This is a genomic window from Vibrio sp. ZF 223, from assembly GCF_003050585.1.
GTDB lineage: Bacteria > Pseudomonadota > Gammaproteobacteria > Enterobacterales > Vibrionaceae > Vibrio > Vibrio crassostreae.
On the sequence record NZ_PIGB01000001.1, the window covers coordinates 1 to 115,343 of the forward strand.

Sequence of the window (115,343 nt, forward strand, 5' to 3'; positions counted from 1 at the left end):
CCTAATTTTATGTGCAATCATATTTCTATATTGGTAAGGTAAACCTGTCTCTTTACTAGGTATGAACAACGATTTGAACAATCTCAAGGAAATGGTTAAGTTTAAGTCACTTAACAAGTGGTATGGTGATTTTCATGCCCTAAAGGATATCGATTTAAATATTGAACAAGGAGAGATAGTGGTGATTTGCGGGCCATCAGGTTCAGGTAAATCAACCTTGATTCGTTGTATCAATCAGCTAGAACCTTTCGAGAGTGGCGAGCTTTCTGTGTTAGATCAAGCACTTCCGAGCAAATTCAACACCCCAGGCCAAGTTGGGATGGTGTTTCAGCACTTTCATTTATTCCCCCATCTTACTGTGCTTGAGAACTTAACTTTGTCCCCAATTCGTACGCTTAAAAAAAGTAAACACGAAGCCGAGAAGCTTGCAATGCACTATCTCGAGCGTGTGCACATCGCAGAACAAGCCAACAAATACCCAGTGCAACTTTCTGGCGGTCAGCAACAACGCGTGGCTATCGCCCGTTCTCTATGTATGAAGCCGGAATTACTCTTGTTCGACGAACCAACTTCAGCGCTTGATCCGGAGATGATCAACGAAGTGCTCGATGTAATGGTTGAACTGGCGAGTGAAGGCATCACCATGGTGTGTGTGACCCATGAAATGGGCTTTGCGAAACAAGTGGCCGACCGTGTTATCTTCATGGATGAAGGACAAATTGTGGAATCCAATACGCCTCAAGCGCTTTTTGAAAACCCGCAACATGAACGTACTCAAGCGTTCCTAAATCAGATCCTGACTTATTGATGTTGCTTCGAATTATTAAACCCGCCCTATCCGCTTTGGTACAAATTATTGTGCTCGTGGCTGCGGTTGTCTGGATCCTCGATTCTGGCGCACAAACCATGGGATACAGCTGGCAGTGGGAGCGCGTGCCGGACTATATTGCTTTCTATGAAGATGGTGAATGGTGGCCAGCAGAGCTGGTTGAAGGGCTACTGGTTACCATCAATATCTCTTTGATTTCTTTGGTCGCTACGTTGATCATTGGTTTAACGACAGCGCTATTGAGAAACTCAAACTCTGTAGTCGGACGCACCTTAGCCACCAGCTATGTTGAGTTGATTCGTAATACTCCGTTATTGGTACAAATTTATTTGCTCTATTTTGTATTTGGCCCCGTATTAGGGCTGGATCGCTTTAGCACTGCCGTTTTAGCCTTGGCACTTTTCCAAGGTGCTTACACCGCCGAGATATTTCGTGCCGGTTTAAATGGTATTGCGAGAGGACAATTTGAAGCAGCTCAATCCTTGGGCTTATCAAAGACCTATACTTACTGGGATGTGATTCTTCCTCAGGTGGTGCAACGCACCTTGCCACCTTTGACCAATGAAGTGATCTCTCTTATTAAAAACTCTTCGATTGTGAGTGTCATGGCTATTTTCGACCTGACAACCGAAGCCAGAAACATCGTTTCTGAAACCGCGATGCCATTCGAGATTTGGTTCTCTGTGGCGATCATTTATCTTGCTCTTACACTTTCACTTTCTTCCGTTGCTGCTTGGCTTGAGCATAAGCTCGGAGCTAACTGGCGAACACAATAAGGATTTATCAGCATGAAGCTATTTAAAACCGCGATTACAGCCCTACTTGCGCTTGCCGTAAGTTTGCCTGCACTTGCTTCTGAAACGCCTAACCTCGATAAAATCAACGAACGTGGCTCACTGCGCGTTGGTATGTCGACATTTGTTCCTTGGGCAATGCGTAACAAACAAGGCGATCTTGTTGGCTTTGAAATCGACGTGGCGAAACGCCTTGCCGAAGATTCAGGTTGGAAAGTCGAATTTGTACCTACGGCATGGGACGGCATTATCCCTTCTCTATTATCGAAGAAGTTTGATGTGATCATCGGCGGTATGTCTATTACTGAAGCGCGAGCTAAAAGCGTACTGTTCACTGAACCATACTCGCACTCTGGTGTTCAACTGGCTGCTAATAAAGAGCTAGCGGAAGGTTTTACTCAAATCTCTGATTTTGATTCTCGCCGCGTGAAAATTGCCGCTCGTCGTGGTGCGTTCACCGTTCAAGTGGCTCGTGAAACCTTCCCTAAAGCGAAAGTTCTACAGTTCGATGACGATGCTCAAGCATTCCAAGAAGTGTTAAACGGCAACGCGCACGCAGTTATCGCGTCTAGCCCGAAACCAGAACACGAAGCGATTAAAAACGCAGATACGCTATTTATTCCATTTGAAGAGCGTCTATCCAAAGGTAACGAAGCATTTGCAGTTCGCCTAGGTGAAACTGACAAGGCAGAATTCTTCAACGAATGGATCAAAGCACGTACTGAAGACGGTTGGTTGAAAGAGCGTTACGAGTACTGGTTCTCTACTCTGGATTGGCAAGATCAAATTGCTCAAGGTCAGTAATCTGAAGTTGAGCTCACTTTTTAATATGAGCTAATCTGTCGAATCTGAATCAAGGCAGTGCACTGTTTGCACTGCCTTCTCATCGACGATTTAAGTAGCCTTTTTAAGTAGCTTTATTTGATTCGTTTTAGATCCAAGCAACAACCCAATAATAATTAATGTTTAAACAGGAATGACGTGAGTAGTACTAGCGCATTAACAACACCTAAGCCCAACGTTCATATGAAGCCTTGGTATCAACGCCTTACTCTTTTAGATGGTGTGTTACTCGCTGTCATTTGTGTGTTTGCAGGCTGGCTTTATTATCGCTCTGCTGTTGGTATTAACTACCAGTGGCGCTGGGAAGATGCGTTTACCCTGATTTTTATTCCGCCATCCGAAGGTAACGTCCCGTACTTTTTCCAAGGCTTGATCGCCACACTGCGCTTGAGTGTCTGGAGCATGGTGTTAGCACTCTCTTTTGGCACATTACTTGGCGTCGCAAGGCACTCCAAAATCGCTTTCTTCAGAACGCCTGCACTGATTTTTATCCAGTTGGTTCGAAATATTCCGCCACTGGTGTTTGTCTTCATCTTCTATTTCTTCGTTTCTAACCAACTGATTCCATTACTTGGTTTAGAAAGTATCTTACGTGAACATAATGGCGAGATTAACGCTGTTCAAGGTTTCCTATTCGGCCCAGCTAACCTTTGGGAAAACTTAGCATCTGGTGTTATTTGTATTGGTTTGCTCTCTTCGGCTTATATTGCGGAAGTGATTCGAGCGGGTTTAGAAGGTATTCCTAAAGGCCAATGGGAAGCCGCCGATTCACTTGGCTTGTCTGCATTGTCTAAGTATCGATTTGTGGTTGGCCCACAAGTATTGACTGCCATCACCCCACCATTGGCTGGCCAAGCAATATCTTTGGTTAAAGACACGTCGATTGTGTCTCTAATTTCCATCCAAGAGATGACTTTTGTTGGTACTGAGATGGCCAACTCTTCCGGTTTGATCTTCGAGATCTGGCTGATTGTTGGCTTCGTATATTTTACTTTGTGCTTTGCACTTTCGCGTCTATTCAAAGTGATTGAGCAGCGTTCTAGCGCCTACCTTAACCATCAGTAACACCATTAATCAAAAGTATCGACTCGCCCGACTATTCATTGCCCTTATCAATTTCACCTGATTGGTTTAAGCTATTGACTAATCAGGATTTATCTCTTCATATTTCTTCTTAGAAACACAGCAAAATACTCGCCTAATCACTATACTTAAAGTATCGAACTGCGTTGATTCTTCTCAAGGACATCACTCAACATGGACAATCATAAAGAAAGAGCTTTTTACGCTGTTGTTGGCGCCTTGGTTGGCGACGCCGCTTCAATGGGGCTGCACTGGCTGTATGACCAAGAGAGAATCTTACACGTGGCGGGTTTTGAACCAGAGTTTCGCTCACCGAATCAGTTCGATTACCAAGACAAGGGCTACTTTGCGCACCAAGGTAAAACCGCAGGTGAACAATCGCAATACGGTGCTCAGCTCTTGGCGATGGTCGACAGCTTAGTCGACAATAAAGAATACGATGAAGCGAGTTACATCAAACATTTCCGTTTCTGGTTTGATTTTGGTGGTAGTTGGCAAGGCTACATTGATAAAGCAACGCGTATGAGCTTGTTGAACATCCATCAATTAGAACTAGAGGACGCCTCTATTGCTGCGTGTGGCGCAGACGATACACAACTTCCCGCAGTCTCAAAGATCATTCCATTAGTGGCATGTACTTATACCTCACACACCTTACCCGCGATGGTAGAGAGTGCGGTACGAGTGACCAACAACAACGACAAAGCCGTGGAATGGGCGCAGGCAATCACTCTATTAATTCAAGCCGCGATACAGGGTAACTCTCCGCTTCAGTCGGTAGAAATGGTAAGACAAACCTGCAGCAAGTTTATACACGATCAAATCGATGAAGCATTAGCAGAACCTGAACTTTCAATCACTGAGGCTGCAAAGAAATTTGGATTGCATTGTGAATTGAGCGCCGCGTTCCCACTACTAATTCGCATCATTGCGGGTGCTCAGAGCTTTAAACAAGCTATTCGAGATAACATCTTATGTGGCGGTGATAGCTGCGGTCGTGCGATCGTGATTGGCGCGGTATTAGCGGCTTGCTTCTATGAAGAAGACGGAGCGATTCCAACAGAATGGCTAAACCAAGTAGAACTCAATGGTGGTGTCTTGTCTTTGCCGATTGAGTGATTCCCACAATAACGAACTAAAGTCTGACATAAGACAAGCACACTTCTAGGTCGGAGACTGTCGTTCCTATAAGGTTGGAACACACTGTGACAACTCATTCTTTAGCCAAACCACAAACGGGCTTTCTGGTTCATCTTGCTTGTCATCTTGTGTGAGCAATATGTACTGATGACCGGAAGGCACAAAGCCGAACGGTGCGATTAAGTTGCCTCTATTCAAATCATCAACCACCAATGGATAAGAGCCAAGAGCCGCTCCTAACCCATCAACGGCCGCTTGAAAGCAAAAATAGAAGTGTGCAAAGGTTTGGTTTGAAATAGCTTGCGGCACCATTCGGCTATCAAATTCACTATCTTTGGTGATGGATGCCCAGTGGCTCCAAGCGTTTGGTCGCGTGCTGCTGTGCAGTAATTTTACATCGGCTAACTTGTCTTTGACCTGTTGCCAGTAATCAGGCGAGAACACAGGGCCAACCCACTCTTCAACTAACGGAATCTGTTTATAATGCTCGATTACGTTGAAGTCGTCTCGGCGAATGGCCATATCTAATCCAGTTGCGCCTAATGTCACAGGTCCACCTGCGGTAGACAATCGGACATCAATTCCGGATTCGTTATAGAAATCACCGAGTCGAGGCATTAACCAACGCATGGTCAATGTGGGTTCGCATGAAACCTCCAACGCGTGATGATTCAGCTGATTAAGCTTGTGGACTCCAGTTTCCAAGGCTTGGAACGCTTGCTCTGTGTAACCTTTGAGTAATTCCCCCTCTTTGGTGAGACACACATTCCTGCCCTGTTTATAGAACAAGGCGTGAGATAAGTGATTTTCCAATACCTTGATCTGCTTACTCACTGCGCCATGTGTGATATTGAGTTTATCCGCCGCATCACTGTAACTGCTCGAATGCGCTGCTATGTGGAAAATATGAAATGCTTTCAAATGTCTCATGTGTGATTTTTTCTCACAGATAGGTGGAGTTCATTTCGATTATAGGCAGCAATAAAAAACCATACAATACTCGCTCATCAAATATAAAGAGTTGGAGTCATTATGGAGTGGTTAAGCCTAGCAGTATTGGGACTATTGATTGTTATTAGTCCAGGAGCTGATTTCGTTTTAGTTTTGAAAAACAGTGTCAATCAAGGAAGACAAGCAGGGATTTGGACTGCAATAGGTGTGAGTTTAGCGATTTGTGTTCACATCAGTTATTCAATGCTTGGGATCAGTTACTTAATCTCACAGAATGAGCAGCTGTTTGACATGATCAGATACACAGGTGCAGCCTACCTTATTTATCTAGGGCTAAAAGGTATCTTGAGTGCGGACAACAAGCTTGCACCGATGGAAGATGCAAAACAAAGCACCAATGTTTGGCGCTATTTAGCCCAAGGCTTTTTATGTAACGTGCTCAACCCAAAAACCATGTTGTTCTTCTTGAGCATCTTCAGCCAAATCATCTCACCTGATGCAGAAAACCAGCATGTCGCACTCGGCTATGGACTTTACATGATCGTTCTTCACGGCTTATGGTTTGGAATTGTCGCTATGCTGTTTACTTCGAATACATTGCAAAAGCATCTATTGAGAGCAAAGAAAAGGCTTAATCAAGCGTGTGGATTTGGCTTAGTGACGTTCGGAGCACTATTGGCGGTTAAGTCTTAAATAGAAGCTAAAACTAATAAACTCAATGATACAGTGTTCCATTGAGTTTATTTACAATTTCCAGCTAAGTTAACCAGTTTTAAGGCAGCTAATACTTTAGAGCCAACGAACGATTAGAGCTGCTGACTCTTAGGAGTTTCTATATTCCACCCTTCACCGATAGTATCTGATACCGCAAGCAGACCCTCAAGGTAAATGGAAACTTCTTCACTTGATTCAACTGTGAAATAAAAGTCCTTCTCAGTTTCCTGAGCAGCAAAGATTAGGTCATCAGTTAAAGTCAATGTGTTGGGTTTAACCATGTACTCACTCGACATTTCGATAGAGTGGTAACGTTTATATCCGTCTACAACGATCCCTCTTGGAACATTGCAGCGTGCTTCTTTAACAACGTAACTACCTGGCTTGATATTATCAAACAATACGTACTCTAGATCTTCGTAGACTGTCATTCTCAACGTCTCCGGTTCTTGAGCGAGTTCATCACCAATCTTTTCGTACATTAGAATCGAAAAAGTATCACACGGATAAACACTACCAACCTTAATGATCTTCGTAGTAATACCAATAGCTCCATCTCCATGAGGAGCAGATAGAGTATTCGACGCATTATGAGGTAACGTCATACAACCCGTTAAGCTAGCTACCAAAGCCATTGGCAGAAAATGTTTCATATAAAGCCTTTATTCTTATCAATATAATTATTCGGCGACCCTATCATTAAAAATCCCAGACCGAAAACAAAGATTGATAAAATCTTGATATATTTAGCATTATTTTATAATTCAGCTGACAGTTCTCATATTTACACGTCCTCTGTTGGCAGATGAAGGCAACTATCTGATGGAGATACAGGCTAAAGGAATGAGTTAATCTCAATTATTACAAACTATTCACGCCACATATAGACAAACTGATCGTTTTGCGAGGTGATTTCGAAGCCAAACCTTAAATACAACTCCCCAACTCGATTACCTTGTAAATAACACAACTCTACAGGCTTATTGAGTTTGGCTGCTTGAGCTAAGCAATCCGTTAAAACTTGGCTGCCAATACCTTTGCCATGATATTCAGGCAGTAGAAAGAATCGGCAAAAGTAGAAGTTATCACCTTTGTCTTGCAACAACACACTGCCAATCGCTTTACCCTGATATTCAATGATTTCAGGCCGTTCTTCTACCCACTCTTCGGCGTGTATATCTCGTTGAATTTGCTCATCCCAGCCAAAAACAGCTTTGATTGGCTCAAATTCAGCCGCCTTTTTTAGCTCGAACAGAAATTCATAATCTGATGACTGAGCGGGTCTTGTCGAATACTTCAAAATATCTCCAACAATAATCAATGAACTATAACCAATGAATAGAAACAACAGCGGCTTCATTTCCAAAAAGCTCGCTCACGACAAGTAAGTGAGAATGAGGAAGGTGCCATGCTTCAGTGTTCATTTAGGGTTTAGTTGAAAGCGTAGAACTTCGTGTTTATCTTGCTCTGAGTAAAAGGTATTTAAGAACTGCCCGCCACACTTCTCAATTACTTTTTGCGAAGCAATATTGCCGTACTCGCAGGTAATAATAGCGTTTTCGGTCAGTACGTGACGTTGAACCCAAGACAACATATGACTTGCGATACCTTGCCCTCTCGCTTGTGGCAAAGTCTCGTAGCCTATGTGTCCGATAACGTTATGAATGTATTCACTGGTACCATGACGAACTCTTATCACACCAAGGATTTGACCAGAGTCGATACAAAAATACGTAGAAGCAGGCGTCCAACCTTCTGGAAGTTCCTCACCTTTTGAATAAGCGACTCGCCTTTTTAAATACGCATCACTACTGTCAGAAATACCGGTGTAAATAACTAACCCATCCTCAGAGCAAGCATTCACATAATGATGAAAGGCACTTGAGTACGAAATATCAGCTTTGACCATGTCCATATAGTTTCGATTCCTAGTTACTGCTCTTTCGGGTTGAGCTATCAAGCCTAAGCTAAGTGCATGGTGTATTCTTGATGCCCTGTATGTTCATCAACTTGTTTATTCACAATAGAGAATCCTTGGGACAAGTAGAATTGAATCGTCGCTTGGTTCTCTTTATACACATTCAATGACAAGTTCAGACATTCAAGCTTAGCGTGTTGGATAAGTTGCTTACCAATACCACTGCCTTGATGTTCTGTACTGACAAAGATCGCCGCTAAGATCCCTTCATAAAGCGAATAAAAGCCACGAACCTCACCGTCTACTTGATACACGTAAGTTGTTGATGCCGGAATATATAGGTCACGCATATTGGCCACTTGCGACTCCCAAAACTCAGGAGCCACAAAGTCATGGGCCTTTATCGAGGCGGTTAACCAAATATCTAAAACAGCTTCAATATCATTTGGGTTGTACTCTCTAATCATCTTAATTCTCAGGCAATTAATATTGTTTAATGGGCTAACCAGTATGCCAAGAAGCGACTTAAACCTATTGAAGATTTACGACAATGTCCCAGTCAGAATTATTGAACGGCAATGATAGATCAATACCATTGGCCGCTATTGCTTCTTAACGTACTTCGCCGTAACAAGCATTTCACCGCCACCATCCAGCTTGCAATCTAACTGGTGATCTTTGCCTTCATTGATTCGTCTGATTACTGCTTTAGTGCCGATTTTCAGTACAGAAGAACTGCCTTTGATTTTTAGATCTTTAATGAAGGTAACTTTATCGCCACTTTCCAATACAACGCCATTTACGTCCTTAACACGCGCGGCTTCTCTTTCTAAACGCTCTTCTTCTGGATTCCATTCATAGGCACACTCAGGGCAGATCAGGTTGTTTTGGTCTGGGTAGACATATTCAGATTGGCATTGCGGACAAGGAGGTAAAGACATACGTTAATACTTCATTTAAATAGAATTTGTCCCCATTTTAATGACTCTTGTTAGGCTTAGCGAGCACAAATCGAACCAATTTTCGGTAGCGTAACTTAACGTTGAAAAGAACAGCACCTAAAACGAACAAACACAGCCATTAAGCTGTGTTTGTTTAAAGGCCTAGGAAGCGGAACCGATTAACGTTCGACTTTTGGCGAATAAATCGAGTAAGCGGTGATTTGCCCTGCCACAATTGCAGAAAACATGAATAACGCCGACAAACCAATACTTGGAATAGGCAAAATAGATTGTTCAAACACCGACTGGCTGGCACTCACTAATACTCGGCTACCCGGAACCAAAATGATGATCCCTTGCACGATATAAATAGAGCCTGTGAGCTCCATCTTCTTGGCAATCCAAGTTCCGTACAGAGTAATAAGAACCGTGGTTACCCAAGTACCCACAACCCAACCACTATCAAAACCGAGGTAGAACGGCCCCCACATGCCAAGAACCGCAACTGGCAAGCCAAGCAAGATGTCTTTAGGGCGCGCATTGAACATCACACCGATAGATACTGAGATCAACACCAAGCCTGATATGTGCATCCACATCGGTACCGCATTGGTATAGTCGATGGAGACCGCTTGTCCCCATATTGCTTCACCAATATTGAGACCCATGATAATCCCAACAAACAGCTTGATCAGCGTTAACGCACTCTGCCCTAGTAAACTAGTACCAGAGACGAGATCGTTAAACGCCAAACACTCTAATGCGTTGGCTATGGATAACCCTGGTACAAATAAGACGATCGAGGCGATACACAACGCCCACACCGGAATCGGCAACCCTGTACTTGCCAGAAACGCCACAAAGATACCCGTTAACAATGCAGAGATGAACTCAACCGCGATAGCGCGACGTGAATGAAGAACTTGCTGACAGACCCAAACCATCAAACCCAATAACGCAGAAAAGCCCACAGCTTCCAACGTACTGCCCACCAGCATCAAATACGCAGGCGGAATCCCCATATTGGCTAGTGCAGTCACAAATTTAGAGTAACCGACAGGCTCTGGTACAGGCTCACTGCTCGGTTGGTTAATACGAATGATCGTATTGGCCAACAAACTCAGGTTAATTGACGCAGGCTTTAGACGCTTAAGAATAACGGCGTTGTTATCGTCTGGAAATTGATAGTTAATCGCAGTTGGCGTTGCTTGGATCATCACGTCAACACCATGCTTTTTTGCATAGAATTGAGTATATTTCTCTAGCTTGTAAGGAGCACAGCCACTGCGGTGAAGAGTGTCACCAATTTCAACAATTTTGTTAATTCGGAACTGAGAAGGCATGGGTATTTTAGGGGAGACAAAATGTGCGGCAAATGTACCAAACGATAGACGGAATGACGAGACTTTTGCGTAAATTATCAACTGAACTCGTTACTTTTTTCTGCAAAGGCTTAGAAGTGCCTATATCTCTACTCATTTGGGATTAGTTTACTGAATGTTTTGACCTGCTGATAAGTTAAATTTATGCATTTAGATTGTTATTAACGGGCGCCAAAACACGCATGAAAATCAGTTTATGTTAACACTCCAAATACCTTAATTTTCATGAGATTTATGACAACTGAGCACCACTAAAACAGGTTTATAAATTAAGGTAGATTTATCATAGAAATAAGCATGACATTTACTAATATTTCTAGCCCTCCTTTTAACGAGATTTTAGTCACATTTTATTCACTATGAAAATGCCGAACATGATGGAAAAACTAGCGGAGTGGTGGTTATGCGAGCACTTAGAATAAAAATGAAAGAAAAAGGTTTCGTTTTCAGTTAGATGTGGCATTATCAAACTCGTTAAGACGATGTGCGTGCATCGTATAATGGCTATTACCTCAGCCTTCCAAGCTGATGATGCGGGTTCGATTCCCGCTGCACGCTCCAAGCCCTCTTGACTCCTCTCTCTTACAAATAAATAATTTTATAGCCCCCCTTTAGATAGCACCTTAAAAAAAGCCAATACAGAACTTATCCGTTGTATATTCATGTTTTGTCGAAATAAATTGGGTCAGATTGGCAACAATAAACTGCCTTTTAACTTGAACAGACCAGTAACATTCGCCAAAACCTGTGTTACTTAGAACACCACGCATCCGCCAGTCTCACACGACCACCAAAAATCAGCACGTCCCTACTCGATGAAACCTCAACAGACTTTGCTAATAATTATGGTCACACGACCCAACCCATAAACAGCCATTAAGGGACCTCCGCCCTAGCAGCACTAGCAAATTGAATTTAGACTTATGATGTCATTTATCTCTTGAAGTATAAGTTGCGATTGAGTTTTTTTTATAACTTCAAGACAGTGCTACTCGCACAAAGATGAAATAGCCCCCTAGCCAATCGTTTGTTGAATAAACTTAATACTAAAAAATAACTCTTTAATCGCCCCGCTCTGCGAGAGCAACAGTAAATACAGATGATGCGCCAAATTCTTAACACCACTTAACCTATTGATATAAATGACCATTATAGTAGCTAGCGGGCTTCAGTTTATATTTATTTTGATAGCCACTATTTTTCATTATTTCTATTCATTTTCCCGATCTTTATTTCATTTCTTAATTCTCGACCACGAATGGGCATAGGGGCAAAGTGAACTGGCAGTTAACTTTGATTAAACCCTACACCAATGTGGAGCATATAATGACAACACAATCACAACTTAAACCGGGTCTGAGCTACAACGACGAAGCTGTCCTTTATACTGGCAATTTCATTACCGTCAATGAACAACAACCAAGTGCATCAGCAATCGTGGTACAAAGTGGTAAAATTCTTTTTGTTGGTACTGTTGATCAAGCAGAAACTTTCCTTGCTAACGAATCGATTGCTTTCTCGCTGAATGACGAATTCAATGGTAAAACCATTGTTCCTGGTTTTATCGAAGCGCATATGCACCCGCTAGGAGCTGCATTATTTACAGCACGCTTTGGTTATGTGGGGCAAATTGAACGCAGTGCAGGTGGCGGCGAAGTATTAAGTGCAAGCCTAACCAAGCAAGAATTGAGCAATAAGATGCAAAGCTTTGTTGATGCTCATAACGCAGCAGGCAAACAAGGCGAGTGGCTTGATATGTGGGGGCTAGACCCACTTCTAATGACCGAAGAGGTGGTTATTGACCGTGACTTCTTAGATGCAATCTGCTCAGATTCGCCGTTGATGGTGATGCACGCATCTTGTCACGTAGCGGCTTTTAACAGTGCTGCAATTGAAAAAGCAGGCTTTAGCCTTGAAGATAACGAAGCATTTGTATTTCGCAAGGATGGTCGCCTAACAGGTGAAATCGCAGAAATGCCAGATATCTTACGTGCTGTAAAAGTGGGTGGTTTTAACTTAGGTACAGCAGAAGATGCCGTTGCAGCGATGATTTCATATGCAGACAGCACCAGCCGTCTTGGCGTAACGACGATGTCTGATTGCGGTATGGGCTTACCTCATAACCCATTCCCGCTATACCAAGCGCTATCGACAATGCCAGCATTCCGCTCGCGCCTAGCCGCTTACCCACTAGTCCCAAACTTTAGTGAAGAAGAGCTAGCTGGCTTTAAAGCACAAAGTAACGATCGTCTATTTGCAACAAAAACAAAATACCTAAACACTGATGGCTCTATTCAAGGCTTTACAGCGGTATTGGAAGAAGGCGAGAAGTACTATAACGGCAAAGCAAATGGTCACTTCCAATTTGACGATGAGAAAATGTGGACTGACGTCTTCTATGCTCACAAACTAGGTTACAGCATCTCTTTCCACTGTAATGGTGAAGGTTGTACAACTAAGTTACTAGACTTAATAGAAAAAATGCAAGCAGAGTGCCCACAACCAAACGTTCGTCACTGTCTAGAGCACAACCAAATGGTAACGCCAGCGCAGATGGATCGCATGAAGAAGTTAGGCGTGCTACATAACTTGTTTGGCACACATATTCCATTTTGGGGCGATGTTCATGCCACACAAACTGTTGGTCCAGAGCGCGTTAAAACAATGAACCCATTCCAAACATCGGTGAAGAAAGGTATTCCTTTCTCTATTCACTGTGATGATGTGGTAACACAAGTAAACCCACTATTCATGATGTGGGGGGCAATGAACCGCCAATGTGTTTTCTCTGGTAACGTCTACGGAGAAGAAGAGCGTCTAACTGCAGAGCAAGCATTGCACGCGGTGACGATGGGTGCTGCTTATTTGATGGAGCAAGAAGATATGATTGGCTCTATCGAAGTGGGTAAGTTGGCAGATCTAGCCATTCTTGATCAAAACCCATTAACCGTTGATAAAATGGCAGTCAAAGAGATTAAAGTGCACGCCACTATGCTAGGTGGAGATATTCAAGTGCACCAAACATCAGAGGTTGAAGCTAAGCAAACAGCTGAAGCTTAGCTTTCGTCCAGTATTAATTTGTGAAAATTAATTCAAAATAGATAAGCAGTGCCACTAGTGGTGCTGCTTTTTAATTTTACACAACCGTCAGGATAAGTTTAACTCATTGTTTTAAGTTAACTTTTATCTTCATCACTACTCGATTCGTCAATATTACTTTTTATAATTTTAATTGACTTATAAAGTCTCGACCCAAAAGTGGCCGATGTGCAAAGTAAGTGGGTAATTGATTTTGATTACCCCCTACACTAAGTAATGTGGAGCACATAATGACAACTCAACCATTTTTAAATCCGGGTCTAGAAGCCAATAAAGAAGCTGTTTTATATACGGGTAACTTTGTTACTGTCAATAAGGAACAACCTAAGGCTTCAGCCATCGTCGTACAAGATGGAAAAATCCTTTTTGTTGGCACCCAAGATCAAGCCGAAACCTTTCTTGCTAATGAGTCTATCGTTCACACACTAAATGAAGAGTTCAAAGGTAAAACCATTGTTCCTGGGTTTATTGAAGCACACATGCACCCACTGATGGCTGCGCTGTTTACCGGTATGTTCGAATATGGCGGTCAATATGATCGCCTTGGTGCTGAAGGTAAGTTACTAAAAGGGTGTTGCACTGAAGACACTTTAAAAGCTTTGCTTAAAGAACTTAAAGCAAAACATGATGCCGCAGGGAAAACTGGCGAGTGGTTAAATCTATGGGGCTTAGACCCACTTTTGATGACCGATGGCTCAGTGGTTAATCGTGATTTTATCGATTCAGTGATTGATGATTCACCCGTATTCTTTATGCATGCCAGTTGTCACTTAGCGAGCTTTAACTCAATGGCGCTTGAACAAGTTGGCTACAGCCTCGAAGATAACCCTGAATTTGTCATGCGTGAAAATGGCCGCTTAACTGGTTACATTGCAGAGCTACCTGATCTATATCGTGCCTTAAACCAAGGTGCTTTTAACTACGGTACTGATCCTGCAGCGATAGGGAAAACGCTAATAGATTACGCCAATATCGCGCATTCGTTAGGCGTTACCTCGGTTTCCGATTGTGGTATGGGATTGCCAACTAACCCATGGCCGCTTTATCAAGCGCTAAGCCAAAATCCGGCGTTTAAATTACGCATAACAGCTTACCCATTGGTGAGTAACTTCTCTACCAGTGAAGTGCTAGATATGAAAGCATCGGATAACGATCGTCTTAGTGTTTCTAGCGTGAAATTTGTCAGTACTGATGGTTCAATTCAAGGCTTCACCGCCAATCTTCTTGATGATGCTCCTTACTATAACGGCAAACCGAGTTGTTCACTTATCAAAGATGAAGAAACCATTTTTGCAGAATGTTTACCTTTCCACCAATCCGGTTACAACATCTCGTTTCATTGTAACGGCAATGGCACCACCGAGAAGCTCATTAACATCATTGAACGCTTACAAGTAGACACGCCAATGCCAAATGCACGCCATTGCTTAGAGCACAATCAAATGGTAACAGATGCGCAAATGGATCGTATGAAAGCAATCGGAATTTGCCATAACCTATTTGGTACTCATATACCGGTATGGGGCGATGTACACGCAGAACAAACAGTGGGCCCTGAGCTAGTAAAACGCTTAAATCCATTTAAGAGTTCAGTGAAAAAAGGCGTGCCTTTCTCTATTCACTGTGATGACGGTGTGACGCAAGTTAATCCATTGTTTATGATGTGGGGAGCCATGAACCGCCAGTGTATATTCTCGGACAACGTGTACGGCGAAGATGAATGTTTGAACGCAGAGGAAGCACTTCACGCAGTGACATTAGGTGCCGCGTACTTAATGGGTCATGAGAACATGAAAGGATCTATCGAAGTCGGTAAATTGGCCGACTTGGCTATCTTGGATAAAGACGTACTAAGCGTAGATAAACAAGAAGTTAAAGATATTCATGTCCACGCTACCATGCTAGGCGGCAATGTAACCGTTCACCTTGGTAAAGCAGCGGTTAAACAAGAAGAGCTTTCCATTGCCTAATTGATGTTCTGAGTGATTTTTCATTCAACATCAATAAAAGGGTATACCTGTGGCAATACACCAATTTTGTATTAAAAACATCAGCCTAGCTCTTGAGCTAGGCTTTTTTACTATGATAATAGCGATCAAGCTAAACCTGACCAGCGTCATGTCTGTTGCCCATTGCCTTCTTACAAATAAACCCATTGCAGCATCTGAGATATTTGGCTTTTCTCATGTTTGAGTTTTACCGACTGCATTAGAAAAAGTGGATGAACAACTAAAATATTAGGAACAAGCAAAACAGGCCAATGCCAGTTCAATATGCCGATATAAAATCTTTTTATATTCAGTAAATCGATACACTTAGGCAAGCGCCCTACACTATTTTTGCGTTAGAAACGTTCTTCATGGTCTTACTCATTAGTACATTATGATTGCGGCAAAGGCCCTATTGGACAGCAAGCAAAAAAAACTTTCTACGACGACATCACGAGTGATGCCACTTACAGTAAGTGCTCAGAAATAGCGTGGGAAAAGGCTAGAGAACAAGGCGGGAGAAAACGAGAAACACAGCGCAAAATGTTAGCGCCATGTCCTCTACGATGATATTTATACCAATCACAGTAAGTAAGTGTTCAAAAATGGCGTACGAAAAAAGCTTGAGAACAAGACAGAATTTTTCGATAAGTAGTTATTCTACAATCAAAAATTCTAACGAAGTTATCGAGGTTTTTAACAAGCGAGGGTGACCAGTTATTTACTACGATTGGTATTAGTCAAGCAATTCAGATAATAGGCTCGTTAGCTTATAACCGCTTCAGCATTGCGTTTATTGAATGCCTTACCGATAACTGCTTCAATGAGAAGAATTGACATGATGGTAAGGTAGAATGCCACAACACCACTGGCCGGTCCGCTAAACTGCACTTGCTCACCAAACATAATCACAATAGCACCCATTGCTGCGACTTTTGAACCAACAAGAATCAACCACGAAGTGAACACACGCTTTGGCTTAGCTAATGAGCGTTGTTTTAAACAAAATTCTGAAGTCATTTTTTCAAACGCCACTGATAGCTTCACAATCACCGCCATGATAAGGGCAGAAATAGCGCCCATGCCAATACTCTCTACGGTGACCCAGTCCCAAGCTACTCCATAACCTACCATCACCACAGTACCAATAACACTGCATGCCGCCATTTCTTTAACCATTTTCATAATGCATCTCTCAATCAATTATCAAATTATAGGGTTGGCAACAGGTCTGATATTCCGCTGCCCTAATTGTCGATATGGCAATTGTATAAACAAGCCAATCAATAAAAAATGCGGAGAAAATAGAAATGGGTTTTTCCTACTTTTTAGGTTTTTTTTTAATTTATATCACCACTCTATTTCAATAAATTCAAATAGTTACACCACAAGCTCGCGTATTGTTAGTTCTAAAGTTACGACTATTAATATGTGTTTATTAGCCACTCTCCCCCTTTAATTTGCCTTGCTGTGTAGCGGGTACAGATAAGCGATAACTGGTTAGCACTCCTAATGCTGAAAGAAAAATCACCATCATCAAAGCGTTTTGAAAACTGGTTAGCCGAGAATGGGCATTAAGAGTTAATAAGGTCGCATGCTGCTGATGATCCATACCATAAGTATCAGAGAGATTGGCAATTCTAATATCGTCTAAATAAGGTAGGGTCGGACTTTGCTCGATCTGGCTGATAAAGTGGTCCGGAAAGATCTGTTTCGATTGTTCACTGTGCTGCCTGACCGTATGCTCTAGTGCCCATTGCTGTGTCCCGCCAATCAAGCAAATCCCGAGCACTAAACCCATATTTCGGATGGTGGCTTGTAAACCACTCGACTGAGCGGCATCGGTTTCACCAAGCGCATTGGTGATGATGGCCGGACATTGTGATGCAAGTATCCCCATTGAAGAACCCGTGAGCAGCATACCTAGATAAAAAGGCGACAAAATATGATGAGATTGACTAGAAAAAAATAAAATAACTGCAGAGCTAGCCAGACCGATAAATGCCGTTAAACATAAGGTCTTTGCCTTTAGTGATTTAAACACCAAAGGTGTAATAACTGAAAACGCGATCATGCAAATGGAGAACAGAAGAATAATAAAACCTGAGTGCGAAGAGCTTAATGAAATGGCAACTTGGAGATAGGTTATGATGATAAAACTCACACCCCCTAAAATCATATACATGAAGGTAAGAAGCAGAAAACCAGCTCGACACTGGCGATTTTTCAGCCAGCTAATCGGTAATAAAGCTGTTTTTTGCTGGGCTTCTCGTTGTCGCTGTTGAAAATAAAAGGCAAATAGTGACATTAGCCCTAATGCTATAACGGCCAAGGAAGGGCTTAATGACGTAAGGCCGGTAAACCAAGTAGGAATATCAGCGTTGCTGTTGGCGCTTAATAGGCCCCAACTGGGTGCTTTGACCAGTGCCAGCACCACCAAAACGATGCCCGATGAGCTTAGCAGCGCCCCAATAAAATCAAATGAGCTCGGACGCGGATTCTCCACTGGCGGGATTCCTTTAATAGCAAACCAACTGGTAATGAGGTAAAAGGCACTGATAAATGTCAGGGGTAGATACCAAGCAAAATGGTCCATTAGCAAACCACTGCTCATCGGCACGACGGCGGCAGATAGTCCACCGGAAGCCGCTAACACACCAAACGCTAGTGCACGAGATTTACCAGGAAATCGGGCAGAGACTAGAGCTAGAATAGCAGGTAAAAGCAGTGCTGATGATATGCCTGTCAGTGGCCGAGCCAAGTAGGTGACAAAAGCTACATTAGGAGCAAGAATAAATAAGATAGAAGCGGCTAAACCAATAAAAGCCCCGGTGATGAGCATGATACGCCAACCGATAAATAGCCCAATAAGGCCTGCGGGTAACATTAACGCTGCGCCAACTAGAGGCTGAATTGTCCCCAAGGTTTTAATGGCACTAATGTCTGTTTGAAAGTGGGTGACTAACGTAGCTGTTGCGATAGATAAGTTGGCTATATCAGCCGAGATAGAAAATTGAGCAATACAAAGAATGAATAGGAGACGCTTTTGAGAGGCAGTAATAGAATTTGTCATAATTATTGTTCTTTTTGCTTGGTGAACTACTGATTGATTGCACCTGTGCTGAAAATCAGTATTTGGTGCATAAACGTAAAGAGGGTGTTGGCTCCATAGTTGATTAAAGAGTAAACATCAGTAAGTTCACTTTACCGATGTCGATATACCGACATTTAAGTGTCTACGAAAAAGCCCCAACCTGAGTTGGGGCTTTTAAATTTAGTCTGAGTTAGCCATTAACGAACGAGTTGGTAATTTAGAACAAAGAGCTAAGCCGCCCATCATTAAGGCAATGAGAGTATAAAGTGCATATTGAACCGATGTTAGGCGAGAATCTGCCATTACAGCGACAACAGTGTGTTGCTCTTGTGCCGGAACTTCTGCGCTTACCATAAGCTCAAGTGCCATATCATTTGACACGAATGGTAATGACGGTGTGTCAACAATCATCTGCTTGGTTTCTGCTGAAATAGCGTCGTGGTCCATAACGCCCTTCTTGATTTCACCTGTTAGGGAGAACAGCATTACCGTACCAAGAATCGCTACACCGAACGCCTGGCCAATGTTACGAGAGGTTGCTTGGATACCACCTGATTGCATTGCTTCTTGCTCACTAAGCGCTGAAGTCACAACAATAGAAGCCTGAGAAGCTAGTAAACCTGCGCCAATACCAAATACGAGTAGTGAGATGTATTGCCAGAATGTAATGCCGTCTTTAGTAAAGCCTAAGAACATTAATGCAGTACCTAAAGCTGCAATGATGAAGCCTAATTGACAGATACGTTGACAAGATAAGTTGCCCAATTTGGCGGGTGCACCAAGAGAACCGATCATCATACCTAAAGCAAATGCACACAATGCCATGCCTGATGCGAATGCACTCATGCCAGCAACTAACTGCATGTACGAGACATTAATGAAGCCCGTAGCACCAAAGAGCAAGAAGATAGTGGCACAAAGTACTAGACCAACAACCACTTGTGGGTTTTCAACATATGAGCGAGGGAGAAGTGGCGTGTTACCAGCAGCTTCAAAACGACGTTCCCATACCATCAATACTTTTAGCAGTATGCCACCCACAAGACACATAGGTAGAGCCGGAGATATACCAGCAACAGTGAAATCAGTCAGTGGTGCAACGAGACCCCATTCTGCAATTTTTAGCAGACCAGTAACAAAACACAGTAGACCAGTACCCGCAAGTAATACACCAACGATATCAAACTTACCTTTGAACGTGGCTTTTGGAAGCTCAGGTAACTTCATGCTACCGAACATAACTAATGCACAGTAGACACCAAGACCAGCGAAGGCAACGCCAAAGCTAGCGACATCAAGGATGAAGCCAAAGATAAGCGGAGTTAAAGCACTTGCCAAGCCAACTAGAGCAGCGATAGCAGAGAAGGCAATCGCTTGATCTTTACCCTTATAGATACCAGCGACATTAGCTAGAACTGCAGGAATAAGTAGACATGCACCTAGACCAGAACCAACGCGAGCACCATAGTTCAAAACTTCCATGTTTGGAGCAAATGCAGCTGCAAATGAGGCAAGCGATAAGATACCTGCACCGATGATCATTTGTCGTTTCCAACCAATGATTAGGCCAATAAGGCCACCAGCAATCATACCAGCACCCGCAATTAGAGGATACATAGCATTAGCCATTTGAATCTGAGGCATGGTCGCACCGTGAAGAGCGATCAGTGCTTCTGTTGAAATAGAAAGACCTGTGTTGTCTGCCATGGTTGAGAATTGAGCTGCAAGAAGAACCAGAAGCGGAAACCACTTGGCCATGCCAACTTTTTCTTCTGCTGGATTAGTTGAAACTGATACCGTCATTGGGGATACCTTCATTTGTTGTAGAGCCGTTGCTCGGAGGTTGTTTTTTCAAATAGTTTTGAACACAACCATTAAACCGTGCGAAGAACCGACTCATCCAACAAAAAAAAGTATTCTTGAAATAAAAAAAATAATATGGCGATGAAAAAATATATAAAACTCTATATATCATAAACTTAGCATTGCTTGGGGTGGTGTGTTAGCGCTTTCTTTTTACCACATATGAAATGCTATCTTCACCAAGCGAATTGAAATTGAAAAAGATCTCATCCTCTTCTAGTCGCCAGCCATTGAGCTCGATTAGGGTGCCAGAAACCGGAACTCGAATACCTGTTTCTTGCTCAAATCGCTCCAAGCCGGTGACTTCTCTATCGACTAATTGCAATCGATTATATTGTTTGTCGGTATAGTGCAGTTCAAGTTTGGCATCGAAAGCATAATTACTGTTGCCACTTTTATTATTGATAGATAAACGGATGTTGTCCTTATCAACCACCATGGTTGCGAAGCTATCAATCGTGTGCTGATCAAATTGAATGACAGATTGGCCCGTCCATACCCCTTCAAACTGTTGGTTATGTGCTTTGATTGGATCATGAAGATAATGGCCAATAGTTAGAGCAACAACCGGTAGCATCACAGCAATAGCGCGTTTGATTATTGATTTTTGCATACCGTTATCCCCTCTTCAACATGACAAATTCGATAATTACTGTCGTTTTTCATAATAATGGATGGGGTGTCATCACTGAGGTTCAGTGAATTGATTTCTTCGCTTGTAGCATCAAATAACAACCAATGTTCACCAGCCTTATAGCTAATGCGCTCGAATGACGGGCTGAATATGCCGAGGTATCCGAGTGTGAATAGTAATAGGCTTATTACGCCGATACCGATTAACTCGTTGCCTGAGAAAAAAGTTCTCCAACCTAATGCTTTGCTGTTCTGAGGTGTGTCAGTCAAGGTTACTGACTCTGAAGAGTTAGCGGTACTGTCAGGCACAATACCAGGAGCCGGCTCTTTCGCCCCCGCCATATGATGAGCAGTGTGAGACTCAAGGATATATGGCTTACTGGAAAGCACATAACCTTGTTTGGGAATGGTACGAATTAAAGAGCGTTGATCATCATCGAGGGAAAAACGTAGCGCTTTAATGGTTTGGTTAATGGTTGCATTAGTCGCATAAGAACCTTTCCAAAGTTGCTCTTCAATCGATTGACGCGACAAAATATCGGGGAAAGAGTCAATTAATGCCGTAAATAAATTGGCCTCACGCGCCCGTAGACGAATCACTTTACCTTCTTCATTCTTGATGGCTCCGGAGGTGGGAGAGTATTGCAGTCCTGCCACTTGATAAATGGGCGGTTCAAGAAAGGGTTGTGTCATACCGAGGCCTCTAGGTCATAGAAATTACAGGAAATAGTACTGTTAATTAATGATAAATTATTTTGATCTACAACAAACTAACTATTGGTTTGATTAACCATTTAATAAATAAATTATAAATTATAAATTATTCTCTTGGTAGAGTAAGAAAAGGATAGCGGATATGTGAACCCCACCAAGTAAGATTAGGGTAATTATCCATTATTAAACAACAAGTTAATTAATATACTTACTTTTTATCATTTTATCTTTTTTTATTTGGTTATTCGTGGGCGAAACATTTACTTAAGGTGATAGTGAAATTCTTGAATTGAATAACTAACAGGTTTTACTATGCCAATAACGAAGAAATTACCACTACTCACTTTATTGCTTCCATTATCTGCTTTTGCCAACGCACAAGATGCGACTGAAGAAAATGCACCCGATCCAGGCGATCACACAAAAGTATCTTCAGTTGTAAGTGCAACTTATGGTAAACAAAGTTTTGGTGAAGCTGATAATGACTTTCTTCAACTGCAAGGTCAGATTTCCGGCGCAAAAGACAATGAAAACCTATTCCTAGGCTCGTTGACTGTGACAGGGCAAGACAATGGTAAAGTAGGAAGCGAGGATTTTAACCTATCTCAGGTTCGAGCTCGTTACTTCGAAGTAACGCGAACTGATTGGGCCAATGCGCCTATGCTAGGTATGTCGTTTGACTACATTGAATCTAGCTTTACCAATGCAACTTCTGATCGTTTGTTTGCCGTAGGCGGCTTGATCCGCATGAACACACCGTTTAAAAACTGGTTATCATTCCCAATCATCGCCGCTGCGGTAGGTCAAAATAACAAAGATTACAGCAATATTGGTCTAGTGGATAAAATGACATATGGGGTACAGTTTAATTTCTTAAACTCTATCTATCTGCATGAAAATGGCACTCACATTCAACTCAACCCACAATTTAGCAGCTTAGATCTTGGCGGTACGGTTGGCACAGTAAACCAATTACAAATGGATACTGTATTGCAAATGCCATTAAACAGTAACCGTCGTCACTGGGGTAAGTTAACTTACACAGAGTACTTTGATGACACAGAGCAAAGCTTTGGTCATAACCGTCAAGGTACAGAGTTAAAGCTTACTTATAGCTACTATATGTAGTACCACGAAAAAGGGCTCTCTAAATGGTGAGCCTTTTTGCATTCACTGAAGCGGTATTTCAAGCAATAATCTTGGTTTTGATTGCAATGGACACTATAAATCCCCTTTAAGTGGATTGAGGTTATAAAACTGTCCCCCTTTTTTTAAACATAGCGCACCATTTAAAGCATAAGCCGCGCGAGCTAATGATAAATCTTTATATATTCGTTAGAAGGATACTTTGGCAGCAAAAATGGCTATTTTTTAGTAGGGTTACAATAAGTTAAACCTTATTGAGCTGGTGTATTTCTATTGGCGATAGTGTTTCGTTTTATAGCTTTTGTTAAAGATGCCCTTGCCCACTGTGTAGATATCAAACAAATAGCACAAAAGTCATGCAAATAGCTCGCCAAGCATGAGTTAATGCTTTTCTTTTGCTTTAATTATGGCATATTAGTTCAGTCTTCACGATGTGCGTGCATCGTATAATGGCTATTACCTCAGCCTTCCAAGCTGATGATGCGGGTTCGATTCCCGCTGCACGCTCCAACTCTTCCTCCAGTTTTATTATGTGTATCTCTTTCAGCAACCCGCTCCCCAAGAAAATCCCTCTGTACATTAAGCCATCTTCATCGATATCGTTTAAACCTATATCTATTAAACCTATATTGCGTTGACTTACATTGGTTATGCCCCTATCGACTATTCATAGCTATTAACGCCTTAAATCGTTTCACATTTTTACACTTGTCCAAATCACACATTGCAGAGCAACTTTCAATGATTTTCAAAATTGTTCCAATTTAATAATCTTGGTCAATATCTGCCAAAATCATTGTGTTAATGTGCGCGCATTAGCAATAACCCATAAATAATAAAAAATGTTTAAAAGCAATGAGTTAACGATTAGCATCGAAGCAATCAATGTCGCGCTAGCAAAAGTTGAGAATGCCAATAAAATTCAGCTAGATACGTTGAAAGGTTATGTGAACAGCGAACCTGAACAAGCTGTAATGGCTTTTCGATCACTGAATGAAGCAGAATCAATCGACGACAAGTTTAGAAAGATCATGGCAGAGCTGCCGCACCTAAGCGGTGAAGCACACCACTTGCTTGAAACTTCTATCTTGCTACAGTGATTCTAGCTACAGATAAGCCTCAGCCAATCCAAGTTAGTTCATGTATTCCTGGGCAGGTTGAGGCTTATCTTTAACTGAACACAGTATTTAATCAATGACTTAGCGGTCACACAAAGCTGTTCTGATTGGTTGAAATGAATAGGTGATGTAAGGCCCTCGCATTACTCCCAAAAGTTCCACCACTTTTTGCTGTTTTCTTCACGCTGCTGTTGGCCTTTTTCTGACCCTTTTCCTTCTTCTTTACGCTCTTGTTCCGCTTTCTTTTCTTTCTGCTTTTCTAATCCCGACTTTTCTTCGTCATTATCCATATCATCTTTAAGCTTTTCTTTCTTATCCTTGAGCTTCTCTTTACTCTCTTCGAGGGCTTCTTTCTCGTCTTCCAAATCGTCGAGCTCTTTATCTAGCTTCTGCTTATCTTTTTTATTCTTACTTTTTTTGGCTTTCTTCTTTTTCTCTTCGATCATTGAATCAAGCTGCTTCTCACGATCGTTAATTTCGCCTTCAACTTTTTTTGCCTCAGCGAACGTTTTGACTTCTTCTAAATTGGGCTTACCTTTACCAGCCCACTCAGGTTTAGCAGCAATGCTGTAATTAGACCATGATAGTAAAGCACTTGATACGGCAACGACGAGTACTGTTTTGTTCATCCTTAAACTCCTACTTACTTGTTCTAACTAAAAATTTTTTCTATTTACCTATTAAACTTAATCGTCTAATACGAGAAAAACAAGAAAACGCACCAAACTAATCAATATAAGTCTGGTGCGCTTTATTAATCGATACTACAACTCAATTTTTTTCAGCATACCCGCTTCAGCATGACCTGGGATATTGCACGCAAACTCTACGTTGTTGTCGCCATGAAAATGCCATAGCAATTGCTTCGCTTTACCGGGCTTTACCGTCACTGTACTGCCTGAGTCATGAGCGTGATTACCCATGTTTTTCATCATTTCACGGTGCTCTAATTGCTCTGATGCAGAACCAATCGAGAATTCATGATCAATCTTGCCTGTGTTCATCACAACGAACTGCACCACGTCGTTCGGCTCAATTTCAACCTTGTTCTTAAATGTGATTTTCATATCGTCACTTAGTAGAACATGAACCACCTTATCCGGCTTTGCGCCTGTCGCAGGCATACCGACTTCAGACATGCCTTCCATATTCATCATTGAATGGTCCATCTTTCCATCCTCCATCATGCTGTGGTCCATTTGGGAATGATCCATCTCTCCACTCTTCATCATCGAGTGATCCATATTTGAGTGGTTCATATTTGAGTGGTCCATTTCAGCAAAAGCCGTTGCAGTAGTTAACGTCAGTACAATCGCAATAAGTGTCTTTTTCATGGTCGTTCCTTAGAATAATTCAGTTTTTAATTCGTTAGTTTTTGATATTCGTGTAATGCGCCCTTACTCACTCTGTGATAGTAAGTAAGGGCTAATAATCAGTACGTTATTTGTTTATCTCGTTTTGGCTATGCGTAATCTCATGCTGTTTCCAAAGCTTAAAGATTGCAGGCAACACCAGTAGGGTAAGTAGTAGTGCAGATGCCATACCGCCTATCATCGGCGCGGCAATTCGCTGCATCACTTCAGACCCCGTTCCCTCGCCATACATAATTGGAATGAGACCAATGATCACAGTGAGAACCGTCATCATCACAGGGCGTACACGCAGCCCTGCCCCCTCACGGATGGCATCAGTGAGGTCAGCTTGTTGAATTGTTTGTTGGTTCTGCTCTGCATCGAGCTTTTTGTAGTGCCATGCTTGGTTTAGGTAGACCAACATGATCACTCCTATCTCAACGGCGACTCCGGCAAGAGCGATGAAGCCCACACCTACCGCAATCGAGAAGTTGTAATTGAGGAGATGCATCAGCCATAGACCACCAACCATAGCGAGTGGCAATGTCAGCATGATCATCATCACCTCACCGACACGGCGGAAGCTTAGGTAGAGCAACAACATAATGATGGCGATGGTGATTGGCACAACGACACTCAAACGCTCCTTCGCACGCTCCATGTATTCATATTGACCAGACCATGCCAGTGAATAGCCAGCAGGCAAGACGATTTGATCGGTGACTATCTTTTGCGCCTCTGCCACGTAAGAACCAAGATCACGCCCTTCGATATCAACAAACACCCAGCCATTAGGACGAGCGTTCTCCGTCTTAATCATTGGAGGCCCGTCTTCGTAACGAATATCCGCGACATCCGAGAGGGCGATACGCGCACCGTTTGGTGTCACTAACGGCAGGTTCTGCAACTTAACAACAGAATCACGATAGCTTTGTGGGTAACGAACGTTGATTGGATACCGCTCTAGACCTTCTACGGTTTCACCCACGTTCATTCCTCCGATCGCAGTCGAGATAACCTGTTGCACTTCTTTAATGCTCAAGCCATATCGCGCAGCAGAGCGTCGTTTAATGTCTATCGTCACATAACGACCACCCGCAACACGTTCGGCATATACCGAAGCAGTGCCACTAACCTTGTTGAGGATGGGTTCAAGTTGCGAACCAATATCTTCAATCACGCTAAGCTCCGGGCCAGCGATTTTGATCCCAATTGGGGTTTTGATACCAGTCGCTAACATATCAATACGGGTTTTGATTGGCATAACCCACGCATTGGTCAAACCTGGGAACTGAATCAGATCATCGAACTCTTTACGCAGAGACTCCGTAGTGACGCCGTCACGCCACTCGTCTCGTGGTTTAAGCTGAATTACGGTTTCAATCATGGTTAACGGTGCAGGATCGGTTGCAGTCTCTGCTCGACCAATTTTGCCCCACGTGGTTTCGACTTCTGGGATGGTTTTGATGAGCTTGTTAGTTTGTTGCAACAACTCACGAGCCTTACCTATTGAGATGCCCGGATACGTGGTTGGCATGTACATCAAATCCCCTTCGTCCAAAGGAGGAATGAACTCGCTACCAAGCTTACTGGTTGGGTAATAAGCAGACGCCATTAAGCCAAGTGCGATAACAATCATCACCTTGGGATATTTTAGGCTGAGGTTCAGAAGCGGTTTGTACATCGCCACTAGGCTACGGTTTACTGGGTTTTTGTGTTCAGGTAGCACGTTGCCGCGAATGAAGTAACCCATTAGCACAGGCACAAGCGTGATAGCCAAACCCGCCGCTGCCGCCATTGCATACGTCTTGGTAAACGCAAGTGGCGAGAACATCTTGCCCTCTTGGCCTTCTAACGCGAACACAGGCACAAAGCTCAAGGTAATGATAATCAGAGAGAAGAACAGCGGTGCGCCAACTTCTTCTGCTGCCTTACCAATCACCTGCCAACGGTTTTTGTCAGTGAGCGGAGTCCGTTCAATGTGTTTATGAACGTTCTCGATCATCACGATGGCACCATCCACCATGGCGCCAATCGCAATCGCTATTCCGCCAAGAGACATGATGTTGGCGTTGATGCCCTGCCAATGCATGACGATGAATGCACCCAAGATTCCGACAGGTAGACTTAGTGCGATAACCAACGACGAGCGGATATGGAACAAGAACAGCGCACACACCACGGCGACCACGATGAACTCTTCAGCTAGCTTCTTCCAAAGGTTTTCAACCGCAGAATCAATCAAAGTAGAGCGGTCATAAGTCGCGACAATCTCGACACCATCAGGTAAGCCGGCTTGCAGCTCAGCGAGTTTGGATTTCACCGAGTCGATCACTTCACTGGCATTTTCACCAAAGCGCATCACGATAACGCCGCCAACCGCTTCGCCCTCACCATTAAGTTCAGAGATACCACGTCGCATTTGCGGGCCAAGATTAATGTCAGCAATGTCGCCCAGTAGCAGCGGCGTGCCTTTGTCGGTTACTTTTAATGGCAGAGATTGGATATCTTCTATGCTTGTGAGGTAGCCGGTCGTACGAACCATATGTTCGGCTTCGGCAATTTCGACCACAGACGCACCGGTTTCTTGATTACCATCTTGGATTGCCTTGTTGACTTGTTGAAGCGTTAGGTCGTAAGCACGTAACTTGGCAGGTTCAATCTGTACTTGGTACTGCTTCACCATGCCGCCAACGGTCGCCACTTCAGACACGCCTTCTACGGTTTGCAATTCATACTTTAAGAACCAATCTTGCAAACTTCGAAGTTCGGCCAAGTCGTGCTGACCAGTTTTGTCTTGCAACACGTAGCTGTAAACCCAGCCCACACCGGTTGCATCCGGCCCTAGTGTTGGCTTAGCACTCGATGGCAAGTTAGGTGCAACTTGGCTTAAGTACTCCAACACTCGTGAACGCGCCCAGTACATATCAGTATCGTCATTAAAGATGATATAGACATAGGAATCACCAAAGAACGAGTAGCCACGAACCGTTTCAGCTCCTGGCACAGCTAACATGGCGGTGGTCAATGGGTAAGTCACCTGATCCTCGACCACTTGTGGCGCTTGCCCCGGATAACTGGTTTTGATGATCACCTGAACGTCTGACAAATCAGGAATGGCATCGACCGGTGTATTTTTAACGCTGTATAAGCCGCCAAATACGATGGCTACAGTGGCAACCAGCACTAAGAAGCGGTTGCTAATAGACCAGCGAATAATTGCATTGATCATAGTTCGCCCTCACCCGTGCTATTCGTCGATTCGAGAGACTTGAGCACATAATCCGAACCTTGCTTCACAATTAGAAACCGAACACTTTGACCCTCGGCAAACTCGGATAAATCGAGGTCATCACTGACTTGGAAGTTCATTTCGCCCGCTTTCCAATCCCATTCAGGCACTGGCTTGTGATTTACCGTGATCATTCCGAAGTCTGCCATCAGCATTGTGATGTCTCCCTTCACCCACACTTCGCCCGCCATTTGATGCTCGCTGACCTTATAATCAACGACTTCATACTGACCTGACTCTGTTTTCATCATTTCAAAATCAACGACTTGCCCACGCTTCACGTCAGCCATATCTAAGCCTTCTGAGAAGGTAAAATTCATCACCATGCCCGGCCAATCCCATTCAGGTACAGGTTGGTGATTGATGGTCGCCATACGACTGCCTTGCATCACATCTGCAATTTCACCTTTTGCCCAAACTGTTTCGGCTTGCTCTTCAACGCCATTGATTCGCGACAAATCAGCGGATTGGCTAGATTCAGAATCCAACATGAAGTGCGCAGAGGTGACAATATGTTCACCTTGTTCAAGCCCTTGCAACACCTCGATCTTCTCGCCAGCTTCACGCCCTACTTCAATGCGTGCTGAACGGTATTTTCCCTCACCTTCGGACAACACCACTCGAGTCATTCCACCTGAATGGATAACCGATGATCTTGGTATGGTAAGTACGGCATCATCACTGATTGGCTTCAACGCAATATTGGCGAACATGTTCGGTTTGAGTTCGCCATTAGGATTCGAGAACTTCAAACGAACGCGTAAAGTTCGAGTTTTCGGATCTAGGATTGGATAAACATAATCAACATTGCCCTGCCACTCCTTACCGGGAATCGCATCCAGTGTCATCTCTGCATTACTGCCCGACGAGATCCAGTGTGCTTGGCGTTCAAACACTTCGGCATCAACCCATACTTCGCCTAGAGGACCAGCACTGATCACCGCTTGTGCAGGTGAAAGGTAACCACCTTCTCGGATATTCAGACTTGCGATGACACCATCGGCTGGCGCTTTGACTTCAATGGTTTGCGAGGCTTTGCCTTTGCGCGTAATAGCGCGGATTTGAGTCTTATCAACACCCAAGGTAATTAAGCGTTCAGTCGAACCCTTGATCAAACCTTTACGACCCGTTTTATAAGCACTGATCAACTCTTCTTGTGCTTTAACAAGCTCTGGTGAATAGAGTGTGAAAAGCACATCACCTTTGTTTACCTTCTCACCCACTGCGTTGATGGAGAGTTTTTCCACCCAACCAGAAACGCGGACGTTGGTTTGCCATAGCGCACTTTCATCAAATTCCACGTAGCCAACCGTTTCAATGCGTGGTGATAGCGCTTCTCTCGTGACTTGTGCGGTTTTGACACCAAGATTGTTTTCTACCGACGGATCGATAAACACAGTTCCTGCTTTGTCTGAACCACCACTTAAGTCATCGGCATAAACAGGGATTAAATCCATCCCCATAGGTGACTGACCCGGTTTATCACGCTGATAGTTTGGGTCCATTGGCGCAACCCAATACAAAGGTTCGTCACTGGTTTCTGTGCTAGTTGCCATTGCTGACATGTCGTGTGCTGGATTAATTAGAAAATGGTTCACACCAAAACCCAATGCACCACCGACCAATAAAGCGATTGTTGCTACTTTTACTGAACTCATTGTCTATTCCCTTATTGATTGGCTGTGTGTTTAGTTGCGCTTGAGTTGAGTTGTGGTTGGTTTACTTGGTATTCAAAACCACTGACTAACGCGGCTAGCTTGCTGTTAACGATGTTGAGGTCGGTGATCAAACGCTGTTGCTCTAGTTTCAGAGCAAGCTCGTCTGCCGTTGCTGCAATAACATCGTTAAATTGGGCGGTGTTGTTTTGATAGCCCCTTTCAACCGCGCTGATTCGTGCTGCGGTTTGAGGAAGCAAGGACGTTTGATAGCGTTCTAATCGCTGGTTCAGGTTTGATCTGTCCACCAGCAAGGCGTTCACTTGCGCGTTCATTTGGGAAAGTAAGGTGTCTTTTTGAGATTTAGCTGCGCCAACTTGGTACTGCGCCGCAGACAAATTCTTGTCTTGTCGGTTCCCTGTAAACAGAGGGATATCGACTGTTAGATAAGCGCTCACAAGATCAGAAGCAGGTTCGCCAGCCATGTTGTTCGCTTGTCGGTGGGCATACATCACTTCCACCCCAAACTGCGGGGTATAAGCTTGCTCGGCTAACTCAACCTGAGTTTGATTGGAGGAAATACTGACATCGGAGATCTTAACCAAAGGATGGTCAGTCAATAGCTGGTAGTGCTTAGTTGAATCGATATTGGTCGCTAATTTGCTTTCCAACAACGACCAATCGATTTGGTTAGTTGCACTCAGTGTTCCCTGAGAATCAAGAACCTGAGAGCCTAGCCAATCAGAACCCAACCATTCAGAAAGCTGAGAGATTAAACGGCGCTGAACCTGCTGGTTTGCCTGTAGTTTCTCATCAAGCTTGCTCACTTGAAGCTGAGCATTAAGCAGATCTTGCGCTTCACTTTTACCAATCGAGTAATTGGTCTGCACATAGTTTTCTAGCTCAACTAACAAGCGTCGATTTTCACGCATCACACCTTCAGCGACTTGCTGATAACCTAACTCAAGCCAAAGCTGCGTCATGCTATTCGCAACCGTCAATTCTCTTGCTTGCACCTGCAAAGCTAAAGCATCAGCCTGCTGGCCTGCCTTTTTCTGTTGGAGGTTAAGCGTATCGCCACGCTCAAACTGCTGCATTAGACCGACCGAAATATTGGTCATCGGGTCTTCATCAAACTGGAAGCTATCGACTGGCAGTCCGCCAAATCCGACTTTCAATTTCGGATCCATTAAGGTTGCGCTCGCAATGCCCGTTTCTCGCATCGCTTGAGACTGAGCAAAGTACTGTTTGCGATTTCCATCTTCGCTTAAAGCAATCTCAATCAGTGTATTGAGTTGCTGTGACGAGCTTTGCTGATCAACTTGTGTAGAAACAGGAGCCGCAGCCAAAGCACTACCTGAAATAAAAGCAGAGCTTGAAATTAAGGCAGCAGCGACCACTAAGCTCGTGTTCATTACAAACACAGAGGTTGTTGGTTTTATATTCACAATGAATGTCCATATCTAGCGCTAATTAGCGCATAAAAAAGAATGACTTATCAGATTTATCTCACTGATAGAGCTGTATTTTTAGATATAGATTTATGCGGAAGGTGGGCGTAACAAAGATTGTGCACGAGTCACTTTTTGACCAATAGTCACAGAATGATGAGGTGCGAATGAAGAGGAAATTTGGTAGTTGGCTTGAAGCGCCTGAATTGTGTGTGATGCGGTAGAACAAACAGAATAGCAACAGCTATGAGTAGAATCCGAACCGCCACAACAGTTGTTGCCCATCACATGCTCACCGTGAGCATCCATTAATTCTTGATGCGAAGCCATCTTGTCATCAGCAGACAGCTCAACATAAATAGCGTGGTCATCATGGGCAGAGTGAGCTCCATGAACAGACTGGTCGCCATTCGGCGTGCTTGCATGAACATGATCGCTCATGTCTGAATCGGTAACGGTCACATGGCAACCGGCAGCAAATTGATTTGCGGCATCAGGAACGCTCGGCGAATCGTTGTGCTGGCAGATAGACTTATTCGACATCATCTGCGTTGCCATGATATTAGCCATCATGGCTGAAGAGCTTGAGGCATAGCTAGACATCAACATCGCAATGATGCTGAAAACAATAATCCAAGTTTTTCGGAATGTGTTTGTCATAGCTTACCTTTGAATTTACACCGCAACTATAAACGTTACCCTTAGGGTAAGGTCAATATAATTCTTTGTACATTTGAATGATAGACCAGAAAAGGTTCAATTACCTTTTTGCATTAAATTGAGAGAATTGTTTGATTTGAGGAAATTTTCTTTAAAAATTATCCAATTAGCTAGCGAAACCTCGATCTGTGTATTTTACTTAAGATAGTGCAACCACGATTCACGGATGATAAAGATGGCTAACAAAAAAAACGTCGAAACCAACAAGAAAAATACAGAAACCAAAAATAAGAAAAGTAACGAGCTAGAACAACAGAAACCAACAAAAAAAAAGAAGCTCAGACTGCATTCACACCTAAAAGTTAATATCCCACTTTTTCAATCACTCATGATGATTTTGCCATCATTGGCTAAACACGCAGCTGCCGAGACTATAGACAATCCCAGCGGTGCTGCAGATCAAGTAACCGCAAATAACGTGACCGAAAAAGATGTCACCGATGACCATAGCAAGGCGGACTCATCAGCGGTTGCTCTCCAAGAAGCTCAGACTAGTGACAACGACGTAAACTCAACCTTAAGTGCAAGTCATGCCGCCCATGGTTCGAGCTCTCACTTGGTTCCTTCTCATCATTTATCGACGCTTTCTCACCCGCAAGTCCATTACATTCCTTCGGTATCGATGCCGACTATCTCCTCAGGGAGTAACGGTCAGCCGACTGATTCGAATACGCCTACGACGCCCGCTTTACCCGTTACCTTTATGCCAGAAATCATAAAAGGTACCTACGGAGAGCTTCATGTGGATGCGAGTGGGCAATACACGTTTGTACTTAATCCGAATTCTCCTCAATACATCCTGTTGAATCAGCACCAACAAGGTACTGACCATTTTGCGTTACATCTATCTAATGGCTCGAGCATCGTTGTTCAGATACCAGTAGCGGGTAGGCAAGACACACCAAGTATTTCCGGAGATTTAACCGGCGTCGTTACCGAAGACCACAATATAGATTCACAAGGTTTACTGCATGCGAACGGTAAAATTGACGTCGTTGACCCTGACCAAAGTGAAAGTTCGGTTACGCCAGAAGTTATCTCAGGTAAATATGGTTCATTAACTATCGATGCTAATGGACACTGGCAGTATCAAGTTGATAACTCTCTTTCGAATGTTCAAGCGTTAACCGCAGCCACTTCATTGCACGAAAGCTTCACTATTCACACCAAAGACGGCACACCGCAAACCATCGACATGACGATTGGTGGGAACGACGACAACGCCGTTATCACAGGTGTGGATGCTGGCACAGTAACTGAAGATTTAACGACACAAGTTCAAGGGCAGCTTTCAGTAACGGACTCTGATCTTGGAGAAGACCACTTTCAAGCCTCACAAGTGACTAGTAATTTCGGTACGCTAAGCATCACAAAAGACGGTGCATGGACATACGATTTAGATAACAATAACCCTGTAGTTCAAGGGCTTGGCCAAGGTTCAACTGCGACAGACATCGTCACTGTTCACTCTGCCGATGGCACAGCACATCAAGTTACGGTTACGATTAATGGCACCAACGACCATGCGGTAATCACGAGTAGTACAGCAAATTCACCAAGTTCGTTTTTCGCTATCGGGAGAAGTAATGGCTCGAGCCAAGTTACTGAAGATAAAGACCTAACGGTTTCGGGCCAACTCAACATCACCGATATCGACTCAAAAGAGGCACATTTTTCTAATTCCGACCTCAAGGGGACACTGGGTACTTTACACCTTAAAGACAATGGCGATTGGACCTACGATCTAGATAATAAAAATCCACAAGTTCAGGCTCTTGGTAAAGGGTCTGCGACAACAGACATCATAACCATCCACTCCGCTGACGGCACTCCCCATCAAATCACTATTACCGTTAACGGCACCAATGATAAAGCCGTGATAAGCGGAACCAGTACCGGCTTGGTAACCGAAGAGTCCCAACTTCAGACCTCGGGCACACTTGCGGTAACGGATGTGGATACTGGCGAGGCACACTTCTCCAACACCGATATCGTAGGCTCGTTTGGTACGCTTCATCTGACTGATACTGGTTCTTGGACGTACGATCTTGATAATACAAATCCTAACGTTCAAGCTTTGGGCAACGGAGCAACCGCTACCGACACCATCACCGTTCATTCTGCTGATGGCACGCCGCATCAAGTGACTATCACAGTAAATGGCACTAATGACAAAGCTACTGTCAGCAGTGCGACCGTTGCTATCAATGAAACCGACAAAGCGGTAACTACTTCAGGAACATTGACTAGTACCGATGTTGACAATCCAGATAACACATTTACGCCAGACTCCATTGTTGGATCTAATGGTGATCTCACCATTGATGCCAATGGCCATTGGACATTCACCGCCAACAGCGCGTTTAACCAATTGAATGTCGGCGATAAAGTCGAAGAAACCTTTACTGTGTCGTCCTTTGATGGCACACCCTCGACCATAAAAGTCACGATTAATGGTACTAATGACGCAGCTACTGTCAGCAGTGCGACCGTCTCGATTGATGAAACTGACAAAGCGGTAACCACGTCAGGCACGCTAACCAGTACAGATTTGGATAACCCAGATAATGCCTTCACACCGGGTTCCATTTCCGGCACCAACGGTGACCTTACTATTGATGCCAACGGGCACTGGGTGTTCACAGCAAGCAACGCGTTTAACCAATTAAACGTCGGCGATAAAGTAGAAGAAACCTTCACTGTCTCGTCTGTTGATGGCACACCGTCCACTATCAAAGTGACGATTAACGGCACTAACGATACAGCGACGGTCAGTACCGCAACGGTCACTGTGGATGAAACTGACAAAGCAGTAACGACATCAGGAACGCTGGCCAGTACCGACGTGGATAATCCAGATAATACGTTTACGCCGTATTCTATTTCAGGCACCAACGGTGACCTGACTATCGATGCTAATGGGCATTGGGTGTTCACCGCGAGCAGCGCGTTTAATCAGTTAAACGTCGGCGATAAAGTCGAAGAGACCTTCACTGTATCGTCTATTGATGGCACAACGTCAACGGTCAAAGTGACGATTAACGGCACTAACGACGCCGCTACTGTCAGCAGTGCGACCGTTACCATCGATGAAACTGACAAAGCGCTAACTACTTCAGGAACACTAACCAGTACCGACGTAGATAATCCAGATAACACTTTCACACCCGATTCGATTACTGGCACCAACGGTGACCTGACTATTGATGCCAATGGTCATTGGGCGTTCACCGCGAACAGTGCGTTTAATCAACTAAACGTTGGCGATAAGGTCGAAGAAACCTTCACGGTGTCGTCTGTTGATGGCACACCCTCGACCATCAAAGTGACGATTAATGGCACCAACGATGCAGCTACTGTCAGCAGTGCGACCGTTGCTATCGATGAAACTGACAAAGCGCTAACTACTTCAGGAACACTAACCAGTACCGATGTAGACAACCCAGACAACACGTTTACGCCAGACTCCATTGTTGGAGCTAATGGCGACCTAACTATTGATGCTAATGGGCATTGGGTGTTCACCGCCAACAGCGCGTTTAATCAATTGAACGTCGGCGATAAGGTCGAAGAGACCTTCACTGTATCGTCTATTGATGGCACAACGTCAACGGTCAAAGTGACGATTAACGGCACTAACGACGCCGCTACTGTCAGCAGTGCGACCGTTGCCATCAATGAAACCGACAAAGCGGTAACCACATCAGGCACCCTAACCAGCACCGACGTGGATAATCCAGATAATGCGTTCACGCCGGATTCTATTTCAGGCACCAACGGCGACCTGACTATTGATGCCAATGGTCATTGGACGTTCACTGCCAACAACGCGTTTAATCAATTGAACGTCGGCGATAAAGTCGAAGAGACCTTCACTGTATCGTCTATTGATGGCACAACGTCAACGATCAAAGTGACGATTAACGGCACTAACGATGCCCCTGTCATCAATGCGCAATCTCACTCCGTTGTTGAAGGAGGTAGCCTCTTAAATGGAAAAATGGTTGGGCACGACATTGATACAGGTGCGACATTGACTTACAGCGCACCGCAGGTTGATGGCTTAGTTCTTAACCCTGATGGTAGCTACAGTTTCGACCCCAGTCATGCCACCTACCTGTCGTTAGCATCGGGAGCAACAAAAACACTCACAATTCCTGTAACCTTGACCGATGAACACCACGCTAGCAGCACCCAAAACCTTTCGATCACAATAACAGGTGCCAATAACTCTGCGACGATCAGCGGTGTTAGCACAGGTGATGTCGATGAAGGACATGGCAGTTATGGCGATAGGTCACCAGACTATGCTCATCCTGGCATGGCGAAACTAGGGCAAGATGCAATAACTGCTGATGGCAAGTTGGATATAGTTGATCCTGATAGTGGTGAAGCCCAATTTGACCCTAAAGGCGGCGCTTGGAATAACTCCTACCATGGCCAATATGGCCACTTATTATTAAACAGTGATGGAACTTGGCATTACGATGTAACAGTGGGAAGTAGTGATTGGGTTGGTAATAAAAAAACAACGATTGGCACCACTATAGATCAACTTGGTGAAGGGCAAACTTTAACCGACACCATCACTATACAATCTAAAGATGGCACAACTCACGACATCGTAATTACTATTCATGGAGACAATGATAGACCTTACTGCTCTTCAGAAGTACAACTCAACTCTGGCAAAGAAGACACTTCGCAAACACTCACAACGAAAGAACTTCTTTCGAATACCATTGATGTAGATAACAACGATGCAGGCATGCTTTCTATCGCTAACCTTCATTCGAACCATGGTTCTATCCGCGACAATCATGACGGAACTTACACCTTCACACCTGCCAAGGATTATAACGGTCAGGTTCACTTCACTTATGATGTGAAAGATGCACATGGTGGGGTAACTGCTGCTGGTGCAAATATGAACCTGCAAGGTGTAGCCGATAAAGCGTTAATTGGTGGACAACATGTTGGAGATATTACTGAAGACCATCTTACTCCACACCTAGCTCAACTGACTGTTCAGGGCCATTTAACTGTGGTGGACCCAGATGGTGGAGAGGCTCACTTTACCTCTGTAACAAAGATTGATGACCCCTACAATACAAATCACGATGGGCTTATTCTCTCTCCCAGTGGCGCTTGGCATTATGGTGTAAATAATTATTTAGTCCAACATATGGCAGAAGGAGAGACAAAGGATATTGTCTATGAAGTTTCAACAGTAGATGGAACCAAACAGCTCATTACGATTACCCTTCATGGAACAAATGACAACCCAGAACTGCTCTTTTCTGGCTACGGTAATCTAAGTGGCGGACCATCTCCTATCACAACAGATGAAGATAAAGCCATAACCATCTCCGTGGATCGTTTTATGTCAGCGAAAGATATTGACCATGGTGATACATTGCATCTTGAGCAATTGCATGTCGATCATGGAACTGCTGTTTTGTCACCTGATGGTAAGAGTGTTATATACACGCCAGAAAAAGACTTCAATGGGCAGGTCACCTTTACCTATGCAATTATGGATAATCATAATGCACAAGCGATAGATACTGGTACGGGAAAAGCCGCACTATCGGGAATGATACTCACGGTAAATGCTGTGGATGATGTAGCTGTAATAACAGGTACCGACACCGGTAGTGTGACCGAAGATATCGACCCATATACACCTGTAAGTTGGCTGCCAAATATGATTCATACCACAGGGCAGCTAAGTATTAGTGATCCAGACACAGGTGAAGATCATTTTGACTTTAAAAGCTTTATCAAAGTAGCATCTCAGCCTGAATGGGCCCCTTATCAAAGCCAGCTGGGGGGTAAGTTAAGCATCGATAAAAATGGCAGTTGGGAATATGTCATTGATACAACTAAGCCCAATATCCAAGTATTAGGCGATGGCGAGAGTTTAGTTGATCGGGTGCTTATTCATTCAAGTGATGGCACCCAACACACGATTGAAGTCACTATCCATGGTACAAACGATGCCCCAGTCGTAACACAAGCAACACTGCTTCCTGCTGGCGTTGAAGATACACGCATGACCTTGACCGCTTCGCAACTGCTCGCCAATGCAATAGATATCGACAACAATGATGTGGGTTTATTGACGGTGGCTAACTTGAATGTTGATCACGGTTCCGTTCATCTTAACCCTGACGGCACGTACACCTTCACACCTGCCAAGGATTATAACGGTCAGGTTCACTTCACTTATGATGTAAAAGATGCGCACGGCGGTGTTACGCATACCGGAGCGAGTACGACACTTGCGGCAGTCGATGACAAAACCATTATTTCTGGCATTGATCATGGTGTTGCAACTGAAGATGTAGCCACTCTTGTTTATACGAATTCCCATATTATGGATGCTGTAGATTGGCAAGCGCTACAAGTTACTGATGTAGACAGCCCTAATACTCAAGTCACTGTCGAATTTGCAGGCAAACAATACACATGGAATATAGGCAGTGACCTAGATGTTACGACTCCCTATGGCAAATTCCAGTTCCATACTATCGCAAGTGGATCTCACAAAGGTGAGCATTCTTGGAGTTATATTGGCGACAATTATAATGTTCACGTTCAAGAATTAAAGCATGGTGAATCATTAACCGAATCTATAAAGCTAATAGCAACCGACGGTACTGAGTTTCCTATTACGGTTAAGGTAAACGGCACAGAGGATGGGATCATAATCGATTCCAAGTCAGAACTTGGCCATGTCGTAGAAAATGCCCAAACAGGTGCTTCAGTTTCCGGCAACGTAATAGCCCACGATGTCGACCTTCACGATACGGTGAGTTGGACACAAACACCAACAGCAGGCCTTAATGGCCAGTATGGTACGTTCCACCTAAGTGCAGATGGACAATGGCATTATGACGTTGACCAAAGTAAAGCTACAAAATTAGGAGACGGTGACGAGTATTGGGAACACTTTACAGTTGAGGCAGTATCTACTGATGGTAGCCATGTATCGAAAAGCGTATCGGTTGTTGTACATGGCAATAATGATGCACCAACCGTTAGTGGTGAGGTCTCTTTACCTTCAGGTAAGGAAGATACTTCAATACATATTACACAAGCTGAATTAATCGCTAATGCGACAGATGTTGATACTAACGATAGAGGTTGGTTACACGTTGAAAACTTGACTGCAGACCACGGTAGCTTGGTATCAAATTCAGATGGCAGTTTTACCTTTAACCCCGACCCTAATTATAACGGACAAGTGCACTTCACTTATGATGTTACTGATAGACACAGTGGCTCGGTGTCTACTTCAGCTTCTGTTATGTTAACAGCGGTAAATGATGCGGCGATAATTAGCGGTGACACTTATGTTGTCTCAACGGAAGACCATATTATTCCTCATAATGATGATGCTACTTATTTTCCTCAAAGAGTTCAGGGACAGTTAACAAGTAATGATGTTGATAGAGGCGAAGCCAATCAATTTCTACAAAGTACTCTGACAGGAGCTTATGGCCATTTAATAATCCATAAAGATGGAAGTTGGTTTTATGAGCCTGCACCTTCCAAAATTGGTTTTTTCAATAGGCTCGGAGCTCAAGACCATATCACTGAAATTTTTACCGTACATGGTATTGACGGTACACCTCAGCAGGTTCAGATACAGATTAATGGGAGTAATGACAAAGCCACAATAACGGATGTAATCGTAACTGCAGTGGGGAATATGAGTCACACAGCTGTAACTGAAGACAACTCGATTGACATCAATCATAATAATTTAGAAACCTATGGCCTTGTTACAGTTCGCGATGCTGATAATAAGGGGACAATCCATTCTGAAGAGGAACTCAAGGCTGAAACGGTGACAACAGTCCATGGTGGCATTTTTACCGTGTCAGGTCACGATTGGAAGTATAGTATTGATAAGGATGCTTCAGTCGTTCAGCAGCTCGGAAGTGGCGAACAGTTAGTTGAAAGGCATATCGTGACTTCCTTAGATGGTACTGCTACCCATGAGGTGACTGTTACGATAACCGGAACCAACGATGCACCGGTTCTCGGTGTCAACCAAGCATCATCGACTACAGGTACATTAACAGAGACTGATGTGGATGTTACTGACTCTCATACCTTCTCTGTCGTGAGTTCTGCGGGGCAATTCGGTTCACTGTCCGTCGATCCAAATACTGGTGACTACATCTACACACCAAATACGTCTATCACAGGAATGAGTTATAACTCTGCCACCAACTCCTATCATGGTGTGGACGTGTTTGAAGTAAAAGTCAGCGACGGCCATACTGAAGATTCGAAATTCATCACCTTTGATGCCTCGGGACATGTCACCATGTCACCAACGGGTGGTCTAGTCATATCAACGACGGTACCTCAACAACCTACGGTAACCGCGACGCAACCAACCTTGTCTTCAGGCACTAACGTCGCGCCAACGAATACGGTGACTCTGGATCTTGCATCAACAAGCGATTCTGGTTCATCAAACACCGACAACCTGACCAATGACACGACCCCAACGATTACCGGACATACTGATATTCCGTATTCACAAGTGACGATTTACGATGGTTCAACACCGGTTGGACACGCGGTGTCAGATGCTTCTGGCCAATATAGTGTTGCAGTAAGCGGCTTATCGGAGGGCGATCATAATCTATCCGCCAAAACACTGGCCCCTTCGTCAGTGCTACCGGCTACCTCTTCGCTTCTTTCCGTCCACATAGATACACAAGTACACGTCGGTATTCAAACAGACCCAATTACTGCCGATAATGTGGTTAATGCTCAAGAATCCAACAGCTCCATTGACATCACCGGATCCGTTTCTGGCGATTATAATGCAGGCGACATTGTGACTTTAGATGTAAATGGGACACAGCATACTGGCGTGGTCGATGCAAAAGGACACTATTCAATTGCCGTCCCTGGCAGTGAACTCATTGCTGATGCTGACCAAAAAATAGAGGCATCAGTAGCGGTAACAGATACCGCAGGTAATAGCGCTCATGCCACTGCAGATGTTACTTACCAAGTCGATACACAGGTTAGCGTTCCTACGATTACCTTTGAAAACGCAGGGGCAGACAACTTATACAGCAAAGCTGAAATCGCCCGAGGACAGGCAAACACGATCACAGCAACCGTTACGCCTCCTGGTGATGCCAAAATCGGTGAGCATCTTGTCGTTAACGGTCAGGATCATGTATTAGATGCTCATACTCTACAGCACGGAATACAAATTGAAGTTCACCCGGGTTCTAATGTACAAGCAACAATGACTGACGAACACGGTAATACCGCAGGTAGCCAAGGTTTTGCTGCAAGCGCTATTCCTGAACCGATCATTGTCAGACCGCCATCAGGAAGCCACCAAGTGTCTGGCACACTTGGGGTACCACCACTGTTACCATCTTTAACTCCGGTACCAACAGCACAAAGCGGTTGGCGAATCCATTTACCGAATGGACAGTATGTAACAAGCCATCAAGGACAATATGGAACTTTAACCATTGATCCTCAAACAGGCCAATTGCATTACCAAGAGCAAGCTCAAGTTCACACCGGACCACATGGCAGCACTTCAGGTATCGGTCAACATGAAGATAAATTTGAAGTGGCACTGCAAGGGACAAATCAAGATGAAGTAGTCGCCCACGTGAATATCCAGATACTCAGTCATGGTCCAGGAGGTAGTGGTAAGCTGACAATTGGAACCGAGGTGGTTGATATGACGATCACTCCTGTCGTCCATACATCACACCCTGCTCCACCGCCGCCAACTCCAGTTCAACATGATGAACCAGATATGACTTCCCAGTCGGATGTTATGGTCACGCAAAGCGATGACATTTATCTAGATTTAACCCAGCAGACCCATCAAGAACCAGATCAGAAAACCAGTCATCATGGTGCAGCCGCTTATCTGGATGCCCTAGGCATCAACCCCGATGCGACATCGACAACGGTTCACGATCAGCCAGCGGATATGGACATCGTGCTTGCACAAGTCGACCAACAACATACGGTAGATTACGATCAAGCGCATTTAGATATGTCGGATGCACTTGAACACCATGATACAACCAATAACCATAACCAAGATGATGAACACCATCATCACAACGACGTAGATGGACTACCAGACATAGATCCAAATAACTAATGGTTGGTAGTTGGTCATTAGTGAAGTAAAACAAAAGGGAGCACGCTATGTGCTCCCTTTTTAATAGTTGTTTCTTGTATCATTCTGAACAAAGAGACGATTGTGATTCTTTGAGTTACCTTTCACCAAATGCAACACTGATATTGGTATAAATTGGCTTCCAAAGATATTGGAACACCGACTTCTCGCCCGTCGTGATATCTACCTCCCCCGTCATACCCGGCAGAATTGAAAAGCTCTCAGGATTATCACGGAAGTACGGCGTTTCAACCGATACCACAACCTCATAGTAAATCTCGCCTCGCTCGCTTTGACTGGTGGTTGGTGAAATACTTTCCACCTCACCTTTCAGCGCCCCAAAGCGACTGTAATCAAACGCGTCAATCTTGATTCGAGTCGGCTGCCCTACACTCACAAAACCAATATCTCTTGGCGATAAACGAGCTTTAAAGTCAGCTTTCCCACCAACAGGAACGATTTCAACCACAGTGCCACCTGGCTGAATAACACCACCGTTTTGGGTGCTTGGCAGGCTTTGCACCAAGCCTTGTAGCGGTGACACCAACATAGTGTTCGTCAATTTAGCCTGGCTTGAACGAACTCTGGCATTCAATGCTGATAAGTCAGATACTGCTTTAGAACGATCGTCGCTGACTTTCGCCTTCGCCTCTGCTAAAAGCTGTTCAATTTTTTGCTCTGTACTGTCTGCTTGCTTGATTAACACAGCTTTCTTACCACGAGCTTCTTCGATTTTCTGCTCTATGCTGGCCAGCTTTTGGCGCATTTCAAGCACACGTAAGCGTGAAATGTTGCCCGATTTATAACCCTTTTCTAGTATATTCAACTCTTGCTTAGTCGCATTTAGCTCTTTCTCATAACTCGGCAAGGCCTTTTCTACACTCCGAAGTTGCTCTGCAATTTGCTCGCTCTCTTTCTCAAGCACCACACGTTTTTGGAAGTAGAGGGCTTTCTGCGCGTTCAGTTGAGCTTTTTGTTGGCTAACAATCTCAGGATAATCGACCTCGAACTCAGCAAGGTTAGGCTCGCGTTGCTCAAGCAACGCATTCATACGTTCCACACTGGCTAGAAGCGTCACTTGTTGAGACTTCAATTCTTCAAGAGCGGTACGTTGGAAAGTGGCATCAAACTCAACAAGTGGCTGACCTTTCTCAACCAACTGACCTTCTTTAACGAGAATTTGCTTTAATTTACCGCCAATCGCGCTTTGTAGTACCTGTTTTTCGCCTTCAGGAATCACAGCGCCTTTGGCTTTTGCAATTTCATCAACTTGAGTGACTACAGACCAAGTGGCAAAAGCAATAACACATAAGGCAACCGACCATGTCGCCAATGCCAATGTACGAGCCGTATTTTGTGATTCAACAAGTTCACCGTAGCGCTTGCCCTTCTCGATAGATTGTTTAGTCATTAGCGACTCCTTGCTTAGACTCTGATTGTTCTTGTTGGGCTGCATTTTGTTGAGCAGACGCCTCTTTTCCTTGGGAAGCTTGAGGTTCTGAAGACTGCTCCGGCTCTAATGGACCGGCATAAACCACTGTACCTTCATTTAATACCACCACTTTATCGGCAAGCTTGATTAAATCCGGGTCGTGGGACGTGTAGATCACCGTTGCTTTTCCTTTTTTCGACTGCACAAACTCACCAAATATACGTTTAGCATTTGGGTGAGCATCAGGCACAGGATTATCCATTAAGAACATTGGGTAGTCATAAACCAGCGCTTTCGCGTCAATGAGGATCTGCGCGACGCTGCCAGACAACATGTCAAAAAGACTGTCCGGCTGAATACTGCTGATGGAAGTATCGAGCCCGCCTGATAATGTCTCGAACCAACGCTTTCCGCCGACCATTTCAATCGCAGAGATCATTTTCTGATCTTCGACTTTATGACCGTCGTTTAGCCACTCTCGAATACTCAGCGTAAGCAAATCAGGATAAGCTGCTCGAATGAAACACCAGTGGCGATAGAGCTGCGGGTCGTATTGAACGAGGTTAACGCCTTCAAGCTCGACCATGCCATTTTGGATAGGTTGTAAACCAGACAATACTTCGATCAAGGTTGATTTACCGCTTCCTGAAGGGCCAGTAATCGCAACAATTTCACCCGCTTCAATATCAAAGCTCACACCATTCAAAGCGGGGCGACTCTGTTTAGGATAACGCAGTGTCACTTGGTCTAATTTCAAGTTAGGCGCTACCACAGGTAACGGGTGATGCTGGTAACTGAATTCACGCTCGGACGGCTGAGACAAGATACGGTTCACTTGCAATTTGGATTGATTAAAGCTGTTAAAACGCATCGCACTGTTTGCCAACACCTGAGCGGGACCCGTCACTTTAGATATCAACATCATTGAAGCAATCAAACCACCGGGTGTCATCACTTGTTCGAAAATAAGTCCAATACCTAAGCCCATGACAGCCAATGTTGAGCCCACTCCGATAAAGTAATAAATAGAGGTGTATCGACTTTGCAGAACTGCTTGATTGAACGTCACTGTAGAGGCAAGCAGATTGGCCTTTTGAAAACGTTGGATCCAGTGCTCTGAAAACCCAGCACTGCGAATAAAGGCAAGTTTGGATGACAGTTCATTGGTCATGTTTTGACGATTCGTACCTGCTACCGTCGATTGCATTGAGCACTTACTACTCGAACGTATCGAACGTTTAGCTAATAGGTAATACAGAACCAAAGAGACGATCGGAACCAGCACTAACCACCCGCCTAACACACCAATTGCGAGTACAAAGATTAGAATGAATGGCAGATCAAACAACGCATTTCCTAATGGTCCTGATAGCACACCTGAAATACGCTCCGACAACATCACTTGGTTTTGCTGACTAGAAGATGCTGTTTGCTGATTTTGAGCATAGCTATTTCTTAGCAGACGCTGCACGAGGGATTGGGATATCTCACGACTCACTCGGTTGGACACTGAAGCAAATACTCGGCTACGCAATGTCCTTAACCAACCCATCATTACAAACAACAACGCCGCGCCAATGGCGATACCTTGCAGCTCATGCCCTGCATCACCACCAATCACATGGTCATAGATCGACATCGTGATGAATGGAACAGCAAGTGCAAATAAGTTAGTGATAAAACTGACCAACAGCAATTTAGGAATGATAGGACGAAACGCATGTAACCGTTCGCCAACCCAATCAGGAGAAGCTTTCTCTAGTGGCGGGCCTTCGATAACAATGCAAAACTGTGGTATATCGGCAATGTCTTCATTGGCATCAAAAGCAATAAACTGTTTCGATTCTATATGACCAGAGACCAGCTCATGTTCACCAAGTACCAGTAAGACCAATTTATGTTCACCAACTTCATCTAGGTTGGCAACCAAGCGATAAGGCAGTGCAAGCCTGTCGAACAAGGCAAACATATCGTCTATTGATTCAATGCCATTCTCATCGACCCATTGATGTGCGAACAATTGGATATTCGCATTCACTTCCAACTGCTTGAGGACGGAAAGACTCTCGGTTTCTAAATGGTTCATCACCTCTTGTCGACCATCCGTATCTGCACGGTTGCTAGCATCTAAACGATTCATACGACGGCCTCCTGATTGATCTCACTTTGTTCGGTAATAGCTCGACTTTTCACTGTAATTATTCGATTAGCTAAATCTCGAAGTTTCAAATGGTAGCTCACCATCAGTATCGTGCGCCCTGCCGTCACTTCTTCTTCCAACACCTGAGCTAGATTTCCAAGGGCGTCTAAATCAAGTGAAGAATCAGGCCTTTCTAACATGATTATGGGTTTATCACTTGCCAATTGAGCCGCGATATTGAGCATTTTCACGTTACCCATACTCAACAAAGAAGCACTCGTATGGCCAATTTGTGTCTCGAGCCCATCGGGTAATCGAGTAATCTCTTTGGTTAAACCCAAACGCTTTGCATAGTCACTGGCGCTTTGCGTTTTCTCAGGGTCAAAGCCACATAAGTTATCAAGAATGGTCCCCGACACCAGTTGTCCTTTAACGCCACAGTAGGCTGCAATGTTGCTTACCGATGCGATTGAAACGGCAGCTCCGTTAATGAAGCACTCACCCGCTTTTAGATCATCAATACCTGCAATCGACGACAATAAATGACTGTTGGTGTGGCGATCCTCACTCTCTAACAATACCAACTCACCTTTATTCAGTGTGACATCTGCATAAGCAAGTTCACCGTATCTTTCGACGGTCGCTTGCTTAATTTCCAGCGTCTCAAAGTCAGATAAAGGGGTCTCAGGTTGCTCAGAATCTGAAAACTCAGATAGTGACAAGTCATTCAATTTTTCTATTGCCTGATTGGCACTGTGTATTGAATTAAGCTTGATTCGAACCCCAACCAGTGCACTCAAAGGCGCAACCGCTCTGCCCGATAAGATAGAACATGCCGCCAACCCACCTGTGGTTAACTGACCATCCAACACCCACAAGCTCCCCGTAATCACCAGTAAAACTGACGTCGCTAATGCAGCAAGCTGAATACATTCTTGGGCGAAGGCGTTCTGTTCTTCTTCTCTCGCTTTAGACTGAGAGCGAACATTATTGAGGGATTTGAACTGATTGAAGATTCGAGACTCAACGGCCTGGCGTTTGATTCCCTGAATGGTTTGGCTTAGTAAAATCAAGAACGCTTTTCGCTCCTGCTCATCTTGGGAAGCCTCTTCACTTAAGCTTTTAACGCGAATAGAAGATAACCAAACGATTCCAAGAGTAATCAGCCAAACTGCCAAAGGTATCGCCACCAGCTCACCACCGATGTAAGCCACCAAGCCCAAGAAGATCAATGCAAAAGGCAAATCAATAAAGCCTGCAATCACACCACCGGAATACCAATCTTTGACTTTTGATACTGAGCCCAGCCCCTCTTCCACGCCGCCAACACCAATGTGGCGAAGATGGCCTGATGAAGCCGTTGTTACTCTTTCAACCAAGGTTTGATAGGTCGCTTTCTCGGTATTGCTGGCCGCGGCTGACAAAAGCCAAGTACGCACAAACCGGATTAATGCTTCCATGGCAACAGCCAACGCTGCACCCGCCAACAACAAAGTGGCAGTACCGTAACTTTGGTTAGGTAAAATACGATCGTAAATTTGTAAAACCGTTAACGGAACGGCGAGAGAGAGAAGATTTATGAGTAAAGAAGGCAGTAGGACTTTCCCCACCACCCCTTTGTTTTTCATTGAACTTGCGGGCATACACAATCCTTATCCATGCTTATGAAATAAGATTGGTACACCATGTTGAGTATTGCAAGGTAACGGACTGATTTAACGTGTTTTTCAATATAAATATGACACAGATCTTTCTACACAAATCTGTGGCTATACCCGTACCTTAAAAACGCACCTTACAAATGCTCGTTACAAGTGCTCCTTACAAACAATTGTCGTAATCCGTTATCGCCTGCTTTAACTTTGAAAAGTCTGGGTTACATAAATACGGTTTCAGCGCTTCAAATTTATCTGAGGGCCACTCGTATATTTTGAATGAAATGAGCTCGTCAATAACGGACTCATCAAAGCGGTATTTGACGACTTTAGCTGGAGAACCACCGACAAGGCTGTAGGGTGCGACGTCTTTAGTCACCACACTATTCGCTGCAACTACAGCGCCTTCGCCAATCGTCACACCGGGCATCACCATCGCTCGCATGCCTAACCACACCCCATCTTCAATGTGAGTATCGCCTTTGCCAATGTAGGCGTCGTCGATAACATCCACAAATGGATACAGTGAAAACCAATCAACTCTGTGTGTATGGTTGCCGCCCATTAAAATCACAACCTCTGCGCCAATACAGACATAATCACCGATATGGAGTTCGTCGATTTCCCATCGAGGCTCCCACTGGCGGCTGACTTCGTCGCCGTGTAAATAACGCACTACCGATTGTTCAAAACCGTTATCCCAGTAATCGCTGTAATAACTGTGTTGACCTTTTACATGAATATTGGGGTTGGTTACGACTTCATGCAACAACTCGAATTTGGACCAATGCTTCTTTTGCATTTTTACCTCTGAATGATCTATTTAGTTTTATTCGTTAACTATCAAAATGTTCGACGATGCAAATCCAAGGTGCACAAACTAGCACCCCCATAAACACAGGGTTCACCGGGATAAATAGTGAGTATCACGCTTAAATCATAGCAATGCCGCTAAAACTAAAGAGGCGTCAGTGGATTCGAGGTTGCTTAAGAAGAGGAAGTAGTTTCAAAGTTTGCTCAGTTTTTATCGATAACTTGGTTGGATAATTTACAGGTGTAGTGTATCTGTTTAATCGCACCCATTTGACAGTCAGATGTGATTAATAAGGTTTCAAATTTCGTTTCATAGAATACGGAATGAATAGAGCCTGTGCGATTACACAGGATCAAACATAGGCTCGGCTATAAATTTCGGCTCACGCTTGGAGCTAGGTTCAGCGATTACATACGAGCAAGCTGTACTTTTCTGTCTTTATTCACGACACAGAAGTTGCCACGCTTAGTTCGGCATTTTGAACATCTTTCGCACTCAACAGGGCTTCTGTCCCCTTCTTTCCAACGCTTTACCAAATGTGGTTCAGAAAGCAGCGGCCTTGAAAGCGCGAAATATTCAATACCTGTGTTGTTTGCAATCGCTTCGATAGCATCAAAATCCGTTAGACCACCAACCGTGATAACTGGGATATTAACGTCTTGGCTGATCGCATGACCATATTCGTGGAAGTAGCCTTCAGCTTGAATAGTAAAACCATCGTGCGACTCGCCAATCATAGTGTCTGCCTTGCCATGAATATTACCTGATACGACAATGCCATCAACGCCGACTTGTTCAAGCTTTTTACAAACTAAGCGCGTTTCGTCGAAGGTGACACCACCTTCAAAAAACTCCGAAGCTGTAAGCTTAACCAAGATAGGGAAATCATCACCCACCAGCTTGCGCGTCGCAGTATAGATCTCTAACAGAAATCTCATGCGATTCTCTAGGCTACCGCCGTATTCATCTTCACGTTGGTTGTAATAAGGGCTTAAAAATTGATTAATCAGGTAAGTGTGAGCAGCATGAATCTCAACACCATCAAAGCCTGATTTTTGTGCTCTCAATGACGCTTGAGCAAAGGCATCAACAATGTAGTCAATCTCGCGTTTGGTCATCGCTTTGCCTAGTGTTTGAGTTCCTTTTTCTGGAACCTCACTTGGTGCGTAGATCACTCGCTCGCCAAGATCATGCGTGGTCTTTGTGCCACCGTATGCCAATTGCATGACGATTTTAGAGTCATTGTCATGAACCAATTGAGTGAGCTTTTGATACTCTTCAATGAATGAGTCGTTATACATGCCCATCATGCCCGCATTCGGCTTTTCTTCTTCAACGATGTTCGCGTAACCCGTCACGATCAGGCCGACTTCACCTTGAGCCAACTCTTCGTAGATAGCGTACAGTTTATCTGTCATATGCCCGTCTTCGGTGGCCATATTTTCCCACGTTGCACTTCTCATGAAGCGGTTCTTTAGTGTCATCTTGCCAATGTGGGTTTCTGTAAACAAAGTGCTCAAGTGTCTTCCTCTCAAAATCGTATTGCGCGAGTTACCCATTAAGCATGGGCACTGATTCAGGCGGATACTACAGAGAATAAACTAGGGAAAACTTAATCTAGATTAAGAGAGCGCCACTCTCATCTGAGAAAAAGGCAGAAAGAGACAGCAAAAGAATAGAAAGGCAGGAATTAGAGAGAACAAAGGAAGCAAACAAAAGCCGCTTAGTTTAGCTAAACGACTTCAGGGATTTATAAGCTTATAGCTTTATAGCTTGAAGGCTTTACTAAAAATCAGACTTAACAGCGTTATCCATATTGAACCGTAGGATCAACACACTGATAGATCTGCCCAATGCTCGCTTCATTGGTTAACAAGGCTTCAATAAGGCGCGCCACTTCTTGTCTGTAAATCACACCATGAACTTCGACTTGCTGGGACAGCTCACCGTTGCCAGTCTCCTCGCCGTCTAACAAGCCACCCGGACGTAAGATGGTGTAATCCAGAGAACTCGAGGTTAGCCAAGCTTCGGCCAACGACTTTTCACGAACCGCTGCGCCAAACCCTTTTCGAGATCGCTCCGACAAATACTGCCAAGAGTCACCACAACCTAACGACGTTACCAGCACAAATCGAGCAATACCATTGGCTTCAAGCGCATCAGTCAGATGTCGGTGTCCAATGTAATCAACGGGAATGTCAGCTCTGAAGCTGCCCATACTAGAAACGACCAGTGTCGATTTAGGTAACTGAGCGACCACAGATTCAACCTGTTCTTTATCGGTAGCATCACAACGCAGTGTGGTGATACCAAGTTCAGCCAAGCGCGTGTTCTTCTCTGGGTTTCTCGCAATCGCTATTACTTGATAATCTTGTTTGTGAAAATGCTCAACAATTGCAGCACCCAGCCCACTTCCTGCTCCCCATACAACGACCGTACTCATAAAAAACCTCATAATATTCATGTTGTAGTGATACTAACCAGACAATTTAAACCGTTCCTTTATCGAGATCAACAAATGAGAATAAGTCTCAATATTGTTTTTATTTTTTTGCTGGCTCTCACTAATCCGCTCAAAAGCACGTCCACTTATCATAATTAGACATTGGTTAATTGAATTGCCCAAACATGTCTACTAAAGTAATTTTAATACAATGACTTAGTCTCGGTGGTTATGAAAAAAGAACGCATTCAATACTCTTTCGACGTGTGGTTATTTATTCCTGATGAAGACAAACTCATCATGAATGATGAAGACGTGATCATCGACAATCGCTTGTCCAAGCTACTCAACTTTTTCTGCCAAAATCCTAAGATCGTATTCTCACGAGATGAGCTGATTAATGAAGTCTGGAATGGCTCAATCTTGACGGATCAGGTGATCACGCAAGCTATTTTTGAACTGCGCAAAATACTCAAAGCGGCTGAACGACATTCAATGGGACACATCATCACCGTGCCCAAACGCGGTTATAAACTCGATGTTGATGTCCACAAAACCATCTTAGTACCTGCAAGTGTCACCACAAATACCGTATCAGTTACAGACATGAATCATGCACCTAATGCTTTTGGTTCCTTTCCTTCAACTCAATCAGACGCACCAGATACATCGCCAGTTTTGGATGAGGATAAAAAACAACAAGTCGAACCAAAAGCAGAATCGGTTACTGGTGAGAACCTAATAAGCAATCAAGGCTCAGAGGCCAAAACCGTACTCGAAGAATCTGAAGAGAGTTCAATCGATGCAACCTCAGAAAAACCTGCTTCACAAGAACCTATTCAGCCTGTTGATCAGCAACCTAGCGCTTCGAGACCTAGCGATTCGAGCTATGTCGATCCAAGCCATACCGATTCGAGTACAGCACAGTCCGTTCAACAGTCACCTGTAAATAAAACAGCTAACGACAAACAAGCGCCTATCGCAGAAAATAAACCTCAGAAAAGAACGTCTCGTGCTGTGATGTTTGGGGGCGCTATAGTTATTGCGCTTGGACTTATTTGGTGGACGTTAAAACCGACCAGCCCTACATCGGACGCCTTCGATTTGAGCAGTTTAAATACCGCCGCTAATGAATCAAACCAACCACTCGCTGACTCAAATCAATCAACGGAACAAAATCGTCTTAATCAAACAGTAGACAGTCAAAACCTAGATGCCCACAAAGCACACGAATCTGTGCACTACTTATCTTTAGAACCTAGATATATCTACGTAAGTATCGATGACAACTTGAAGACGGATGCCTTTAAACGTGGGATCATTCATAAATTAATGAGCTACTTGACCACCTATCGCGATTTTCGTGTCGTAGTCGATGAAACCTTGGTGCCGAATTCAGCCAACGTGATCAGTTTCAAGAGTGAAATTGATGGCGACAGAGAATACCTTGATATCACCTACTTCAACCGAATTTCTAATTTCAGACACCTAGGTCGAGATTACCTGATTGACCCGGCTTCACTCCACACGACCATGCGTTCAATGCTCGATGATCTATTGGATTCATTTAATTTGGATATTCAAAAATCGATATTGAAGCAGCAAATCTCTGAGTTACCCAAACAAGAAGAAGCCTTAAAGCTCACCCTTGAAGCGCTCGGGCTCACCTTCATGACGTTAGACAGAACCGACACCTTGTCTAAGATCGCCCAAGCCAATGAGCTAGAACCCGACAACCACTTCGTTATGTCGAACCGTTACATGTATGAGCTTGCCGACATTTTTATAATGAGATCGAAGAATAAGAATAAGAATAAGAATAAGAATAAGCAGGTTGAAGCGCTCAATAAGAAATTCAAAAAACAGTTACTCAATGCTCAGAACAATGCTAACTCTTATCGAGTCTATGACGCGTTAGCAGCCTACTTCCTCACTGAAGATAACCCTGACCAAGCCGAATACTATCTAAGCTTGATTCCGAGGAATGAATACAGTGTGATGTCTATGATTATCTTGGCAAAAATTGAAGAATCTCAAGGCAACCCTTCAATGGCGGAAGAGTACTACTATGAAGCGATATTAGAATCTGGCCACCCTGTGGTTTTGAAAGTCGCTCAAACGTTGTTTTTCAAAAGTAACATCACCGAGATTGAATCCAAATTGGGTATCAATCAATGATTAACAGCTCTTAACTATTGGCTGTTAACTATTAACTATTGGCCGTTAGCTATTAATATAGAAAACACACCGCTTACTCAGGCGGTGTGTTTTTGGGTTCTCACAGAAATCGTTAATCGCTCAATCGTTGATAAAAAAGCGATAACCGCTATAAGGCATTGGTTAGCAGAATACCCACACCAATCCTTTCACTGTTGTAGTCATAATCAATCAAGCTTTCTCCATAGCCTTTGTAGTACTGGACATACCCTTGAAGCCGGCCATACAGAGGAAAGCTGAGTGATGTCTGTATTCCACCATACCCGGTTTGAAAGTTGTAGCGACCCAATGCTGAAACCTCAAAACCATCCCATTTGTAAGCGCCAGACAATTCATAGTGACCCAAATAGTCTTGAATATCAGGGTTGTCATCGCTACTGCTCGACTCAGGAATTCGGTACCAAGGCTGGAAATAAACCGCAAAGTCATCTTCGGTATACCCTAGCCCAACATAAGCGCGGTTCCAGCTACGACTAAGCTCTGCCGTTCGTCCGTTAGATTCATGCTCTAAACCCAAACGCGAAAACCAAACACCATCAGCTGACTCGATGTTCAAAGGCGTTTCGTAAAAGATCTCTGGGCGATAGTTAGTCTCTCTAAATGGTGCCGAGATATCAGAAGAGTACGCCTGCCAAAATGATTTGAGCGTAAAACCAAAATAGATTTTGTCCGCTTGATTAAAAACACCATCATCAACCACTGGAATTTTTAAACTTAACTGCAGTTTGATCTCTTCATCGCTGAGGTCATCCGCTTTACCTCCGAATCGCTCATCCCCATAGGGCTGTGTATTCACGTTGGTCATATGAGTCACTGGCAAAATATAGTTCAAACGATAAGGCGTTATAACAAACGGGTTATCTTCAGTTGTGTACTCCATCTTCAATCGCGGGACTTTAGACTCCAGTGCACTTTCGCTGATGGAGTCTAAACCGTCTTCGCTGGTTTCACCCGACAACTTATTCTCGGGTGTTTTGTTTGATGTAACGGCTTCTTGGGATGCGCATTGCTGCTTTAACCACTCAATACTTTGTTGATTGGTTGCTTTGGCCAATGAAGACAAAATACATTGCTCATAGCTTGCTCGTTCATCAACACCGCTAGTATTGGCATACGCTGAAGCATTCACAGCGAGGCCGATAACCAGTAGAGCAAGCGTGTTTTTGTGTCCAGCTAGCCTTTCACCAACCCCAAGGCGTTTACTAGCGCTGTTCTGTTTACGAGATCGCATGACTCTACCCTTGGTCTTTATCTTGGTAAGTCACTTCAAACGCAAAGTCGACCGCTTGCTGAGTAATTTGCTCAACGTTTTTATCAAGCATCTCGATGGTGATTTCTGATTTGTCGTTCTCAAGTACGCCATTATCGTTCACGACGAAAATACGGCGACCAATGAGCTGAGATGAATCATGATCTTTCAGATCCACACTCGCCAATATACGAATAGAGCGATCACGAGTACCTGCCGCGTATTTTACAGCGCCGATAACCGAACCTACTGGGATAAACTCAGTCACACGCATGTCTTCAGGAATGTCATTGATATCATATAACTTCACGCTAATATCAAGCTCCTTGTTCTCCAAAACTACGTTCTTGTAGCCCTGTAATTTCTCAGCCAACTTCTCATCCATTTTCTTATGGATCTGTGCTTTAAATTGAGACTGAACCTCCTTTGATACATGCTGATCAACACCCGAGCTTTTCATGCTAACGGTTGTAAATTCAAATTGATTAAAGTGAAGTGACGCGCTGTCTTTCGCTATCCAAGAAACGCCTTTCCTATCATCATCAAACTGGCTATCAATAAAATAATGGTTTGAGTCGACGCTCTGGATTTCTTGTTTATCTGGCATGTTGCTTGAACAGCCAGCAGTGAATAAAACGAACAATGGGAATAGGTAATGTAGTTTCATGTGAACCTCTAGTTTTCTAAATTTTGAGTGCACGAATCCCTGAGCGATAAGGCTCATAAAATGGGACTCGTGTTGATTAAACTTCTATGTGTATTGGCCGCGTAACGTTAGCAGCCAGATAACGGACTAAACTTCTTGCTCTTGCCCGCGGTGATCCGCAGCCAAGTAGGTATATATCGTTGGTACCACGAACAGGGTGAATAATGTGCCCACCGACATACCCACCGTGATGACCAAACCAATCGAGAAACGGCTTTGAGCACCGGCTCCGCTTGCAATGAGCAGTGGTACAACACCAACAACCATGGCTGCGGTTGTCATCAATACTGGTCTCATTCGAACGGTAGCCGAACGAATGGCCGCTTCACGTCGGCTGCATTTCAATTCCTGTTGCATTTGGTTTGCAAACTCCACAATCAAAATACCGTGCTTACTAATCAAGCCTATCAAGGTCACCAGCCCCACTTCGGTGTATATGTTGAGCGTATCAATGCCTAAATACAGTGGCATCAGGGCGCCAAAGATAGACAATGGAACACTGGTTAATACCACTAGTGGGTCTCGCAAACTTTCAAATTGAGCAGCCAGAACCAAGTAAATAATCACAAGAGCAAGGAAGAACGTCGTAACCAGTGAAGAGCCTTCTTGTAGGAACTGTCTCAATTGGCCTGAAGTGTCTGTCGTATAAGACTTAGGCAATATCTTCGCCGCCCCTTCTTCCATCACTTTATAGGCTTCCCCGATACTGATTCCCGGCATCATTTTCGCTTCAATCATGGCGCTGTTAAGCTGTTGAAACTGATCCACTTTCGATGGCTGCACTGATTGGCTAATTTCAATCAATGATGCCAGCGGTACCATCTCATTGGTGTTAGAGCGCACGTGGTAGTTCTTCAAATCATTCCAAGAGTTACGGTTCTCGTTAGGTACCTGAGTGATAACTTGGTAGCTGCGCTGATCCATCGAGAAGTAATTCACGAAGCCTTCACTGATAAAGCGAGACAACACGGTACCGATGTCTTGTGCGTTCACGTTCATCTGAGCCGCTTTATCGCGGTCGATGCGAATCTCTACTTGTGGCTTATTAAAATTCAGGTCGTTTTGCACATAGATGAACTTGCCACTCTTCTGCGCGTACTCTTTCAGTTTTTCAGCGTACTGATAGAGTTCTTGATAAGAACCCGTTGGCGTTTTCAGAACCATTTGGAATGGCAAGCCTTGCGGTGTACCTGGTAAATCTGGTGGAGAGAAGGTATACACCTGCAAGCCCGGTAATACAGAACTCTCTTTTTCGAAACGTTGCATTACTTCTTTTGCCGTTGCGTCACGCGAATCCCAATCTTTCAATACACCCAAACCAAAGAACGCATTGTTGTTCATGTAACCGTTATCTAGCATGGTCATTTCGACTTCATCGTTCTTGCTGATAGAGTCAATAAGAGCCGGAGTAAAGTGGCGAATGTAATCGGTATTCGCTTGTGCAGGACCTTGCCCCATCACAATCATCACGCCCTGATCTTCTTCAGGTGCCAGTTCAGATGAAGTATTCATAAACATGAACACCAGACTGATCATTAACGTTCCTACCACTGGCCAAATATAAACACGGTTGTTCAACACATGTTCGAGCACTTTTCGGTAGCGCTCTGTTACGCCTTCAATCACTGCATCGATCTTCTTAACCAGTTTTCCGTCGAGAACCGATTTATTAAGCAGTTTTGAACACATCATCGGCGTTAGCGTTAAGGCGATGAAACCCGAAATTAGTACTGAACCCGCCAAAGTGAATGCGAACTCAGTAAACAGCTTACCGGTGAGTCCTCCCATGAAACCAATCGGCGCATACACTGCGGCCAATGTAATGGTCATCGCGATAACCGAGCCTGCAATTTCACGAGCACTGTCTATAGCAGCCTTAATTGGGCTGGTACCATCTTCTAAGTGACGAAAGGTGTTTTCCACAACAACGATGGCATCATCAACCACCAGCGATATTGCTAATACCATGGCAAGCAGCGTCAACAGGTTAATACTGAAGCCCATGCTCAACATGAAGAACATAGAGCCAATCAATGACAAAGGAATCGTTACAAGTGGTATCAACATCGCTCGCATTGAGCCCAAAAAGGCGAAGATAACGATGACTACGATCAGTGCGGCTTCGATTAAGGTTTTTGCTACTTCATCAATTGAGGTTTCGATAAACTTAGTCGAGTCATAGATTACATCCGCTTTAATACCTTCAGGTAAGCCTGCTTGGATCTGTGGAAGCAATTCGTAAATGCCTTCAACAACGGTCAATGGGTTAGATGTTGCCGTATTACTGATCGCCGTTGATACGGTAGTCACACCATTGAATTCAACGTCTGAGTCATAGTTTGCTGCGCCTAGTTCAACCGTCGCCACATCTTTTAAGTGCACCAGTTGCCCGTCATGCGCTTTCAAAGCCATGTTCTTGAAATCGTCTACCGAACTTGAATCGGTATGAGCGTTAATATCAACTTCGATATAAGGGTTTTGCAACTTGCCCGCCGCACTCACAATGTTATTTGCACGAAGCGCGTTTTGAACATCTTCAGCCGTCAGACCATATGAAGCCAGTCGTTGAGGGTTCAGCCAGATTCGCATTGCAAAATCTTCTTGCCCCAATATGTCGACCTTTGACACCCCTTCAACAGTAGAGAAAGTCGGCTTAACCACACGGCTCACATAGTCCGAGACTTGCTCCGTCTTCAATGTGTCACTCGAAAATGAAACATATAAGATCGGCGATTGAGACGTCGATTTAAGAATGCTCGGGTCCAATACACCCGACGGCAGCTTATATTTCACTTGCTGCACGAGAGACAAAATTTCGGTCAAAGCACTATCCGACGGATACCCTAGCTTCAAATAAACGGTAATCACGGACTTACCCAGAGCACTATCCGATGTCATGTAATCAATGCCCGCTGTTTGAGCAATTTCTGCCTGCAGTGGCTGCGTCACATACCCTTGAACGCTGGATGCACTGGCACCTGGATAATTCGTTGTAATGGTAATAACGCCCGTTTCAATTTCTGGATATTGGCGCACTTGCAGTGAGGTAAAAGCTTTAAGACCTAACACCAACAGTACAAGGCTTAATACCGTAGCCAAAACTGGACGTTTGATAAATACATCAGTAAATGTCATGGGAGTTTCCTAGTTACTTTGCTTAGTACTTTTATCAGTAATCAACGGATGTTGGTTATTAACCAGAACCCATCCACTATTCTTGAGTTGGTGTTGGTTTGAAGTCACAACAACATCCCCCTCTTTCAAGCCCGAAACCACACCAACATAACCGCCTTGTTTGGGGCCGACTTCAACAGTGCGCTGCACAACCTTGTACTCGTAAAATGGTGATGCATCGTTGCTCGAATGTTCGCTGGCCTTTTTAGTCGACGTATCCAACACAAACACGGTGTTTCCGTATAAGGTGTAACTGATCGCAACAGAAGGTACTGCCACGATAGTGTCCGATTCTGATGTGATTAACGTAGCGTCGACATACATACCCGCCTCTAACGGCACGGCTTGGTTAGCCATGGCTCTCAATTCGATATTGTGCGTGTTGCTGTCTGAGCTCGGTTCAATGGCAGAAATCGTGCCGTGAAAGACTTCGTCGTTCGTTGCTTCTGAATAAAATTGTAAATCTTGCCCTACCTTCACATCGTGTAAATAAAGCTCTGGAATAGAGAAATCGACATATTGCTTTGATTTGTCTTCCAGCTCGACAATCGCTGTGCTTGAATTAATAAAGTCACCCACATCGATATTACGAATCCCAACGCTGCCAGAAAATGGCGCTTTCACTTTCATGTAGTCAATTTGCGTAGCAATATATTCCAGCTTTGCACCTTCAGCATTAAATTGAGCTTGTAGCTTATCAACCGAGTTTTTTGAAACACTGTTATTTCTAAGGAGCAATTTATTTCTCATCAATTCGACTCTAACCAATTCAACTTTGGATAGCTGGCTCTTATAGTTGGACTTCAATAACGCATCATCCAATTTAACAAGAACATCACCCTTATTTACTTGCTGACCTGAAGTAAAGAGAATTTCTTTTACTTGGCCTGACATTTGGCTCGTCACATCAATAGATTGATTAGAATGAATGTTACCAATGACTTTTAAACTTTTATCCCAAGTATCTTGATTTACTTTTTCCGTTGTTACAGATATAGCTGGCAATTTAAAATTAGCGACCTTCTCTTTGATCATTTCACCTTTTACATAATGAAAGCCAAATACAAAAGACAGTAATATAAAAAGAGCTGACCCGACAATAACGCCTTTATACTTACTCATGTGTTCACCTTGTTTTTTAAGTCTGGTCATTCTATCTATCGACACTGCCAATAAATCAAACTCATATAACATCCACCCAATCTTATATAAAATAAAAATCAAACCTTAAAAATCAAACACTTAAGATGAAAATACCAATCAGCACTCAATTTTTGTTTTATTGCTATTTTATTTGAACATGATTTATCTATTTTCTCGATCGATATAATTCTCATCGTTCCTTAAAAAATAAACGAGTTAACTATGTCGAATCAAATTAATCACACTAAAGTCGCTATTAAAGAAAAGATGAAACGTATATATGGAGAAGATGTTACCCATAAACATAATAAAGACCATTTAGAATATAGAGAACATCAACCCTCTCATTCTGGTCAACATGGTGGCGACCCAGAAGGTCATAAGCATTTAGTCAATCACCATTCTGATGGTCATCATGATAAACATCACAAAGATAAAATGCATGACCATAAAAAATCATCGCGACTTCATCATAAAAAGTAGAAGACTGGATGAAGTTCAGATTATTAAAAATAAAGCATTAGATCAGTTCATCAACCAAATGTTGATTAATGCTTAATCAAACGTTAAACCAAATTAAAAAATGAAATAGCGAGTCAATGATGATGCTATTTCATTCAAGGATTACTATGTCATTTATTATTGAACAACTTAGAGACTATCCGTTTATAGCGCTCTTTTTATCACTCGGTCTCGGTTACTTAATTGGTAAAATTAAAATCGGTAAGTTTGAATTAGGTGGAATCGCAGGTTCACTGCTTGTTGCTGTAGCACTTGGTCAGATCGGCGGTATCACGATCTCTAACGAAGTAAAAAGCATCTTCTTTGCTTTATTTATTTTTATGGTGGGTTACAACGGCGGTCCGCAGTTTTTCTCGTCATTCCGCCTTTCATCGCTAACACGCTTATTCGCTTCGTTTGTGATGACGTTTGTAGGATTAATCACGGTTGTGTTGCTATCTAAATGGGCAGGACTAGATAAAGGTTTAGCGGCGGGCCTTGCGGCTGGTGGCTTAACACAATCGGCAATCATAGGTACTGCAGGTAATGCTATCGATCAGCTGAACCTAGCGCCAGATGTCACCTCAACGCTTAAAACAAACGTGGCTGTGGGTTACTCAATCACCTACATCTTCGGCTCTCTTGGTCCGATTCTAATGATGTCACTCATTCCAATGGTAATGGGTTGGAACATAACCAAAGAAGCGAAGAAGCTTACGGAAAAAATGGGCGCAGGCAGCAAGCAGCTAAACGAGGGTGAATTCTCTGCATTGAACCGCGTATCTTCTCGTGCTTATCAAGTGACCGCGAACTCTATGTTTGTTGGAAAAAGTGTTGTCGAGTTAGAAGAAGCATTCGATGCCGACCTCACAATTGAAGCTATTTACCGCTCACACGAAGACACAGAATCAACGTTAGATTTGGCGAAGAACCCTATTTTAGCGGCGGATGACAAAGTTTACCTTACTGGTCTGACTCAGGCATTTCCTAAAGTGACCTCGCTGGGTGTCGAACTCGGTGAATTTAGTGAAGAAAGCAATGTTGTCCAAACACAACAGAAGGTCGTACTCACGAATAAGAAACTAGCGGGTATTACGCTACGTAAGCTTCACGATGAAACGAACGCACGTATACGTCGTGGTGTTTATATCACTCAGCTATCACGCATGGGCCATGATATTTCGACATTGCCAGAAACTGAACTGCACATTGGTGACGAAATCACCTTAGTTGGACAAAAAGAAGACATAGCTAAAGTCATCAAAAAAATTGGCTACAACAGCCCACTGCCTAGTGTTACTGACTTCGTAACAATGTCTTTCGGCATGGTGCTTGGCTATCTGATTGGCGAGATTGGTTTCACTATCGGTGGTTCTCATATCGCTCTAGGTTCAGGTTTAGGTTGTCTGGTTTCCGGCTTACTTGTGGGCTACTTAAGAATGCGTACACCTCGTTTAGGCAGTGTTAACCATGGCGCAGCCAACTTTATGCAGACATTCGGCCTTGCAGTATTTGTTGCGGTTGTTGGTATTAATGCAGGCGCTCCAGCGCTGACGGCAATCAAAGAGAATGGCGTAACGCTCTTACTGCTAGGTGTGTTGGTCACTCTAATTCCTCAAGTACTGACGTTCCTATTCAACTACTACGTACTCAAAATCAAAAATCCAGTAGAAGCGCTAGCGGTTATCGCGGGTAGTCGCAGTGCAAACCCTGCATTCGCATCGCTACTAGAAAAAACACAAAACAGCACACCAGTACCGAGTTTCACGATGACTTATGCGGTTGCCAATATCTTCCTCACCTTATGGGGTCCGATCATCATCAACCTAATTACCAAAATTTCGTAATCAACACCGAATCAGCCAATTGATGATTCAACTTATTCATTAACGATTTAACACAGTAGCTAGCCAAGCAGGCTAGCTGCTCAAAGAAATTAACTCATTTATATATCCAAAAAACTTGGATCTTAAACAAATTTAAAGAGAAACGACTATGAAACGCACAGATGAAAAACGCCTAGAAACACTAAGCCCATTCGAAGTAAAAAACACACTGATCGACCTTGCTCAGCATTCACATGAGAAAACTATGATCAACGCTGGTCGTGGTAACCCAAACTGGGTCGCGACAGCGCCACGTGAAGCCTTTTTCCAATTAGGTATGTTTGCACTAGAAGAATCAAAATCGAATTTCTCAGGGTATGAAGGCTTTGGTGGAATGGGAGTTCAACAAGATATTAGCCTGCGCTTTCTTCAGTTTTGTGAAAAATACGAAGACCAAGAAGGTGTGCAATTCCTCATTGAAGCCTTCCAGTTTATTACGGATCAATATCAGGTAGACGGTGATGCGCTTATTTATGAATGGGTTGAGGGGATTCTAGGTAACAACTACCCAGTGCCTGATCGCATGCTCAAATATTCGGAACTCATTGCTCGTAAATACATCGAGCAAGAAATGGCAGGCTGTCAGCCGCTACCTGCTGGCAAATTTGACTTGTTTGCAGTTGAAGGTGGTACCGCAGCAATGGTCTACATCTTCAATACATTGAAGAGCAACCGCTTATTAAACAAAGGCGACACGATTGCGATTGGCGCACCAATTTTCACGCCTTACATCGAGATGCCAGAGCTTGAAGATTATTCACTAAACAAAGTGGAAATCATGGCAACAGAAGAGTCGGCGTGGCAGATTCCTGATTCAGAATTAGAAAAGTTAAACGATCCAAGCGTAAAAGCGTTCTTCTTAGTGAATCCAAGTAACCCAGCATCAGTAAGATTAAGTGACGAGACGCTCTTGAAGATCGCAGAAATTGCTAACCGTCGTCCTGAACTCATCCTACTGACTGATGATGTTTATGGCACCTTTGCAGATAACTTCACTTCGTTAGCGATGCTTGCTCCGAAGAACACAATTCTAGTGTATTCGTACTCTAAGTATTTTGGTGCTACTGGCTGGCGTTTAGGCGTAATTGGCGTTCACGAAGACAGTAACTTCGACCGCATGATTGCAGATCTCCCGGAGCAAACCAGAGACACATTAACAGCACGATACCAAGGCATCTCCCTTGAACCGAGTAAGATTAAATTTATTGACCGTTTGGTGGCTGACAGCCGTGCTGTCGCACTGAATCATACTGCTGGCCTTTCAACACCTCAGCAAATCCAGATGACGATGTTCTCGTTGTTGTCATTGATGCAAGGTGGTGAAGAATATAAGCGCTTGGCTAAGCAGATTGTGCGTCGTCGATACAATACTTTGATGCAGAAAAACCTAGCAACGCCAATCATTGCTGAAGGCGATAAAACAGGTGCGTTTTATTATGTAGAGATTGACCTGAAAGAAATCGCTCAAACAGTTCACAGCGAGGGCTTCTTCTCTTGGTTAGAAGAAACCTACGAACCGCTAGACTTCTTGGTTCGCCTTGCAGAAGAGCATGGTGTGATTGTCATGCCGGGCGCAGGGTTTGATGCTCCAACATGGTCACTACGTGTGTCTCTCGCGAACTTAGAAGAAGAGCAATACGCCAACATCACGAAAGCGATGAATGAGGTAATGCAAAGCTACGTAGAGCGCTACCAAGCGACTTGCTAACATCGAACAACAGCTAAAAAGCTCATAGAGAAATGATAAAAGCTGAGTGTAAGTTCACCGACTTAGGTTGGCCTACACTCAGCTTTTTTATTTATGGGGAAACGAGTTGAAGCTTAGTTGAACTCATAGGTGTAAGAAGCACCGACACTGTTATTTTCACCGAAATCGTCCTCAGCAAAAATAGTGAAGAAGTTGAATGATTGAGCATCACTCAATTTGTAGCTTGCGCCGACGCCAGCCCAATAGCCGGAGTAATCATCAGACCCCATTGAACCGCCACCGAAGCCCATGATAGACCATTCATCCGTAATCGTTTTTAAACCAAACGCACCAATGTAGCCACCGTGTGTTGAACTCGGCATCAATACATAGTCAGAGCCAACGTTATCATCATCGAACACCGCCACTTCACCATCGTTATAGCTGTAGCCAGCCATCGGGAAGATTTGCCATCCAAACGGCTCAATATCAAAATAACTCAACGGAACAAATGTCCCGATACTGTAGTTATTCTTATAAGCATCGTTGTCGTATTCAGAGCGGCTAAAGTTGAAATTGACGATGCCCAAAGGTAATAACCATGAACCACCCACTCGCCACTCTTCGCCGTCCGCGTTGACACGAGCATTGATCATTCGAGCTTCATCAAGCCCGATAGAGCCTGAGAACTTAAGCTCTTCGTTATAAGCAACGCCGGCTTTGGTCACGATTTTAGTCGGATCATCTGGATGCTTCTCTTCAGCCAAAGCATCCGTTGAACCCAGTATTACCGAAGTAACAATTAATAAATTACGTAATGTCATTAGAATGTCGCGCTAACGCCAACAAAGTGAATGCGGCCATCGAAAGAACCATTCAACAAGTTCACCTGTGAACCTGCCAAGTTTCGGTTCATATCAACTGAACCTAAATCTGCGTATTCATAGAAAACGTCAATTAAGATATCATCCCAATAGGTAGATGCTCCTACCGAGTAGCGGTATTGCTCGCCCACTGGAAGGTCAACCCATTGCATTGAAGGATCGTCTTGTGGTGACGTTTCGTAAGAGAAGCCTGCTTTTAAGCGCCAATCAGAGTTAAGTTGGTAATCCGCACCTACTGCAAACTTCCATACATCATCCCAATCACGTTCGATTGGAACGCCGCCTAAGTCAGTTGCTCCGAAATCTAATACCGTTTCGTCCCAAGCACTCCAGCGGTGGAATTGAACGCTTGCCAAGAGATCAAGTTGAGAATTCAATGCATAACTTGCACTGAAGTCAATGATTTCAGGAAGAGCAATATCTGTAGACAAAGAGTTAGCAACATTACCTAAACCTTTCACTTCGTTATTAAACTCGTGTTCTAGCTTAGAGCGATAACTGGCACCTAACTTGAGTTTATCTGTAGGCGTGTACATTACACCTAGGTTATACCCGTAAGCCCAATCAGTATCTTGCTTAGCTGTAAACCCAGAAGTCGACTGCTCGAATGCAGCCCAACTCAATTGAACGCCAGCACCCACTGACCACTGATCATTCAGCTTATAACTCAGTGATGGGTTCACTTGCATTGCGGTCAGGGTAATGTCTTCTAGAAGTGCAGCACCCGCCCAATCACTGCCGTAATCAAGGCTTGAACCACCAACAGCACCCAGCGCAATACCAAGGTGTAATTTGTCTGTGACTTGGTGAGCATGGAAGGCACCAAATGAAGGCATGACTGAATGAGCTTTGCCGTCTGGATTACCATCGTTGTCTTGATATTTCATCTCAAGATCGAACGCCATGGTGTTGATGGTCGTTTTGCTCTCGCCCATGTGAGACATAGTGGCAGGGTTAGTCCATATCGCAGCAGCAGAGCGAGTATAAACACCGTCACCAGCACCAGTAGTACCAGCATTGGCAACGACCGCTTCTTGCAAAAACAGGCCACTTGCGAAAGCATTTAAGCTAGTAAAAATTGCGGTGGCAGCTATAGAGTAAGTAAAAGTTTTGTTCATCAGATTGCTCATTTAGCCTTAGACATTAAATTGTTCTAAGGTTACCGCAAAGCCTCATAAACAAAGGGAATATCCATTATTCCTGTACAAACGCTATTTAAACTTTCTGGCGACGTATGGTCGTGGGTTATCTCGATGAATTTCACGTTGAGCAGCAATCGCTCGGTTCTTACCCAAAGCGACCTTTATCTGATACCAAGTCTCGTAGAACACAGCCATGCCTGGGCTTGACCACCAAGTCTTGTTATAGAGTTTCTTATTAGCAGCGACAACATCTGGCGACCGATTCGCACATTCCAGAGCCAAAGCATAAGCTTCAGCGTAAGGGTCTTCGGCAATCTTGGTCACCAATCCATATTCTTTCGCGGTTTCGCAGTCGATCACTTTGGCCGTCATCGCCATTTCTAGGGTGTGATCTTTTCGCATCAGCTCTCGAAATGCGATGGCGCCTCCCATATCAGGAATCAAGCCCCACTTTGCTTCCAATATTGAGAAGTTCGCATCAGGGCTAGCAACCCTAAAATCACCACCACTGACTAATTGCAGACCACCTCCCCAACAACGACCATGAATCGCAAAAATGACAGGGCATGGAATATCTCGCCAACCCAATGAAAAACGTTGTGCAGCATTAGGCAATGTCGGTAACCATTTAAACAGCAGCTTCATCGCCCCAGATTTACTGGTTAAAAGGGACTTAACATCAAGCCCTGAACAAAAATCAGGCCCCTCGCCCTTCACTATTACAGCACGAATCTCAGTGTTCTTTTTCAGCTGAGTCACCATGTTATTCACGCCTTGGAACATTGCCATATCAATAGCATTGAGCTTATCGGGTCGATTCAACACAACCGTCGCAATTTGGTTTTCATCGATAGAACAAGTAATACGATCGAGGTTTGGCATGGCGGCTACCTTATCAGTGGTCAGACCTTTAGATTATACATTTTATTAACATATGCCAAACTTGCACATTAAGAAGCGAGACCTGCGTTGCTTAACTCCTCCCCTTTACACAAACGACTCCTACAAAAAAAGCAGTGATGGATCGCTCCATTCACTGCTTTTTATTCGTAGCTTTGGTTGCCAATAGCTTTGATTACCAGTGGTTTTAGGACATTAGCAGAACCTATGCTGTTCGAGATTTCAGTAATAAGAATATGAAATAACTGCCACCAATAATGGAAACTAACGTCCCTGCCGCAAGTTGCGCTGGGAACACCACCACTTGCCCTAACCAATCAGCAAATAACATCAATGCCGCACCAATCAAAAACGATAGAATGATCTGTTCACGAACCAAACGAGCACCAACCATCACCGCGATATGTGGAGCCAATAGACCAACAAAGGCGACCGGCCCCATGGTGGTTGTGACCATCGAACATAACACCGCGACAATACACAACAGAGCCACGTAAGCGATGTTGATGTTCAGCCCTCTGGCACTCGCGAACTGTCGTCCAGTCGCAATTAAGGTCACCCAACGACTCAACAGCAGAGCAACACCAATACAAGCCGTTATCACGACAGCCATTATAGTGGCAGACTCAGGCTCCACACGGTAGGTAGACCCTGCTAACCAAGCCAATAATGTGTATTTCCCCTCACCCACTCGTGTTAAAGAGAATTGCACCAAAGCTTCCAATACCGCGGTCAGCGAGATACCTGTCAGAATTAGAATAGACGGAGCAAACTGATGCTTCTTGCCAAGGAACAGCAATAAACAAAGCGCAATCGCACTACCTAAAAATGCAACCCACGGGCTTAGTGAGTGAATCGAATAGCCCATGAATAAGCTACTGAAAATCAACACCAGAACTGCACCCGCCGACACACCAAGAATGTCTGGGCTTGCGAGCGGGTTGTAGACCAATCTTTGTAAAATCACACCCGCCACCGCTAAGCCGCCACCAGCGAATATCGCGGTTAATATTTTAGGCCAACGAATAGACCATTCAAATGCGTCTGGAATAACAAAGTAGCCCATATCAGAAGAAGGCTGAGACAATGAACTCAACGCCAGCAACCCGAAAATCATTGTGCCCAACAAGAAGTAAGCCACAGGTGAAATAAACTTTGGCCCTTTAGGCATCGAGAAAAACAGCTGATCTTGAGCAGACATTTGCTTGCGAGCAATAATGATCAAAGCTGGAGCACCAATCACTGCGGTTGCCATGCCTGTTGGAATCATATCCAAAGACCATTGCGCCAAGAAGATTGCCAAGCTGTCGGTGACACAAAGTAATAGCGCGCCTAATACACAACTCGCGATGAGTTCAGATTTAGCCTTTAGAAAACCTAGATGCCTAGCGATGTTCGGAGCAATCAAGCCGATAAAGCTGATCACGCCCACTGAGGTAATCGACACTGAAACCAACCAAACGCCGATTGCCATTAGCACAAAGAAGGTCGTGCCAATATTGAGCCCGCGCGCCGCAGCCCCTTCAGTGCCGATGGAAAGCAAAGTCAGAACTCGCGGAGCTAAGAAGAATATGGCAAAAATCGGCAACAGCTTAGGCATCAACCAAAGCACTTGTTCCCAGCCATTTTGCCCTAGGTCGCCCGCTCCCCATACAAACAGATTCTGTGCGTACTGGTCGTTGAGTAGAATAATCGCCGTTGCAAATGCCCCTAGCAATAAGTTGACCGCCATACCCGCCAATACAATCGGTAAACCGCTCATATTTTTAATGCCAACAATGGAGACAATCAGACCCATAGCAAGCAGCGCGCCTATCAGCGCAAACCAAACCGAATATTGAGCAACCAACATTGGCGCGACCACGTTCAGAATGACCAGACCAAGCCACGCCCCTGATGATGTACCGAGTGTAAGTGGAGACATCATGCGGTTCTGCGTTAACTGTTGGAACAAACTACCGATAGTGCCAAGTGTTCCACCAACCAAAATCGCCATCACTAAACGAGGTAAGTTGACATAAATTAATGCCATCAACTCGAATGAATCGTCGACCATTTTATTGAATGTAACGATGTCACTGATCTGTGAGACTTGCTGAAACAACTCACCGATAGGGCCAAATTCAGACTGGCCTAACCATAAATGAATAAGGGCGGCGATAAATAACACCGCCCCCATCATCAAACCACTGGATGTCATTACTGCTCCGCTAACGTCAACAACGATTGCGCCATCGCTTCTGCGTTATACAAAATCGACATAGCACCGCCGTAGCTCCAACTTGCTGCTACAGGGCTAAATTGACCATTACGAACGAAAGGCATGCTCTTCCAAACCGGAGAACGATCTAACTTGTCTTGATATGGGAAAGGTTCGAAGTAAAGCGCAATACCACCCTTAACATTCTTAAGCTCGGTCATACGCTTTTGACTGATGCCCCACTGACTCGCAGGAAGATCCATCGCATTTTCAAAGCCTAGCTGCTCAAGCGCATATTGCGGAATCGAGTTATCACCGTATATGTAAACCGAAGTCGTGCTCGCAAAACGGAAAGAGGTCACTTTCGGCTTGTCGCCCGGATACGCTTTATCTAGTTCAGCTTTTAAAACCTCAAGACGTTCGTCCATCGCAGCCAGTTTGTCGTTCGCTTGCTCTTCTTTACCAAGCAATTGGCCTATCTTCTTGAAGTTATCGATAGCCGCCGCCGCATTGCTATGCTGTTCACTGTACGTCTGGTAGTAAAGCACGGGCGCAATTTCAGAAAGTCGTTCCTGAAGATCTTTCTGAGGAGAAGCGATAAGAATCACATCAGGATTTAGCTTCTTCAAAGCAGAGAAATTAGGCTCAGTTCGAGTGCCAATATCGGCCACGCCTTCTGGAATCGCAGGTTGAACAACCCAATCTGTATAGCCAGCGATATCAGGCACTGCCACTGGTGTTACACCGAGTTCAATCACTTGTTCAGCAATGTCCCAGTTCAGCGCAGCCACTCTAACAGGCTGAACTTCAAGGGTTTTAACACCCTCACTGTCTTCAACTTGAAAGTTGGCCATCGCTTGAGCTGATAACAACAAGCTCAATGAGACAATGAACGAACTCACTTTAGGAAAACGAGAAGTAAAATAGTTGGCTTTCATATAATCACTGTCACTTTTTAATTGTTTATTTAACGACAAAAGCAGCCTACACAGGCTGCTTAGATTTATGTATTCAAATGAATTAGAACTCGTAGTTAACGCTGAGCTCTACAGACTGCTCAGCACCGAACCAACAGTTCGATTGGTCGTAACAGGTGTAGTACTCTTCATTAAACAGGTTGTTAACCATCAAATTAGCCGTTGCACCAGATAGTGTGTCGCTTGCCTCACCTAAGTCGTAACCCATAGAGATATCAACGACAGTGTAAGACGGCACTTTCCCTTGAGTATTGGTTGCATCCATCTCCATGTCACCCATGTAACGAGCGCCAGCACTCCAACGCGTACCTGCTAAAGCACCACCGTACACATAGTAATTACTCCACAAATTCGCAGCGTGTGTAGGTACGTAGATTGGTGTCGTTCCTTCAAGGTCAGGGTTTGCATCTTCCGTTACTTCCATATCGACGTATGTATAGCTCGCGTTCACATCCCAATCTTCCGTGACAAACCATCGGCCTTCAAGCTCCAAACCTTGCGAGCGCACCTCGCCTAGCTGAATCTTAGAACGGTATGTAGGATCTGATGGATCAGCAGCAATTGAGTCTTTCTTAGTAATATGGAAATAGGAAGCCGTAACCTGTTGCGACATATCTGGAGACAAGTATTTAATACCCAGCTCGACCTGTTCACCTAGCTGAGGTTTTAAAGAGTTGCCATTAATATCAGTACCTGCCGCTGGCTCAAAGCTCGTCGCGTAACTTACAAACGGAGAAATACCATTATCTAGCTCATACAAGGCACCTACACGATAAGAGAACTGGTTATGTTCAGCTTCTTCTTTTCCATCATAAGTTGGGTAAGAGCTATTTTTATCATCGCTCGCCTTGAACATGTCGTAACGACCACCAGCAAGTAGAACAAGCGCGTCGTAGCGTACTTGGTCTTGGAAATATAGTCCTAGCTGCTCGGTCGTAATGTCGTGAGATTCACGGTAGTTCTCTTGAAGCTGACTTTTATCCAAAAGGTCAGTTTTCGGATTGTAAGCATCAAACCCATAGAAGCCCGCATTCGCAGTGAATTCTTTGTACAGAGAATCACCTGTTAGCTTTAGGTAGTCGACACCGAATAGTAAATTATGCTCTAAGCCACTAATTTCTAGGCGACCTGAAACTTGGTTATCGATAACAAAACTCTGTGAATCCTCATCCGTACTGTAAGCATTTCGAATTAAACTGCCTGTCGCAGGGTTGAAATTAGTCGCGGTGTGGTAAGTATTCTCCTGGTACAGAGATGCATCGGTATAGCGAGCGTTCTGAAGAAAAGTCCAATTATCGTTGATTTGATGATTGATCTTATAGCCTAACATCAAGACTTCACGTTCAAAGGTACTCCAGTTCTTGTCACCCATGGAGACAGATGGATCACTTGCCTTCAGCACTTCAAGCGGCATTGCGGAGTTAGTACCCATTGACGGATCATTTTGATAGTAAAAGTTGAAGTTAATAAGTGTTCTATCAGAGACCTGCCAATCTAGTGAAGGAGCAATCACATAGCGCTCTTCTTCGGCGTGATCGACTTGGCTGTCTTGTTTACGAGCGAGTGCTACCAAGCGGTAAGAAAAGTCACTGTCCCCCAATTGACCTGTTGTATCAATTGACGCTTCCATAAGGTTTCTTGAGCCAGTAGATACTCCTACTTTTGTAGCCCCGTCTTCTTGCGGCGTCTTTGCAATCATGTTGACCATACCACCCGGTGGCATAGCTCCATACAACACAGACGTAGGGCCTTTAAACACTTCAACTTGCTGAATCGCAATAGGGTCTATTTGAGGTTGTAAGTTCCAACCAGTAAGGAACGGAAGTACCAAACCATCGTAGTAGCTTTGGTTATTACTAAAGCCACGAATCGAGAACGTATCGTACATCGTTACTGATGCGCCCTTCTGCTCGGTTACAACACCCGGCGCGTATCTAAGCGCTTGGTTGAGGGACTTCACACCTCGTTGATCTAACTGTTCTTCATCAATAACGGTAATACCTTGAGGCGTCTCTTCTGGCTCAAGTGCCGATTTTGTTGCGGTATTACGATAGGCTTTCCCCATAATCGTGACAGTTTCGATATTCGAGTCTGCCGCTGTAACGGTTTCTTCCGCCAACGCTTGCGCTGAAAATGCAGTGAGCAACGCTACTGCCAATGATGAATACTTAAAACGAGTGTGAGTGGTCATGATTCCCTCGGTACCAATGCTTAACATAAATAATAATAAATCTCATTTGCATTGTATGTATCTAGAGATGGGATAATTAACAATTTGGTGCAAATTAAAAAAGAACTTGGCCTAATTTTAATAAAAATCGGCCAATTGCTGATTAAAAACACAATTGACCTTATTCAGTGGGAGGTTTTATAGAAAGAGGTTTCGTGGGGATATGATTACGATTTAATAATAGGAACCCAGTACTCCATTTCAGCATCTGATGCATGGGCTTGATAGCCAAATGGGTACACTTCGAGTTCATAGCCATCGACACCACGATAACCAGAACTCGGCAGCCAGTTAAGCACAAACCAGCTCAAGGTATGTCGCAAGTTTTCAATCGGCCCACAATGCTTAACCACAGCATAAGTTTGCTTAGGGATGGTCAGCACCTTCAATTTATCGGATATGATGCTTGGTAATTGCGGGATGGAAATTCCGTCGTGAAGCTCAACACCGGCCCAATAGTGGATGTTGGTGCCATCAAAACAAGACTGAGTAAGATCAACGACGCCAATAAACTGAAGCACATTATCATTTGGAATCGTAACTTCCTGTTCCAAGCGAGACCAAAGTTGAGGGACTTTCTCTGCAAAATCTTGTGTTAGTGAAAACAAGCCGCTGATTTCTGATGTTATGCCTTTAACAAGGAAAGACTCTCTTTCGTCAATACGAACTTCAACAAAACTCAGAGCGCCTTTTTCTTCTGCGCTGACAGTTTCAGACACTTGTATCGGCTTTCTTAGCCCTACTCTTTTGCCCGCTTTTCTATATTGGCTTGGGCTTGCCCCAAACATCTGCTTAAAGGAACGACTAAAACTAATTTCTGAATTGAACCCAAGCCCGAGTGCAACATCGATGACACGCTCTCTTCCATCAAGTAGCTCTTCTGCTGCCTGACTCAGTTTTAGCTCTCTCACATAGTTAGCCACAGTAAGCCCCGTTTCGGCTTGAAACACTCTTTGCAGTTGCCAGCGAGACCAACAGCTTTGCTTTGCAATATCTTCTAGAGATAACGCAGAGCTAAGGTTCGCATGGATATAAGCTAGAACGCGGCTGATACGGTCAAATGCAGGAGTGTTCATAGTCACGCTTTTATAATCTCGATAGTGGTAACAATTAAGTCGATACAGGAATACTTTTTAACATTTAAAGCGACTTTTATCACTTAATAATGGCCAAGGCGCACTCAATTTATAAATCTTTTAAACCAAGAGTTCTCTGAAGAGATGCACCATTTTGTATGGTTATCGTCAATGAGGTTCGCTATGATAACGCAACTGATTCTCATTTAATGGTTTAAAATGCTTTCCCAGCTGCACAATATTGCCACTCGTCGCAGAGCCCCCTCCCTGCACCAGAAAATCTTCGCTTACTCAAAACAAATAACGCCTTATCTAAGCGGAAGTTATGGCTCTCTGAGCAGCAAAAGCATCGCAATGACAAACGATAAGAGCCATATCGAGATCAAACGTGTTTACGATGGATTAGCGGAAAATCACACAGAAGCAGGCAAAGCTTATTGGTTAACCCGAACTTGGGATCTAGTTTGTTGGCAACCTATCTATGTGACCTTCGTTTCTATCTACGGCCTTCACTCGCTGCCTGATATTAAGAATATCGGTCAGTTTAGGTACAAAGAGTTCGTCACAGGATACCGATTCTTTAATGGTGATCATCAACACGGCTCACCTGAGGAATTGATACCTAAAGCGGGCGAAGCCATACTTGCACTTACTGAGTTTTATCGCAGCCAAATAAGTGAATGGACACGCATCCGCCCAGGCTTTACTAACCATTTGCTGGCGGATCTACTGTTAGGCAGTTTGATCAAATTACAGCAGCATGAACCGAGCCTGACCAACGACTACATCACAGCACAAGCTAAGCTTTGGTTAGAAGCATGCCAATTACCTGAAAGTCACTTAGACAGCCTCAAGGTCGATGCCGATTCAGGAATGCTTAAACTGATTAGAGTCAGCTGTTGCTTAGTTTACAAATGCGATTCGGGAAAGTATTGCGACGATTGTCCAAGACACCCCGATAACAAAAAAGCAGCACAATAACACCCTCTATTTTTAAAGGCCAATAACGCTCATTTGATTCCATTGAGTCGCTTTATTGGTCTAGACACAGGACTGACATGTTTCAGCTTTCAAACATCAAAATTGTTCGTGATGAACGAACCATTCTCTCAATTGAAGACCTTGCGATTCCGACCAATGAACTGACTGTCGTTCTTGGCCATAATGGTTCAGGTAAATCTACACTCGTTAATTTGCTATCAGGGCAGATGTCACCGGATCATGGTAGCGTTGAACTGGACGGCACTTCTCTTTCTTCACTAAAAAGCAAAGACTTAGCCAAGAAGATTGCGTATTTGCCACAAAAGCTCCCTGCTTCTGCTGGCTTAACGGTGGAAGAGCTGGTTCGTTTAGGGCGTTTCCCATGGAGAGGCGCGTTAGGTCGTTGGAATTCAGAAGATAAGTCGATCATCCGACAAGCAATGGAAAGAACCGGTGTTACTGAATTCTCACAAGCATTAGCGGATGACTTATCTGGTGGTGAACGTCAACGAGCGTGGGTCTCTATGTTGCTGGCTCAACAGTCACCGGTATTGATCCTTGATGAACCGACTTCTGCATTGGATGTTCATCACCAATTCCAACTGATGAGTTTATTGTCTGAACTGAACAAAAATGAAAACGTTGGCGTTATCGTGATTCTGCACGACTTGAACCTTGCACTGCGCTACGCGACGCACATCGTTGCTCTGAAGAAAGGTCAGATTGCATTTGAAGGCAGCGCCGATAAGTTACTCGATGAACAGGCTTTGTCTGCACTGTATGAGTCCCCAATTCGACTTATCGATCATCCAGTTCCAGCTAAGACAGCTGCAAGCGAAAAGGTCGCCGTTGTCTGCGAGTAACCCGAAGAATCAAAGTTAAGTGAATGAGGTACTCATTCTTTGGATAACTCACCAGCATAACGAGTGAAAACAGAGTAAATGTTTCCTTAAACTTAAATCAACACAAGCTACACTAATACCACCTCATGAAATCAAGAGACTTCAATGAACACTTATCACCGCATTCTATGCTCTGCTTTGGCACTTGTTGTGTCCAGTCCTATTGCCTCAACGGCGGCCTTCGCCTGGCAAGCTGAGAAGATCACAGACGGTCTCGTAATCCCATGGGGCCTAGCTTATGTCGATGACGACTCTATGCTTCTCACAGAAAAAGCCGGCGTTATTAAACACGTTAATTTGAAAACAGGTGACCAAAGCACACTATTCAGGCTGCCTGATGTTTGGGCAAAAGGTCAAGGCGGCGCTCTAGATATTACGTTTTCACCCTTTGAAGAAGACAAACTCTATGTGACGTATAGCAAAGACATCGACGATGAAGGCGTAACCACACTCGCTTCCGCTGATTACAAAAATGGTGAAGTGTCTAATTGGCAAGATGTGTTTGTTTCGAAGTCGAGAACCGATACTGGGCGTCACTTCGGGAGCCGCATTACGTTTGACGATAGCCACCTTTACTTTTCTATTGGCGACCGAGGGGATCGAGATAACGGCCAAAACACCATGACGCACGCAGGTTCAATATTACGACTGAATGCCGATGGAAGCACGCCAAGCGACAACCCTTTCACAGATAACGACAAGGTTCTCGACGAGGTTTGGAGTTTCGGTCACCGCAACCCGCAAGGGCTTTTCTATGATTTCCCAAGTCAAAAGCTTTGGTCTATAGAACACGGTCCGCGTGGCGGTGATGAAATTAACTTAATAAAAGCAGGAGCTAACTACGGATGGCCAGTCACATCACACGGTAAGGAGTATTGGGGCCCTATCAGCGTTGGCGAATCTGAAACCAAAGAAGGCATAGAAGCGCCTAAAAAGGTCTATGTTCCTTCAATCGCTCCGGGCAGTTTGATCGTCTACCAAGGTAACAAGTACCCAGAATTACAAGGCAAGCTGTTGGCAGGGGCACTAAAACTTACCCACATCAATATCGTCACAGTTAACGGGCAAGGTGAGGCAATCGAGGAAGAACGCATTTTAGAGGACTTAGGCGAAAGGATAAGAGACATCGAAACTTCACCAAACGGAGACATCTTCTTCAGCACCGATAATGGTAATCTATACCGCTTGAAAAAGTAGTGGCGACACCGATACAAACAGACGATATTTGATAATGATTTTATAAATAAAGCCGTTAAATACAGGCCCTCAAGTCAATTTAACGGCTTTCTTATCACAAAGTAGAATGTGCCAAAACAGTGCAACCACTCTAATTTTGTCATCAAATTCACCTAGGTTTTTCACAAAAACGACAAGAAATCACCATACAACTGTAACTCCATGATATTTAAGGAATGCAAAGTTTGACTACCCCCAAGTTTCTGCAACCTTTCACTATGGATTCGATTGACTATCCCCTGATTTGATTTAGACTCCATTTCGGCTAGAAAGAAAGTTCTTTGTATATAAACATTTCGTTGGATTACTAGTAACCCCGTTGTGTTGTACGCAATAGCAATAAACTTTTCCACGCTATCAGTGCCACAATTGGCTCACTATAAAAATTAATTTTAGGGATAACATCATGTCTAACACAGTTACTGGTACAGTAAAATGGTTCAACGAAACTAAAGGCTTCGGTTTCATTCAACAAGAAAACGGTCCAGACGTATTCGCACACTTCTCTGCAATCACTGGCGAAGGTTTCAAAACTCTTGCTGAAGGCCAAAAAGTTGAGTTCGTAGTATCTCAAGGTCAAAAAGGCCCACAAGCTGACAGCATCAAAGTACTTTAATTTAGTATTTTAAAGCTTTCTAAAAATAGCCAGCCTCTGCTGGCTATTTTTTTACCCGCTATTCAGAGATTTAAGGTAATATTCCCCTTCACTATTTCTACCTAAGACACCCTCTCAATGGCTCTTAAACCGACAATCTATAAGTTTCACTAAAATACGTCACTCCCCGCCCTACCTAGCAATAGCCACATACACCATTATTTTCAAACACTTAATGTAAATAACAACCTAGAAGAACTTCAATAAACTGCTATAATCTCTGAACCTTGGTACACCTTTTGTACCCCTCAAATCACCCTTTTGGTACACCTCAGAGGCACACGTTCATGGCATCTTATAGTATTGAAAAACGAACTCTAGCAAGCGGCGAACCTCGCTACAAAGCCACTGTTACGGTGAAACATCGAAGTAAAATTGCTCAACGTTTTTCCAAAACTCATAAGAAGAAAACGCTCGCTACTGCCTGGGCAAAAAATGAAGTACGAAAGATAGAAGAAGGTGAAACTCAAGACCGTTCTGTACCCATTGGCCAGCTGCTAGACATGTTCATTGAAAACAAAAACCTCTGGGACAATACTGGCCGATCTAAACAAACCGTATTAAAAATGCTGCGTGATTGTGACATAGCAAAAATCTATTCAGATGAGCTAACCACTAAAGACTTGATTGAGCACTGCCAAGATAGATGCAGTACGGGAACCAAGCCCTCTACCGTCTATTCCGACATCTACTATTTACGTTCGGTATTCAAACGAGCTAACCCTGTCTTCAACGTTGCCGCGAACGTGAACACATTCTTAGAAGCAACACCTATTCTCTATGAAATGAAGCTCATCGGTAAATCAGAGAAACGAACAAGACGCCCTACTACCGATGAAATAGACTTATTGAAAGAAGCACTAGAAGAGCGCGAGCAGCGCAGAGAAAACAAAATCCCCTACTCCATGCTTCTAGACTTCAGCATCCTGAGTTGTATGAGGGTAAGCGAAGTTTGTGGTATTCGATGGGAAGACTTAAACGAAGAACTTAGAACAGTGATCGTACGTGATCGAAAAGACCCACGTAAGAAAGAAGGCAACCACATGGTCGTTCCTCTACTCGGTGAAGCATTCGATATTGTAATGAAGCAAGAACGAAAGGGAGACTTGATATTCCCATACAACCCACGTTCAGTTGGCCGAGGTTTTGTTGAAGTGTGTCAAAAGGTTGGGATTGATAACCTGCGCTATCATGATCTACGCCGTGAAGGTGCAAGCCGCTTGTTCGAGAAAGGTTTTACCATTGAGGAAGTTGCTCAGGTAACTGGCCATAGAAACCTAAATACCTTGTGGCAGGTTTATACCCAGTTGTTTCCACATAAATTGCATGAGCGTAAGATATGAAAAAAGCCGCTAAAAAGCGGCTTTTTATCATGAGTCGGTCGGAGCGGCGCCCGCAGCCTTGTAATCGAATATAAATTCACTACAAGTCACTGAACAAGTTGCTGCAAGTCAATAATATATCTTCTCACAACTTGAACCACGCTCTGCACGTCTAGGGTAACTGTGCTTTTACTATTATGCCTAGCCTTCAAATGGTTACCTCAGGCTGACAAATCGTCTTTAAACGACCTGAGATAATCATAGATAAAATCAGTTCTAGTGTCAACCACATCATATTGCTAGAATGTATCGTTCTCAACTTTGCTGAAGAAAAACAATGACTACCGATACCTTTACTAAAACTGGAGATAAACCTTTCGACTATTGGTTAATCAATGATAATAAAGATTGGGCAGTCATTCCAGCAGGAACTATAGAAGGTTTTGATGAAGATCTACCCATTCGCCTTCAGGTGGGTAATAAAGGGTTTGGTCAAAAGCACATCGAGTTTCGCCATGGCCACTGGTTAAAAAAGATTAAGAAAACAGTTCAAGAGGCACTTTCTACAAAGCTAGGTCAAAGTGGTAATATTTTTACGACTGAAGAAGATAACAAGCTCAAAATTATGATGCGTGTAAGCCCAGACTCTCTACTCATCATCCGCTACGTTTCAAACAAACAAGGGAACTTCTTCACTGTGGTTTCTCTCTACTATAAGAATGAACGTGTTGACGGTGATCATGTGGGCCGTTATGAATCAAAATTTAAATGCTAAAAAGGAGCCTATTGGCTCCTTTTTGTTTATCCAGCTAAACTTTGGGCATAGGAACTAGCAAGCATTAAGGTGATAGAAACTACAACTAACACAAAAATCCAAACTAAAGTATAAAGATTTCGTCTCTTCGAAATGAAGCGATTGTTTTGTTCATAGTACTTATCATTATTCAGAATGTTTTTCATGTCTTCGACCGTTAACACATTCTCATATGCCTTCTTCGATTGTTCATACATATCTCCAAACCTTTTTTGGTCTTGAAATGACTCAACCAAAGCAAAACCAAATAAACTTGTAAAAACAAATAAAGCTAGGCCAATAACCAAAACAAACACATCAGAACCAATAAAAGCAAACAAATCAGAATAGCTATATATCTCACTACTTTTCGAAAAGATCCTAAACAAGATAGTTGAAATTGCGAAGGTCGCAACACCAAACACACCTGTCTTAATTGAGTTTGCAACTTTCTCAGCAGCTTCCCCCGCCTTCTGTGCAGTGACCTGCATTTGGTCAGCTAACTTACTCGTAGCATCAATGTAACTCTTCACATCATCTTTTTGTGAAAGGATGAAACTAGAATACGCTGAAGCTAAAACAGGTTCATTTACGCTCAATAAATCATCAACATGCAAAGGAATAATATTACGGGTTACACCAAGCTTATCTACAGAGCTACCTTCATACACCCATTTATACAATGACCATAAGTATCTAGCATCAATATTTACTAAAGCTGCAAAATCATAAGAGCCTGATATGTCTTTTAAGCCTTTAAGCTGATACTCGACCGAGTTATTATTTATTGAAGTTAAGTTAGCGAAAAAACTTATTAAGTAAGCATTCAATAGACCATTAAATACACTAGCAATAGCCTTTAGATCTTTAGTTTCATTCTTTAACAACTTAAAGTGTCCCGGCAAAAATGGCCACTCCGATGCATTTGAAAAGTGACCTAAAGTTCCCCGAATGCGCTTTGCTTCATCAGCATCAGTTTTATTAAATTTGGGATTAAATGAGTTAACTGAAAATTGACTCTTAGGTACAAAATAGAAAAACTCCGTATGAGACAAAGACTCGAAGTCTCCTAAAAAAGCCACCCCACGAGCATCTCTCCAACCATAACGAGTCACGATCTCACTATGAACTTGCCCTAGAGACTTTCCTTTTAAATACGCTGACAGAGAATCAATTGAATAAACCTGGTCTATCAATAGCCCAGGCTTCGGCTCAGCAGTCGACTTAAATATAGATAGGGAAAAAGAAAGTTTTTCTTCACCCTCTAACTGTTCTATCTCATCACGTAAATCACTGAAGCGTTCTTCAAGGGTTTCTTCAAGTGTCGTATTCGAGAACTCTATAGAGTCATCAAGGTCATGAAAAACTTTTATCGTAAATCGGTCTTGATGCCCTCGGTATTTTTGAAGAAAACTAGCCAACGAATCAACATCACTTTCAAGCAGGTTAGCTAGTTTGCAAGATGCAGAGAAGTGAGTGAGAGATTCAGTGATACTTTCCCACTCTTGAACTGGTGTTGTCCAAATACTTCTAACATCATCTAGCATGATTATTCTTCTTTCCCATCATCTATTTTGAAATGCTCGAAACCTTCGTCAGAGAAGATGATTACGCCCTTTCGGCCGTGTTCTTCATAAGGCAAAATAGTTTCGTCTAAGTTATCGATACCGTCTTTCAAACTTAAGTCAATTTTATCTGTCAAGTTGATCACTGTTTTCTTCTTTGCCTTCACATCTGTCATGTTAATTTGAAAGTGAGGGTCAAATGCATGTTTCCCTTTTTTCTTAGCAGGAAGCTTTAGCAGCTCATCTGCAAAGTCTTTTGCCACAAACTGTTTATCTAATGCTTTGTGCTGACCAAAGACCGTCTCAACTAGCTCATTATAAACAACCGTTTGACCGTGGTTGTTTCTTAGATAAGTGATCAAGTGGTTACGTAACGCGGTATGATCTGCTTTAAAGCCATCTCGCTTTACTTTTTTGAGAGCACCATCAATCGCATTAAATGCATTGGCTGTATTTACATTATCAGATCTTACTGGATATACATCCAGAAATTTTATCCAAAAAGCATTTGCTCTTGATACAAGTAAGCTAGCAGGTTTACCTGATTCAAAACGAATAAGTGCGGTATTTAGAGCTTTTTTCTCTGTAGGTAGGCCATATTGATGTTCGAAATCTACAACACTTGCGAACTCTTCTTGCTCCATTTTAACTAACACTAGGATATCAACGTTAGCTTCAGGTGGTTTGCAATGAATAAGCAGTAAACTACCAGGCGTAACCTTTTTATCTAGATGCTCAATTCGCTTTTGAGATACTTGTTGCGCATCTAAAAGGGAAGCTGATGACTCTTCACACAACACCTGCCAATGAGGCGTATGCTCAAGATATTTAAGAAACTCTATTTCAACTGAAGATCCTTCATTAAAAATAAATTCTTGAGTATTTTCATTATTCTGAGTGTGTGCAACCGCCAATTTAGCAAAGTCTTGAAAATTAGCACTAGAGTTAGCATTACCCACAAATTTTTTGTACTCACCAGTTTCAATGAACAGGTGGTAACAACTTGTATTCATATATTTCATCAGCTAGCTATCCACATTTATTACTATAACTATCAATAAAAAGGCGACCCTGAGGTCGCCTTCGCTTTTCTAAATCACCGCCTTCATGACGGTGGTAACAACTTTCCCGATTACCGCGAACTCGTCGAGTTTATCCTCATTCACGATAAACGAATCATATTCTTCTTTATTGTCTGAGATGACTTTATAGCCCTCGGCCATGATGTCGTACTTCAGGCGCTTTATGTAAACGTGCTTACCAATACGAACAACATAAACACCGTGCTTTACTGGGTGATCGAGTTCTCGGGTATCGACTAATACTTCATCACCGTCACTCAAAGTGTCTTCCATTGAGTCACCTTGGCAAGTAATGATACGAGCAGTCTCTTCGTTTAACCCGAAACGATGTAGCCACTGACAGGGAACAAATTCAGTTCGTATTTGATACTCAGCCGTATTCTCTGCTCCCCAACCACAGGCAGCATAAACGTTATAGACTGGAACTGGACACATATCTAATTGGTGAATTAATCGTGACTCCGCGATATTAGGCAGGTGAATCAATTTGCCCTCACCCACCAACAACTCCAGATTTTTCTTAGCTTCAGAAATCGCTAGATACTCAGCACGAGCTTCTTCAGAAGCTTCCTTCCTTGCTTGCACTGTTACGCTCTTTACGTGCTTCTCAGCAGCTCTCTTAAGAGTTGGGTCGATTTCACTAAATGAAGGTTCACCTAAACTCAATAATGCTTCCGCTTCACCTTTATCGGTCACATATTTTTGAATCAGTTGGTTTTTTACATCAATATGGAAATTAGAAATATGGTACTCAAAAGCCCGTCCATTTCCTGACGCCTTTCTTTTCAACCAATTGTTTCTTCTAGCTTTTTGGCTAATACCCACAATGGTATTAGGCATCCCTTCCAAGCCTAACAACTCAGAACTAACAAACCACTCTTTCATAAACCCTAATAAACCACTTGACGACAAACCAATTGGATCGTTTAATCAACCCCAACAAACCACTTTAAACCAGAGTTACTAAACTGCGATAAACCACTTAGAACGCAGATAGTGATTCAAATGAAACTATAACACGTCAATCTGTTAGAGAAAATGAGGATAACTATATGAGCATGGATATTCACTACGGGCTTCAAGCAATGTTTGGTAAGCCGATTGTCCAATTAAGCGAAGTTTCAGAAGCATTTTTCGGAATGAAGTATGCGACGGCTAAAGCCAAGGTTAGCAGCCATGAATTCCCTATTCCTGCCTTCCGTCTTCACGAAGAAAGTGAAGCTAATAAAGGTACAAAAGTTCCGTTGTTGATTCGAGTTAACGACCTTGCTGATTACGTTGTAAGAAAACACGAGGAAGAGCGAGCAAGGATGGAATCCATCTACGGAAAGTTTCATCGTCATTAATAGCCACCTTCGAAGCTAACCACTTTTCTTATGTTTCATAGTGAGTATCAGACATGGAAGTGAACCAGACAATGTGCGTCTTTTTAGCGGATGTACAAGAACAGTACAACGAAGCATGCAGCTTGTTTCGAGCACGACACCGTAACGAGCTAACAGACATAGCCAAAGCTTGTGGCCTTCGCTCAAACATGTTGCGTAACAAGCTGAATATCGAGCAACCGCACGTACTTTCTTTACCTGAAATGATGGCAATTTCTAAAGCTACGGATGACTACGTAATTTTAGAAGTTGTACTTCGCCAGTTAGGGCTAGTGACCGCTCATATTCCTGAGGGTGAAAGAGAAACGTTTATTAAACGTGCTCTAGACAACTCTGTGCTTGCTGGAGAGATCTCTCAGCTCGCGTTAGACACGGCAGGCCAAAGAGCCCTGCCTCGCTCAACTCGAAACTCAATTATCAAAACGGCACAAGCTGGTATTAGCAACTTAATGCTGCTCATTAACGACCTAGAAGACCGCACAAGTGGTGCACACCCTTTCTTATGTATGGGTGTGGACTTGTTAGCCAACGGTGCACCTTTACCCGGTCTTACTTAATTACGGGGTGTAATTATGAAAAAACCATTTATAGCGATTCAAATCAACTCATTGGAAGAAGCACTCAACATCGAGAATGTTGCGGCACTCACTATCACTAAGTATCAAGAGAACGAAGTGGAAGGCCAAGAGCAATTGCAGAATAACTTGATCGCAATGTGGCGCGGCATTCACAAGCAAGCGGGTGACGCTCTCGACCAGTTCAAGGTTTACCAGAAGGAACCAGTATGAAAACTCTACTCAAAACCATCACTTCAGGTGAAGACAAGATTTATGTCTACGAGGCTGGGTATGTCGAAGGCGTGAAAGCTGCTCAAGCTTATTTAGCAGGCCCTGACGGATGGGGAGCTTCTATGTACTTCCCTTTGTATAAGGTCGAAGACTTCGCTCAAAACCAAGCTCAGGTTGCCAAGTTCCTTGAGCTTGCCAAGGGGAAACTCGGGATGGAGAAAGATCCATGCAATACGTACCTCACCAATAACTAATTTTTTAGGATCAATAACGTCATGAGTAATCTCGAAAATCACCTCTTTGAGCAATCATTTGAACTCATTGCACAGCGCTTTAGTTCAAGTAGCACAGAACAACAGCATGAATTGCTATGCCAATTAGATGCAATTGCTAAGAAGCAAACACCCATTGAAATACATCGTTCTCAAGCTGACGTATTAGCCGATATTAAAAATGCAATGGACGGTGAACGTGCTCGTTTGTTTTTCGGACATTCATTTCCTAGTTGGTATCGCAACGGTTCGATCGAACAAGTTTCACAGCTTCACCACTGGACGAGCTTAGATATGGGTAACCGCCACCTGTTTCTTGAAATGCTTAGTCTACGTGACCTAGGGCACTTTGATGATGAAGCGTTATATCAATTCGAACAGTTTTGTTTGTCATCTGTGGGGACGAAGTGATGCTGAGTTATATAGCGATAACTTTGAACAGCGGTGGCGGCGTGGTTCGTCACGCTGAAACCAATGAGGTAATGAACCTTCACTTAGGCGAGTTTGATACGCCAAAACTTGCTATTGAGTCAGCATGTGAGGCGTTGAACTGCGAACACGTTATGAATGGCGTGATCATAAAAGGCAATCACACTGGCGGTCACATGATTATGGACACACAGGAGTTTAGCGAATTATGAGTGACGTTACTTTTAGACCTGCTAAATCGACGGCTGACTTGCCTATCACTTCTCCAATACACAAGCCCTGCCCTGATATGGCAGGCATGGAGAACCCAGATCCAAAGAAACGAGAGCGAGCGCGCTTTTTAGTGTCGAAGTTGCGCGAAAAACACGGCATTAAAAAGCGTGTTAAGGGCAACTCTCAGCCAATGAATTATGTGTGTAGTGAAAACGGGTGCGCTGAACCTTGGGGCTCGGTAAGTAATGCGAATCCAGGGGATGTGAAGCAATAAGCGATGAAGATTGAAACTCTGTACCATGTGGCCGGAGCCGTCCGGCCTATTGATGAAGTTAAAACTGCTAATGCCAGCTATGAAGCTGGTTTTTTAGGTTCCAAAATTCCTCACTACACAGAATACGAGCAACAATTGCTCGATTCTGGCGTAGTTAAATCTCTTCCTGTTTACGACCGTGTTTTTAACCAAAAATCAAAGCACGTAACAGATGTTAAGTTGGCAACTGAACACTTCAAAAGGCTAAATTCAAACTCCAAACCCGACCGCGAAGCGGCGGCCGAAAGGCCGGAGACACTAGGCTTGTCCAAGGGCGCAAAAGTCCGACACGAGAAAAAGCGCTTAAAGTTGGCTCGAATCAACAAGCGTGTGAAGGTTATTGGGCAGCCCATTGGCACCAAGACAGAGCTTGATAGCCGAATGGGCCATGAAAGCTTTGATGCGTTATACGTAAGTACAGAGCGAAATACCGCGCGAGTTTTGCCACTGAAGCATGAGAAAAGGCCCCCTTTCGAGAGGAAGCTTTCCCCTATCTCTCTTCAACTGCAAAAACGAGACTGGTCTGGACAAATGCGTGCTCAAATTGTTACCCAGACGCCTGCAGGAAATGCACCCGAGGCTAATTCGGGTACTCGTTATACGGAAAAACTAACACCAAAGAGCGTTTCTAACATGTTCGAGAGCGGTGCATATGTTGCTCAATGCCATGAAGGGTTTACTACATTTCTAACTTTGACTTTTACACCGGCACAACGTCACGCCATTTTTGGCGCAATGGACGAAGGCATCGATGCTGACGGCCCATTTACTCCAATAGAGTTTGAACGAGATACCGGTGATCTTATTCCTGGCAAAGACGGCCTGTATACACAGTTACCCAAACAACCATTCAAAATCATTAAACCACTCGATACCAGTATTGGGCGCGAAACTTCCCGCTTTCTCGATGGCAGCAAAAAGATGTTTCACCGAGGTTGGTACACCGAGGATGGTGACTACGTTCCTGGGCAATTCAAAGCGAAGCCTTCACCCTTTGGCCCTGATAGAGAGAAAGCTGATTTCCATTATATGTGGGTAGCCGAAAGCCCAATGAATGAAGATGGCGAACCCAACCCGCACGTTCACTTATTGTTGAAATGGACGGTCGATAAAAAGCATTTCAAAGACTGGGCTAAACGTTTGGAGTCGCTATGGGGTCATGGCATGGCTCACATCGAAAAAATTAGACAGCCGAAAGCAGCCAGCACTTATCTCATTAAAGCGGTGGGCTACGCGGCCAAAGGTAATAACGCTGACCAAGGTTTAATTAAGGGGAATCGTTACAGCATAGCAAGAGTCTCACGCGCACCAAGTTGGGAAACTCTCGCATCATTCGAAGCTGACAATATCACTGCTGTTATCCGTGAATTGGGTTACAAGCTTGAGCAGTGGAAAAAGCCTTTGCTACGAACTATCTCACGTATCAATAAGCAAAAAGCTCAAACCGTGAAAGCGTCGAGCATCGCTAAGCAACAAGGCAAGCCTGAAGATCACCTTAAAAAACTGCAGTCGCGAATTATTCGCTTAGAACATGCGGCCAAGAAAACCACGCAAGAAATGAAGTCACGCCAAATGCATGCGTCTAGTGGTAACCGGTTCTCGATAACTTTTGACGGCGACGAAGCCAAAGAACGGATGGATAACTTCTTGATGTGGGCAGCTGGTGCTAGGGGTTGGTCGATGACATGTCGTGATGTGGATTGTAGCGACTTAAAACAAGCAGCAGATGAAACTTATCAAGCGCAATATCATCACTTCTTAGAACGACGGGCTTATTGGCGCTCGGTTCTTGGCGAACCTTACATACCCGAAGAACCCGATGAGGATGAAGTGAGTTATTGGCAAAGTGCCAAAGCAGATTATTTAGAAGGGAGATTACAATAATGCTAATGCCATGCCCAACATGCGGATGCAAAACCCGAATTGTTACTTCACAAGAAATGTCAAACGAGACAAGGAAAGCCTACTGGCAGTGCCTCAATTTTAACTGTGGCGTTCGCTTTCATACGCTTACTTCTGTAGAGGGGATTATCGACTCTGTTGGAGTGCCGCCAGATCCAAAGTTACAACCAGAGCTGTGCAAAGGTGATGTGAACCAAATCGATATCTTTGAAGCGGAACAACCAAGCACTTAAACCAGAAGTCTAGACTACGGGTATTTTGTATAAATGAACCTTATTCCTAAAAAACGCCTTGATGCTTTGCTTGAAGTGATCTCAAAAAGAGATATGCCAGAACAAACTCGCAAAGCTGTGAAACTGGTATTCGAATCTGGTTATTCATACGAACTGGCTTCGCTAAGATCGGATGTATCGAGCAAACGCGTGTCATTGGCGGTTCGAAAACTGAACCAAATGGATGACATACTACTAAAATCCTATAGAGCACAGTAAATATGTTTATTGGCTTGTAAATACTATATTTCATATGTGAGTATTGATGCTTAATATTTTAAATCGCGAGATAGCAAATGTATTGGTGGGTTAATCACAAGCAGACACATAAGGAAGAGATTGGTGGGGGTTATATCTGGTCCCCTAAAAAGAATACTAATGGAGCCAAAAACAACAGCTATGACAATATGCCTAAAACCTCAGTCGGAGACATTGTTTTTTCGTTTGCTAACGCTGAAATCAAGGCTGTAGGAACAGTTGTAGAGCCATGCCTATCATCTGGGAAACCAGATGAATTTGGTAGCAAAGGTGACTATTGGGATCATGAGGGATGGCTAGTAAAAATCAAATGGGACATGCTTGAAAGACCCTTTAGAGCTAAAAAACATATATCCCAAATAGCCCCGTTACTTCCTGAAAAATATTCACCAATACAACAAAACGGTAATGGGAATCAGAGTTGCTATTTGGCGAGTATTACTCCCGAACTCGCTAATGTGCTTTTGGACATTTCGGGCTATACGAAGCAAGAAGATTATTTGGGCTTTGATGAAGATATTGAGGGCCAAGAGAATCGAATTGCAGAGCAGCTTGGAAGCGAAAATACAATAAGCGAAACTGAAAAAGAACAGCTAGTTAAAGCGCGTCGAGGTCAGGGTAAATTTCGACAGAACTTAGAGCTAATTGAATCTAGCTGCCGTGTCACCGGCCTATCAGACAAGCGTTTTTTAATCGCAAGTCACTCTAAACCGTGGCGCGTATCTACAAACCAGGAGAAGCTGGACGGGAACAATGGTCTATTATTATCGCCCCATATCGATAAGCTATTCGATAAAGGCTGGATCAGTTTTACTGATGAAGGCGACCTTCTTGTTTCTGAAGAATACGTGAAGGCAATTCTATCGTCTTGGGGAGTCGCTTATCCGTTAAATGTAGGTAAATTCAACGCAAACCAAAGAATCTATCTTACATACCATAGGGAACATATTTTTAAGCTATAGCTTAGAAAAATATAAAGCCCCTCTATTTAGACAAAACGAACGATCACGATCTCGGACGATCTCTAAATCCCCTATCTAAAACAGCCCTCGATGTAGATACATCGGGGGCTGTGTTCCAATACAACTACCGAAATGAAATGCGGTTCTAAGATCGCATAATTGCAGTGTGGAATTTTGGTGTGGAGGGGTGGGTGAGTCCGAACAGGGCCTGAGCGCCCTACTCCATCACTCATTTTATTCTCGCTGCCTAATTCTGATTTTCTTCTGTAGTTGGTGGCTTTTTGATGTGGGAACGACAGTACGAGCACGCTAGATGGAATGGGCTTAAGCTCAACATCCTCTCGACCGCCTTTGATGGTGGTAAGCGCTTGCAAGTGAGCGAAATCCCCTACGCGGACCTACCACACATCAAAGTCATGGGAACAAAAGCCCGTACCTACACAATTGAAGCGGTGTTCGTTGGCTCCAGTTCTCTGGCTGATGCCAATGCCCTCATGGAAAACCTAGAAGCAAAACCAACGGGTGAGCTAGAGCATCCTTGGTTGGGTGAGCTGCCGCTTGTCTTTGAAGACGTATCCCAAAGCATCAGTACCAAGAAAGGCTTAGTCACGCTGAGCCTGAAGTTTGCTCGCGCTGGCTCTTCCCCTTCAATCACTGCACCGATTTCCGTTCGTACAAAAACGCAGGCCAACATAGTCGAAAGCTTGTCGAAACGTTCTTTCGTAAAAGAAGTAAACGGCTTGGATGTATCGGATATTCATAGGGTTCAGAGTGATGTCACCAGCTCATTGAACGTGTTGGTCGACATCACCAACCGTTTGAACCTCGAAGATGAAAACCTTCAAGACATTAACTACGCCATCAATAAAGCATTCTCGGCAGTGAGTAGCCTCAGCACTAACCCAACTGAGTTCGCAGATCTGTTTTCTACGTCTGTGGATGCGGTGGCCGATGGTGTTCAAGCTGAGCCAAGCTCAAGCAATGAAGCGGTAGACAACTCGCGCAGTGCTCAAGCTTTGCTGTTAAATGAAGTCAAACCGGACACGCCAACTCAGCACCACAATGTACAAATGGTGACGGGCGCGGTGAAGATGAACAAAGACATCACGCACCTAGAGAAAGGCGACCGCTTTGATATTACGCAATCGGCTAAGCAGCCTGAAACCATCAAGAGTGATCTGTCTACTTTGATTGTCGGTATCGAAGAGCGCATCAAAGAGACCACCCAGGTGTCGACGCTTGAAAGCATTGAGCTATTCGACGCAGTCACGACATTGAAAAGCAATGTGAAGGTTCAGCAAGATAAGGTGGTCAGCGGTACTGCGCCCCATAGAACGGTGCAGTCACCACGCTTTCAATCTGCGCTGACGATTGCACACGATGAGTTCACTCAAGAAAAAGTCATCACGAAAATGAATGCACTGCAGCACCCGCTTTTCATTCGTGGTGACATCGCCGTGAGGGATGTGTCATGAACACGCTAACGATGCACATCGATGGCAAGCAGCGTGCCCTCTATCAAGCGAATCTCAACTACTCCATTGAACAGCTGGCCCACACGTTCAGTTGCTCAATTGAGCCTATGAGTATTGAAAGCCCGTTATCGGTCGAGTTCTTCCTTAACGATAAATCTATTCTGATTGGTCAGGTTGATGGTGTGGATTCCAATACCGATTCAAGCGCTCACGCTGTTTCCATTTCTGGCCGCTCGAAGAGTGCCAACATGATTGATTCACGCATCACGATGGATGCACTTTATAACTTGAACGTGGAAGAGCTACTTCGTCATATCGCCAAGCCATTTGGTTTGAAAGTGAAAAGCCTGGTGAAGAGTATGCCGGTCATCCCTGAGTTTCAGATAAATGCAGAATCACCCGTAGAGAACGTGGCGCAATTGATTCGAGAGCAAGGCTTTATGTTGGTTGAGCGCAATGGCGTGTTGATCATTGAAAACACCGCGCATGCAACTATCAGCAATATCGGTCTAGAAACGGGCAACAACATCGACAGCCTGAACATCAAGCGCACCTTCAATCAGCAATTTCACACCATTGATGTGCAAGGCCAGTGGGATGACGCAAGCGCACAGGTCATCAATCCAAACGTCGATAGTTCACGCACTATGGTGATCACCTGTGACCAATTACAAAACCGTGAAGCTTGCCTGTCTCGCGCTAGATACGAGCGCAACCTTGCCATTGCTCAAAGCCTGACTGCATCAAGCACGATTGCCGACATCTTCCCTGAGTTGGCCATTGATGGGTTAAACCGAGTGATTCGAGTGGCAGACCAAGAGCAAAGCTTTAGTGAAATGTTGGTGATCAAGTCGCTTGGCCTATCAGTGTCTGAAAGCTCTACGGAAACTTCGATTGAGTTGTTTAGACCGTTTAAGGAGCAAAGCTATGTCTAGTGCTCTGCAGCAACAACAGCGATTAATGGCCAGAATCAAAAACGTGATTGGCACCGGCACAGTCACAGGTGCCACCACAGGCCGATTACAAATTAAAACCGCAACAGGTCGAACCAACGACAAGATAAAACGCGTGCACAACTACGGGTTTATGAGCCGTCCATTACCAGGGGCGAAAACTTACAACCTGTTCATTGGTGGAACCACATCTCGCGGCATCACCGTGAACGTAGAAGACGAACGCCATCAAATAGATTTGCAGCCTGGTGAAGTCGCGATACTTGACGACAAAGGCAACCTTGTTCATTTCACGCAGCAAGGCATCAAAATAAACGCCTGTGCAAAGTTAGAAGTGATATCGGCGCAAGAAACCACAGTGAACGCAACAGCTGTGAACGTTACTGCCCCTAAGTCCACGTTTTCCGGTGATGTAGAAATAGGTGGCAATTTGAAAGTCACGAAGAATGCTAATGTCACCGGTTCTGTGGGTGGCGCGTCCGGTACGTTCGGCGGTGTCAAAGTTGAAAAGCATGACCACGACTACACAGACGACGGGACAACCAGAACCACCAAGGAGCCAAACAAAGGATGAGCCATTTCAATTTAACCGCCCTGACGGCACCACTCAACTCTAAAGAGGGATTAACCCATGCTGTTCTGCAGAGTGTTTATAACTATGCCGAATCGACTCAAAACGATCGCGCCCGTATGGCAAGCAATGAGCGCGGCGGCACTTGGAGCAATGAGTTGATAAACGTGGTCGGCTCTCGTGATTGGACGCTCAAGCGAGCAAAGCTCACAGACGAAACGTTAAGCCTCGCTAAACGGTTTTGTGAAGAGTCGCTCGCTTGGCTCATTACCGACGGCCACGCCAAAGCAGTTGAAGTCTCAGTATGGCGAGAGAAGCCAAACCAAATGGGTCGCAATGTGATGATCACCCTAACCGATGGATCTCAGTTTGATGTTCCACTTTCAGAGGTTAACCAATGAGTACACAACGAAGCCTAGATAGTCTGATTGCTCGCGCGGAAGCCAATCTGGTATCTGAAACGGGGCAAAATAACCCTGCGACCAAAGCGATAGCCGCTGCCATTGCTGGCGTTAGCTATGGGCAATATGGTTATCAAGATTTGCTCTTTAGGCAGCTACATCCAGAGACTTGCTCTGAAGAGTGGTTATACCTACACGCCAATCGTCATAAAGCCCCTAGATTACTGCCCACGTTCGCAACGGGTCGAGTCCAGTTCACTGAACTTGGTGGCACGGTGGTGATCAAGAAAGGCACCCGTTTAACGCATGCCAACCACGAGTACGAAACCACCAAAGAACAATACAGCAACGTCCCCGTTGATGTCATTGCACTTGAATCTGGCGTAGATAGTAATCTTTCCGAAGGTGCGGTGCTTACGTTAAGCGAAGGACTAAGCGGTATTGACCCAAACCGTGTGCTTTCACTTGGCATTGGCGGAGGCGCTAATATTGAAGAATTAGAACACTGGCGAGCGCGTGTCATCGTAGCATTTGAAAAGAACGAGCTGATTGGCAAAGCGGCGGATTACGAAGTGTGGGCGGTATCGGCTCACTCGGATGTGGATTTTGCTTGGGCGCTTGATAACATCCCACAGCGAGGCATGGTGGAAGTGTATATCGGTGCGCGAGAAAACAACCCAACGTTAAACGCTGAAGTGGTCAAGTTAGTGCAAAACACGTTTGAACAAAATCGGCTTGCAGGTTGCCACCCATTTGCTCACCTACCAGAGCAAGTGCCACTCAATATCGAGATCCAAGGTATTGAAGACCAAGATGTACGAGACGATGTGGTCACGGCACTCGAAAACTTAGTGAAAGAGAAAATGGGCAACATCGAGCCGACAACTCAAAAGCCGGAATCCATCACCAACACAGAAATTGTCTTAACTATCTCTACCGTGACCAACAACTTTATTGTTCGCTCTCCAGTTGGAGAAGTCGCCATTGATAACAATCAGATACATGTATTAGGAGGCGTGACGTGGACACCTCCGACTTAATTATTGAATACAGTGCCGGTGATTTTGAAGTCGCCTATCGTGGGCTATTACCCAAAGGCGAATATTGGCAAGACACCGAGAACCTAGAGCTTGCCAGCACCATTAAAGGTATTGCCAAAGACTTCAAGCAAACCCATGACGAGATTGAGTTGTCGCTACTGACTGAGTTTGAAGAGCAACAATTTGGCTGGAAGATTTCAGACTATCAACGGCTCTTGATGACGATGGGTTCAAACGGTGTCGTGTATGACGAGGTCGCAAGCCCAAACCTCATCAAAATAGACCTGTATAGCTACAGCAATGACGCGGCCTTTAAAGCGTTAGAAGAAAAGCGACTGCCGCACACCGAGTTTCATTGGAATTATCCGTTTGATGCGAAGACACAATTTGAACTGGCTACTGCCTTAACTATGAAGCCAGAGTTTAGCTCTCAGCTTGAATTAGAAACTGAAGCCCCCTTTCTGTGCTGCACCGCCATAACTTGGCAACTTGAAATAGGAGACACCGAATGAGCACACTGCAAGCTATTCCGACTCAGCACGGAATAGATATTTTAAACGGTGAGCTGAAAAATACTGTAACCAAGTATCGGCTCATTGGTGCGTTAACCCATGACGCACCAAGTGAATCATTGTATTCATTCTACGAGGACACTATTGAAACCAGTTACTACGATGACAATGGCGTTTTAACCTTTATCTTAAATCTGCCAATTGAGATGCACTTTGATGAGTACCTGCATCAAATCCATGTACTTGATAGCAGCAATCAAGCCGTGATCGAGTGCTCGACACCCAAAGTCTCCTTACCGAAAGGCATTGGCGGTATGGTCACACTCAAAGCAGCCGTTTCAGGTGAAGCTGGGCAAGTTATTTTCAAACACAGTGAGTTTGTCACTGAAACTGAATTGAATGAGCTACACCTAGCGCCGATTAAAGCGGCACTAGCAAACATGGTGGGAATGATAGGAGAGTTTCATCATTCCGGAGAAAAGCCCGCTTGGATTGACCTAAAAGGCGGAGAGCTATCGAGGACTACCGATAAACTGCTTTGGGATTATGCGATGGCTGCTGGAATGGTAATCGGACAAGCAACAAAAGACGCCGATCCAATGACTCATGCTATGAAGTTTGGTGATGGCGATGGGGCAACCACTTTTACTCTGCCAAATCATCATTTAGGACATTTTGTACGGGGTGCTCTAAATGGTATAAATCATGGTACAACTCAAAATGATGCCATGAGGAATGTTACTGGCCGCCTATGGGCTGGTGATGATGATCATTCAACTAAACTGTCTGTTTCAGGTGATGGTGTATTCTCAGTTACCACTGATTCTGAAACTAGATACCCCAATCTAGATGGTGTTGGCGGTGGGTATCGCTATGCAGGAAGGAACGCTATTTTTGATTTATCGAGAGTTATGGAAGTAGCGAATGAAAACCGTCCATACACAGCAAACCTTTCGATTAAAATTCACCGAGGCTGGATGCAATGAGAATAGCTTATCACTACGATTACAAAACCTTCATTTATCAGGGTGAGAGTCAAATCCATAAAGTGGCTGGATATGATGAATATATCTTGCCTCAGTTTTCTACTTGGGTTGCTAAACCAGTTTTTGACGAAGAAGCCGAACAAGCCAAGTATGATGTCAAGAATCAGAAATGGCTTGTTGAGCTAAAGCCAATTCAAGTGACGGCTTACCATAAGAAAACTCAGGAGCCGAAAGTATTTGCCGATGCTTCTTTAGTGTCAGACGAATACACGTTTAAAAAACCATCAACGCAATGGGAGGTGTGGGTTAACGATGCTTGGGTAACGAACGAAAGTGATAAATATATTGCTGAGTATGACCAAGTCGATAACGTTCGCCGTAGTCAATACGTTCAAGTGTGCGACCCCTTGTTTGCTGAAGCCAACATCAAACGCCTACAGGGTTTTGAAGATGACGCACGAGCAATAGAGGCTCAAGCCTTAGCTGCCCGTGACAAAATCCAAACCGAAACCCCATGGCCAACACCACCTGCCAACTAACGACCAAACCCAGTTCCTATGCTGGGTTTTCTCTTCCTGCTCTCTGAACTTCTATATCTCTCCACTAGAAATGCCATCAGTCCCCTTTAAAACTCAACGAGATACACTGCTTATGGGGCAACAAATCAATTAGCCATAAGAGAGAAATCAATGAATGAATCAGAGGCAAAGGCACTCGTCGTATCACTACTCGATGTCACAGGCCTAAAGAAAATCTTAGCCTCCGTTAGTGCAACCCTATTAAGTTTTGGTGTGAATGACGTACTCCAAGTTGTGTCTGTTGCGGTTGGTATTGGCGCCGGTATTATGGCCATTCGTCACTATGCAGTAGCGACCAAACTCAACCAGGCACAGCTTGATAAACTGAGCTCTCATGAGGATGGTAAGGCATGAGTATAAAAACTAAAACGATACAGGCGGTGGCGTGCTCTGTTGCCTCCGTTCTTGCCATTGTTTTTACCATTGATTCAGAGCTTAGTACCAGTGAGCAAGGCCTCAGCCATGTCGCGAATGAAGAAGGTTGCAGACTCAAACCCTACCAATGCAGTGCCGATGTTTGGACAGCTGGACTTGGGCACGCCCAAAGCGTCACCCCAGACATAGTGATCACCGAACAACAAGCGGCTGAATATTTCGTTGAAGATATCGCAACTGCTGAGCGAGTGGTAAACAAGCACATAACTCAAACCGCTAGCCAAGGTGAATACGACATGATGGTGAGCTTTGTATTTAACCTTGGCGCAGGCAACTTTACACGCTCCACCTTACTGAAGAAGTTCAACCGAGGTGATCATGTAGGAGCATGTAACGAGTACCCAAGATGGGTGTTTGTGAATGGTAAAGACTGCCGACTCAAGCAAAGCAACTGTGCCGGCATTCCTAAACGCAGAACCAAAGAAAAAGACGTTTGTTTGAGTGGATGGTGATCATGTTAAACCAATATCTAACTTTGTTTAAAGCCATCGCCTGTGCTGCCGTTCTTAGCGGTGTTGCTTATTGTTCGTATGACTACGGCGTAACCACCACTGAGGTGAAAGCCTTAAAAGCGCAAAATGTCCTATGGGACAAAGTAGAGCAAAAACAAAACGAGGCTTTTCAGCTCGCCGTGAAGCTTGCGAACCAAAAGCCTGATATTCGAATTGAATTTCGAGAGATAGAAAAAGAGGTGATCAAGTATGCTCAAAAGAACAATAATAAGCAGTGCGTTGTTAATGATGCTGAATGGATGCACATCCGCGCCCAATCAGTGCGAGCGCATAATCGAGCAATCGGTATTCAGCAACCCTCCACCGTCCCTGATGGTACCGCCAAAACCGCTACAGGTTACGAGCGAGACGCCGAAGTCTTAGCCGAAGATGTAGCAAACCTGCAAACCTGTGCTGAAAATGCTCAGAAGCTCTTATCACTACAAACTTGGATAAGAGCGCAGCTTCAACACAAGCTGCAATAAAGATAAACCTTTCAGTACTCAATACTAAGCCGCATCCAAACGTTTATATTCTTTAGGGGTAATGATCGGTTGCCCCACAACATCATTCAACTCTTGCATCATATCAATGAGCGGTAGCAGTTCGTTCTTGTGGAACAGCCAATCGACCTTGTTCAAATCGAGTGACGTAATACTCTCACGTCGAATGCTCATCAACTCGATTGGCACACGGTGAACCGAAAGCACCTCGTTCATGGTTTGGTTCTTCACTTCTTTGTAAGAGTCTTTGGCCTCCACCTGACCAATTGGTTTGAGCTCTGGGGCTTTGGTGTCCTTACCTTTGGCATTCACAAACAAGTTTTTAAACGCCATCCCTTCTTGAGCTTGCAGCTGCTTCTTAATGGCCTTTTCTTGTTTCTCTGTCATGGTTGGCTCATTCATATACAACAAGTAACCAGCATGGTTACCGTTACGGTAGTACTGACGACGAAACAAGGTGGCATCATCGTTCAGCCAGATAGACGTCAAAGAGCTAATGTGACTCGGCAAACCATACAGCTCTTGAGCAACGTCATAATCACCCAAATAGAACACTTGATTAGGTTTGTAATTAATACGCCCTTCATCATCGTAAGCTCTTGGTTTATACGTCCAACCCAAGTCTTCACGCCTACGCATGTAAAGTGTCGGTAAGTGCTTGAGCTTAATGACTTCGCCTAAACCTCTGTAATCACGAATCACCTGAAGGTGAGCACCGCCAAAAGTGAGGTAGTCTTGAATAAAGCGCTTTGCATCTTGGCGTGAGAGTAATCCACTCAGCGCAATGGCATGCATTAACGTATTGCGCTTAAACTCAATCGCACTCGAATGCATCGGGTTCGTGCGCAGTGCCTTGGCTAAGGTGTCGAGTGCAATCGGTGGTTCGTATAAACCATCAACCAACGCCACTTCTAAATAGCTGAGAATGTCGCTGTTCATCACGCTCACGGGGTTAGAAAATTCAATCTCTATCACTTGGCCTCTCCAAAATTAGGCTAGAAGAACTCGACACTGGTGTTGGTGTCATTGTTTATATCAATCGGCTCCCAACGCATTACATGCATCGAAGCCCATGCTAAATCGGCATGAGAACCAATTTTGCTGCGGTTGGAAACAAAGGTGATTTGGTTACTCACCTTAGTGGTTTGCTGGCGAATCATTAAGAACGAGTGAACGAGATCATCCCATTCTGCTTCAAACTGTAAGCGGCCACTGTTAATGATTTCTCTCGACTTGTAGGCCATCAGTCGTTTCACTTCGGGTGAGTAATCTAGCTCGACCAGAGCTGGGTAAAACTTACGAACCAGCTCAGCGGTAGCCGAGCCTACGCCACTGGTATCCATGGCCATGTACACCACATTGTATTTCTCAGTAATGCCGCGAATGGTGTCGGCTTGTTGCTCATAGCTGGAGCCTTTAAGGCGAACCCGCTCAATAAATCGGAACACGCCGCCTTTGCGTCTAGGCTTCAACGCCACCACTAAGCCCGCATCATCCGAGCTTTCACCCGTACCGCCACCTCTTGGATCATAACCAACCAAAACTTCTGTGTTACCCACTGGCCTTGCTTTCTCGTGGTCGACATCTTTCCAAAGTGAACTGTCTGCCTTACACGCCAGTAGTGCTTTCAGTGAGAAGAATGAAGCGCTGTCGTCCAAAAACTTACAACGCAGTAGGTTGTCGAAAATCTCTTTAACCGGATATTTACGCTTGAGCTTATCCATGTTGAAGAAAGTCGCGCCTTTCTTAATCGCATCATCCACCGTGATCATTTGACGGAAGATAAAATCAACACCCAAAGCGCCGGCTTTTAGCGCCTTGTGGCTTATATCAATGCCGTGCTCTTTCTTGCCTTGCCATTTTGGGTAGGCTTCATGGGCCATGGTGGAAGGTGTTGAAATATAAGTGGTGCGGAACTGCGATTGCATCGACATACCGCCCGCGTAATTATCTAAATCCGCAAAGCCCGGGATCCAAAACACTTCATCCCAATACATGTGGCCGTTAAAACCTTGAGAGGTCGCTACGTTGGTGGACATAAAACCAAGGTTCGCGCCATTGCTGAGCTCGATGTCGTCCTTACCTTTTAAGTCAACTTCGCCAATCTCTAGTGCAAACTTACGAATGTAGTTCTTGAAGATATACGACTGCTTTTTCGACGCAGAGATAAACACCTGGTTGTCGCCAGTCAGCACCGCATCTTCAAACGCTTCAAAAGCAAAATAGAACGTAAGACCAATCTGACGCGATTTAAGGTAAAAGCGCACTTCATTGATCACATCGTTTTGCTTATGGCCATGAATGTCCTTTTGGTATTCGAAGAAGGTTTTCTCGCGATATTCGTCCAACATCTCTTTGGTGATGTGGGATACATCGTTCTTCGTCTTATTTGGCTTACGACCACGCTTTTGCTCGCCATCGTTTCGGCTAGCTGGTCGGTTGCGCCTTTGCTCTGCTTCATCACGTTTGAATTGCTGTTCGAGCAACATCTTGAGCTCACGCTCTTGGCTCTCAAGCTTTTGGTCAACCCACATCAAGTAAGCAATGCGCTGTCTCATCATTAATTCGACGGGCGCGTCATCCCTCAGCGTTTTCCAATCAAACTGAGTTATCCATTTTTGAACCGTGCGTGTGGCTACGCTAACCGCTTCTGCAATTTCAGCAGGCTTACGTTGGCGTAAAAACAGTCCCAAAGCTTTCGTTTGGTCGGCGGTATATAGCGGTTCGCTAACAACATTATTTTCCATGTTTGCATAGTGCTACAGCGCTTGTGATTACTCAGCTTGAACGATTTCTATATCAAGCGTTTAGAACTAGGACAAATACAAAAAGGCGGAGGCATTGGGTAAATTGGAATCATCGAATTTAGGAGAGTTTAGGCATGTTCCAATCAGAGCTAATTTGTATTTTACAGGCAGGAGCAACTATTGATGGTCGAGTCATTGAGCAAAAAATCATTGATGAGATTGCAGAAACTTACAACCCAGAAGTTTATACAGCTCGAATCAATGCAGACCATTACCCGTGGAGTAACAAGTACGGCTCTGTCCTATCTGTAGAAAAGAAAGAAGACAAGCTATTCGCCGTACTGAAACCAAACTCAATGCTTTTGCGTATGGCTGAGCAAGGCCAGCTTTTACATACCTCATGTGAGTTCTATGAAAAGTTTGCTGACACAGGGAAAGCCTACCTGACCGGATTGGCCCTGACTGATGAGCCTGCATCGTTAGGTACGACACAGATTCAATTGTCGGCTAACAGCAAAGATAAAGCGTGTGTTCCAACGAGCTTTCAAATCACCTTGGAACAACTCTCTAAAAGCACCGAGGAAGAAGAAGCCTCGATGTTCAATACATTTAAACGCTGGCTTAAGGGCGAAAGTGAACTTGAGCAGCTCTCACAACAACAGGAAGAAGACGACATGAGTAAAGAACTTGAAGAGCTACTCAAGCAAAGCATTGAGCAAGGTAAAGAAAATCAGCAACAACTCAGCCAGTTAAATGAGCAAGTTGAAAAGCTGAACACCAATGGTAAGCCGCCGGAGCAACCTGGTGAGCCTGAAGAAAGTACGGATGTCACCGAACTAAAAGACCAGGTAGAGACTTTGTCTTCACAGGTAGAAAGCCTAACAGGTCAAATCGAAAAGCTCAGCAAGCTAACCGATGAAGAGCAGCGCCAGTTAGCAGGTCAAGACGGCGAAGAAGAGCAATACCTATAAGGCATTCTTGCTCACCCATTTACGAATTCAAATAGGCAGAACAATGGAAAGAAATACAGAAGTAAAACTGAGTGCTTACATCAAGAAAGTCGGTGAACAAAATGATGTTACTGATGCGACTCAAAAGTTCAATGTCACACCCAATGGCGCGCAAAAGATTATTGCGCAAATCCGAGAGGGGAGTTGGTTCTTAGGAAAGGTCAACATCGTACCGGTTAAGCACCAAAAAGGTGAAGCAATTGGCCTTGGTGTAACAGGCATGATTGCTAGCCGTACCGATACCTCTGGTGATGGTGAGCGTAAACCTCAAGATCATTCAAGCACTGACTCAATGCCATACATGTGCGAACAAACCAATTTTGATACTGCAGTTCGTTACGAGAAGGTTGACGCTTGGGCGCATGATAAAAACTTCAGTAGAATCCTGTCCACTGAAACTCGTAAGCAAATTGATTCAAATAAAGTCACCATTGGTTGGTATGGCGAACGAGTCGAGAAGACAACCAACCGTAAGACATCCCCACATGGTGAAGACGTTAATATTGGCTGGTATCAAGCCATGCGTGCTCACAATGCAGCTCGTCTGATTTCAGAAATCGTTGATGGCTCTAGCGTCATTCGTATCGGTGAAGGCGGTGATGGTTCAGTAGGTAAAGAGAAAGGCGATTTCGTTAACCTTGATCTAGCGGTATTGAATGTAAAAACGCTGCTTCACCCTGCTTGTGAAGATGACAGTAACTTAGTTGCAATCATTGGCTCTGACTTACTTGGCTATGACAAAGCCAAGTTCTACGAAGCGCACGGTAATACGCCAAGCGAAAAAGGCAAAATCCAAGAGCTGCAAGTCATTGGCTCTTATGGCGGTCTGCCTGCTGTGAAAGTACCAGGCTTTCCTTCAACGGGCATCATGGTCACCAGTTACGACAATCTATCCATCTACATTCAAACAGATTCTATTCGTCGCTCTGTTGGTAAGAAGAACGACGCCAAAGACCAAATTGAAAACTTTGAGTCGATGAACATGGCTTACGTGATTGAAGAGCTAGGTAAAGCTGCAGCGATCGAGTTCAAGAACGTGAAGCTATGGATTAACGGGGGTTGGTATTAAACCAACCGCTAAACACTAACACCCCCTCAATGCAGGCTCTATTGCTATTTCAGGTGCGCTTTGGTGCTAACTGTTATTCGCGATTGTCGGCCTGCATTCCCTAACCCAATAAGGATACATCATGGAATTTGTCGGTGATAAAAACGAGCGCTATGAATCTGAGTTGCCAGCAACGGGCAAATACCCAGTACTGAACATTTCAGAGTTTCAGTCTCTGTACCATTTCCAAAGCAATGAGACAGAGGCAGGCATTCTGCATCACGCGAAGGTGTCACGCATCAAAGTGCATTCTGAGCTTAAAGACACCTTAGTGCCTTTTGCTAGTTTGACGGCGTTATCCCAAAAACGCTTTGGTGATGATGACTCTGCCGAAACACTTTACAAGCAGGCTGTGTTCGCACTAACCGCCGCGCAACTGATTAGCGTGCAAATGAGTGGTGACGCCACCGCCGAAGCGGCAGACAGACAAGAAGCGCTCACCAGTAAGAAAGAAGAGTGTGAAGTGCAGTACCGCCAAGCGGTAGACATATTAATTCACGCAGAAGAAACCTACTGCTTCGAGAGAGTGTAATGAAAGCACTGCAAAGCTTAACGGACTTATTTAAAAGCCATGTAACAGACGCGGCCAAAATGGATGTGTGGGCGGAGGATGGCGCCTTATTTTGTGGACAAGGTGCTTTTGTCGATGGATTTGAAATTGAATACACCGCCATCGTTTTCTTGCAAAGCGCCAAGTTAGAGCCGCAAGTTTTGTTTATGCATTTAGTCAGCTGGCTTAATAAGTTCGACCCAGAGCGAGCGGAAAAAGGCTTACCCATGCCGACGTTCGCGCTAGAGCCTCTCGATAAAGGTGTGTTTGATCTCAAGCTGAAAATTGATATTCGTGAAGAGTTCGACCTTCAAGAAAGCGAACAAGGAAATTGGAAGCAAGGGGATACCCGTTATGAATGTGTCAGTGGTTTTGAAGCGCGAGCCGATGAAGACCAACTCGGTGAATTGGTCCACTTTGTCGGCCACTTAGGTGATTTGCCATGAGTGAATTAACACTCGCGACGCCTGAACAACTGACTCAAGTTGTGGAAAGTTTAGTGCTTACGGCCAGTGATAAGTTTGAGCTTAATAAACGAATGGCCAACCGAGCACGGCAGTTCTTTCGTCAGCAAATTCGCGCTCAGCGAGATATAGACAACAACCCGTACCAAGGCCGAACGCGGCGAAAGACAACCCAACTATGGGATGGCACTCAAGCGCAGAACACCGTTAACAATAAAAACATGTTGCTTGGTTTTGGTCAGGCGTTAAGAACTCACGTTTCAGGAGAGAGCTTTGAGGTTGGCCTAAAAGGCATCGCTGGTCGCATTGGCCAAGAGCATAACCAAGGCGCTCAAGTGTCATTTACGACACGTGTTAATGGTCACTACAACAGTAAAACAGGTCAATGGACAGGTGGCGTGAAAACCAAGCGCAATTACCAAATGCCCAAACGAACCTTCATTGGTTGGACGCCTGCTCTAGAGCGAGAGTTACTCGCCATGGCAGCGGAACACTTTGCACTAGAGGATGCAGCGTAATGGATAAACAAGAAGTAGATAAAACGGCGCTACCCACTTTCAAGATTAAGCCAGCGAAAACAAGTTTAATCGTGAAAGACCCAACAACCCGAGAGCCACTGAAAGCGGCAGGTGAAGATAAACCTCGTAACGCTTACTGGCTACGTCGACTCGCTGAAAAAAGTATCGTGGTCATCGATAAAACAGCCAAGCCCACAGCCAAAAAGGAAACTAAATAATGAGTATTGGTTTTGCTGAAGTACCAAGCACCGCTCGCGTTCCCGGTGTCTACATTGAAATTGATAATAGCTTGGCAAACAGCGCAGAAGACCTGCAAGTTATCTTGGCTATCGGTAATGCGGTCAGTGACGCAACGGTCGCGCCAAACAAAGTCACGCTTTGTATGGATGAGACGATTGCGGCAGCTTCGTTTGGTGCCAATAGCGACATCGTGGAAATGATCACCTATTTCCGTAAACAAGATAAGACCATGCCTATCTTTGCGGTCAGTGTTGAAGATAGTGATACCGCAAGCGCCTTAGCCGCATTGGGTGACGTTCAATATCACCACATCATGTGCTCATTGAACGACAACACCACCATTCGTGAGTTAGGGACTTTTCTTGAAGAGCGATATGGCGCATTAGAGCAAGTACCAGGCATCGCGTATCTACCCAAGAAAGGCACACACGCAGAGCTCATCACCTTTGCACCAACAAGCAACTGCGCGTTGATCAACTTTCTGCCCATCAATGACTTGGGTGACTCTGCAGAAGCGCCACTGTCTGACGCGGCAGCGATTGGCGCATGGGTTGGTCAAATCGCCCCCTCACTGGCTATCGACCCTTGTAGACCCCTGCAAACGCTCAAGTTGAACGGTGTTTACTCTCTGGCAGCACAAGAATGGGACTGGGCTGAACGTAACCTCTTTTTGTATGACGGGTTAAGTACCTACACGGTGAACTCAGCGAATGAAGTGTTAGTCGAGCGCGCCGTTACCGCTTACACGGAAAACGCAGCTGGCGTAACGGACAACAGTTACCTTGATGTCATGACACCGGCAACCGCCATGTATTTTCGTCAGAAACAGCGTTCATTGATCTTAAGTGTCTACCCTCGCCACAAGGTAGCGAAAGACGGAACCAAGTTCGCCAAAGGTCAGCCGATTGTGACGCCGACCATGTTCAAAGCCAAGCTGTTGACCTTGTATCGAGATTTGGAATACCAAGGCATCGTGCAAGATTTCGATGGCTACAAAAAGTCGCTCATTGTCGAGCTCGATGAAACCAACAAGCAGCGCGTCAACTACCAAGATTCACCGCAGTTCGTGAACGGTTTGATTATCGTTGCAGGCAAAATTCAATTTAGGAAGTAAGTCATGGGAACAAAAATTACTAGCCGTGCAGTCCTTAACGCCGGCTCATTGGGGCGCCTTCCCATCAAAGAAGGGGCGGAATATGGCCTCGGCAACATGAAGCGCGAAACCATAATGGGTGACGATGGCCCTTTGGGTTTCTCTGAGCAATTCTCGGATGCGCCTTTTATTAAATGCACCATCATTCACGCTCAAGACACCGATGAGAAAGCCATTGCTGATTTTGTGGGTGAAGACATCACTTTAGAAACGAACACGAACCGCGCTTACACCTTGAAAGGCGCATGGACAGTCGACCCGCTTACCGTTGCGGTAAAAGATGGTCAGCTTGAAGTGCTCTTCAACGGTGACGAACTCATCCCGCAGTAAGGAGAAAGACCATGTTATCCATACTGATGAAACGAGAGGCTCAGAAGGCAAAGCCAGAACCGGTTGAAACCTTTGAAGCGATCGACAGTGTTGACGCTATAAACGAGTCAGCAATAAGCCAAGCCGTTCGCACCGCTTTTGCTGATAAGCCCTGGGAAAAGACGCAACTCGTGTTTAAGCAAGACCAAAGCTACTTGCGCACCTTGTCTGGTTCGAAAGAGAAAGATCCGTACAAGCAAGAGCTCATTAACAAGTACCGACCATTGGTTGAAAAGCTACTGGACACTCACAAAGGCGACTACGGCAACCTCGATGTGATGTGGTGCTTTTATATGTGGCACTTTGACCTTGGTCAGTTTGAAGAGATCCACGATGACTTTCGAGCGGCCATCGATGGCGGATTAGAAACACCGGCTAATTTCAAAGTGAATGGTCAAACGGGCTTCTGTGATTACGTATTTAAGTACACGCACAAAGCGCACACCGAAAAGAAAGAGTACAAGCGCGAATACCTGCTTAAAGCCGTAAATGATTTACTGGCGGGTGAGCTTGCTACTAACGCCCCACTTAAAGTGAAAATGTTCCGCCTTGTCGGTGACTGGCACTTTGAAGCTGGTGAAAAAGAAAAAGCGCACAACCTGTTTGAGATAGTGATGAAGCTAGATCCACAAAAAGGCGGCGTGAAGAAGAAACTAGAAGCATTACAAAAGGAGCTTGGTTATGACCAACCCCATTAAAGACGAGTCACAAGTCAAGGTCGCGGAGCTGGCTTCGCCTATTGAAAAAGACGGCAAAGCGCTTACGCATATTGATATCAGCAAGCCACACTCTGGGCATTTACGCGGGTTGAGCTTGATAGATGTGTGCGGAATGAAGTTTGAAGCGGGACAAACCCTATTACCTCGAATCTCTTGCTTGAACGAGCGTGACATTATCAATATGCCTCCAGAGAACTGGGCGCCATTGCTCACGACGCTTGCCTCTTTTTTCGTCGCGACGGAATAGTAATAGATCGAGTTGAAAACTATTACGCAGATATCGCCCTTGTGTTCCATTGGCCTCCAAGCGAAATAGACAAACTCAGCTACGACGATCTATTACTGTTTCGAGAGCTAGCCAGGCAAAGGCACGAACAAACACCACAAGAGAGCGAATAAGCTCTCTTTTTTTTGTATCAACAAAAGGCTATCCAGAATGAAAATGAAATTGTCTGTTCTCATGGATATGAAAGATAAAACTTCAGCCGTTCTCAAAGGGATGAGTGGCGAGAGCGATTATTACGCCAAATCTATCAAGAAGGTACAGAAAACACAGGCTGATGACTCTGCCGCCATGGGGATGATTGATTCTTTTAAAACGTCACGAAAAGCAATGGACAAGAACGCCATTGCGGTTGCTGCGGTCAGCGAAAAGCTTGAAGAGTTAAAAGTAAAAACGGCAGGCGTTGAATCCCCAAGTGCGGCCCTAACGGAGAAAATCACAAAGCAGCAAGCTAAGCTGAGCAAACTGAACACGGAGCAAGAGGGGTATAAATCCCACTTAGAGAAACTCGATACCCAGTTAAAAAAGACAGGTGTGAATGCGGGAAATCTCGATGATGAATACGACCGATTGAATCGAAGTTACAAGAAACACGGTAAGGAAATTGGCAGGCTTAGTAAGCGTTATACCACCTTACAAAGAGTCATGAGCCCGATTCAAAAGCTGAACCGTTCGCTCAAATTTCCCAAGGTCGGCGCTGCAGCGGCAGGAAAAGGCGCCGCGCTTTTAAGTGGTTTGAGCTTTGCTGGGTTAGTAACACAAGTGAATGGCGCTGCAGGTGAAATGGACAACCTGGCAAAGACATCGGCGACCCTAACTCTACCCATTCAAGAACTCCAAGCCATGCAGTCCCAAGCTGAACATGCGGGGGTAAGCTCTGACGCACTGTCTAACTCCATGCTTCGCTTTACCAAGCGACTTGGCGTGTTGCAACAAACGGGCTCAGGTGCGTTAGGCTCTTACCTCAAGAAGAGTGAGAACGCGCTGCATAAAGACTTACAGGGAGCAAAAGACACTAAGCAGGCTTATGAGATGCTCCTTGAAGAGTTCTCTCAGCTTGAAACGCCGCAAGAGCAAATGGCCTTTGCCGATGCGGCCTTTGGACAAGACGGTCGCAAAATGTTGATCATGTTGCGTGAAGGCACCGAAGGATTAACGGCAGCAAGAAAAGAGCTCAATGCATTGGGCGGCGGTGCGACGGCAGAAGATGCGGCGAAAGCGGAAGCCTACAACGATGCTTTGCAAAAAATCGAAGAAAGCGTTCGCTCTATGAAGTTTGCAGCACTTGCACCCATCATGGAAAAAGCAACCAAAGCATTCACCCAGTTTTCTGAGAAATTTAAGAACGCAGCCTGGCGAACCGATTTTATCGAAAAGCTAATCCAAACCGTGGACGGTCTTTATCAAGGCTTTGAACTGCTAGGTAAAGGGCTTATTTGGTTAGCGCAAAACTTCAAAGGGATTCTGGCGACGGTCGCCATTTTGAAAGTGGCGTTGATTGCTTTGAATGCGGCTGTTCTGGCAAACCCAATCGGGCTTATGGTGGCCGCGGTTGCCGCTGCAGTAATCGCGCTCACTTATTTAATCGATAAGTTCATTGGCTTAGACAAAGTCATTAAATGGATTGGTGACGGCATTGGCTGGTTATGGGATAAATTCAAAGCGCTAATAAACAAACTGCCAGATGCACTCATCCCTGATGGTTGGAAAATTCAAACTGATGAAGCTGGCCAAGAAGTCGATAACTTAGCCGCTAAACTCAACCGTATTGAAGATAAGAGCGCGACGCTTGGCATTACGACCAATGAAACCCAAAATAAAACTGAGCGAACCCAAACCGAGCAAGGATACCACGCTTATCAAGTTGGAGGGGTTCAGCCTATTAAGCAAAGCACTGCGTATAGCCCTCTGGGCAACCAAACCGTGAAAAGCAAATCTGAAGTGTCATTGACCATCAAGTCAGACAAACCAGTCGCAATTGAAAAAGCTAAGAGCGAAAAGGGAACTGACTTGAACTTAGATGTGGGGAATATGGCGACAAGCTTTTAATCTATAGAACTTGTCAGGGAAGCATTAGGAAAGGCTTATTAGCTGTTAACTGGCTCGATGTTGCAAGCAACGGTGATTGTAGTTCTTACAAGCTTTGTTAAAAAATGAAGCTTAAAGGAGGGAGGAGTATATATGGTTGTTAAGCCACCAGAGCTAGATCCGTTTTTTCGATTCGTTCGAGTGGCTATCGTTAAGGCTCTTGGAGGTAAAGAGTACGCTTGTTTACCAAACGAGAGTATTGAGCAATATATCAACAGTAAACCCTAATATCATGCCTTTGCTTTACGACTTCTTTGTAAAGTTCGATTACTTATACGTACTACGCCAGTCTAATTCCACATTAAATAATGAAGAGTCAGAAGTGTTGCTTACAGCCATGTAATATTTTCCTGCCGAATATTTACACATCAATATACCAATAGTTGCATATTAATGGTGTAATTAGAAAAAACATAAAAGATGTAGATCTAATATAGTGACCTCTAAATAAGGCATTAAAATAATATTTATCATTATTGGGAATGTAGAACCATAACTCATGTATTAAATTAATTGATTGTAATTTGTTAGTTCTGGTTTATAGGTATTATTTTTCTACGGTTCAATATTACATTACTTTAATTGGAAAAAGTTCTAGACTTTTTTGTTATCAATAACTGATTAATGATTCGTTTATGGAATATGGGTTGTGTTGGATAAGAGTTAAGTGATGGGGGCTTTGCTTTCTTCAATTTAAACAATAAATTATACAGAACGAATAACCGTAAAAGATAACCTTTTGAAATAAAGGTTATCTTTGGTTTTATCAGTTAGAAATGTCTACTTTACGTTCAAGTTTAAGTGTCGTTCAGAGTTAAGTAAAAAAGGGAGCATCAACCATCATTGTTAAATATTTGTTATTTTTAGGAAGTTCTTAATATATGCTCAATCCATAGCCGCTCGAATATGCATATGTAACTGTGATACGTTATAGAAAATTGGCGATTAGTGCTTATTTAAAAAAACAAAGTTAATAACATTTGCGTTACAAGGTGGTAGCTGATGGTAATAAGACAAATTGCGTTCTGTGTGTTCGCTTCATGCATTACATACAATGCTACGGCGAATAGCGACTTCTACTTAGGAGGTAAAACTGGTTGGACCCATTTCTCCAATGGCTGTGAGTCGCACCGTTTGGAATGTGATCAAGATGAATTAGGTGCCGGTATCTATCTTGGCTACAAGATCAATGACTGGCTAGCTATAGAGGGGGGATATGATTATTTTGGTGAAGCTGAAGCGGTATACCCTAGCCTCAATGATCCATCAGTTAAAGCGCCTTATAGTGCGAAGGTTCAAGGTATCGAACTTGGACTTAAACCTGATTTTAACCTAACAGAAAATCTTAGTATTTTCGGAAAAATCGGAGCTCTTGGCTGGCAAGCAGACAAGACCGGAAAAGAATTAAACTACACCGTGAACGCAAAAGATAAAGATATTTCATTAATGCTTGGAACTGGGCTGGAGTATCGTTTAACTCGGAATTGGGGGACTCGAATAGAGTATCAGTGGTTCGATAATGTCGGTGGCAAGGATACCGGGGGATCCAATATAAACTTTCTTACCTTGGGTTTAACCTATTCATTTGGAGCCGGAGAAGAAGAAACCATAACTGAACCTGTAGCCCCCGTACCAATAAAGGTTATTGAAGAGAAAGTAATAACTTTTGACGAGTTTAGTGGTAATACCCTTTTTGCTTTTGATAGCTCAGAACTATCAACTGATGCTGAAAAATACCTTCAAACGATTTTAGAACGCCTTAAAAATAATGAGCAATCAGAGCTTACTATTATTGGTCACACCGATTCTGTTGGTTCTGAGACTTATAACCAGGCCCTATCGATGAGACGAGCTCAAAGTGTTTCTAATTATTTTAAGAGTAAACTGGTGTCAGATAATCGCATTCAAGTTAAAGGAATGGGAGAGTCATCACCAATAGCTGATAACAGTACTATTGAAGGTCGCGCAATGAATCGTAGAGTTGACATTATTTCTCCATCTTTTTCTATTGAGGCAGAACATGAATAAATTTTCTTTCTATGTTTTTAGCCTAGCATTATTGGCTGGGTGTGGTGGGGAAAACAGTGGCTTACCATCACAAGGTAATATACAAGGCAATGGTGACGGTGGTGATGTTTCGTATATAAAGCCTGAAGCATTAGGGGTCGCGATTAATGGTTCTGTTGCTGTAGGTGAAACTCTTACTGGTCAATATACGTTTTCGGATCCAAATACTCCAACGCGTGCTGAAGGCGTTAGCACTTATCGTTGGTTAGATGGTTTAGGAAATCAGTTGGGGGTATCAACACCTATAACTATTGATGCGAGCTTAGATGGCAAAGAGATCCAGTTTTGTGTAATACCTATTGCGATTGGTACTGAAAATACAGTTGGTCTTGAGGTGTGCAGCACGAAAGTCACAGTTGTCCAACAACCAATAATCACTAGTTTGTCTAAATCCGATGAGTTGGCTGCTGGTAATTCGATTAGTGCTTCTTCGGTTTGTGGCGATTGTGATGCATCCAAAACAGTTTACAAATGGACAGTAGACACTAACAAGAATGGAACCTTTGGTGACACTATCACCGTAAACGGTCAACCTGTAGAGGACCGAGCAATCGAAGGAGGGGTAATTAGTATTCTCGAGTCCGAAGTGGGAGCTGAAATACAGCTTTCTGCCCAAGCATTTTCAACAAGTGGGCAAGCGTATAGTGTAGTTGAACACAATACATATAAACGCAGATTCTTGGTTGATGCTTTAGGTACATACGGTGGATTCTGGGGCTTACTCAATACCGGTGACCTAGTTCGACTAGGTGTATATGATAACAATCATGACGGTGACCTATTAGATATTAACGATAAGTTTGTAAAAATTGGCACAGCATGGGATTGGTACAATTACGCGATTACTGAAACGGGCAAATTAATATACTCAGGCCCGTATATTAGCTCTTACGGTGTAACAGGTATTGATGCAGATGTTGTTTCAGTTGTTGGAAACAGAGCAGCAGCTGCTGCTCTGAAATCTACAGGTGAGGTGGTTACGTTTGGTACTGACTCATATGGTGGAGTCATCCCCGCATTGATAGCTCCAGAGTTATATGACATCACAAAGGTCGTTGCTGGCGATTACTCTTTCACTGCACTCAGAAAAGACGGCAAAGTGTTTTCATGGGGGCTATCTGATATTGGCAGTATCAACGATGCTGATAACAATGATATTAAAGATGTATTTTCCAATGAAGCCGCATTTGCTGCATTAAAAAATGATGGTTCAGTAGTTGCTTGGGGATATTCAAAACTTGACTATCCTTCAAATGGCTTAGGGCTAGGCTCTGATTCCTCTGGTGTCGATTTTACAGGTGGGGTTAAAACCATCGTCGCTAGTCGCTTTGCTTTTGCAGCAATCAAAAATGATGATAGCGTGGTGACATGGGGTAACACACCTTATGGTGGTGATAGTAGTTCCGCAGACTTTACTGGTGGAGTGACAAATATCGTTGCGAGCCTTAAAGCTTTTACAGCGCTGAAGAAAAATGGAGAGGTTGTGAGTTGGGGGGTATTTGGAGCAGCTCCAGCTATAACTAATGCAAAAGAAATTTACGCCACTAAATTAAATACAGGTAGTGCTTATGACAGTGGAGCATTTGCTGCGCTGCTTGATGACGGAACTGCAATTGCTTGGGGAGCTGCGCTTGATGGTGGTGATATTACCCAACGATCAAGTACCCTCGTTAATAATGACATAACCGCGTTAAAACCAGCTTGGAAATCTTTCTTAGCTATTACCGATGAAGGAACCAAAGGAGGTTGGGGGGAGTTTTCTCCTTCAGTAAATGCTGATGTAGAGAATACATTCGTATCTTATTTCCAGTTCATGACTCAATTTAAGGATAAGTCTGTGTTGGTTGAAGGGGGCGGTTGGTGGAGGTCAGCTGAACTGTCGGAACTGGATCCAATAGATGTGTTACTAGAAACCTCAATATAACCTCTACTGAAACTAATGTAGCAACGAATAAAACCCAAACTAACTCATTCAATGAGTTGATTTGGGTTTAATTTTCTATTCTCGCCAAGGTAGATTTAAGCTTCAGCGCATTCACGTAATATTTAGGTACTCTTCTACCCCTGCTCTTCTAATCGATAATGCCAACATTCATTCGGTTGCATCACTCCGTTACTCTATGGCTTCTTTCTAAAATTTGATTACTTGTGCGCTGCAACAAGCAAACGCGCCACTAAGTACCGAAGAATCCGAAGTGCTACTTTCAGCCCAAGACTTGATTGACGAAGTACGCCTTACTGCCATGTGATCCCTTTCTTGTTAGTTCACCATGAGTACTTAAAATAATTGAGGTGTACCGAAGGCCTCATCTTGCTAGCTAACTGCTCTACTTCGTTTATACTAGGCACAACTTATCTATAGGCTGTGATTTCAAAAAACTCATTGGTACACCTATAGTACTCCTCATTCGATTGGAACCCTTACACCACATGGCTCTCAAACCCACAATCTATAAGTTTCGTATCTCTTTAACTGATATGAATCGCGACTATTACGACTCTTTTAATCTAACGGTTGCACAACACCCTTCGGAAACAGAACAGCGAATGATGGCTCGAATCATGGCTTTCTGTATCAATGCCTCTCCTGAACTTGAGTTCACCAAAGGGTTGTCTAGCATTGAAGAACCCGATTTATGGCAGAAGTCGTTAGATGATCAAATCCTAGAATGGGTTGATGTCGGCGAACCCGATCCAGAGCGTGTTAAGAAGGCAACTCGTCTATCGAAATCAGTTCGCGTATTCAGCTTCAACACTAAATCAAATGTTTGGTGGGAACAGAACAAAGGCAAATTCGGTTATCTAAAAGCTCAAATCGTTCGTCTAGACAACGATGGTATTGAGCAGCTTGCAGCGATGACACAACGCACGATGGATCTTTCTGTCATGCTGACAGGCAACTCTGCTTTCGTTAATAGCGATACACAATCAGCAGAAGTCACATGGGAAGAGCTGCAGAGTAATGACTGAGCTTCCAACCAGTAATCAGCAAAAGCTTGAAGCAAACCAACAAGCTAAAACCAGACTTCACGTTTGTTTGAAGGAGTCTGGCTTAGACTCAGTAACTGCGATTGCGACAGGTTTTGAGAAAGAGCTAACGTCTTTTATTGACGAAAATCATGCCCTGTTTAAACACGCTTGCGAGAACAAACCGGACAACTCTGCACGTCAGACGTTGCTTGGTCTGCTAACTAAAGTACATATCGATGTAAGCTATCGCTTTGAAAGTAATAAAGAAGCGAATGAGGCGATGCAAAATGTATTCGATAATACAGTGGGCACTGAACATAGCGACAAGTTTCAAAACTCTAACGCCCAACAGTTAAAACTAGTCACGCATTTGTGGTTATTCATTCAAGGACGACTAGGAATGGATTACAGCCTAGCCAATGATCATGCTGCTGCGACCGCAACATTACTGTCTCGCCTTTCGAGAAATACTGATGACGAGATTCGAGTCGAGTTCATGGGCAGCTTTTATGATGGCTTGAACCTCTATCAAGCTGAGAACAAACCATCAGGTTTTGTTCATCGCTTTAAGCGTTTGTTTAATCTTACTTAAGCATTCCACCAGCAGTTGTTTCTAGTTACGCTCTATATTTTCGATAGAGCGTACTTTTCCTCTTCAGCCCCAAAAGATTCCCTATTACGCTCGTTCCTCGCTTTAGGGAATGACGAATATGACTGAGTCGCTCACTCTGCAAGATCGGCAGCGTGTGCTTCTAAAAGGCTGACAATAGAATACAAACTGAACCTCCACCCTCGTATTTTCCCTTATGAGCAAACCGATCTTCTCCGTCATCCCCAAGAAGGAGGAACGACTGAATCGGGGATCTCATACAAAATCAGAAAACAGCGCAGACAAACAGATTCCTTACTCGCTCCTTCTTCACTCTCGGTAATGACAACATTCGCAGTCATGCAGTTAACTTTATTACAGGCACAAAAAAGCCCCGCTGAGAGCGAGGCTTAGAATCTTGGTTGCCGATTTGCTGAGGCTAAATCGTACTCATCGAATCACGAAGCGAATTAACGCAGGCCGTGTAAGAATTCGTGGCGCGTTGCTGGGTTTGATCTGAAGATACCACCCAATGCTGTCGTTGTTGTTTCGCTAGTTGCGTCCATTACACCACGTGATTTTACGCAGTAGTGAACCGCATCCATGGTTACAGCAACATCATCGGTTTCTAATAGCGTTTGCAATGCAACAAGGATCTGCTGTGTCATGCGCTCTTGAACTTGCGGGCGCTGAGCAAAGAATCGAACAATACGGTTAATCTTTGAAAGGCCGATGATTTTCCCACGCGGGATATAAGCGACCGCTGTTTTACCATCAATCGTCACTAAGTGGTGCTCACAAGTACTGGTCACGGTAATATCTTTTACACGTACCATCTCACGAACGCCCATCTTGTTTTCAATTACCGTAATTTTAGGGAAATTGGCGTAATCCAAACCAGAGAAAATTTCATCCACGTACATTTTAGCAATACGTTGTGGTGTTTCTTCCAAACTATCGTCTGTAAGATCAAGTTCAAGGAGAGTTAGAATCTCACGCATATGGTGTTCGATTCGTTCCTTTTTCTCTTCTCGGCTAACCTGATTAGGACGCATTGGTGTCTCTAATCCGCGGCTTGCTAGCGCATCTTTAACCAACTTCGCTGATTCGCTAAGACCTGACATTGAACTTCCTCTTTTATTGCCCCTTCTGGATGGCAAACAAGGATACTCGTAATTTTGAATAAATACACCCATATTTTAAGGGAGGTCATTATTTACGGGGGTTAAACTATGCTAAAGTGGCTGCAATTTCGTTGGTAAATAGTATTAATTTGATCATTATTGAATCACTGCTGCCAACCACCAAATCAAAATAATAACGACCAAAGGATTTCAATTATGGGCTGTTGCGACGCTCCCGGCTTAATGCCAATTGAAGAAGCACTAGACAAGCTGCTATCACCAATCAAACCAATCCAAACGACTTTATCTCTGCCTCTTGCTGAAGCATTAGGTTATGTCCTTGCTGAAGATATTCTTTCCCCTATTTTCGTACCTCCTTTTGACAACTCAGCAATGGACGGCTATGCACTGCGCTTAGCAGACCTTGAAAACGGTAAAATGCTGCCTTTAGCGGGTAAGTCTTTTGCAGGTCAACCTTTTGAAGGTGAATGGCCAGCAAATACCTGTATTCGCATTATGACTGGCGCAAAGATCCCGGAAGGGTGCGACGCCGTAATCATGCAAGAAAACACGGTTGAAACTGACGCTGTCATTGAGATTCAACAAGACGACATCAAGCTGAACAATAACATTCGTCCTACTGGTGATGACATCAAGCAGGGTGATATCGTACTTAGCCGCGGTGAACGTTTAACACCTCG

102 protein-coding genes and 2 tRNA genes (1 of these 104 running past the window's edge) are annotated in these 115,343 nt (G+C 44.0%); 63 read left to right on the top strand and 41 right to left on the bottom strand.

The genetic code is table 11. The features are described 5' to 3' along the window. Positions 1–61 precede the first annotated feature (61 nt). The 5 genes from CWO13_RS00005 to CWO13_RS00025 all read left to right on the top strand — a co-directional run bounded on the left by CWO13_RS00005 (position 62) and on the right by CWO13_RS00025 (position 4,668). Complete coding sequence (locus CWO13_RS00005; RefSeq protein WP_048662590.1) at positions 62–808, top strand: amino acid ABC transporter ATP-binding protein; 747 nt, start codon at positions 62–64, stop codon at positions 806–808. Next, on the top strand, positions 808–1,605 hold the full coding sequence (locus CWO13_RS00010; protein WP_102433397.1) for an amino acid ABC transporter permease: 798 nt from the start codon (positions 808–810) through the stop codon (positions 1,603–1,605). Before CWO13_RS00005 ends, CWO13_RS00010 begins: the two co-directional genes overlap by 1 nt. Before the next feature lie 12 nt (positions 1,606–1,617). Next, positions 1,618–2,427: a transporter substrate-binding domain-containing protein gene (locus CWO13_RS00015; RefSeq protein WP_017093706.1), complete on the top strand. Its 810-nt coding sequence runs from the start codon at positions 1,618–1,620 to the stop codon at positions 2,425–2,427. 177 nt (positions 2,428–2,604) lie between these two features. Next, positions 2,605–3,531, top strand: coding sequence for an amino acid ABC transporter permease (locus tag CWO13_RS00020; protein WP_048660028.1), 927 nt, complete (start codon positions 2,605–2,607; stop codon positions 3,529–3,531). 192 nt (positions 3,532–3,723) lie between these two features. Continuing rightward, positions 3,724–4,668 (top strand): ADP-ribosylglycohydrolase family protein, encoded by a 945-nt coding sequence (locus CWO13_RS00025; protein ID WP_102478476.1) that lies wholly within the window; start codon positions 3,724–3,726, stop codon positions 4,666–4,668. Between the two features lie 66 nt (positions 4,669–4,734). Here CWO13_RS00025 and CWO13_RS00030 read toward each other — a convergent pair whose 3' ends face one another. Further along, on the bottom strand, positions 4,735–5,619 hold the full coding sequence (locus CWO13_RS00030) for a LysR family transcriptional regulator (protein ID WP_102478475.1): 885 nt from the start codon (positions 5,617–5,619) through the stop codon (positions 4,735–4,737). Positions 5,620–5,721: 102 nt separating this feature from the next. Between CWO13_RS00030 and CWO13_RS00035 the strand changes: the two genes are divergently transcribed. Continuing rightward, positions 5,722–6,333 (top strand): LysE family translocator, encoded by a 612-nt coding sequence (locus CWO13_RS00035; protein ID WP_102433399.1) that lies wholly within the window; start codon positions 5,722–5,724, stop codon positions 6,331–6,333. Positions 6,334–6,446: 113 nt separating this feature from the next. Here CWO13_RS00035 and CWO13_RS00040 read toward each other — a convergent pair whose 3' ends face one another. The 6 genes from CWO13_RS00040 to CWO13_RS00065 form a co-directional block, all read right to left on the bottom strand. Next, on the bottom strand, positions 6,447–7,007 hold the full coding sequence (locus CWO13_RS00040) for a hypothetical protein (RefSeq protein WP_057623223.1): 561 nt from the start codon (positions 7,005–7,007) through the stop codon (positions 6,447–6,449). 215 nt (positions 7,008–7,222) lie between these two features. Next, positions 7,223–7,654, bottom strand: coding sequence for a GNAT family N-acetyltransferase (locus CWO13_RS00045; protein ID WP_102433408.1), 432 nt, complete (start codon positions 7,652–7,654; stop codon positions 7,223–7,225). A gap of 120 nt (positions 7,655–7,774) precedes the next feature. Beyond that, a complete protein-coding gene (locus CWO13_RS00050; protein WP_107898946.1) occupies positions 7,775–8,269 on the bottom strand; it encodes a GNAT family N-acetyltransferase in 495 nt (164 codons plus the stop codon). A gap of 47 nt (positions 8,270–8,316) precedes the next feature. Then, on the bottom strand, positions 8,317–8,739 hold the full coding sequence (locus tag CWO13_RS00055) for an N-acetyltransferase (protein WP_108082297.1): 423 nt from the start codon (positions 8,737–8,739) through the stop codon (positions 8,317–8,319). Between the two features lie 135 nt (positions 8,740–8,874). Further along, the gene (locus CWO13_RS00060) at positions 8,875–9,213 is read right to left on the bottom strand and encodes a zinc ribbon domain-containing protein YjdM (protein WP_004731484.1); all 339 of its coding nucleotides are present in this window, start codon (positions 9,211–9,213) and stop codon (positions 8,875–8,877) included. A 179-nt stretch (positions 9,214–9,392) separates the two neighbouring features. Beyond that, positions 9,393–10,556: a threonine/serine exporter family protein gene (locus CWO13_RS00065; RefSeq protein WP_004731486.1), complete on the bottom strand. Its 1,164-nt coding sequence runs from the start codon at positions 10,554–10,556 to the stop codon at positions 9,393–9,395. Positions 10,557–11,081: 525 nt separating this feature from the next. On the opposite strand from CWO13_RS00065, the gene CWO13_RS00070 reads away from it, so the two are divergent. From CWO13_RS00070 to CWO13_RS00080, 3 genes are all read left to right on the top strand, one after another. Beyond that, a tRNA-Gly gene (locus CWO13_RS00070) sits at positions 11,082–11,156 on the top strand. A gap of 765 nt (positions 11,157–11,921) precedes the next feature. Then, on the top strand, positions 11,922–13,655 hold the full coding sequence (locus CWO13_RS00075; RefSeq protein WP_107898945.1) for an amidohydrolase: 1,734 nt from the start codon (positions 11,922–11,924) through the stop codon (positions 13,653–13,655). 269 nt (positions 13,656–13,924) lie between these two features. Further along, positions 13,925–15,664 carry an amidohydrolase gene (locus CWO13_RS00080; RefSeq protein ID WP_107898944.1) on the top strand — a complete coding sequence of 580 codons (1,740 nt, stop codon included), beginning with the start codon at positions 13,925–13,927 and terminating at the stop codon, positions 15,662–15,664. Positions 15,665–16,447: 783 nt separating this feature from the next. Here CWO13_RS00080 and CWO13_RS00085 read toward each other — a convergent pair. The 5 genes from CWO13_RS00085 to CWO13_RS00105 form a co-directional block, all read right to left on the bottom strand. After that, positions 16,448–16,867 (bottom strand): hypothetical protein, encoded by a 420-nt coding sequence (locus tag CWO13_RS00085; RefSeq protein WP_102433405.1) that lies wholly within the window; start codon positions 16,865–16,867, stop codon positions 16,448–16,450. 253 nt (positions 16,868–17,120) lie between these two features. Next, positions 17,121–18,755: an MFS transporter gene (locus CWO13_RS00090; protein ID WP_108082298.1), complete on the bottom strand. Its 1,635-nt coding sequence runs from the start codon at positions 18,753–18,755 to the stop codon at positions 17,121–17,123. 201 nt (positions 18,756–18,956) lie between these two features. Beyond that, a complete protein-coding gene (locus CWO13_RS00095; protein ID WP_102433407.1) occupies positions 18,957–20,579 on the bottom strand; it encodes an MFS transporter in 1,623 nt (540 codons plus the stop codon). Positions 20,580–20,778: 199 nt separating this feature from the next. Then, entirely contained in the window at positions 20,779–21,252 is a 474-nt protein-coding gene (locus tag CWO13_RS00100; RefSeq protein ID WP_108082299.1) for a hypothetical protein, read from the bottom strand. Beyond that, entirely contained in the window at positions 21,237–21,965 is a 729-nt protein-coding gene (locus CWO13_RS00105) for a winged helix-turn-helix domain-containing protein (RefSeq protein WP_107898941.1), read from the bottom strand. Before CWO13_RS00105 ends, CWO13_RS00100 begins: the two co-directional genes overlap by 16 nt. A gap of 333 nt (positions 21,966–22,298) precedes the next feature. Here CWO13_RS00105 and CWO13_RS00110 point away from each other — a divergent pair, with 333 nt between their 5' ends. From CWO13_RS00110 to CWO13_RS00120, 3 genes are all read left to right on the top strand, one after another. Next, complete coding sequence (locus tag CWO13_RS00110) at positions 22,299–23,114, top strand: hypothetical protein (RefSeq protein WP_102433145.1); 816 nt, start codon at positions 22,299–22,301, stop codon at positions 23,112–23,114. Positions 23,115–23,567: 453 nt separating this feature from the next. Continuing rightward, positions 23,568–23,642, top strand: a tRNA-Gly gene (locus tag CWO13_RS00115). Between the two features lie 332 nt (positions 23,643–23,974). Further along, the gene (locus CWO13_RS00120) at positions 23,975–24,232 is read left to right on the top strand and encodes a hypothetical protein (protein ID WP_102433146.1); all 258 of its coding nucleotides are present in this window, start codon (positions 23,975–23,977) and stop codon (positions 24,230–24,232) included. 161 nt (positions 24,233–24,393) lie between these two features. Here CWO13_RS00120 and CWO13_RS00125 read toward each other — a convergent pair whose 3' ends face one another. From CWO13_RS00125 to CWO13_RS00150, 6 genes are all read right to left on the bottom strand, one after another. Next, entirely contained in the window at positions 24,394–24,879 is a 486-nt protein-coding gene (locus CWO13_RS00125; RefSeq protein WP_019825867.1) for a hypothetical protein, read from the bottom strand. A 135-nt stretch (positions 24,880–25,014) separates the two neighbouring features. Next, positions 25,015–25,584 carry a copper-resistant cuproprotein CopI gene (copI, locus tag CWO13_RS00130; RefSeq protein ID WP_108082300.1) on the bottom strand — a complete coding sequence of 190 codons (570 nt, stop codon included), beginning with the start codon at positions 25,582–25,584 and terminating at the stop codon, positions 25,015–25,017. Between the two features lie 106 nt (positions 25,585–25,690). Beyond that, a complete protein-coding gene (locus tag CWO13_RS00135; RefSeq protein ID WP_108082301.1) occupies positions 25,691–28,834 on the bottom strand; it encodes an efflux RND transporter permease subunit in 3,144 nt (1,047 codons plus the stop codon). Next, on the bottom strand, positions 28,831–30,552 hold the full coding sequence (locus CWO13_RS00140; RefSeq protein WP_108082302.1) for an efflux RND transporter periplasmic adaptor subunit: 1,722 nt from the start codon (positions 30,550–30,552) through the stop codon (positions 28,831–28,833). Before CWO13_RS00140 ends, CWO13_RS00135 begins: the two co-directional genes overlap by 4 nt. An 11-nt stretch (positions 30,553–30,563) precedes the next feature. Beyond that, entirely contained in the window at positions 30,564–31,991 is a 1,428-nt protein-coding gene (locus CWO13_RS00145) for a TolC family protein (RefSeq protein WP_108082607.1), read from the bottom strand. A gap of 99 nt (positions 31,992–32,090) precedes the next feature. Beyond that, positions 32,091–32,660 carry a hypothetical protein gene (locus tag CWO13_RS00150; RefSeq protein WP_108082303.1) on the bottom strand — a complete coding sequence of 190 codons (570 nt, stop codon included), beginning with the start codon at positions 32,658–32,660 and terminating at the stop codon, positions 32,091–32,093. Positions 32,661–32,895: 235 nt separating this feature from the next. Here CWO13_RS00150 and CWO13_RS00155 point away from each other — a divergent pair, with 235 nt between their 5' ends. Next, positions 32,896–42,894 (top strand): VCBS domain-containing protein, encoded by a 9,999-nt coding sequence (locus CWO13_RS00155; RefSeq protein WP_108082304.1) that lies wholly within the window; start codon positions 32,896–32,898, stop codon positions 42,892–42,894. A gap of 115 nt (positions 42,895–43,009) precedes the next feature. On the opposite strand, the gene CWO13_RS00160 is transcribed toward CWO13_RS00155, so the two are convergent. The 6 genes from CWO13_RS00160 to CWO13_RS00185 form a co-directional block, all read right to left on the bottom strand. Beyond that, the gene (locus CWO13_RS00160) at positions 43,010–44,323 is read right to left on the bottom strand and encodes an HlyD family type I secretion periplasmic adaptor subunit (RefSeq protein ID WP_102432362.1); all 1,314 of its coding nucleotides are present in this window, start codon (positions 44,321–44,323) and stop codon (positions 43,010–43,012) included. After that, positions 44,316–46,484, bottom strand: a complete 2,169-nt coding sequence (locus CWO13_RS00165; RefSeq protein WP_108082305.1) for a peptidase domain-containing ABC transporter — start codon at positions 46,482–46,484, stop codon at positions 44,316–44,318. Before CWO13_RS00165 ends, CWO13_RS00160 begins: the two co-directional genes overlap by 8 nt. Further along, complete coding sequence (locus CWO13_RS00170) at positions 46,481–48,127, bottom strand: ABC transporter transmembrane domain-containing protein (protein WP_107898938.1); 1,647 nt, start codon at positions 48,125–48,127, stop codon at positions 46,481–46,483. The genes CWO13_RS00165 and CWO13_RS00170 overlap by 4 nt, the downstream gene beginning before the upstream one ends. 178 nt (positions 48,128–48,305) lie before the next feature. Continuing rightward, positions 48,306–48,941 (bottom strand): CatB-related O-acetyltransferase, encoded by a 636-nt coding sequence (locus CWO13_RS00175; RefSeq protein ID WP_102432365.1) that lies wholly within the window; start codon positions 48,939–48,941, stop codon positions 48,306–48,308. Between the two features lie 419 nt (positions 48,942–49,360). After that, positions 49,361–50,473 (bottom strand): NADH:flavin oxidoreductase, encoded by a 1,113-nt coding sequence (locus tag CWO13_RS00180; protein WP_102432366.1) that lies wholly within the window; start codon positions 50,471–50,473, stop codon positions 49,361–49,363. A gap of 287 nt (positions 50,474–50,760) precedes the next feature. Further along, positions 50,761–51,396 carry an SDR family oxidoreductase gene (locus CWO13_RS00185; RefSeq protein WP_017094764.1) on the bottom strand — a complete coding sequence of 212 codons (636 nt, stop codon included), beginning with the start codon at positions 51,394–51,396 and terminating at the stop codon, positions 50,761–50,763. 231 nt (positions 51,397–51,627) lie between these two features. Here CWO13_RS00185 and CWO13_RS00190 point away from each other — a divergent pair, with 231 nt between their 5' ends. Further along, positions 51,628–53,574: a winged helix-turn-helix domain-containing protein gene (locus tag CWO13_RS00190; protein ID WP_108082306.1), complete on the top strand. Its 1,947-nt coding sequence runs from the start codon at positions 51,628–51,630 to the stop codon at positions 53,572–53,574. A 148-nt stretch (positions 53,575–53,722) separates the two neighbouring features. Here the strand turns inward: CWO13_RS00190 and CWO13_RS00195 are convergent, their stop codons facing one another. From CWO13_RS00195 to CWO13_RS00210, 4 genes are all read right to left on the bottom strand, one after another. Continuing rightward, on the bottom strand, positions 53,723–54,844 hold the full coding sequence (locus CWO13_RS00195) for a phospholipase A (protein ID WP_102432369.1): 1,122 nt from the start codon (positions 54,842–54,844) through the stop codon (positions 53,723–53,725). 4 nt (positions 54,845–54,848) lie between these two features. Further along, on the bottom strand, positions 54,849–55,529 hold the full coding sequence (locus CWO13_RS00200) for a DUF3313 family protein (protein ID WP_017081484.1): 681 nt from the start codon (positions 55,527–55,529) through the stop codon (positions 54,849–54,851). A 126-nt stretch (positions 55,530–55,655) separates the two neighbouring features. Next, positions 55,656–58,703 carry an efflux RND transporter permease subunit gene (locus CWO13_RS00205; RefSeq protein WP_102432370.1) on the bottom strand — a complete coding sequence of 1,016 codons (3,048 nt, stop codon included), beginning with the start codon at positions 58,701–58,703 and terminating at the stop codon, positions 55,656–55,658. Between the two features lie 9 nt (positions 58,704–58,712). Next, positions 58,713–59,864, bottom strand: coding sequence for an efflux RND transporter periplasmic adaptor subunit (locus CWO13_RS00210; protein WP_102458799.1), 1,152 nt, complete (start codon positions 59,862–59,864; stop codon positions 58,713–58,715). A 243-nt stretch (positions 59,865–60,107) separates the two neighbouring features. On the opposite strand from CWO13_RS00210, the gene CWO13_RS00215 reads away from it, so the two are divergent. The 3 genes from CWO13_RS00215 (at position 60,108) to CWO13_RS00225 (ending at position 63,980) form a co-directional block, all read left to right on the top strand. Then, positions 60,108–60,368 carry a hypothetical protein gene (locus CWO13_RS00215; RefSeq protein WP_017081481.1) on the top strand — a complete coding sequence of 87 codons (261 nt, stop codon included), beginning with the start codon at positions 60,108–60,110 and terminating at the stop codon, positions 60,366–60,368. A gap of 146 nt (positions 60,369–60,514) precedes the next feature. Beyond that, positions 60,515–62,233, top strand: a complete 1,719-nt coding sequence (gene aspT, locus CWO13_RS00220) for an aspartate-alanine antiporter (protein ID WP_102431690.1) — start codon at positions 60,515–60,517, stop codon at positions 62,231–62,233. 148 nt (positions 62,234–62,381) lie between these two features. Continuing rightward, complete coding sequence (locus CWO13_RS00225) at positions 62,382–63,980, top strand: bifunctional aspartate transaminase/aspartate 4-decarboxylase (protein ID WP_102431691.1); 1,599 nt, start codon at positions 62,382–62,384, stop codon at positions 63,978–63,980. 113 nt (positions 63,981–64,093) lie between these two features. Here CWO13_RS00225 and CWO13_RS00230 read toward each other — a convergent pair whose 3' ends face one another. The 7 genes from CWO13_RS00230 to CWO13_RS00260 all read right to left on the bottom strand — a co-directional run bounded on the left by CWO13_RS00230 (position 64,094) and on the right by CWO13_RS00260 (position 73,368). Further along, positions 64,094–64,783, bottom strand: a complete 690-nt coding sequence (locus CWO13_RS00230) for a hypothetical protein (protein ID WP_102431692.1) — start codon at positions 64,781–64,783, stop codon at positions 64,094–64,096. Next, a complete protein-coding gene (locus tag CWO13_RS00235; protein WP_102431693.1) occupies positions 64,783–65,961 on the bottom strand; it encodes an OmpP1/FadL family transporter in 1,179 nt (392 codons plus the stop codon). Before CWO13_RS00235 ends, CWO13_RS00230 begins: the two co-directional genes overlap by 1 nt. A gap of 93 nt (positions 65,962–66,054) precedes the next feature. After that, positions 66,055–66,867: a crotonase/enoyl-CoA hydratase family protein gene (locus tag CWO13_RS00240; RefSeq protein WP_102530273.1), complete on the bottom strand. Its 813-nt coding sequence runs from the start codon at positions 66,865–66,867 to the stop codon at positions 66,055–66,057. A 223-nt stretch (positions 66,868–67,090) separates the two neighbouring features. Continuing rightward, on the bottom strand, positions 67,091–69,085 hold the full coding sequence (gene fhuB / locus CWO13_RS00245; protein ID WP_108082307.1) for a Fe(3+)-hydroxamate ABC transporter permease FhuB: 1,995 nt from the start codon (positions 69,083–69,085) through the stop codon (positions 67,091–67,093). Next, on the bottom strand, positions 69,085–70,023 hold the full coding sequence (locus CWO13_RS00250; RefSeq protein ID WP_102431696.1) for an iron-siderophore ABC transporter substrate-binding protein: 939 nt from the start codon (positions 70,021–70,023) through the stop codon (positions 69,085–69,087). The genes fhuB and CWO13_RS00250 overlap by 1 nt, the downstream gene beginning before the upstream one ends. 82 nt (positions 70,024–70,105) lie before the next feature. Beyond that, positions 70,106–72,253 (bottom strand): TonB-dependent siderophore receptor, encoded by a 2,148-nt coding sequence (locus tag CWO13_RS00255; protein ID WP_102431701.1) that lies wholly within the window; start codon positions 72,251–72,253, stop codon positions 70,106–70,108. Positions 72,254–72,459: 206 nt separating this feature from the next. After that, the gene (locus CWO13_RS00260) at positions 72,460–73,368 is read right to left on the bottom strand and encodes an AraC family transcriptional regulator (protein WP_102431697.1); all 909 of its coding nucleotides are present in this window, start codon (positions 73,366–73,368) and stop codon (positions 72,460–72,462) included. A gap of 219 nt (positions 73,369–73,587) precedes the next feature. Here CWO13_RS00260 and CWO13_RS00265 point away from each other — a divergent pair, with 219 nt between their 5' ends. From CWO13_RS00265 to CWO13_RS00295, 6 genes are all read left to right on the top strand, one after another. Then, the gene (locus tag CWO13_RS00265; protein ID WP_102431698.1) at positions 73,588–74,349 is read left to right on the top strand and encodes a siderophore ferric iron reductase; all 762 of its coding nucleotides are present in this window, start codon (positions 73,588–73,590) and stop codon (positions 74,347–74,349) included. A 77-nt stretch (positions 74,350–74,426) separates the two neighbouring features. Continuing rightward, positions 74,427–75,212: an ABC transporter ATP-binding protein gene (locus CWO13_RS00270; RefSeq protein ID WP_102431699.1), complete on the top strand. Its 786-nt coding sequence runs from the start codon at positions 74,427–74,429 to the stop codon at positions 75,210–75,212. 144 nt (positions 75,213–75,356) lie between these two features. Further along, entirely contained in the window at positions 75,357–76,448 is a 1,092-nt protein-coding gene (locus tag CWO13_RS00275) for a PQQ-dependent sugar dehydrogenase (protein ID WP_102431700.1), read from the top strand. 445 nt (positions 76,449–76,893) lie between these two features. After that, a complete protein-coding gene (locus tag CWO13_RS00285; protein WP_004737278.1) occupies positions 76,894–77,103 on the top strand; it encodes a cold-shock protein in 210 nt (69 codons plus the stop codon). 326 nt (positions 77,104–77,429) lie between these two features. Next, entirely contained in the window at positions 77,430–78,485 is a 1,056-nt protein-coding gene (locus CWO13_RS00290) for a tyrosine-type recombinase/integrase (protein WP_108082308.1), read from the top strand. A gap of 316 nt (positions 78,486–78,801) precedes the next feature. Then, positions 78,802–79,239, top strand: coding sequence for a hypothetical protein (locus tag CWO13_RS00295; protein ID WP_108082309.1), 438 nt, complete (start codon positions 78,802–78,804; stop codon positions 79,237–79,239). Positions 79,240–79,265: 26 nt separating this feature from the next. Here CWO13_RS00295 and CWO13_RS00300 read toward each other — a convergent pair whose 3' ends face one another. The 3 genes from CWO13_RS00300 to CWO13_RS00310 form a co-directional block, all read right to left on the bottom strand. Further along, positions 79,266–80,804, bottom strand: coding sequence for a hypothetical protein (locus tag CWO13_RS00300; protein ID WP_108082310.1), 1,539 nt, complete (start codon positions 80,802–80,804; stop codon positions 79,266–79,268). Positions 80,805–80,806: 2 nt separating this feature from the next. Further along, a complete protein-coding gene (locus tag CWO13_RS00305) occupies positions 80,807–81,844 on the bottom strand; it encodes a nucleoid-associated protein (protein ID WP_108082311.1) in 1,038 nt (345 codons plus the stop codon). A gap of 69 nt (positions 81,845–81,913) precedes the next feature. Continuing rightward, positions 81,914–82,789: a helix-turn-helix domain-containing protein gene (locus tag CWO13_RS00310; protein WP_108082312.1), complete on the bottom strand. Its 876-nt coding sequence runs from the start codon at positions 82,787–82,789 to the stop codon at positions 81,914–81,916. Between the two features lie 167 nt (positions 82,790–82,956). Here CWO13_RS00310 and CWO13_RS00315 point away from each other — a divergent pair, with 167 nt between their 5' ends. From CWO13_RS00315 to CWO13_RS00420, 22 genes are all read left to right on the top strand, one after another. Then, positions 82,957–83,250 (top strand): pyocin activator PrtN family protein, encoded by a 294-nt coding sequence (locus tag CWO13_RS00315; RefSeq protein WP_004737271.1) that lies wholly within the window; start codon positions 82,957–82,959, stop codon positions 83,248–83,250. A 53-nt stretch (positions 83,251–83,303) separates the two neighbouring features. Then, positions 83,304–83,846: a phage regulatory CII family protein gene (locus tag CWO13_RS00320; RefSeq protein WP_108082313.1), complete on the top strand. Its 543-nt coding sequence runs from the start codon at positions 83,304–83,306 to the stop codon at positions 83,844–83,846. 15 nt (positions 83,847–83,861) lie between these two features. Further along, positions 83,862–84,077, top strand: a complete 216-nt coding sequence (locus tag CWO13_RS00325; RefSeq protein ID WP_108082314.1) for a hypothetical protein — start codon at positions 83,862–83,864, stop codon at positions 84,075–84,077. Then, the gene (locus CWO13_RS00330) at positions 84,074–84,331 is read left to right on the top strand and encodes a hypothetical protein (RefSeq protein ID WP_108082315.1); all 258 of its coding nucleotides are present in this window, start codon (positions 84,074–84,076) and stop codon (positions 84,329–84,331) included. Before CWO13_RS00325 ends, CWO13_RS00330 begins: the two co-directional genes overlap by 4 nt. A gap of 21 nt (positions 84,332–84,352) precedes the next feature. Continuing rightward, positions 84,353–84,760 carry a hypothetical protein gene (locus CWO13_RS00335; RefSeq protein ID WP_108082316.1) on the top strand — a complete coding sequence of 136 codons (408 nt, stop codon included), beginning with the start codon at positions 84,353–84,355 and terminating at the stop codon, positions 84,758–84,760. After that, on the top strand, positions 84,760–84,990 hold the full coding sequence (locus CWO13_RS00340) for a hypothetical protein (RefSeq protein ID WP_102461686.1): 231 nt from the start codon (positions 84,760–84,762) through the stop codon (positions 84,988–84,990). The genes CWO13_RS00335 and CWO13_RS00340 overlap by 1 nt, the downstream gene beginning before the upstream one ends. Continuing rightward, entirely contained in the window at positions 84,987–85,265 is a 279-nt protein-coding gene (locus CWO13_RS00345; RefSeq protein ID WP_016785360.1) for a hypothetical protein, read from the top strand. Before CWO13_RS00340 ends, CWO13_RS00345 begins: the two co-directional genes overlap by 4 nt. 3 nt (positions 85,266–85,268) lie before the next feature. Beyond that, the gene (locus CWO13_RS00350) at positions 85,269–87,188 is read left to right on the top strand and encodes a rolling circle replication-associated protein (protein ID WP_108082317.1); all 1,920 of its coding nucleotides are present in this window, start codon (positions 85,269–85,271) and stop codon (positions 87,186–87,188) included. Next, on the top strand, positions 87,188–87,439 hold the full coding sequence (locus tag CWO13_RS00355; RefSeq protein ID WP_108082318.1) for an ogr/Delta-like zinc finger family protein: 252 nt from the start codon (positions 87,188–87,190) through the stop codon (positions 87,437–87,439). The genes CWO13_RS00350 and CWO13_RS00355 overlap by 1 nt, the downstream gene beginning before the upstream one ends. Before the next feature lie 33 nt (positions 87,440–87,472). Then, complete coding sequence (locus CWO13_RS00360; RefSeq protein WP_108082319.1) at positions 87,473–87,697, top strand: hypothetical protein; 225 nt, start codon at positions 87,473–87,475, stop codon at positions 87,695–87,697. Between the two features lie 77 nt (positions 87,698–87,774). Next, entirely contained in the window at positions 87,775–88,698 is a 924-nt protein-coding gene (locus CWO13_RS00365) for an HNH endonuclease (protein ID WP_108082320.1), read from the top strand. A gap of 284 nt (positions 88,699–88,982) precedes the next feature. Next, the gene (locus CWO13_RS00370) at positions 88,983–90,173 is read left to right on the top strand and encodes a DNA circularization N-terminal domain-containing protein (RefSeq protein WP_108082321.1); all 1,191 of its coding nucleotides are present in this window, start codon (positions 88,983–88,985) and stop codon (positions 90,171–90,173) included. Then, the gene (locus CWO13_RS00375; RefSeq protein WP_108082322.1) at positions 90,170–91,108 is read left to right on the top strand and encodes a phage tail protein; all 939 of its coding nucleotides are present in this window, start codon (positions 90,170–90,172) and stop codon (positions 91,106–91,108) included. The genes CWO13_RS00370 and CWO13_RS00375 overlap by 4 nt, the downstream gene beginning before the upstream one ends. Next, the gene (locus tag CWO13_RS00380; RefSeq protein ID WP_108082323.1) at positions 91,101–91,700 is read left to right on the top strand and encodes a phage baseplate assembly protein V; all 600 of its coding nucleotides are present in this window, start codon (positions 91,101–91,103) and stop codon (positions 91,698–91,700) included. Before CWO13_RS00375 ends, CWO13_RS00380 begins: the two co-directional genes overlap by 8 nt. Continuing rightward, a complete protein-coding gene (locus CWO13_RS00385; RefSeq protein WP_108082324.1) occupies positions 91,697–92,098 on the top strand; it encodes a phage GP46 family protein in 402 nt (133 codons plus the stop codon). Before CWO13_RS00380 ends, CWO13_RS00385 begins: the two co-directional genes overlap by 4 nt. Continuing rightward, entirely contained in the window at positions 92,095–93,138 is a 1,044-nt protein-coding gene (locus CWO13_RS00390; RefSeq protein ID WP_108082325.1) for a baseplate J/gp47 family protein, read from the top strand. The genes CWO13_RS00385 and CWO13_RS00390 overlap by 4 nt, the downstream gene beginning before the upstream one ends. Beyond that, positions 93,120–93,650: a hypothetical protein gene (locus CWO13_RS00395; RefSeq protein ID WP_108082326.1), complete on the top strand. Its 531-nt coding sequence runs from the start codon at positions 93,120–93,122 to the stop codon at positions 93,648–93,650. The genes CWO13_RS00390 and CWO13_RS00395 overlap by 19 nt, the downstream gene beginning before the upstream one ends. Continuing rightward, positions 93,647–94,636 (top strand): hypothetical protein, encoded by a 990-nt coding sequence (locus tag CWO13_RS00400; protein ID WP_108082327.1) that lies wholly within the window; start codon positions 93,647–93,649, stop codon positions 94,634–94,636. The genes CWO13_RS00395 and CWO13_RS00400 overlap by 4 nt, the downstream gene beginning before the upstream one ends. Beyond that, the gene (locus tag CWO13_RS00405) at positions 94,633–95,175 is read left to right on the top strand and encodes a hypothetical protein (RefSeq protein ID WP_108082328.1); all 543 of its coding nucleotides are present in this window, start codon (positions 94,633–94,635) and stop codon (positions 95,173–95,175) included. Before CWO13_RS00400 ends, CWO13_RS00405 begins: the two co-directional genes overlap by 4 nt. A gap of 150 nt (positions 95,176–95,325) precedes the next feature. Next, positions 95,326–95,568 carry a hypothetical protein gene (locus CWO13_RS00410; RefSeq protein WP_108082329.1) on the top strand — a complete coding sequence of 81 codons (243 nt, stop codon included), beginning with the start codon at positions 95,326–95,328 and terminating at the stop codon, positions 95,566–95,568. After that, positions 95,565–96,101 (top strand): lysozyme, encoded by a 537-nt coding sequence (locus CWO13_RS00415; protein WP_108082330.1) that lies wholly within the window; start codon positions 95,565–95,567, stop codon positions 96,099–96,101. The genes CWO13_RS00410 and CWO13_RS00415 overlap by 4 nt, the downstream gene beginning before the upstream one ends. Positions 96,102–96,103: 2 nt before the next feature. Then, a complete protein-coding gene (locus CWO13_RS00420; protein WP_108082608.1) occupies positions 96,104–96,625 on the top strand; it encodes a hypothetical protein in 522 nt (173 codons plus the stop codon). A 24-nt stretch (positions 96,626–96,649) separates the two neighbouring features. Here the strand turns inward: CWO13_RS00420 and CWO13_RS00425 are convergent, their stop codons facing one another. Together CWO13_RS00425 and CWO13_RS00430 are read right to left on the bottom strand one after the other, a co-directional pair. Continuing rightward, the gene (locus CWO13_RS00425) at positions 96,650–97,618 is read right to left on the bottom strand and encodes a phage portal protein (protein ID WP_108082331.1); all 969 of its coding nucleotides are present in this window, start codon (positions 97,616–97,618) and stop codon (positions 96,650–96,652) included. Positions 97,619–97,638: 20 nt separating this feature from the next. Next, the gene (locus tag CWO13_RS00430) at positions 97,639–99,390 is read right to left on the bottom strand and encodes a terminase large subunit domain-containing protein (RefSeq protein WP_108082332.1); all 1,752 of its coding nucleotides are present in this window, start codon (positions 99,388–99,390) and stop codon (positions 97,639–97,641) included. Between the two features lie 134 nt (positions 99,391–99,524). On the opposite strand from CWO13_RS00430, the gene CWO13_RS00435 reads away from it, so the two are divergent. From CWO13_RS00435 to CWO13_RS00515, 17 genes are all read left to right on the top strand, one after another. Further along, positions 99,525–100,361 carry a GPO family capsid scaffolding protein gene (locus CWO13_RS00435; protein WP_108082333.1) on the top strand — a complete coding sequence of 279 codons (837 nt, stop codon included), beginning with the start codon at positions 99,525–99,527 and terminating at the stop codon, positions 100,359–100,361. Between the two features lie 43 nt (positions 100,362–100,404). Continuing rightward, positions 100,405–101,469: a phage major capsid protein, P2 family gene (locus CWO13_RS00440; RefSeq protein ID WP_102363880.1), complete on the top strand. Its 1,065-nt coding sequence runs from the start codon at positions 100,405–100,407 to the stop codon at positions 101,467–101,469. Between the two features lie 121 nt (positions 101,470–101,590). Next, positions 101,591–102,040, top strand: coding sequence for a head completion/stabilization protein (locus CWO13_RS00445; protein ID WP_181359902.1), 450 nt, complete (start codon positions 101,591–101,593; stop codon positions 102,038–102,040). Continuing rightward, entirely contained in the window at positions 102,040–102,504 is a 465-nt protein-coding gene (locus CWO13_RS00450; protein WP_102258097.1) for a phage tail protein, read from the top strand. Before CWO13_RS00445 ends, CWO13_RS00450 begins: the two co-directional genes overlap by 1 nt. Next, on the top strand, positions 102,501–103,040 hold the full coding sequence (locus tag CWO13_RS00455) for a phage virion morphogenesis protein (protein ID WP_108082335.1): 540 nt from the start codon (positions 102,501–102,503) through the stop codon (positions 103,038–103,040). The genes CWO13_RS00450 and CWO13_RS00455 overlap by 4 nt, the downstream gene beginning before the upstream one ends. Next, complete coding sequence (locus CWO13_RS00460; protein WP_108082336.1) at positions 103,040–103,258, top strand: DUF2635 domain-containing protein; 219 nt, start codon at positions 103,040–103,042, stop codon at positions 103,256–103,258. Before CWO13_RS00455 ends, CWO13_RS00460 begins: the two co-directional genes overlap by 1 nt. After that, complete coding sequence (locus CWO13_RS00465) at positions 103,258–104,394, top strand: phage tail sheath subtilisin-like domain-containing protein (RefSeq protein ID WP_108082337.1); 1,137 nt, start codon at positions 103,258–103,260, stop codon at positions 104,392–104,394. The genes CWO13_RS00460 and CWO13_RS00465 overlap by 1 nt, the downstream gene beginning before the upstream one ends. A 3-nt stretch (positions 104,395–104,397) precedes the next feature. Beyond that, a complete protein-coding gene (locus CWO13_RS00470; RefSeq protein ID WP_017109406.1) occupies positions 104,398–104,763 on the top strand; it encodes a phage tail tube protein in 366 nt (121 codons plus the stop codon). A gap of 11 nt (positions 104,764–104,774) precedes the next feature. Further along, entirely contained in the window at positions 104,775–105,500 is a 726-nt protein-coding gene (gene gpM, locus CWO13_RS00475) for a phage terminase small subunit (RefSeq protein ID WP_108082338.1), read from the top strand. Then, the gene (locus CWO13_RS00480; protein ID WP_004737238.1) at positions 105,484–105,768 is read left to right on the top strand and encodes a phage tail assembly protein; all 285 of its coding nucleotides are present in this window, start codon (positions 105,484–105,486) and stop codon (positions 105,766–105,768) included. The genes gpM and CWO13_RS00480 overlap by 17 nt, the downstream gene beginning before the upstream one ends. Positions 105,769–105,800: 32 nt before the next feature. Beyond that, complete coding sequence (locus CWO13_RS00485) at positions 105,801–105,920, top strand: GpE family phage tail protein (RefSeq protein ID WP_258182968.1); 120 nt, start codon at positions 105,801–105,803, stop codon at positions 105,918–105,920. Positions 105,921–105,957: 37 nt separating this feature from the next. After that, positions 105,958–107,853 carry a hypothetical protein gene (locus CWO13_RS00490; RefSeq protein WP_108082339.1) on the top strand — a complete coding sequence of 632 codons (1,896 nt, stop codon included), beginning with the start codon at positions 105,958–105,960 and terminating at the stop codon, positions 107,851–107,853. A gap of 132 nt (positions 107,854–107,985) precedes the next feature. Then, positions 107,986–108,120: a hypothetical protein gene (locus CWO13_RS23570; protein ID WP_258186353.1), complete on the top strand. Its 135-nt coding sequence runs from the start codon at positions 107,986–107,988 to the stop codon at positions 108,118–108,120. 774 nt (positions 108,121–108,894) lie between these two features. Further along, positions 108,895–109,920: an OmpA family protein gene (locus tag CWO13_RS00500; protein ID WP_108021086.1), complete on the top strand. Its 1,026-nt coding sequence runs from the start codon at positions 108,895–108,897 to the stop codon at positions 109,918–109,920. Next, entirely contained in the window at positions 109,913–111,883 is a 1,971-nt protein-coding gene (locus tag CWO13_RS00505; protein WP_108021085.1) for a hypothetical protein, read from the top strand. Before CWO13_RS00500 ends, CWO13_RS00505 begins: the two co-directional genes overlap by 8 nt. A gap of 506 nt (positions 111,884–112,389) precedes the next feature. Continuing rightward, entirely contained in the window at positions 112,390–112,929 is a 540-nt protein-coding gene (locus CWO13_RS00510) for a YaeQ family protein (RefSeq protein ID WP_017631131.1), read from the top strand. Next, the gene (locus CWO13_RS00515) at positions 112,922–113,521 is read left to right on the top strand and encodes a hypothetical protein (protein ID WP_048659986.1); all 600 of its coding nucleotides are present in this window, start codon (positions 112,922–112,924) and stop codon (positions 113,519–113,521) included. The genes CWO13_RS00510 and CWO13_RS00515 overlap by 8 nt, the downstream gene beginning before the upstream one ends. 467 nt (positions 113,522–113,988) lie before the next feature. On the opposite strand, the gene folE is transcribed toward CWO13_RS00515, so the two are convergent. After that, positions 113,989–114,642 carry a GTP cyclohydrolase I FolE gene (gene folE / locus CWO13_RS00520; protein ID WP_048659985.1) on the bottom strand — a complete coding sequence of 218 codons (654 nt, stop codon included), beginning with the start codon at positions 114,640–114,642 and terminating at the stop codon, positions 113,989–113,991. 216 nt (positions 114,643–114,858) lie between these two features. Between folE and moeA the strand changes: the two genes are divergently transcribed. Further along, positions 114,859–115,343: the 5' end (the start) of a molybdopterin molybdotransferase MoeA gene (gene moeA / locus CWO13_RS00525; protein ID WP_048662565.1), read on the top strand. 751 nt of this gene lie beyond the right edge of the window; only the first 485 of its 1,236 coding nucleotides appear in the window; it begins with the start codon at positions 114,859–114,861; its stop codon lies off the right edge, out of view.

Coding starts and splice junctions, on each gene's coding strand:
- CWO13_RS00345 (WP_016785360.1), top strand. CDS start 84,987: ATGAGTGACGTTACTTTTAGACCTGCTAAATCGACGGCTGACTTGCCT.
- CWO13_RS00190 (WP_108082306.1), top strand. CDS start 51,628: ATGAAAAAAGAACGCATTCAATACTCTTTCGACGTGTGGTTATTTATT.
- CWO13_RS00105 (WP_107898941.1), bottom strand. CDS start 21,965: ATGACACAACCCTTTCTTGAACCGCCCATTTATCAAGTGGCAGGACTG.
- CWO13_RS00300 (WP_108082310.1), bottom strand. CDS start 80,804: ATGCTAGATGATGTTAGAAGTATTTGGACAACACCAGTTCAAGAGTGG.
- CWO13_RS00095 (WP_102433407.1), bottom strand. CDS start 20,579: ATGACGGTATCAGTTTCAACTAATCCAGCAGAAGAAAAAGTTGGCATG.
- CWO13_RS00490 (WP_108082339.1), top strand. CDS start 105,958: ATGAAAATGAAATTGTCTGTTCTCATGGATATGAAAGATAAAACTTCA.
- CWO13_RS00140 (WP_108082302.1), bottom strand. CDS start 30,552: ATGAGTTCAGTAAAAGTAGCAACAATCGCTTTATTGGTCGGTGGTGCA.
- CWO13_RS00090 (WP_108082298.1), bottom strand. CDS start 18,755: ATGACAAATTCTATTACTGCCTCTCAAAAGCGTCTCCTATTCATTCTT.
- CWO13_RS00160 (WP_102432362.1), bottom strand. CDS start 44,323: ATGACTAAACAATCTATCGAGAAGGGCAAGCGCTACGGTGAACTTGTT.
- CWO13_RS00350 (WP_108082317.1), top strand. CDS start 85,269: ATGAAGATTGAAACTCTGTACCATGTGGCCGGAGCCGTCCGGCCTATT.
- CWO13_RS00415 (WP_108082330.1), top strand. CDS start 95,565: ATGAGTATAAAAACTAAAACGATACAGGCGGTGGCGTGCTCTGTTGCC.
- CWO13_RS00355 (WP_108082318.1), top strand. CDS start 87,188: ATGCTAATGCCATGCCCAACATGCGGATGCAAAACCCGAATTGTTACT.
- CWO13_RS00135 (WP_108082301.1), bottom strand. CDS start 28,834: ATGATCAATGCAATTATTCGCTGGTCTATTAGCAACCGCTTCTTAGTG.
- CWO13_RS00330 (WP_108082315.1), top strand. CDS start 84,074: ATGAAAACTCTACTCAAAACCATCACTTCAGGTGAAGACAAGATTTAT.
- CWO13_RS00455 (WP_108082335.1), top strand. CDS start 102,501: ATGAGTGAATTAACACTCGCGACGCCTGAACAACTGACTCAAGTTGTG.
- CWO13_RS00185 (WP_017094764.1), bottom strand. CDS start 51,396: ATGAGTACGGTCGTTGTATGGGGAGCAGGAAGTGGGCTGGGTGCTGCA.
- CWO13_RS00170 (WP_107898938.1), bottom strand. CDS start 48,127: ATGCCCGCAAGTTCAATGAAAAACAAAGGGGTGGTGGGGAAAGTCCTA.
- CWO13_RS00465 (WP_108082337.1), top strand. CDS start 103,258: ATGAGTATTGGTTTTGCTGAAGTACCAAGCACCGCTCGCGTTCCCGGT.
- CWO13_RS00270 (WP_102431699.1), top strand. CDS start 74,427: ATGTTTCAGCTTTCAAACATCAAAATTGTTCGTGATGAACGAACCATT.
- CWO13_RS00450 (WP_102258097.1), top strand. CDS start 102,040: ATGAAAGCACTGCAAAGCTTAACGGACTTATTTAAAAGCCATGTAACA.
- CWO13_RS00230 (WP_102431692.1), bottom strand. CDS start 64,783: ATGACATTACGTAATTTATTAATTGTTACTTCGGTAATACTGGGTTCA.
- CWO13_RS00085 (WP_102433405.1), bottom strand. CDS start 16,867: ATGAAAATGGTTAAAGAAATGGCGGCATGCAGTGTTATTGGTACTGTG.
- CWO13_RS00375 (WP_108082322.1), top strand. CDS start 90,170: ATGAACACGCTAACGATGCACATCGATGGCAAGCAGCGTGCCCTCTAT.
- CWO13_RS00325 (WP_108082314.1), top strand. CDS start 83,862: ATGAAAAAACCATTTATAGCGATTCAAATCAACTCATTGGAAGAAGCA.
- CWO13_RS00215 (WP_017081481.1), top strand. CDS start 60,108: ATGTCGAATCAAATTAATCACACTAAAGTCGCTATTAAAGAAAAGATG.
- CWO13_RS00210 (WP_102458799.1), bottom strand. CDS start 59,864: ATGAGTAAGTATAAAGGCGTTATTGTCGGGTCAGCTCTTTTTATATTA.
- CWO13_RS00200 (WP_017081484.1), bottom strand. CDS start 55,529: ATGAAACTACATTACCTATTCCCATTGTTCGTTTTATTCACTGCTGGC.
- CWO13_RS00385 (WP_108082324.1), top strand. CDS start 91,697: ATGAGCCATTTCAATTTAACCGCCCTGACGGCACCACTCAACTCTAAA.
- CWO13_RS00335 (WP_108082316.1), top strand. CDS start 84,353: ATGAGTAATCTCGAAAATCACCTCTTTGAGCAATCATTTGAACTCATT.
- CWO13_RS00285 (WP_004737278.1), top strand. CDS start 76,894: ATGTCTAACACAGTTACTGGTACAGTAAAATGGTTCAACGAAACTAAA.
- CWO13_RS00050 (WP_107898946.1), bottom strand. CDS start 8,269: ATGGACATGGTCAAAGCTGATATTTCGTACTCAAGTGCCTTTCATCAT.
- CWO13_RS00470 (WP_017109406.1), top strand. CDS start 104,398: ATGGGAACAAAAATTACTAGCCGTGCAGTCCTTAACGCCGGCTCATTG.
- CWO13_RS00305 (WP_108082311.1), bottom strand. CDS start 81,844: ATGAAATATATGAATACAAGTTGTTACCACCTGTTCATTGAAACTGGT.
- CWO13_RS00080 (WP_107898944.1), top strand. CDS start 13,925: ATGACAACTCAACCATTTTTAAATCCGGGTCTAGAAGCCAATAAAGAA.
- CWO13_RS00035 (WP_102433399.1), top strand. CDS start 5,722: ATGGAGTGGTTAAGCCTAGCAGTATTGGGACTATTGATTGTTATTAGT.
- CWO13_RS00005 (WP_048662590.1), top strand. CDS start 62: ATGAACAACGATTTGAACAATCTCAAGGAAATGGTTAAGTTTAAGTCA.
- CWO13_RS00435 (WP_108082333.1), top strand. CDS start 99,525: ATGTTCCAATCAGAGCTAATTTGTATTTTACAGGCAGGAGCAACTATT.
- CWO13_RS00320 (WP_108082313.1), top strand. CDS start 83,304: ATGGAAGTGAACCAGACAATGTGCGTCTTTTTAGCGGATGTACAAGAA.
- CWO13_RS00065 (WP_004731486.1), bottom strand. CDS start 10,556: ATGCCTTCTCAGTTCCGAATTAACAAAATTGTTGAAATTGGTGACACT.
- CWO13_RS00510 (WP_017631131.1), top strand. CDS start 112,390: ATGGCTCTCAAACCCACAATCTATAAGTTTCGTATCTCTTTAACTGAT.
- CWO13_RS00055 (WP_108082297.1), bottom strand. CDS start 8,739: ATGATTAGAGAGTACAACCCAAATGATATTGAAGCTGTTTTAGATATT.
- CWO13_RS00290 (WP_108082308.1), top strand. CDS start 77,430: ATGGCATCTTATAGTATTGAAAAACGAACTCTAGCAAGCGGCGAACCT.
- CWO13_RS00440 (WP_102363880.1), top strand. CDS start 100,405: ATGGAAAGAAATACAGAAGTAAAACTGAGTGCTTACATCAAGAAAGTC.
- fhuB (WP_108082307.1), bottom strand. CDS start 69,085: ATGACATCCAGTGGTTTGATGATGGGGGCGGTGTTATTTATCGCCGCC.
- CWO13_RS00015 (WP_017093706.1), top strand. CDS start 1,618: ATGAAGCTATTTAAAACCGCGATTACAGCCCTACTTGCGCTTGCCGTA.
- CWO13_RS00265 (WP_102431698.1), top strand. CDS start 73,588: ATGCTTTCCCAGCTGCACAATATTGCCACTCGTCGCAGAGCCCCCTCC.
- CWO13_RS00370 (WP_108082321.1), top strand. CDS start 88,983: ATGTGGGAACGACAGTACGAGCACGCTAGATGGAATGGGCTTAAGCTC.
- CWO13_RS00460 (WP_108082336.1), top strand. CDS start 103,040: ATGGATAAACAAGAAGTAGATAAAACGGCGCTACCCACTTTCAAGATT.
- CWO13_RS23570 (WP_258186353.1), top strand. CDS start 107,986: ATGGTTGTTAAGCCACCAGAGCTAGATCCGTTTTTTCGATTCGTTCGA.
- CWO13_RS00420 (WP_108082608.1), top strand. CDS start 96,104: ATGTTAAACCAATATCTAACTTTGTTTAAAGCCATCGCCTGTGCTGCC.
- CWO13_RS00175 (WP_102432365.1), bottom strand. CDS start 48,941: ATGCAAAAGAAGCATTGGTCCAAATTCGAGTTGTTGCATGAAGTCGTA.
- CWO13_RS00030 (WP_102478475.1), bottom strand. CDS start 5,619: ATGAGACATTTGAAAGCATTTCATATTTTCCACATAGCAGCGCATTCG.
- gpM (WP_108082338.1), top strand. CDS start 104,775: ATGTTATCCATACTGATGAAACGAGAGGCTCAGAAGGCAAAGCCAGAA.
- CWO13_RS00225 (WP_102431691.1), top strand. CDS start 62,382: ATGAAACGCACAGATGAAAAACGCCTAGAAACACTAAGCCCATTCGAA.
- CWO13_RS00155 (WP_108082304.1), top strand. CDS start 32,896: ATGGCTAACAAAAAAAACGTCGAAACCAACAAGAAAAATACAGAAACC.
- CWO13_RS00060 (WP_004731484.1), bottom strand. CDS start 9,213: ATGTCTTTACCTCCTTGTCCGCAATGCCAATCTGAATATGTCTACCCA.
- CWO13_RS00500 (WP_108021086.1), top strand. CDS start 108,895: ATGGTAATAAGACAAATTGCGTTCTGTGTGTTCGCTTCATGCATTACA.
- CWO13_RS00235 (WP_102431693.1), bottom strand. CDS start 65,961: ATGAACAAAACTTTTACTTACTCTATAGCTGCCACCGCAATTTTTACT.
- CWO13_RS00400 (WP_108082327.1), top strand. CDS start 93,647: ATGAGCACACTGCAAGCTATTCCGACTCAGCACGGAATAGATATTTTA.
- CWO13_RS00515 (WP_048659986.1), top strand. CDS start 112,922: ATGACTGAGCTTCCAACCAGTAATCAGCAAAAGCTTGAAGCAAACCAA.
- CWO13_RS00125 (WP_019825867.1), bottom strand. CDS start 24,879: ATGAACAAAACAGTACTCGTCGTTGCCGTATCAAGTGCTTTACTATCA.
- CWO13_RS00405 (WP_108082328.1), top strand. CDS start 94,633: ATGAGAATAGCTTATCACTACGATTACAAAACCTTCATTTATCAGGGT.
- CWO13_RS00025 (WP_102478476.1), top strand. CDS start 3,724: ATGGACAATCATAAAGAAAGAGCTTTTTACGCTGTTGTTGGCGCCTTG.
- CWO13_RS00205 (WP_102432370.1), bottom strand. CDS start 58,703: ATGACATTTACTGATGTATTTATCAAACGTCCAGTTTTGGCTACGGTA.
- CWO13_RS00340 (WP_102461686.1), top strand. CDS start 84,760: ATGCTGAGTTATATAGCGATAACTTTGAACAGCGGTGGCGGCGTGGTT.
- CWO13_RS00380 (WP_108082323.1), top strand. CDS start 91,101: ATGTCTAGTGCTCTGCAGCAACAACAGCGATTAATGGCCAGAATCAAA.
- CWO13_RS00295 (WP_108082309.1), top strand. CDS start 78,802: ATGACTACCGATACCTTTACTAAAACTGGAGATAAACCTTTCGACTAT.
- CWO13_RS00315 (WP_004737271.1), top strand. CDS start 82,957: ATGAGCATGGATATTCACTACGGGCTTCAAGCAATGTTTGGTAAGCCG.
- CWO13_RS00260 (WP_102431697.1), bottom strand. CDS start 73,368: ATGAACACTCCTGCATTTGACCGTATCAGCCGCGTTCTAGCTTATATC.
- CWO13_RS00120 (WP_102433146.1), top strand. CDS start 23,975: ATGTTTAAAAGCAATGAGTTAACGATTAGCATCGAAGCAATCAATGTC.
- CWO13_RS00240 (WP_102530273.1), bottom strand. CDS start 66,867: ATGCCAAACCTCGATCGTATTACTTGTTCTATCGATGAAAACCAAATT.
- CWO13_RS00255 (WP_102431701.1), bottom strand. CDS start 72,253: ATGACCACTCACACTCGTTTTAAGTATTCATCATTGGCAGTAGCGTTG.
- CWO13_RS00430 (WP_108082332.1), bottom strand. CDS start 99,390: ATGGAAAATAATGTTGTTAGCGAACCGCTATATACCGCCGACCAAACG.
- CWO13_RS00365 (WP_108082320.1), top strand. CDS start 87,775: ATGTATTGGTGGGTTAATCACAAGCAGACACATAAGGAAGAGATTGGT.
- CWO13_RS00310 (WP_108082312.1), bottom strand. CDS start 82,789: ATGAAAGAGTGGTTTGTTAGTTCTGAGTTGTTAGGCTTGGAAGGGATG.
- copI (WP_108082300.1), bottom strand. CDS start 25,584: ATGAAAAAGACACTTATTGCGATTGTACTGACGTTAACTACTGCAACG.
- CWO13_RS00360 (WP_108082319.1), top strand. CDS start 87,473: ATGAACCTTATTCCTAAAAAACGCCTTGATGCTTTGCTTGAAGTGATC.
- CWO13_RS00010 (WP_102433397.1), top strand. CDS start 808: ATGTTGCTTCGAATTATTAAACCCGCCCTATCCGCTTTGGTACAAATT.
- aspT (WP_102431690.1), top strand. CDS start 60,515: ATGTCATTTATTATTGAACAACTTAGAGACTATCCGTTTATAGCGCTC.
- CWO13_RS00445 (WP_181359902.1), top strand. CDS start 101,591: ATGGAATTTGTCGGTGATAAAAACGAGCGCTATGAATCTGAGTTGCCA.
- CWO13_RS00390 (WP_108082325.1), top strand. CDS start 92,095: ATGAGTACACAACGAAGCCTAGATAGTCTGATTGCTCGCGCGGAAGCC.
- CWO13_RS00040 (WP_057623223.1), bottom strand. CDS start 7,007: ATGAAACATTTTCTGCCAATGGCTTTGGTAGCTAGCTTAACGGGTTGT.
- CWO13_RS00195 (WP_102432369.1), bottom strand. CDS start 54,844: ATGCGATCTCGTAAACAGAACAGCGCTAGTAAACGCCTTGGGGTTGGT.
- folE (WP_048659985.1), bottom strand. CDS start 114,642: ATGTCAGGTCTTAGCGAATCAGCGAAGTTGGTTAAAGATGCGCTAGCA.
- CWO13_RS00150 (WP_108082303.1), bottom strand. CDS start 32,660: ATGACAAACACATTCCGAAAAACTTGGATTATTGTTTTCAGCATCATT.
- CWO13_RS00275 (WP_102431700.1), top strand. CDS start 75,357: ATGAACACTTATCACCGCATTCTATGCTCTGCTTTGGCACTTGTTGTG.
- CWO13_RS00505 (WP_108021085.1), top strand. CDS start 109,913: ATGAATAAATTTTCTTTCTATGTTTTTAGCCTAGCATTATTGGCTGGG.
- CWO13_RS00250 (WP_102431696.1), bottom strand. CDS start 70,023: ATGAAAGCCAACTATTTTACTTCTCGTTTTCCTAAAGTGAGTTCGTTC.
- CWO13_RS00075 (WP_107898945.1), top strand. CDS start 11,922: ATGACAACACAATCACAACTTAAACCGGGTCTGAGCTACAACGACGAA.
- CWO13_RS00110 (WP_102433145.1), top strand. CDS start 22,299: ATGCCAATAACGAAGAAATTACCACTACTCACTTTATTGCTTCCATTA.
- CWO13_RS00165 (WP_108082305.1), bottom strand. CDS start 46,484: ATGAATCGTTTAGATGCTAGCAACCGTGCAGATACGGATGGTCGACAA.
- CWO13_RS00100 (WP_108082299.1), bottom strand. CDS start 21,252: ATGCAAAAATCAATAATCAAACGCGCTATTGCTGTGATGCTACCGGTT.
- CWO13_RS00410 (WP_108082329.1), top strand. CDS start 95,326: ATGAATGAATCAGAGGCAAAGGCACTCGTCGTATCACTACTCGATGTC.
- CWO13_RS00480 (WP_004737238.1), top strand. CDS start 105,484: ATGACCAACCCCATTAAAGACGAGTCACAAGTCAAGGTCGCGGAGCTG.